Annotated in this window: 85 protein-coding genes and 3 pseudogenes; 37 read left to right on the top strand and 51 right to left on the bottom strand. The window is 63.7% G+C overall.

The window, feature by feature from the left end:
* The first annotated feature begins 1276 nt into the window (after positions 1–1276).
* A complete protein-coding gene (locus AC1DFE_RS12995; protein WP_476906284.1) occupies positions 1277–1915 on the top strand; it encodes a hypothetical protein in 639 nt (212 codons plus the stop codon).
* A gap of 101 nt (positions 1916–2016) precedes the next feature.
* Here AC1DFE_RS12995 and AC1DFE_RS12990 read toward each other — a convergent pair whose 3' ends face one another.
* On the bottom strand, positions 2017–3786 hold the full coding sequence (locus tag AC1DFE_RS12990; protein WP_476906283.1) for a DUF4209 domain-containing protein: 1770 nt from the start codon (positions 3784–3786) through the stop codon (positions 2017–2019).
* Between the two features lie 498 nt (positions 3787–4284).
* A complete protein-coding gene (locus AC1DFE_RS12985; protein ID WP_476906282.1) occupies positions 4285–4569 on the bottom strand; it encodes a hypothetical protein in 285 nt (94 codons plus the stop codon).
* 195 nt (positions 4570–4764) lie between these two features.
* Between AC1DFE_RS12985 and AC1DFE_RS12980 the strand changes: the two genes are divergently transcribed.
* The gene (locus AC1DFE_RS12980; RefSeq protein ID WP_307027158.1) at positions 4765–5052 is read left to right on the top strand and encodes a hypothetical protein; all 288 of its coding nucleotides are present in this window, start codon (positions 4765–4767) and stop codon (positions 5050–5052) included.
* 20 nt (positions 5053–5072) lie between these two features.
* Here AC1DFE_RS12980 and AC1DFE_RS12975 read toward each other — a convergent pair whose 3' ends face one another.
* On the bottom strand, positions 5073–5291 hold the full coding sequence (locus tag AC1DFE_RS12975; RefSeq protein WP_476906281.1) for a hypothetical protein: 219 nt from the start codon (positions 5289–5291) through the stop codon (positions 5073–5075).
* Positions 5292–5507: 216 nt separating this feature from the next.
* Between AC1DFE_RS12975 and AC1DFE_RS12970 the strand changes: the two genes are divergently transcribed.
* The 7 genes from AC1DFE_RS12970 to AC1DFE_RS12940 all read left to right on the top strand — a co-directional run bounded on the left by AC1DFE_RS12970 (position 5508) and on the right by AC1DFE_RS12940 (position 14551).
* Entirely contained in the window at positions 5508–6470 is a 963-nt protein-coding gene (locus AC1DFE_RS12970) for a type IV secretion system protein (RefSeq protein ID WP_476906280.1), read from the top strand.
* The gene (locus tag AC1DFE_RS12965; protein ID WP_476906279.1) at positions 6463–7968 is read left to right on the top strand and encodes an SCO6880 family protein; all 1506 of its coding nucleotides are present in this window, start codon (positions 6463–6465) and stop codon (positions 7966–7968) included. The genes AC1DFE_RS12970 and AC1DFE_RS12965 overlap by 8 nt, the downstream gene beginning before the upstream one ends.
* Positions 7965–9419 (top strand): ATP-binding protein, encoded by a 1455-nt coding sequence (locus AC1DFE_RS12960; protein ID WP_476906278.1) that lies wholly within the window; start codon positions 7965–7967, stop codon positions 9417–9419. Before AC1DFE_RS12965 ends, AC1DFE_RS12960 begins: the two co-directional genes overlap by 4 nt.
* A gap of 8 nt (positions 9420–9427) precedes the next feature.
* Complete coding sequence (locus tag AC1DFE_RS12955; protein WP_476906277.1) at positions 9428–11239, top strand: type IV secretory system conjugative DNA transfer family protein; 1812 nt, start codon at positions 9428–9430, stop codon at positions 11237–11239.
* A gap of 662 nt (positions 11240–11901) precedes the next feature.
* On the top strand, positions 11902–12981 hold the full coding sequence (locus AC1DFE_RS12950; protein WP_476906276.1) for an ArdC-like ssDNA-binding domain-containing protein: 1080 nt from the start codon (positions 11902–11904) through the stop codon (positions 12979–12981).
* A 60-nt stretch (positions 12982–13041) separates the two neighbouring features.
* Positions 13042–13551 (top strand): single-stranded DNA-binding protein, encoded by a 510-nt coding sequence (locus tag AC1DFE_RS12945; RefSeq protein ID WP_476906275.1) that lies wholly within the window; start codon positions 13042–13044, stop codon positions 13549–13551.
* A gap of 532 nt (positions 13552–14083) precedes the next feature.
* The gene (locus AC1DFE_RS12940; RefSeq protein ID WP_476906274.1) at positions 14084–14551 is read left to right on the top strand and encodes a hypothetical protein; all 468 of its coding nucleotides are present in this window, start codon (positions 14084–14086) and stop codon (positions 14549–14551) included.
* Between the two features lie 1013 nt (positions 14552–15564).
* Here the strand turns inward: AC1DFE_RS12940 and AC1DFE_RS12935 are convergent.
* Positions 15565–16140 carry a hypothetical protein gene (locus AC1DFE_RS12935; RefSeq protein ID WP_476906273.1) on the bottom strand — a complete coding sequence of 192 codons (576 nt, stop codon included), beginning with the start codon at positions 16138–16140 and terminating at the stop codon, positions 15565–15567.
* Between the two features lie 20 nt (positions 16141–16160).
* Positions 16161–19730: a MobF family relaxase gene (gene mobF / locus AC1DFE_RS12930; protein ID WP_476906272.1), complete on the bottom strand. Its 3570-nt coding sequence runs from the start codon at positions 19728–19730 to the stop codon at positions 16161–16163.
* A gap of 723 nt (positions 19731–20453) precedes the next feature.
* Between mobF and AC1DFE_RS12925 the strand changes: the two genes are divergently transcribed.
* The 3 genes from AC1DFE_RS12925 (at position 20454) to AC1DFE_RS12915 (ending at position 22769) form a co-directional block, all read left to right on the top strand.
* Positions 20454–20717, top strand: a complete 264-nt coding sequence (locus AC1DFE_RS12925) for a ComEC/Rec2 family competence protein (protein WP_476906271.1) — start codon at positions 20454–20456, stop codon at positions 20715–20717.
* 394 nt (positions 20718–21111) lie between these two features.
* Complete coding sequence (locus AC1DFE_RS12920) at positions 21112–21888, top strand: hypothetical protein (RefSeq protein ID WP_476906270.1); 777 nt, start codon at positions 21112–21114, stop codon at positions 21886–21888.
* Positions 21885–22769: a DUF3037 domain-containing protein gene (locus AC1DFE_RS12915; RefSeq protein WP_476906269.1), complete on the top strand. Its 885-nt coding sequence runs from the start codon at positions 21885–21887 to the stop codon at positions 22767–22769. The genes AC1DFE_RS12920 and AC1DFE_RS12915 overlap by 4 nt, the downstream gene beginning before the upstream one ends.
* 42 nt (positions 22770–22811) lie before the next feature.
* Here the strand turns inward: AC1DFE_RS12915 and AC1DFE_RS12910 are convergent, their stop codons facing one another.
* The 11 genes from AC1DFE_RS12910 to AC1DFE_RS12860 form a co-directional block, all read right to left on the bottom strand.
* Complete coding sequence (locus AC1DFE_RS12910; RefSeq protein WP_476906268.1) at positions 22812–25046, bottom strand: protein kinase domain-containing protein; 2235 nt, start codon at positions 25044–25046, stop codon at positions 22812–22814.
* A gap of 278 nt (positions 25047–25324) precedes the next feature.
* The gene (locus tag AC1DFE_RS12905; RefSeq protein ID WP_476906267.1) at positions 25325–25525 is read right to left on the bottom strand and encodes a hypothetical protein; all 201 of its coding nucleotides are present in this window, start codon (positions 25523–25525) and stop codon (positions 25325–25327) included.
* Between the two features lie 163 nt (positions 25526–25688).
* Positions 25689–26000, bottom strand: a complete 312-nt coding sequence (locus tag AC1DFE_RS12900; protein WP_476906266.1) for a hypothetical protein — start codon at positions 25998–26000, stop codon at positions 25689–25691.
* 99 nt (positions 26001–26099) lie between these two features.
* Positions 26100–27125 (bottom strand): DUF4192 domain-containing protein, encoded by a 1026-nt coding sequence (locus tag AC1DFE_RS12895; protein WP_476906265.1) that lies wholly within the window; start codon positions 27123–27125, stop codon positions 26100–26102.
* Positions 27126–27373: 248 nt separating this feature from the next.
* Positions 27374–28378, bottom strand: a complete 1005-nt coding sequence (locus AC1DFE_RS12890; protein WP_476906264.1) for a hypothetical protein — start codon at positions 28376–28378, stop codon at positions 27374–27376.
* Positions 28378–28806 (bottom strand): hypothetical protein, encoded by a 429-nt coding sequence (locus AC1DFE_RS12885; protein WP_476906263.1) that lies wholly within the window; start codon positions 28804–28806, stop codon positions 28378–28380. Before AC1DFE_RS12885 ends, AC1DFE_RS12890 begins: the two co-directional genes overlap by 1 nt.
* A gap of 40 nt (positions 28807–28846) precedes the next feature.
* A complete protein-coding gene (locus tag AC1DFE_RS12880) occupies positions 28847–29728 on the bottom strand; it encodes an oxygenase MpaB family protein (protein WP_476906262.1) in 882 nt (293 codons plus the stop codon).
* A 138-nt stretch (positions 29729–29866) separates the two neighbouring features.
* Complete coding sequence (locus AC1DFE_RS12875; protein ID WP_476906261.1) at positions 29867–30379, bottom strand: SRPBCC family protein; 513 nt, start codon at positions 30377–30379, stop codon at positions 29867–29869.
* 938 nt (positions 30380–31317) lie between these two features.
* Positions 31318–32793, bottom strand: a complete 1476-nt coding sequence (locus AC1DFE_RS12870) for an NCS1 family nucleobase:cation symporter-1 (protein ID WP_476906260.1) — start codon at positions 32791–32793, stop codon at positions 31318–31320.
* Between the two features lie 45 nt (positions 32794–32838).
* On the bottom strand, positions 32839–34299 hold the full coding sequence (locus AC1DFE_RS12865; RefSeq protein WP_476906259.1) for an amidohydrolase family protein: 1461 nt from the start codon (positions 34297–34299) through the stop codon (positions 32839–32841).
* Positions 34300–34393: 94 nt separating this feature from the next.
* Positions 34394–35038: a GntR family transcriptional regulator gene (locus AC1DFE_RS12860; RefSeq protein WP_476906258.1), complete on the bottom strand. Its 645-nt coding sequence runs from the start codon at positions 35036–35038 to the stop codon at positions 34394–34396.
* A 1593-nt stretch (positions 35039–36631) separates the two neighbouring features.
* Here AC1DFE_RS12860 and AC1DFE_RS12855 point away from each other — a divergent pair.
* Entirely contained in the window at positions 36632–37570 is a 939-nt protein-coding gene (locus tag AC1DFE_RS12855) for a hypothetical protein (protein WP_476906257.1), read from the top strand.
* Positions 37571–38250: 680 nt separating this feature from the next.
* Here the strand turns inward: AC1DFE_RS12855 and AC1DFE_RS12850 are convergent.
* Positions 38251–38712 carry a pyridoxamine 5'-phosphate oxidase family protein gene (locus tag AC1DFE_RS12850; protein WP_476906256.1) on the bottom strand — a complete coding sequence of 154 codons (462 nt, stop codon included), beginning with the start codon at positions 38710–38712 and terminating at the stop codon, positions 38251–38253.
* Between the two features lie 418 nt (positions 38713–39130).
* Between AC1DFE_RS12850 and AC1DFE_RS12845 the strand changes: the two genes are divergently transcribed.
* Together AC1DFE_RS12845 and AC1DFE_RS12840 are read left to right on the top strand one after the other, a co-directional pair.
* Positions 39131–39634 carry a dienelactone hydrolase family protein gene (locus AC1DFE_RS12845; protein ID WP_476906255.1) on the top strand — a complete coding sequence of 168 codons (504 nt, stop codon included), beginning with the start codon at positions 39131–39133 and terminating at the stop codon, positions 39632–39634.
* Between the two features lie 414 nt (positions 39635–40048).
* Positions 40049–41071: a DUF695 domain-containing protein gene (locus AC1DFE_RS12840; protein WP_476906289.1), complete on the top strand. Its 1023-nt coding sequence runs from the start codon at positions 40049–40051 to the stop codon at positions 41069–41071.
* 281 nt (positions 41072–41352) lie between these two features.
* Here the strand turns inward: AC1DFE_RS12840 and AC1DFE_RS12835 are convergent, their stop codons facing one another.
* The 3 genes and pseudogenes from AC1DFE_RS12835 to AC1DFE_RS12825 all read right to left on the bottom strand — a co-directional run.
* A complete protein-coding gene (locus tag AC1DFE_RS12835; RefSeq protein ID WP_476906254.1) occupies positions 41353–41655 on the bottom strand; it encodes a DUF1003 domain-containing protein in 303 nt (100 codons plus the stop codon).
* A complete protein-coding gene (locus AC1DFE_RS12830) occupies positions 41597–42202 on the bottom strand; it encodes a WS/DGAT domain-containing protein (RefSeq protein ID WP_476906288.1) in 606 nt (201 codons plus the stop codon). Before AC1DFE_RS12830 ends, AC1DFE_RS12835 begins: the two co-directional genes overlap by 59 nt.
* A gap of 157 nt (positions 42203–42359) precedes the next feature.
* Positions 42360–42949 (bottom strand): annotated as a pseudogene (locus AC1DFE_RS12825) (wax ester/triacylglycerol synthase domain-containing protein); the annotation flags it as partial.
* A 756-nt stretch (positions 42950–43705) separates the two neighbouring features.
* Between AC1DFE_RS12825 and AC1DFE_RS12820 the strand changes: the two are divergent.
* Positions 43706–44329 carry a response regulator gene (locus AC1DFE_RS12820; protein ID WP_476906253.1) on the top strand — a complete coding sequence of 208 codons (624 nt, stop codon included), beginning with the start codon at positions 43706–43708 and terminating at the stop codon, positions 44327–44329.
* Between the two features lie 33 nt (positions 44330–44362).
* Here AC1DFE_RS12820 and AC1DFE_RS12815 read toward each other — a convergent pair whose 3' ends face one another.
* The 4 genes from AC1DFE_RS12815 to mgtA all read right to left on the bottom strand — a co-directional run bounded on the left by AC1DFE_RS12815 (position 44363) and on the right by mgtA (position 53102).
* Positions 44363–46048 carry a GAF domain-containing sensor histidine kinase gene (locus AC1DFE_RS12815; protein WP_476906252.1) on the bottom strand — a complete coding sequence of 562 codons (1686 nt, stop codon included), beginning with the start codon at positions 46046–46048 and terminating at the stop codon, positions 44363–44365.
* 278 nt (positions 46049–46326) lie between these two features.
* On the bottom strand, positions 46327–48765 hold the full coding sequence (locus AC1DFE_RS12810) for an HAD-IC family P-type ATPase (RefSeq protein ID WP_476906251.1): 2439 nt from the start codon (positions 48763–48765) through the stop codon (positions 46327–46329).
* A gap of 264 nt (positions 48766–49029) precedes the next feature.
* Entirely contained in the window at positions 49030–50085 is a 1056-nt protein-coding gene (locus tag AC1DFE_RS12805; RefSeq protein WP_476906250.1) for a zinc-dependent alcohol dehydrogenase family protein, read from the bottom strand.
* A 347-nt stretch (positions 50086–50432) separates the two neighbouring features.
* A complete protein-coding gene (gene mgtA, locus AC1DFE_RS12800) occupies positions 50433–53102 on the bottom strand; it encodes a magnesium-translocating P-type ATPase (RefSeq protein ID WP_476906249.1) in 2670 nt (889 codons plus the stop codon).
* Positions 53103–53306: 204 nt separating this feature from the next.
* On the opposite strand from mgtA, the gene AC1DFE_RS12795 reads away from it, so the two are divergent.
* Positions 53307–55739, top strand: a complete 2433-nt coding sequence (locus tag AC1DFE_RS12795; protein WP_476906248.1) for a phosphoketolase family protein — start codon at positions 53307–53309, stop codon at positions 55737–55739.
* A 113-nt stretch (positions 55740–55852) separates the two neighbouring features.
* Here AC1DFE_RS12795 and AC1DFE_RS12790 read toward each other — a convergent pair whose 3' ends face one another.
* A complete protein-coding gene (locus AC1DFE_RS12790) occupies positions 55853–56038 on the bottom strand; it encodes a YegP family protein (protein WP_476906247.1) in 186 nt (61 codons plus the stop codon).
* A gap of 555 nt (positions 56039–56593) precedes the next feature.
* On the opposite strand from AC1DFE_RS12790, the gene AC1DFE_RS12785 reads away from it, so the two are divergent.
* Together AC1DFE_RS12785 and AC1DFE_RS12780 are read left to right on the top strand one after the other, a co-directional pair.
* Entirely contained in the window at positions 56594–57301 is a 708-nt protein-coding gene (locus AC1DFE_RS12785) for a cytochrome b N-terminal domain-containing protein (protein WP_476906246.1), read from the top strand.
* A complete protein-coding gene (locus AC1DFE_RS12780) occupies positions 57298–58251 on the top strand; it encodes a hypothetical protein (protein WP_476906245.1) in 954 nt (317 codons plus the stop codon). The genes AC1DFE_RS12785 and AC1DFE_RS12780 overlap by 4 nt, the downstream gene beginning before the upstream one ends.
* A gap of 330 nt (positions 58252–58581) precedes the next feature.
* Here the strand turns inward: AC1DFE_RS12780 and AC1DFE_RS12775 are convergent, their stop codons facing one another.
* On the bottom strand, positions 58582–58842 hold the full coding sequence (locus tag AC1DFE_RS12775) for an SHOCT domain-containing protein (RefSeq protein WP_476906244.1): 261 nt from the start codon (positions 58840–58842) through the stop codon (positions 58582–58584).
* A gap of 451 nt (positions 58843–59293) precedes the next feature.
* A pseudogene (locus AC1DFE_RS12770) lies at positions 59294–59831 on the bottom strand (transposase); the annotation flags it as partial.
* A gap of 605 nt (positions 59832–60436) precedes the next feature.
* Between AC1DFE_RS12770 and AC1DFE_RS12765 the strand changes: the two are divergent.
* A complete protein-coding gene (locus tag AC1DFE_RS12765; RefSeq protein ID WP_476906243.1) occupies positions 60437–60859 on the top strand; it encodes a pyridoxamine 5'-phosphate oxidase family protein in 423 nt (140 codons plus the stop codon).
* Positions 60860–60943: 84 nt separating this feature from the next.
* Here AC1DFE_RS12765 and AC1DFE_RS12760 read toward each other — a convergent pair whose 3' ends face one another.
* From AC1DFE_RS12760 to AC1DFE_RS12750, 3 genes are all read right to left on the bottom strand, one after another.
* A complete protein-coding gene (locus tag AC1DFE_RS12760) occupies positions 60944–61411 on the bottom strand; it encodes a pyridoxamine 5'-phosphate oxidase family protein (RefSeq protein WP_476906242.1) in 468 nt (155 codons plus the stop codon).
* Between the two features lie 259 nt (positions 61412–61670).
* Positions 61671–62531 carry a universal stress protein gene (locus tag AC1DFE_RS12755; RefSeq protein ID WP_476906241.1) on the bottom strand — a complete coding sequence of 287 codons (861 nt, stop codon included), beginning with the start codon at positions 62529–62531 and terminating at the stop codon, positions 61671–61673.
* Positions 62518–63027 (bottom strand): universal stress protein, encoded by a 510-nt coding sequence (locus AC1DFE_RS12750; RefSeq protein ID WP_476906240.1) that lies wholly within the window; start codon positions 63025–63027, stop codon positions 62518–62520. The genes AC1DFE_RS12755 and AC1DFE_RS12750 overlap by 14 nt, the downstream gene beginning before the upstream one ends.
* Before the next feature lie 236 nt (positions 63028–63263).
* Here AC1DFE_RS12750 and ppsA point away from each other — a divergent pair, with 236 nt between their 5' ends.
* A complete protein-coding gene (gene ppsA / locus AC1DFE_RS12745) occupies positions 63264–65651 on the top strand; it encodes a phosphoenolpyruvate synthase (RefSeq protein ID WP_476906239.1) in 2388 nt (795 codons plus the stop codon).
* A gap of 126 nt (positions 65652–65777) precedes the next feature.
* On the opposite strand, the gene AC1DFE_RS12740 is transcribed toward ppsA, so the two are convergent.
* Complete coding sequence (locus tag AC1DFE_RS12740; protein ID WP_476906238.1) at positions 65778–66269, bottom strand: universal stress protein; 492 nt, start codon at positions 66267–66269, stop codon at positions 65778–65780.
* A 192-nt stretch (positions 66270–66461) separates the two neighbouring features.
* Here AC1DFE_RS12740 and AC1DFE_RS12735 point away from each other — a divergent pair, with 192 nt between their 5' ends.
* Positions 66462–69629, top strand: a complete 3168-nt coding sequence (locus tag AC1DFE_RS12735; protein ID WP_476906237.1) for a beta-phosphoglucomutase family hydrolase — start codon at positions 66462–66464, stop codon at positions 69627–69629.
* Here the strand turns inward: AC1DFE_RS12735 and AC1DFE_RS12730 are convergent.
* The 5 genes from AC1DFE_RS12730 to AC1DFE_RS12710 all read right to left on the bottom strand — a co-directional run bounded on the left by AC1DFE_RS12730 (position 69613) and on the right by AC1DFE_RS12710 (position 76631).
* A complete protein-coding gene (locus tag AC1DFE_RS12730; RefSeq protein WP_476906236.1) occupies positions 69613–72264 on the bottom strand; it encodes a cation-translocating P-type ATPase in 2652 nt (883 codons plus the stop codon). The genes AC1DFE_RS12735 and AC1DFE_RS12730 overlap by 17 nt on opposite strands.
* A gap of 5 nt (positions 72265–72269) precedes the next feature.
* Complete coding sequence (locus AC1DFE_RS12725) at positions 72270–73286, bottom strand: zinc-dependent alcohol dehydrogenase family protein (protein WP_476906235.1); 1017 nt, start codon at positions 73284–73286, stop codon at positions 72270–72272.
* A gap of 109 nt (positions 73287–73395) precedes the next feature.
* A complete protein-coding gene (locus tag AC1DFE_RS12720) occupies positions 73396–75360 on the bottom strand; it encodes a heavy metal translocating P-type ATPase (RefSeq protein ID WP_476906234.1) in 1965 nt (654 codons plus the stop codon).
* A gap of 38 nt (positions 75361–75398) precedes the next feature.
* Positions 75399–75869, bottom strand: a complete 471-nt coding sequence (locus AC1DFE_RS12715; RefSeq protein ID WP_476906233.1) for a pyridoxamine 5'-phosphate oxidase family protein — start codon at positions 75867–75869, stop codon at positions 75399–75401.
* A 75-nt stretch (positions 75870–75944) separates the two neighbouring features.
* On the bottom strand, positions 75945–76631 hold the full coding sequence (locus AC1DFE_RS12710) for a response regulator (RefSeq protein ID WP_476906232.1): 687 nt from the start codon (positions 76629–76631) through the stop codon (positions 75945–75947).
* 221 nt (positions 76632–76852) lie between these two features.
* On the opposite strand from AC1DFE_RS12710, the gene AC1DFE_RS12705 reads away from it, so the two are divergent.
* The 3 genes from AC1DFE_RS12705 to AC1DFE_RS12695 all read left to right on the top strand — a co-directional run bounded on the left by AC1DFE_RS12705 (position 76853) and on the right by AC1DFE_RS12695 (position 79399).
* On the top strand, positions 76853–77302 hold the full coding sequence (locus AC1DFE_RS12705) for a universal stress protein (protein ID WP_476906231.1): 450 nt from the start codon (positions 76853–76855) through the stop codon (positions 77300–77302).
* 97 nt (positions 77303–77399) lie between these two features.
* A complete protein-coding gene (locus AC1DFE_RS12700) occupies positions 77400–78425 on the top strand; it encodes an ATP-dependent 6-phosphofructokinase (RefSeq protein WP_476906230.1) in 1026 nt (341 codons plus the stop codon).
* Positions 78426–78499: 74 nt separating this feature from the next.
* Positions 78500–79399, top strand: a complete 900-nt coding sequence (locus tag AC1DFE_RS12695) for a universal stress protein (RefSeq protein WP_476906229.1) — start codon at positions 78500–78502, stop codon at positions 79397–79399.
* 176 nt (positions 79400–79575) lie between these two features.
* Here AC1DFE_RS12695 and AC1DFE_RS12690 read toward each other — a convergent pair whose 3' ends face one another.
* The 6 genes from AC1DFE_RS12690 to AC1DFE_RS12665 form a co-directional block, all read right to left on the bottom strand.
* Positions 79576–80052, bottom strand: a complete 477-nt coding sequence (locus tag AC1DFE_RS12690; protein ID WP_476906228.1) for a pyridoxamine 5'-phosphate oxidase family protein — start codon at positions 80050–80052, stop codon at positions 79576–79578.
* 430 nt (positions 80053–80482) lie between these two features.
* Positions 80483–81346: a universal stress protein gene (locus tag AC1DFE_RS12685; protein ID WP_476906227.1), complete on the bottom strand. Its 864-nt coding sequence runs from the start codon at positions 81344–81346 to the stop codon at positions 80483–80485.
* 145 nt (positions 81347–81491) lie between these two features.
* The gene (locus AC1DFE_RS12680; RefSeq protein WP_476906287.1) at positions 81492–82163 is read right to left on the bottom strand and encodes an SDR family oxidoreductase; all 672 of its coding nucleotides are present in this window, start codon (positions 82161–82163) and stop codon (positions 81492–81494) included.
* Between the two features lie 120 nt (positions 82164–82283).
* Positions 82284–82589, bottom strand: a complete 306-nt coding sequence (locus AC1DFE_RS12675; protein WP_476906226.1) for a DUF3040 domain-containing protein — start codon at positions 82587–82589, stop codon at positions 82284–82286.
* A 241-nt stretch (positions 82590–82830) separates the two neighbouring features.
* A complete protein-coding gene (locus AC1DFE_RS12670) occupies positions 82831–83340 on the bottom strand; it encodes a universal stress protein (protein WP_476906225.1) in 510 nt (169 codons plus the stop codon).
* 741 nt (positions 83341–84081) lie between these two features.
* Positions 84082–84333 carry an SHOCT domain-containing protein gene (locus tag AC1DFE_RS12665; RefSeq protein WP_476906224.1) on the bottom strand — a complete coding sequence of 84 codons (252 nt, stop codon included), beginning with the start codon at positions 84331–84333 and terminating at the stop codon, positions 84082–84084.
* A 797-nt stretch (positions 84334–85130) separates the two neighbouring features.
* Between AC1DFE_RS12665 and AC1DFE_RS12660 the strand changes: the two genes are divergently transcribed.
* Complete coding sequence (locus AC1DFE_RS12660) at positions 85131–85898, top strand: TetR/AcrR family transcriptional regulator (RefSeq protein ID WP_476906223.1); 768 nt, start codon at positions 85131–85133, stop codon at positions 85896–85898.
* Between the two features lie 312 nt (positions 85899–86210).
* Here the strand turns inward: AC1DFE_RS12660 and AC1DFE_RS12655 are convergent.
* A pseudogene (locus AC1DFE_RS12655) lies at positions 86211–86462 on the bottom strand (DUF4913 domain-containing protein).
* 604 nt (positions 86463–87066) lie between these two features.
* Entirely contained in the window at positions 87067–87456 is a 390-nt protein-coding gene (locus tag AC1DFE_RS12650) for a polysaccharide deacetylase family protein (protein WP_476906222.1), read from the bottom strand.
* A gap of 41 nt (positions 87457–87497) precedes the next feature.
* On the opposite strand from AC1DFE_RS12650, the gene AC1DFE_RS12645 reads away from it, so the two are divergent.
* The 6 genes from AC1DFE_RS12645 to AC1DFE_RS12620 all read left to right on the top strand — a co-directional run bounded on the left by AC1DFE_RS12645 (position 87498) and on the right by AC1DFE_RS12620 (position 91657).
* Positions 87498–87626, top strand: coding sequence for a hypothetical protein (locus AC1DFE_RS12645; RefSeq protein WP_476906221.1), 129 nt, complete (start codon positions 87498–87500; stop codon positions 87624–87626).
* 472 nt (positions 87627–88098) lie between these two features.
* On the top strand, positions 88099–89499 hold the full coding sequence (gad, locus tag AC1DFE_RS12640; RefSeq protein WP_476906220.1) for a glutamate decarboxylase: 1401 nt from the start codon (positions 88099–88101) through the stop codon (positions 89497–89499).
* Positions 89500–89523: 24 nt separating this feature from the next.
* A complete protein-coding gene (locus AC1DFE_RS12635; RefSeq protein WP_476906219.1) occupies positions 89524–90393 on the top strand; it encodes a class II glutamine amidotransferase in 870 nt (289 codons plus the stop codon).
* 268 nt (positions 90394–90661) lie between these two features.
* On the top strand, positions 90662–90874 hold the full coding sequence (locus tag AC1DFE_RS12630; protein WP_476906218.1) for a hypothetical protein: 213 nt from the start codon (positions 90662–90664) through the stop codon (positions 90872–90874).
* Positions 90871–91044, top strand: a complete 174-nt coding sequence (locus AC1DFE_RS12625; RefSeq protein WP_476906217.1) for a hypothetical protein — start codon at positions 90871–90873, stop codon at positions 91042–91044. Before AC1DFE_RS12630 ends, AC1DFE_RS12625 begins: the two co-directional genes overlap by 4 nt.
* A gap of 121 nt (positions 91045–91165) precedes the next feature.
* Positions 91166–91657 (top strand): hypothetical protein, encoded by a 492-nt coding sequence (locus AC1DFE_RS12620; protein WP_476906216.1) that lies wholly within the window; start codon positions 91166–91168, stop codon positions 91655–91657.
* 421 nt (positions 91658–92078) lie between these two features.
* Here the strand turns inward: AC1DFE_RS12620 and AC1DFE_RS12615 are convergent, their stop codons facing one another.
* Positions 92079–92300: an alkaline phosphatase family protein gene (locus AC1DFE_RS12615; RefSeq protein ID WP_476906286.1), complete on the bottom strand. Its 222-nt coding sequence runs from the start codon at positions 92298–92300 to the stop codon at positions 92079–92081.
* An 18-nt stretch (positions 92301–92318) separates the two neighbouring features.
* Positions 92319–93809: an alpha/beta hydrolase gene (locus AC1DFE_RS12610; protein ID WP_476906215.1), complete on the bottom strand. Its 1491-nt coding sequence runs from the start codon at positions 93807–93809 to the stop codon at positions 92319–92321.
* Between the two features lie 465 nt (positions 93810–94274).
* Between AC1DFE_RS12610 and AC1DFE_RS12605 the strand changes: the two genes are divergently transcribed.
* Positions 94275–94601, top strand: a complete 327-nt coding sequence (locus AC1DFE_RS12605; RefSeq protein WP_476906214.1) for a hypothetical protein — start codon at positions 94275–94277, stop codon at positions 94599–94601.
* Positions 94602–95120: 519 nt separating this feature from the next.
* Here the strand turns inward: AC1DFE_RS12605 and AC1DFE_RS12600 are convergent.
* The 3 genes from AC1DFE_RS12600 to AC1DFE_RS12590 all read right to left on the bottom strand — a co-directional run bounded on the left by AC1DFE_RS12600 (position 95121) and on the right by AC1DFE_RS12590 (position 100946).
* Positions 95121–95720, bottom strand: coding sequence for a polysaccharide deacetylase family protein (locus tag AC1DFE_RS12600; RefSeq protein ID WP_476906285.1), 600 nt, complete (start codon positions 95718–95720; stop codon positions 95121–95123).
* 222 nt (positions 95721–95942) lie between these two features.
* Positions 95943–97187, bottom strand: coding sequence for a N,N-dimethylformamidase beta subunit family domain-containing protein (locus AC1DFE_RS12595; protein WP_476906213.1), 1245 nt, complete (start codon positions 97185–97187; stop codon positions 95943–95945).
* 1197 nt (positions 97188–98384) lie between these two features.
* On the bottom strand, positions 98385–100946 hold the full coding sequence (locus AC1DFE_RS12590) for a bifunctional lysylphosphatidylglycerol flippase/synthetase MprF (RefSeq protein WP_476906212.1): 2562 nt from the start codon (positions 100944–100946) through the stop codon (positions 98385–98387).
* A 242-nt stretch (positions 100947–101188) separates the two neighbouring features.
* Between AC1DFE_RS12590 and AC1DFE_RS12585 the strand changes: the two genes are divergently transcribed.
* Positions 101189–102550, top strand: coding sequence for an alpha/beta hydrolase (locus tag AC1DFE_RS12585; RefSeq protein ID WP_476906211.1), 1362 nt, complete (start codon positions 101189–101191; stop codon positions 102548–102550).
* Between the two features lie 252 nt (positions 102551–102802).
* Here AC1DFE_RS12585 and AC1DFE_RS12580 read toward each other — a convergent pair whose 3' ends face one another.
* Complete coding sequence (locus AC1DFE_RS12580; protein WP_476906210.1) at positions 102803–103732, bottom strand: polysaccharide deacetylase family protein; 930 nt, start codon at positions 103730–103732, stop codon at positions 102803–102805.
* Between the two features lie 819 nt (positions 103733–104551).
* Here AC1DFE_RS12580 and AC1DFE_RS12575 point away from each other — a divergent pair.
* Positions 104552–106300: an Ig-like domain-containing protein gene (locus tag AC1DFE_RS12575; protein WP_476906209.1), complete on the top strand. Its 1749-nt coding sequence runs from the start codon at positions 104552–104554 to the stop codon at positions 106298–106300.
* A gap of 662 nt (positions 106301–106962) precedes the next feature.
* A complete protein-coding gene (locus AC1DFE_RS12570; protein WP_476906208.1) occupies positions 106963–107808 on the top strand; it encodes an alkaline phosphatase family protein in 846 nt (281 codons plus the stop codon).
* 149 nt (positions 107809–107957) lie between these two features.
* Here the strand turns inward: AC1DFE_RS12570 and AC1DFE_RS12565 are convergent, their stop codons facing one another.
* Entirely contained in the window at positions 107958–108638 is a 681-nt protein-coding gene (locus AC1DFE_RS12565; RefSeq protein ID WP_476906207.1) for an SGNH/GDSL hydrolase family protein, read from the bottom strand.
* 1152 nt (positions 108639–109790) lie between these two features.
* On the opposite strand from AC1DFE_RS12565, the gene AC1DFE_RS12560 reads away from it, so the two are divergent.
* On the top strand, positions 109791–110355 hold a 565-nt coding region (locus AC1DFE_RS12560), incomplete at its 3' end, for a hypothetical protein (RefSeq protein ID WP_476906206.1).

The following is a 110355-nucleotide window of genomic DNA, read 5'->3' as shown; positions in this document are numbered from 1 at the left end:
CTCCACACCACGCTCGAAAACAGGCTCTAAGCACTAAGACACAGCGGCGTCGACCGCGGCACCGCCATCATCCGCCGCTACCCAACCCAACCACAAGGCCGTTTTCTCAATTCCACAACGCCGCGGAGCGGCTCCGCAGCTCGAAACCCTAGCGTTTAGGGACAGATTACTAATGAGACACGTCAACTCGGATTGGGAGAAGCTTCGGCTGCCCGCCATGGGATCCTTCATCGCAAATTCGCCGCATTCTGCTTATCCGGCGGCTACTGGCTCGATTTTGAAGCCGTCTGAGTTGAAGAGGTAGCCGGCATAGTCACGGGTGCCGCCAGCGTGCGGGTACTTCGACGATAGGGCCAGGATCAGTCAAGACCTTGCGCTCCTAATCGACGCCCTTAGCAGTGTCTGTGTGACCAGCAGGGCGTCCATGGCCGGTTTTGGAATGGATCCAGCCTGGGCGATGCCCATCGGGTTGTTCCGCACGGGGCGGGACAGGATCCGATAAGGCCTGTCGGACGTGTCCCTGCCGACCTGACTTGGCAAACAGTTCCATGCCCACCCTCATCCCGCATTCAATAGATGAAAGCAACACTGAGTTAGTCCTGGTTCAAACCGTCACACCGGTCCTGAACCAAACTGCCATAGTCAACCATCATGAAAGCCAGACTCTCATGTACCGCTGACAGTCTTCGTAGGAGCCGTGTGGTCACGCAGGCCCTTGGGGGCTGAGGATACTAAGCTTCTGTTTTCTGAAGATGCAATCAAGGGATAACTGGAGCGGTGGACTGTGAGCACGATCGCATGGAAAAATTGGCGCGCCGCGTTGGAACGACAGGGAGCTACGTCACCAGAATTCGAAGTGGTGCTGTATTCAGATGCTTCATTTATTGGAGAACACCTCACGCTGGGCCCTTACGACGTCATTACAACGGGGGCAGACATTTCACCCATGATGCCTTCGTTGGTAGTACGCGGAGAAACGCTCGTCCCACAAATGCCTGATTTGGTCGATCGAGAAACCGGTGAGCTCATACCTGCGGACTCTCGGGCGTATCACGGGGGAACGCCAATAGATGAGATCTCAGCACTTCTTTCCCTCAGTTGCGGAGTGCGCTGCCGCGCCGGTGGAACTACCCGCGTGTGGAATATACGTGAGGACCCCTGCGGGTCCCCTGTCTACTGGGACATCCATCCGTTTCCCCGTCCAGGTCTCCCAAACGTTGAAATCCTGCCGCTTGTTTCGTCTCGACGAGCCATACTTGCAGACGTAGAAGGGCTATTGCTGAAGTTCCCAAAGCTTCCAGCAAGTAAGGCGGTAGCGTTAATCCGCGCCGCTCGCCTCTACTCGAATGCGCTGTGGTGGGCAAACGAGGACCCCAATTTCGCCTGGCTGCAGCTCGTCGGAGCTATAGAAGTAGTAGCTAATACCCGACGTTCCCGCAACCTTGTGGGCTCCGAGGTCCTGCTTGTGTTGGAAGAGTTGGCGCCGGAACTATGGACAGCATTGACTGGTACTTCGGACGAGATCAAGGAGCGCGTCGCTAGGCAGATGCTCCCCACCCTCCGGGCGCAACGAAAGTTTGTAGACTTTGTTAGTGAGTTCGAGCAAGGCCCTCCCGAACCACGGCCTCAACAATTCGGTCAAGTGGATTGGGACGAGATGTCGTCCCACATGAAGATTGTCTACGATCACCGCAGCAAGGCACTTCACGCCGGGACGCCGTTCCCCCAGCCCATGCTCGGGACACCATACTTTGATGATCAGAACGGCTTGAGTGAGCTCCCTCTAGGAATGTCCGCTGGCGGTGCTGGCGCATCATGGATGGCGAATGAATTTCCACTGACCTTGCAAACTTTCGAACACATCGTGCGTGGCTGCCTAATAACGTGGTGGCAAGGGTTGCCCGGTACTCAATGAACTGTGTTCGTTCCTTGGCATGCGGACTGCTTGGTGAAGACAATATCGACGCTCACCTTAACAAAAACATTTGAGTGAACGCGCGCGCCCATTGGTTGTCGTTAGATCCAAACCCATCCCAGGCGGCGCCGAAGCCGCTTTCTGGGCAATACCGGTTGGGATTCGAGTCTGTCCTGACCCATACCGATGGGCATCGCGCAGAAAAGGCCTGCAAGGCGAAGTAGAAGTGCCGATTGGCTGGCAGAGAAGTCCATCTGGAATCCGTGGGCTGCAAGGTTTCGTAGGTTCATGCCTGGAGAAAGAAGTGTCACGCGGAGCGCCCTGACCCAGTCGGGGTCAAGGTTTCGGTCAGACAGTGCATCTACGTAGAAATCCATTGCAGGGAAACGGCCGGGGGACTTGCCTTGCTGGGTTCGATAGAGGGGTTCATCGAGCGAGAGGAGCAGGCCGCGCGCAGCACTCTCAATGAGCGGAATTGACAGTCGAGCGGAATCGGAAAACTTTGCATCCCAGTGCAGCACCAATGAATTGGAGAACTGTCGAGCAAGCGTCACGTCAGCCGATAAGCTGTCCACCATCCAGTTGGCAATCAGGTCAGCATCGGGTGGCGAGAAGCGATCACGAACATGTTCCAGTTCAAGATTGAGCAGTATAGAGGTAGTGCTTAGCATTATTGTTTCGGCCCGAACGATCTCGTCATCCATAAACTCGCCGTTCGTGCGCTCAGGAAGTCCGTGCGTGCCGAAAACCGTACGAGTAACCAATGCTCTTATCGATCCGGTAGCGGCGCGCTCTGCGCTCCTGATATTTGATTGATGGTCTCCGGACGGAGAAGGACCGGCGAGAAAAACCATCAGGGCATGACCCCAGTTCCGTGCACGCCGGTATCTACGAAGATGCGCCCGGAAGACGTTCTTGGACATTGTCCCTTCGGTCGCCACGGTTTCCCAACCCATGGAGTCACGATCTACCGATTGCATGACCAACACTGCGGCGTCTTTCAAATCCTGTAGACCGTAGTTGCCTGCCAAATCTGCCGCAGTCTGCGCATGAAACATCTTCCGCATCCCGTGATCGGCAGAATTGGCCAACATTAAGTACTGCTCTACATGCCATCTCCTGGCGAACTCCAACTCGGCGGCGGTGTCAGCCAGACGCGCGAGTGTCTTAGCAATCTCGTCAATGAAGGTGCTCGACGATTCCCCTAGTGCCAAAAGCCGTCTTCGTACAGATTCACGCTCATTGAGTTCGAACACCCCGCCACGCGGAGGCACCGAAAGCGCGGCTAAAAGGGTCAGTGCTGGTCCGCTCGTCGCCCGGTTACCGCCAAAAGCCGCGCTCCGAAGATGCATCGCCGCGCGCACAGTGATTTCCTCTGCCATTCCCCTGGAACGAGCAATGGTGTTTGCCCTACCAAGCGCAAGCGCAACCTCTTGCGCAGGGATTTCAACAATTTCCGACACCTTCAAATACCATGCAATTGTCGACGCTGCGTGTTCAGGTTTCCTCTGCACCTTGGCTGTGAGGAGTATGTCGGCAATGTGAGCATGGATGACCGGGGACCGGAGAGCTGCAGTCACTTGGGACCACAGCCTCCACGCACTTGCTGGCGTCTCCGACATAGGACGAGTAGCTGTGTAAGAAAGACGAGATTCAACGAGTTTGACTTCGCCTGCACTGCCTAAATCCTCCTGCAGCTCATAAACGAATAGGAAATCCATCTCTGCTCTCAGATCTTCACCTAAAAGCTGGTACTCCTCGAGGTCAGCGAGGCGTTCCCAAGACTTCATGAGGTCAGGCGCGGACTCCGCAACTCTGTCGAGCAGATCAGCTACCACTGGGACATGGGATGGGTCGAATTCGTATGCCACAAACTCTCTCCTTACTCGCTATTGAACCGGAAGTGTCGTCGACGGTGAATCTGGACGTCACATCTCTCAACTCAACCTACCCTTTCACGGCATTTACGAGGTCCACGCAGCATGTCATCGCCCAACCGGTCGCTTAGTGTCGAACCGTCGCACCTCCCTTGGGATACGAGACGTCTCAACTGCCAACTCGGCGCTTCCACCAAGCTGATCCAACTTTTGGGGAATCCGGCAAGTCATTGCAAACTGGAAATTCTCGTAACTATGTCTCGCAACATCCTGTGAAACAAGTGCGTTCATCGTTGGTTATGAGCATGTGACGGTGGGCCGGTCGACGGAGCCATCCTCCTCGCGACACGTCCCCAGAATAGGGTCGAAATATCGATGTGGTGGCGGCGCCTGTAGTCCAAATTTTTGGAATTCTAAAACCGCACAGGCTATCTTCCGCGCGTCGATGCGTGCCCAGGAAGGCGGAATCAAACTGAGTCCTGACGCTGCATCCTAGAGGCCGCTCTTACCCTTCCACTCTTCTGGAGTCACCCTCTTGATGCTCGATGAGTGTGCCCAACCCATGTGGTACTTGCCGGATGGATCCAGCCACTCGATCAGGCCATAGGTGTGCGTCCACGCCACAGCCTTGCCGTAGATGCCGCTCACGTAAACCAGCGGGCGGCCGTACTTGGGGAAGTCCCTGACCGGAGCTGGGTCATCAATTGGCCGGCTCTTATCGGCGTCCATGCGGGCCATCATCCGCTCGATGTCGTCAGGGGAACCACTCTTGATCACAGGACCAATCTTAGAACATATATTCGAATAGTGCGGTCAGTTCTTGGTCCGGCCGGGCCAGCGTCAGAGCGCCGAGAAACTTAGAGGCCTTGGACTGCAGAAATTACGACTGGTCATGTACCCCTGCACCACCGTCTCCATGAACTCGTGAGCCAATCTGCTCAGTCCCATGGAAAACGACAGATGGAGTGCCCGATGTTTCTCGCAGCGGTGGATCCTGGCATCACCCCAAACGCAGATTTCCCATTTCTCGATTCGCTCAAACAGATCGGCGGCGGCATCCTGGTCGGCGCCTTCATCGTGATCGCCATCGTGGCGATAATCGGAGCAGCGATGCTCCTGGCAGGCAAGCTGAGCCAATCGTCACGATTGGCATCCGGCGGCGGCATGATTCTGCTCTGGACCGGGCCGGTGGCTGCCATCCTGGGCGGTATCAACGGCTACATCCTTTGGTCCCAAACGGCGTTCCCGCTCGGGTTCTAGGTCGAATCGATCATGCCGGTTCAGTGTGATCTAAATGGATGGTGGCCGCCCGGCTGCGGTCTCGTCTCCCAAGCGAACGACGGTGTCCAGAGCTCCATCACCTCGTTCTTCGCCGATATTCTCGAGAACGTCGCGTCGTGGATCTGGTCCTTCATCACGGGTGCGTTTGGTGTCTCGGACGTCGACGATTCCCAGTGGGATTCCGTGGTGGGCCTTACGAACTGGTGGGTCGTCGTCATGATGACCCCTCTCGTCATCGCCGTGATCCTCCAGCTGTTGTCGGGCCTAATCAGCCAGCAGCCGCGCCGCCTGGTACGGGCATTGGTCGGTGGTGCCGCGGCGGTTCCCATGGTCGCCGGCGCTGTTTACCTGGTTCGCAAGCTCACTAAGGTCGGTGATGACGCCGCCACGGCGCTCCTGGACACCCTGGATACACGGATCCCTATGTCCTGTTCATGCGGCTCTTCGGCTTCGAGAAAGCTCCCAAGGAGTCGGGGAGAGACTGGAACGTCGTCTCGCTGGCCCCAGGGTCGAGTAGCGGGGCAGGGGGTGCAGTTGTCGTCACGGCGATGGCGGTCATCGTGGTCTGGATTCTCGCGTTCATTCTCATGTGCTCGATGATTTTTCGGTCCTTCGCGCTCATCCTGCTCGCGGCCGTAGCCCCTGTCGCTCTCATGCTCATGCCTTGGGAGAAAACGCAGTCGTGGGCACGGAGGTGGGGCGAGATCGTCGTCGCCTTGCTCATAGCCAAGCCTCTCGCCGCGACCGTGCTGGCCGTAGCCATCAAGCTCTTCGCCGAGTCGAAGTCCTTCGCCGGACTTAGCGCCGGCGTTGTAGGCATGGCCTTGGCCTGCGGCGCACCCCTGATGGCTTTGCGCCTTGTGAGCTTCGCCGGCGGTGAGCTGGCCGCCGCCGCGCAAACGGCTGGCGGCGGCCACGTTCTTTCCCGGAGTTCCGGCTTTGCCGCCCGGCAGATCAGCCGGCAGACAGGCGGCCGCTTCACCCTCGCGGCATTGGCCAGCCGCTCGGCCATGAGTCGCCCGATCCAGTCGAGCAAGGCACAGTTTCCTACGCGGGCACTGCCACCACGAGTGCCGCTGCCAGGCCAAATAACGGGCGCTGCGCCCGCCCGAGCTTCCGGCGGTAACGCCGCTGCCCTAATGCTCGACGGCGGCACGCCGGGTCAGGGTGCACCGTTTCGGCGAGCTCGAAGTGACGTGAGGGAGTCTTCCGAGGTAACTCCAGGCGCACTGCTGGGCAGCTCGCCAACCGCTCGAACAGGCGAGCGCAGCGAGCCGCATCCGAAACCGCCGCCGTCGGCCGCCAGCACTGCCTCCCCGACTGCACCTGCACCGCCACCTCCTCTTCATCCCCAAACCACCGCCAAGCCTCCGATTGACAGTGATGACCATGCCTGAAAACTCACGGGCCCTCGAGGCCGTCAAATTCCCCCGGTACGAGCGACGTGGCCTGTTCATGGGCCTCAAGTGGTACCAACTGCTCCTGCTCGCGGCCGGTGTTCTCGTGGCCAGCGTGGCTTCGGCAGTCCGCGGACCCGTAGGCATTGTCAGCTCCGGACCGTTGTGGCTGGCCCTCATACTCCTTGGCCTGCTGCAGTACTCAAGGATTCCCTACCCGGTGTGGGTCAGCCATGGCCTGCTGTTCTTCTACAGGTTGGCACTCAAGCAGACCCGCTTCCTTGTGCGGCCGGAGCGGCCTGTCCTGGCTGGGCGACTGGCGCTTCCTGGTGGACTGGGAAACCTGGAGCTGCGGCGCACTTCCCGGGGCGAGGCGTTTATCTTGGACTCCCGTGGTGGGGAGGCAATAGCTGTGCTGCGCTGCAGCACCAAGTCCTTCGCCCTTATGGACGGCGACGATAAAGCCTGGGCGGTGCAGGCATGGTCCAGGGTGCAGGCAGGGCTCGCCCAGCGGAGCAGCGTAGCCAGAATTGCCGTCCAGGACTACACGGTGCCGTATCCCTCCACGGCCCTGCGCGGCTTCTATGAGCACGCCGTCGAGCGGCAACCCGGCAAAACCGCAGAACTCACATGGGGTGAACGCTCGTACGAGGATCTGATCGCTGCGGCCGGCTCCGCGATGAGCCACGAACTATTGCTCGCCGTCGTTCTGGACACTTCCAAGGCCAAACGCCGGATCCGGGAGGCAGGAGGAGGACTTGTCGGCCTCGAAAGGGTGCTGCGTCTGGAGGTAGAAGCGATCACCACGGCCCTGGGAACACACAGCGTCAGCGTCGAAGAGTGGCTGCCCGAGGCCAGCATCCTCGACGTTGTTCGTGCTGCCTTCGATCCTGCAGCCGTAGCGAAGTCGGACAATCAGCCGGCCGTCACCCCAACACTGACGGAGCGCGACGTTGAGCCAGATTCCCCGGCTTCCACCATGCTCGCCGCGCCCATGGCGGTTGAGGAGCACTGGACTTACGTGCGGACCGATACCGGCTTCCATCAAACGTTCTGGATAGCCGAATGGCCGCGACAGAAGGTCTTTCCGGGCTTCCTCCATCCGCTGATTTATGTCGGTGAATTCCGCCATACGGTGACAGAGGTAATACGCGCGGTGCCGACAACGGAAGCACTCCGCGACATACGCTCCGCCCAGGAAGCCCATGAAACCCGACGACGGATCAACACGCGCTTCGACAGGCCTCTCACGCGCGAACAAAAGGCTGAGGAAGAAGAAGTTGCACAGCGGGAGGAAGAGATCGTCGCAGGCCATGGCGATGTAAGGCCATCTGCGTACGTCACCATCACAGGAACAACCCTTGAAGATCTTGCCCGCCACCGCCAAGAACTGGAGTCGGCCGCGGCAGGGGCCTTTGTAGAACTGCGATTGCTGGCCGGCCAACAATGGGCCGCGTTCGTGGCAGGGGCCCTCCCGTTCGGAAGGGGGCTGCGATGAAGCGCTCAACGCACGCCGTTCAGTACGTGCCGTCCGGTGCGAAGGCAAAGGGGCACAAGAAGCGGTTCCGGCGCGAGGACCACCCTGAAAGCCGATCCGCCCTGCTTAGAACCGTGAAAGAGAACCTCGGCGCGCGATTGGACGGGACGGAGCGCGGTGGCGACTGGGGGAGCCGAGAGCCAAATTCCCTGCGCGGTCCGCACCGCCTGCGGCCGGCACCTCACCGCGCCTCCACCATGACCTTTGCGGCGGCCTACCCATTCATCACCGAATCCGGCCTCGGCCACGAAGGGACCTACATTGGCACAGATGTCTTCGGCTCGGGAGCGTTTTCCTACGACCCATGGATTCTTTACGACAAAGGCGTCATCAGTGGCCCGTCGATCGTTGTCATCGGCACTGTCGGAACCGGAAAGTCCATGTGCGGCAAATCCCTGGTCGCCAGGTCAATAACGCTTGGGCGGAAGGCCGCCGTCGCCTCCGATCCCAAAGGCGAGTGGGTCGCCGTCGCCGATGCCGTTGGCGGCAAGGTCATTTCCGTCGGACCCGGCCGCCCGGCCCGGGTCAACCCACTGGATGCCGGTCCACGGTCCAGCGCCCTGACCGAGGCACAGTGGCAGGCAGTGGTTCGTCAACGCCGTCGTTACCTTTTGGTCGCGCTGGTCTCCCTAATGCGGCAGGGGACGCCCCTGCGGCCGGTGGAGCATACGGCCCTGGACATGGCGCTGACCGAGACGGTCGCAGAGAACTCGACTCCCACGTTGCCCATGGTGCTGGACCACCTGCTGAACCCCTCCAAGGAAACGCTCGGGCTGGTTGGCAAGGATGGGGGACTGGCAGTCAGCCACTCCCTGCGGCGTACAGTGTCCGGCGATTTGGAAGGCATGTTCGATGCTCCCTCCACCGTTGCCTTCGACGCCGACGCGCCCATGATGGTCATGGACACCTCAGCGCTCATCGGGGCCTCCGAACAAGCGCTGGCACTCGCCGCCGCGTGCGGAGCTACCTGGCTTGAGGCCGCGGTCACCAATCCCGACGGCGGCAAACGGCTCGTCGTCTACGACGAAGGCTGGCGCATGCTGGCCGACCCCTACATGCTCGCCAAAATGAGTGAACAGTGGCGGCTGGCCCGTACGTATGGGATCGCGAACCTGCTCATCATGCACAAGGTGGCTGACCTCAATGAAATCGGTGATAGCACCAGCGGCCACCGGCAAAAAGCCCTTGGCCTGCTTACCGAAGCGGATACCAGGATCATCTACCGGCAAAAGCACGACGCTATGCGCCTGACCAAAGAAGCGCTCGGTCTCTCGGAGGCCGAATGTGAGCACGTAGAGAACCTCCCGAAGGGCGTTGGACTCTGGAAAGTTGGAAACAGGTCGTTCATTGTGGCGAACCGTGTCACGACCGATGAGCTGGAAGTATTCGGCACCGACGCCCGGATGCTCTGAGGCAATCCATGACTTCCCGTCGAGGTACCGAAAACCCCTTGGTCACTGCCGGCCTTGTAGCGGCCGCCGGTTATATCTGCCTCTGCTTTCTGGTCCAGGCGGCTGCCAATCTCCTCGTGACTTGGCGCTGCGGCTCCAGCACACCGTGGACACTGAACCCGGCGGCCGCCGTCGGACTTTTCGTCGGCCGGATCGGATGGATCCTCCGTGATCCACAGCGATGCGACGTCGGGACAGGCAGTATCTGGTGGGTCGTTGGCCCGATGCTTCTCATACTCGCGGCGCTCGCCGTCGGCTCTGTGTTGCTCTGGCGGAGATGGAAGCAATCAGGCGCATGGCTGCGGCAGGACATCCTGAACCGAGAGGGCATCGCCCGACGTGCGGAGGTTCAGCAGGATTTCGGAAGCAGAGCTGTCAGGAGACGCGGAAAGGTTACCAGGCCAGGTCTGGCCAAAGCTCGGATTCAGGACGTGGCCTGGACGTTGGGCCGCTCTCGTGGCGTCACGATCCATGTCTCCACGGAAGAGTCGATGGTCATCCAGGGTGCTCCCCGCTCAGGCAAGGGCCTATACGTGGTCATCAATGCCATTCTCGATGCGCCGGGCGCTGTGGTGACGACCTCAACTCGGGCCGACAACCTGGCCGTCACTATGCAAGCCCGTGCTAGAGGTGGCCGGCCGGTCACCGTGTTCGACCCGCAAGGCATGTCCGGATTGCCGTCAACCCTCCGGTGGTCACCCGTGCGTGGATGCGAGAATCCGGACATTGCTACGCGCCGTGCGCTGGTCATCACTGCGGACACCGAGATGAAGGGCGAGAACGCCGCGTGGCAAAAGCGCTCGCTGATTATCCTGCAGTGCCTTCTGCACGCTGCCGCTTTGTCCGGGGAAGGGGTCCGGGCGTTTCGCCGCTGGTCGTCCAGTCCGGTCTTGGCGCGGGAGGCACTCGAAATCCTCAGTCGAAAAGAAGCAGCTTTGGGCTGGCAGGCCGATCTGATGGGCATCCTTGAGGACGATCCTAGAAATACCTCCAACTCCTGGATTGGTGTCTCGGCTGCTGTCGCTCCGCTGTCCTCGCCGAAAGTTCTCTCCGCCTTGGATCCCCAGGACGAATCCGAGGAATTCGACCCCAAGAAGTTCATCCGGGACTGCGGCACGCTCTACCTGATCGGCACCCGGGCCGGTGCTGCTGCGGCCGGCCCCTATCTTTCAGCCTTGATTGACGACATCGACAATGCCGCACGTGAGATGGCGTTTGTTGCCCCTGGAGGCAGGTTGGACCCGCCCTTGTCCCTTATCTTGGACGAGATCGCCAACCTGGCTCCATGGCCGGGGCTGCCAATTGTCCTCTCCGATGGTGGCGGCATCGGAATATCGACCCTCGTCGTCTTGCAGTCCCTCTCGCAGGCTCGCACCGGTTGGTCCGTCGACGAGGCAGCCACGATCTGGGACTCCGCCATCATCAAGGTCATCTTCGGCGGCGGCTCGGATGAACGTGATTTGCGCTCCCTGGCCGGGCTCCTGGGGGAACGGAGCATCACACTCAACACCCGATCCTGGTCCGCGCAAGGGCGTCAGACCGGCGAACAAATACGAGAAAGCCCTGTCCTGCCGCTCCATGAGATCCGTCGTCTGCCAGCGGGCACCGCGCTGATGCTAGGGCGGCGCAGTCGCCCTATCCTCCTGGACCTGCGCGAATGGCACAAGCGAAAAGACGCAGCCGAGCTTGGGCGGTCTAAGCGGGAGGTCGAACAGGCCTTGGCGGACGGCCATGTTTCGCGGCAACAAGCAACACGTGAGGTGAGCGATGACCAGCCGTGACGACGTCGAACGCTTTGAGATCCCCTCGGCAGGAGCGGAAGACGATGAACTGACGGCGGAGCTGTTCCGTTCCGCGTTCCGGCCGCCCGGCCGGGCATCCGGTGTAGCGCATCGATGGCGGGACTTGACCGCTGAGCAGGCTCCAAGCGTGTGGACCGCTCTGGCGGCGTGGGTCCGATGGCTAGTAGGCACCTATCAGCTGACAACATCTGTGGTTCCGGATTGCTGGTGGCGTCACTCCGAGATCGTTGCCGAGCTCTACGCACTGCAACGGGCGGAGTTGGCTTCTTACGGCGGCGACGATCCTGGATTCGGACCCCTGGCCTTCCATGAACGGCTGCCCCATGCCGTAGAACGTCTGCGGACACATACAAGGACAGCCGGTTGTGTCGGGCTGCAGGCACACAAGGACCCAACTCCGAGAACCTTGCCTGCGGACGCACAAGAGTTCATTGAGTGGCAGGCCGCCCCGCATCAGTTCGGACTCGAGTTCTAAAGTCAGGCCGTTGCTGGCGCTGAGGACATGAACAGTTATCCGCAGGAATCGCCCCGGCGGAACCCAAGAAGCACGGAAGGCGGCTATCGTGGCCCCCAAACCTGACGACGTATGGCACGCTACGGCGGCAGATGCGCGGACTAGTACCAATGAATCCAGTGCGCGCATGACACCGGAAGAGCGCATCTCCACCTTGACCGACGGTCTCCACAAGATCCTGGAGAAGGCTGTGGAGTCTCCCTCGCACTGGCAGGTGCTGCTTGACGCCTCATCTACGCTATGGCGGTACTCGGGCGGCAACGTTGCCCTGCTCATGATGCAGATGGCCCAACGCGGCACTGAGGAACCGACTCTGGTCGCCGGATACAAGGAATGGGCCCGCCACGGTCGTACCGTGTCTCGGGGTGAACACGCACTCTGGGTAATCGCTCCTCGTACCTCCCGGGTCCAGCAAGTGACGCTTCCTGACGGGACGCGGCAACGCATCCCTTCGGGCGGGCAGTTGCCGCAGGGCGCGGTCGACGATGGCAAGAAGACTATCATCACCGGCTGGCGCGGCCAGGCGGTGTTCGACGTTTCCCAGACACAGGGTACTCCGCTGCTTGTGCCGCGCGGCGGTGCCGGCTCGGTGGTCGACGCCGCAGAGCTGTGGAGATCACTTGAGGCTGTAGCCAGCAGCCACGGTTTCAAAGTTGATGTCACGGCGGCGCAGTACGGGCTGACCAGCGGCTTTACGGACTTCGCAGAACACCGGGTCCAGGTTGGTGCCTGGCTCAGCCCGGAAGAGCGAACAGCCGTGCTCGCCCACGAGCTCGGTCATGTGCTCCTCCACGGACCTGATGACGAGCTGGGTCGGCTCTACGGCAGCAGCGCCGACCACCGGGGACTGGCTGAGGTAGAGGCTGAGTCGGTGGCTTACACGGTGCTGAAGGCCTATGGGATCGACCGTGGCCCCCAATCTGCGTCCTATCTGGCAGGTTGGGCCGACGCTGTCCTTAATGCGGAACGGGACGTGATGGCCCAAGAAGGGTTTCGCAAGCTTCCAGCGTCACGTGTGGACATCGCGAAGTCGGTGCTCGGGCGAGTCACCGCAGCCAGCAAAGGAATTCTCGAAATCACGCATCCGCCGGGGTTCGGCGGGAAGATCACGGCCGTCGACGCGGATCCTCGGGTGAGTCCGACGCCGACATACGTCGGGCTGGGAGGACCGACGACGCCGGACGGGCCGGTGATGGCTGGCCCTTGAGTTCGGCGGCATTTATCTGTCCGGCGGGAAAGTCCCACCGGCTCGTGGAAGGACAAGGAAATGAGTACCAAAATCCCCATCAACATTGCCGGCAACCTCGTTGCCGACCCTGAACTGAGTGTTGGCGAAAGCGGTGTGGCCCACGCCAAGCTGCGCGTCGCCGTCAATCAGCGAATCCAGGGTGCGGATGGCACTTGGCAGGACGGAGAACCCGTGTTCCACAATGTGTCGGCCTTCCGAGCGCTGGCAGAGAACGCAGCGACCTCGCTGAAGAAGGGTGACCCGGTCACCGTGGCGGGTGAGCTGGAATTCCGCTCCTACGAGAAGGACGGCGAACGCCGGGAGGCCCGCCGCATTGTGGCCGATACGATCGGACCGGATCTGCGCTTTGGCACCGCGGCCTACCAGCGTTCGTCGCATGCTGCAGTTACGGCGCCAGCCCCTCAGGTTCAAGCCGGTCCCGAGGCGGTTCCTGTGGAACCTACGGCTCCCGCATACAACGTCTTGCTGAAGGGTCCGGTGTTCTTGCCCCCTTTAGGGGCCAAGCCCGGGAATGAGATCAACTTCTAGGGGCTGCAGGCGCATTGACCGGTGACATTTATGACCGGTTTAGTGCGATGAGTCGGAAGGCAAGCTCGGCTGGCCTTCCGACTCAGCAATTAAACCGGCATCACGCCGGGTCCTCACGAATTGTGGGACACACGTTGATACAGACGCGGACTGAACCCCGCCTACGGCCTGCCGTCGCTTATCACCCCGGCGGCCGGGAGGGCTATTTTGCTTTCGGCGGACCTCACACAGCCGAAGGTTGCTGCTCGACCACCATCGGCATGGATTTGGGTCGCCATCAGTGCCGCAGGGCCGGGCTAACGGTGGATGAAGGCAGTTTCCAGTAACTTCGCGGAGAAAAGTAAAACTGCCGATATTTCGACCATGATCTGCTGGAAACTGAACTGCGTGAGGGCGACTCCGATCTCGTCCTGGGCAAGCGCGGCGTACTTAGCCCGGTGGTCTTCCCAGTGGATGTACTCCCCATAGTTGAAAAGGTTGAGTAGCCGGTGGGGGAGTACTCGCGTTCGAGTGTTGGGGATACGTTGTCTTCATGACACAAGCAGACATTGCCCTCTGGGTCCAAGTTGCCGCCGTAATCGTTGCTATCGGTGCCTCCGGCGTGGCCCTGATCGTGTCGGCTCTCGACCGAAAGAACGCTAGGAAGATTGCCGCTGAAGATCGGCTCATGGCCATACGTCACGGCCGCTTGACGTTTGAGATGGAAGCACTCATCCGGCTGTCGCTGAACCTTCAGCGGGGCGGCTCCAATGACGTTCAAAAGAGCCGCGATAGGGGCGCCGAAGCCGGGGCCATTATTGGCGCAATAGGGCCTGAGCGACTCCCTCATAACTGGGAGAAGCGGATCGAGAAGACTGAGGAGGAGTTGCGCGCCTTTGTCGCCGACGAGTCCAAAGAGGACTGGCTTCGGCGGGCAGTGGAGGCCCAGCTTGCCCTCATGGAGGTGACTGAGGAGATCCGCCAGCTAGGCCGCGAGGAGCGCGAGGTGGCCGAGCACTAACGCTAGTCCCACCGTAAAGATCGGTGCTGTACTCATCGACGGGACGGGAGAGATTCGTTGCCTCTTGGAGTCGGTAGTTCAGATGTCGGGTGACAGGATGGTCTCGTCGTTTAATCCCCTTCTTCGGGCAAACGAATAAAAGAAGGGGAATAGCGCGGTGCATCTCTTCTGGGAAAGAATCCAGATTGCTAATGATTCCGGTAATACCGGCCCCTATTAGGATTAGCCGCTAATAAATACGCCTCTTTACAGGGCGAATTTTCTCCACATACCGTTGAGGTATGAGAAAACATATTGAATACATAGGCGGTCCTAAGCGCGGGCAGAAGGCCTGGGTAGACCTTGCCGACTTTCCCGAACAGAGTCACGGTGGCGAGTACCGCCACAGCGGGCTTTCATACAGCCATGGTGCAGGACCACCAGAGGGGCCACTGCCCGAAGCCAACAAGTCGTCGGCTGTCTGGCAAGCGAAGCCCTAGATGTAATTCCCACGGACGTTGTGAACAGCGTGGCGTGATGTAAAGGGCGAGGGCCTCCGGTATCGATTTGGGTTACCACACTCATCTCGACGCCAGGAGGCCCTCGTGTCCTACGTTGCCCAGCCAATTCTACCTAGGCTGGCGACTCATTCGTGAGCGTCTCGGTAGGAGAAAGCATGTTGCGGATCCATTGGGACATTGCCGACGAGTTGCCGAGCCCAGAGCAGTAGTCCTGATGGTTCGTGTCTGGGGTTCCGCGGCATTCTCGGCAGTGAGGGAGTCCACGCGGATGCCTCGTTGCCAGAGTACTTGGCGACGGGGTTAATGAGCCGGACGTTCTTGGCCTGGATCTTGACACCGTTAGAGACTGACCCCGAATCCCGGAACGCCCGGCACTGGTCAACTGTGTCACTCTCATAAGGGTGACTCTCCCGGACGGCGTAGTGCGCACGGGAACGCACACGCTCCCGCTTGCCAACACCGTGGCGCACCGTCACATGGAGTGGCCCACACCACTGCGTCGTCGTGCTGATTTCAAGACGCGGCCTGCTGGCCAGAATCGGGATGTCTAACATTGGTTAACGACGTTCTGGCCGCCGCCGGAGCCCAGGCCAGGCAGCGCGGCGCTTGGATGTAGTACGTTGCTGGCCATGGCTCACCAGGACGGACTTGCGCCGGATCCGGCGCAATTAGCAGCACGGATCCAGGCCAGATTGGTTCAGATAGCGCTTCCAGCCAGGCAACTTGGAAGTGGTTAAAGCGCCTCCACTTGATCGTGATCCAGGATCCTGTAGGTTCGAGGGCGTCAACGCTCAGGACGGTCACCTCAGCTGTCGTGCCGTTCATGCGCTTCGCCTCATCGAAGTTCTTCCACTGTTCCCGGGCGTCCGCCATCCAAGAACGGCGCCGGCGCCCCCGGGCCAGCCAGACTGTGGCAACAGCGGCGGCAGCGAGAAGAAATGCAATCCCCAGCGTGGCTGACGCACCTAGCGGCAGCCAAGTCCCTCCAACAGCTGCTGCAAGACAAACCACGCAGGCCAGAACGGCCACACTGACGAGGACCAGTGCGGGTGTCGCCACCTTCGGTTTCAGGACTGGGTTCACTTCCATGGGTTATCTTCGCGCCCAGTTTAGAGTTGCCATCCGACATTGATAAGACGGTCTTCCAAATTGGCCGCTCCACCAACCAATGCAGGAGCCTGATGCTCAGTGGCTGAGGCATGAGCGACTTGTTTGATAAGGCAACCAAGGCGTGCCTGTTGCTCTGCTTGTTCCCACTCAAAGCTGGCTGGGGCCGGGCCCAACGGCAGAGGTGAGTCGCCAAGGCTCCACCGGTCTCGGTAAATGGCGACCCTGCATAGGACGTCGTGTGCGGCCGCGGGGTCCACGGCCGGCCCCAAGCGCTCTAGAAGGTTCCGCTTCCACTCGGTGTTGCACATGATTGCCGCTCCGGAGACATGGTCCATCCTGCTCCGCATCCGCGCCTCCACCTGTCGGATTAAATGAATCAGGTCAGGGCGTGACGAGTAGATGGGCTCCAAGGGATCTTTTTCAACGGTCGGCATCCCGGACAGGAACAGCCGCAGCCGAGAGTGGATGACAGCTGACATGTCTTTCGCAGACCCACTGGTATTGAATGCCGTCGCCACGAGGCGCTCGGCGCTTGGCCTACTGACCTGAACGGAACGACGCCAGGCGGTGACGGTTGCGCCCCAAGAGGGTGAGTCCTGCAGTTGAGCCGCAAACCCAGGGGAGTGTCGTTCCACCACTGCCCCCAAGTCCTCGGCAGCTGCGATTTGTGCCAGATAGTCGTACTCGGCACTGAGGCGCTCCAAGCTATCTGCTTTCTTCTTCTCCGAGTCGCGGACTTCGTGCGCCGTCCGTTCTGCTCCTTCGGCGGCTAGGACCTCGCCTAGGATGTGCTGCCAAGAGGGCTGCAGGGCCGGATCCAGGGGTTCGTCGTTTATGGGGTCGTTCTCGCTCACATAGGCGTGGTTCCCAGTTCGTCCGCGGGTCATGCTCACGTAGAGCAGCTCTCGCGTGAGGCGCCCCCGCGTGACGACGGTGTGGCCGGTATCCACGGTGAGCCCCTGCGAACGGTGGGCAGTTGTCGCGTACCCCAGCTCGAGTGAGTTCTCGACATAGTCGCGGTTGAAGCAGACAGTTGCACCGGTGTCCCGGCGAACGGCGGTGAGTGAGCCGTCGCGCTTGTCTGCACGGACGACGTCGAGCATTGTTCCGTTCCGGATGAAGTCTCCGCTGCTGTCCACTATGGCGCGGTCATTCCGACGGGCGATTACGGTGTCGCCCCGTCCGGCTCGTGATCCGTCGCTGACCGGAACCGCTTGTTCCGCGTCTACGTCACCTCGGATCACCCGGTCGGCCTGGGCTCGCTGGTTGAGCATGGACACCGTGTCATTCTCGGCTGCGATGAGGATGGAGGCCTTGCCCGCTTGGGTGTCTGCCTGCCAGCTGAGATAAGCCTGATCGACCATTTCCAAGTATGAGCTGTGCTTTAGGCGCCCATGAGAGTTGTACTCGGCGACGGCGGAGAAATCACCCGAACGGAGCATCAGCGATGCGTCTTGCTCCCATGCCTGCTCGAACCGCCAGATTGTGCTTAGCTGAGCCGTCTTGCCTTGCCGGTCCAGCCAGCCGAGTACGCCACCGGCATCGATGGCATCCAATTGCCCCGGGTCACCTACCAGCAAAACCTTAGCTCCGGCATCCCGCGCCTGGTGTACGAGCGCTGCCAGCTGAAGGGTGGACACCATCGAGGCTTCGTCGACGACGACTAACTGATTTTCATGAAAGCGCCACCTTTCCTGCTCGGCAGTAAGCCAGGAGGCCTGCTGTGCCAGTCGGATGGCCTGACGGGCATGGCGCCCTTCATTTTTGGCGAGGCGTTGCTCCACATCGAAATACTCTGCAGCCCTATGGCCGGCTCCTTGCCCGACGGACTCATAAAGCCACTTGGCGACGTTCTCGGTCGTCATCGCGAGCTCGCGGCCCAGTACCTCCGCACTAGCAGCGGCCGGGGCCAGCCCAACCACTGTGCCGGGCCCAAACGCCGCTTCCCACGCTGCCTTAACCGCCCCGAGGGTTGTGGTCTTGCCAGTTCCGGCAGGACCCACGATCGCGTCCAGCCGGTTGCCGCTGAGCAGAACGTTGGCCGCAGCCGCACGCTGATCAGCATGCAATTCAAGCTGTCCGCCATGTTTGTAGCTGGAGAGTGAATCCATGGTGACCGTCGCGCTTACGGCCGGACCGCCGTCGTCGTTCCTCGCTTCCATGACGACATCCTCATTCGCGAGAGTTCCCACATCCGTGTAGAGGCGGGTGCCATGGAAGTCGAAGACGCACTGATTGTTGAAACGGAGATCGGCTTGCGCCTCGATCGGCGCCGTGTAGCGGCGCTCGTTGAGCGGAACGGACTGGCTTTCCGCTGCGGTGGCCACGGCGTCGATCATGATGCCGCGGTCCTCGGCTGTCTGGCAGCGGATCTCGGCGCAGACGCGTTCGGCCTCCGCGAGGAGGTTCCACCGGTTCCAGGTGGAGCGTTTCGTGGCCACGCGCTCCCGGGCCAATGACCCGACGGCGTCGATCCAGGACGGGGCGAAGTCAGCGGATCGGAACGGGGCCCTGTGGGAGCGTCGAACGGTTGAAGCGAGCACCTGCTCTGGCTCGAAGCCCTTGGCTATTGCACGAGTGCGCCACTGAGCGGACAGCTGGTGCAGTGGTGTGATTGATTCGGACTTGGCGGTGCGGGTTGAAAGGGTGGCCTGCTGCCGAAGCTTGATGATGGTTGTCGCGGACGGGGGAGTGCCATGCCCAGCGGTCCATTCAGCCACGAGCCGGTCGGTTTCGAGATCGATGAGGCGGGAACGGTTGGAGAACTCACGGATCAGCGCATTGTCGACGCCCCTGAGTTGCTGGCTGGGGTTGCGCGTGTTCGCTTCAGGCGTGCGGAAGTCTGCATCTGTGCCGAGGTGCCGATGAAGGGCGTCGAAGAGGAGACCGTTGTAGTGCTCGCTGGCAGCGACTGCCGCTTTGTAAAGCGTCCGCGAGTCCAGGGTGACCCACGCACCGTCAGTGATGCGTTGGACACGATTGGCGATAACGAGGTGGGTGTGAAGTTGCGGATCCCCGGCGCGGGATTCCCAGTGGTCGAAGGCAGCGGCCATCACTCCGAGGGTGCCGATGTGGGCGACGCCGTTCCTGCCGGCCCTTGTGTGGATGACCGATGCTTCGAGCCATTGCAGGGTGGCGGTGACGGCGCTGTCGTGGCAGTGGAGGATTTCGTTTTGGAGCTTGCGTGGACTCAGGGCCCATAGAACCGAGACGGATTTGGGGACGCTGAAGGTCAGGTCGAATCCGACGACGGCATGTCGCGTTTCGGTTTGTCCAGGCCTGGGCTGGACGATCGTTGGTTGGGCGTGTGAACGGCCCAGGGGAGTTCCGTGATCGGGGTGGGTGGCGTGATCGAAGACGGCTTTGGCATCCGTTTCAGTGACGATGACTCCTGCCGATCGGTTGATGCCCTGTAGGCCGGAGCCTATCCAGCGGCCCGGGGGTGTTCCGGACTTCATGTAGTACGAGGTGGCGTCGGCGGGGGTAATTAGTCGATCGTCCATCATTGTGGTCTTGAAGAGGTACTTCAGGCCGGACTGCGCCGAGAGGCGGGCGATGGACATGGTCATGGCTGTTGTCCGCGGCGTGAGTTGCTCCATCCCCTGCGGCGGAATAGTGCCTTGGTGCTGGGGTCAAGCTCGACGCCAGCGGCCCTACTGAGTGCCAGTAACCTGCCGGCCAGGTGGACCAGGTCCTGGGCATCGCACGTCTGTGCTGTTTGGAGCCGGGCCAGGTCGACTCGAAGTTTCTTTACGGTCGCGTGCTGCTCTGCGCTCTCGGCTTCGAGGCGGTCGACCTCAACGGACTGCAGTCGGAGTTGAGCGCGGAGTGAATCCAAGAGTCGCCTGTTGCGGACGCGGACCCCTGCCACTGTGGCGTCCGTTCCGGCCTGCCGCGCTCGCGGTACCTTCGCCGCGGCGCCGCACTCGTCTCTTGGCTCCCCGGGTGGAATCACGGTTGACCCCGCCATGCGTTGCCGCCGCCGACGATCGCGCTGCCTGTTGGCACAGCGAGTGGAGCAGAAGCGCTGCGTACTACGCATCGCTTCGAACGGCGCCTCACATTCGGCGCAGGCTTTCCGGCTCATGTTGGTTCATCGGCGCGGATTCACCCTGCGACATGATCTCACCGTGAGCCGATCTCACGGCGACCGCCTTGGATGCCAGAGGTGTGAGGCCGTTGATTCGCTGGCACCAGAGCCGGACTAGCAGGCGAGCCAGCTGTCGACCTGGGTCGGTCTCTGGGGACCACTGCTGTGAAGGCATGGCTCCGGCAGATTGGCCAGGAACGGCGTGCAGCTGTCGGCAGCGCAGGACTGGTCGCAGACTCCGACCACCTTAGGTAGGCCGATTTGCTGCCGCTTACGCCTGGCTGGCCCCCGATGTCAGCGGCCGGTTCCTGACATAGTCACCGGAGACTCTGGAGGCCTCAGCGAGGAGCTGGCGTCTGCCATGAAAACAGCGGGCTTAACGCACCTGACTGCCGTGTCCGGTACCATCACTCGGGGAGGCGTTATGGCTGTTTCCGCCCTTCCGGTAGAAAGTGGCCGTGACTAGATCGCCATCTCGGTTCCTACGTCATTTTGGAACGTTGATATCCATTCCCGCATGATTGAGCCAGCCGTCTGCGAAGATGGCCTGGTTGCATTTTCTTGCTTGCGCTTGTGCAGTGATCACTCACGAGCTGCGCAAGAACTTGTCTGCCCATTGGCCTGAGGAGACCATGGTCAGCGGGTGGCGGACTCATCAGCGACAAGCCGGGACGCGCAGGTCTGGAAGCCAGGCCCATGTCCGGCAGCAGCAAATAGCGTCAGGTCGCGGCAGCAGGGCAGCAGGGCAGCAGGGCAGCAGGACATAGTGGAGATAGGTACAGATAGTGACCTTGGGGGATTCGGCCGACTTTTCAGCGCGTGCTGATTGGGCCGGGCTTCTTGCCGGCGTTGAACGGCCCGTGGCAGAGGCTCAGATATTTGCCATTGCCCAGGTAGCAGCAACGGGGTCGGTACCGTTTCTCGGACTTGCTGCCAGCGGGGACCGGTACTGGGTGAAGTGTCTGGGTAACCCTCACGGCGTCGATTCGCTCATGGCCGAACGTGTCGTGGAGGCGCTTGCGCGAAAGCTCGAATCGCCCATGCGCCCGTCGGTGCTGGTTGAGGTTCCTGAGCACCTGACGCATGATTCCCGCCTGATCGGCAGCGGGAACCAGCCCGGAGTCGCCCACGGATCACTCTTGCTCGAATCGTGTGAGGTGAAGAATGTTCTGGACTCCGTAAACCGTGACGGCAACAGCATCCGTCAACCACGGTTCATAGCTCTGTGGGAGCTTTGCTACGGAGAGGATGAGCAGTGGCTTTACGACCGGGACAACGAGGAACAGGTCTGGTCCTTCGACCACGGCTATTGGATCACCGGCGGGGAACCCGAGCCTCTGACGCCCCGTGATCTGGAAATCACTCTGAGGAAGTGGAAACCCTGGGAAGGCTCAGTCAAGGGCATGGATCCGGCGGCGTTCCTGGAGGTGGCGGCCCAGCTCGAAGCCCTGACGGTGGCAGACTTCATAGACGTTGTCGCCAGCGTCCCCGTAGCATGGGGTGTCTCCGATGACCTCCTTGAGTCGCTGGCGTGGTGGTTGCACCACCGGCGGATGCACATAGTCGGAAGAATGCGTACGCTAGCCAACAAGGCAGCCAAATTGAATCCGCGACCCAGCAACAAGCGAGGTGAATGATGATGTATCAATACTGGATCGTCCGCTACGTGCCGGACCCCGTCCGGGGAGAATTCGTCAACATCGCCTTGCTGGTTGGTCAGGACGGCCGGGACTGGGCATTCCGCAAAGTGACAAGCCTGCAGCGCGCCACCCGGCTCGGCGGAGACCCCATGATTGCCAGCTACTGGCTGCGCGAACTCCAGGGGATGGTTAATGCATTGAACAACCGGCGGGATCCTGGTCCAGAGCCGTTCTTCGCAGCCATAGCTGATTCAGGCGAAAACATCAGCGCAGCCGTCGTTGCCCGCCTCGCAGCCAGATTGAACAATGCCGTCCAGATTTCCGCTCCGTTCCCGATTGTGGCGGAGTCTGCCCAGACCGGGCTTTCCATGCTGTTCGACCACCTCGTCGCAGATCCGCAGGTGCAGCCGCGTGAACTGTTTGGCACCCGGGTCGGGAACTACGTTGCAGAACAGTTCCGCCGGGCGCTGCCGGAGGGAAGCCGGGCTGTAATTCGGAGCCGGCCTCACGTGCTGGTGGGCGCTGTTCCCCGGACAGCCAACTTCGCGGTGGCAGAGGACAGGGTAGAGCAAATTACCAATACCTGGTCTTTTAACCTTGCCGATGTCGAGAAAGTGTCGACGGAAATACAGGCTTGGGTGGCCCATATGAACCGCCTGAGGCAAAGAGGCGGGGTCCTCGAATCAAGAGGTAAGCCGACGCTTACAATTCCCCATGACGTTCAGCTGCGGGTTGTGTATGAAGAGCCGCGGCTCCCTTCGGCCAGGCCTGCCCTGGACATCGCCCGTGAGGTTTGGGCGGAAGTCCCCGGCCTCATTGCCTACCCCGAGGCCGAAAGTTCACGCGTCATAACAGACGCCCTGTCGGTAGTCGCTTAATACTTAATTCACGGCACCTGCGCTGGGCAAAGCTGGCACGAGTTACCTGCGACGCCAAGATCCGCCCGGGTCCCGGTCAGGCAACGTCGTGGGCATCGTCAAAGTTCCGCCGATAGCATCAGCGAACCAGCCCAACCATCGGTCGATGAACTCGCTCGGGTCGTCCCGGTCGATCTCTGTTACCGGCCAGGCGAGCTGCTCTGTTCCGAGAACGCCCGAGAACGCTATGGCCGCTGACTCTACGGGAAGGGAGTGAGGAACGACTTCTCCTTGACGGGTGAAAGCCGATGACATGAACGCCAGTTCATACCATCCGAAGCGTCCGGCCTCCTTGGGGTCGCAGTACCAAAGAGAGTGGCATCTGCCGAGCCAGCCGCTCCTGTCCTGCCGCGCCCGATGGACGGTGATGGCGGCATGGGCGATCACGGTGAAAGGACCGCCCCAACCGTCGGCAGGAGCCTCGTGGGGGCGGGTGACGCCCAGCTTCGCACCACGAAGCGTCGCGAGGAAGAGCGGATTCCCACCCGCGTTCCTCTCCAACGATGCTGTTGGGGCGTCGTCCTCGATGGTTTCGAGGAGCGGCTGGACGATCGATTCGAACATCTGGCTTGCCGAGCTGAAAAGCCGTTCCCGGCGGGCGCGTTCGTCCTCGGCGGCCCACTGCTCGACGTGCGCCTGCGCACGCCGGGACACCTCTTCGGCGTTTAGGAGCGCCAGCTTTTGGGCGCCACCTAGGGCCGGTTCTACTGTGACCTTCTCAAGACGGACAAGGATGTTCGCGGCCGTCGGCCTGGCCTCGGGAGCCTTGTGCAGACACTCCAGAATAATGTTCCGCAGTCTCGCGGTGCCGGCAGTAGGAGCGGGAGGGGTTTGCCCGAGATGCTGTTCCCGGAAGTCTTCAGACGCAGGCCCGGTGAACGGGAGCCTGCCCTCGAGGATCAGATAGGCCATGACCCCGAAGGCGTAGACATCAGTTGCCGGCGTGGCGTGGTCGAGAAGCCACTGTTCAGGAGCGGCAAACGGAAGCGTCCACGAGTATTTTCTTGTCTCAGTGGCCGTCGTGGCCTCTGCGTACCTGGCGATGCCGAAGTCGGCGAGGCACCATTTGCCATCCAGGAATAAGACATTGGCAGGCTTCAGGTCCCGGTGCACCACCTGCCCATCCAGGCTGGCAATTGCCCGGGCAATGTCTGAAAGGATTCGCACGCTCCCCGCCAGTTCCACAGGCTCGGTCTGCTGGAGACGCTGCTGAAGTGACATCTCCGCACGCGGCATCACGAGGACCCACTGTCCATCGTGTTCGCCCGAGTCGAGGATCGGAACCACGTTGGTTGAGTTCTGTGCGCTGAGAAAGTCACCAATCAGCAATTCCCGGGTAGCCCCTGGCTCCTTTTTAACGAACTTTGCAACGGCGTTTTCCTGTAGAGGGCCAGAAGCCACAAAAACCTGACCGAAACCTCCGGAGTCGGCGTCGAGACGATCGCCGATTGTCCACACCGCGTTCTCCAAGTCGATCTGCACGGTCGTCCCCTGATGTCCTTCTTCGCCCACGTCCTCTACGCCTGGATAGGGATACACGGGCATGCTCACAGTCTCGGCTACCTGACGGAGGTAGGTGCCGGCGCTCTCGGTCGTCAGATACTTTCTGAGACGGGTCCCGCCGAGCTTTACGACCCAGTGATCGCCGGCCTTGACGACTCCGATACCCTCCCTCTGCAGGACTTGGCCAATCGACTCGACGGGTGACAGAAACGCCTTGTCCGGCCGGGCCGGCTCGAGCCATTGGACGAAGTCGTCGAGCAACCGGTCCACGTCCCTTTGGCTCTCACGTCGCGTACGGGTGCTGTCCTGGGCGAGCGTCTGGATGACTTTGACCAGGTCATCGGCGAAGACTTCGAGGTTCGGCCTTTTGTGGCGGGCAAGTTGGACGATACCGGCGACCGTCAGCCCAACACGTTCGTCATCCCTGGGACTGGGACTTGCGTATCTGCCTTCGGATCGCCAAATGAGTCCATAGGATGACAGGCTCCCGCGCATGTCATAGGAGGGCATCTCCTGAAAAACTTCTCCCGCATCGTCGCCCCTCACCTCGAAGAAGTGCTGATCGACGCTGCGCCACGACGGCCAGGTCAACCCCGCGCTTTTGGCGTCCTCAACCAAGGCGACATACCAAATGGAATCAAGCAAATCGACCTGGTCGTCATCGAGATCCGTAAGGAACAACCAAGAGTGGTCGCCTTGGCTGAGGCTGTCCAAAAAGTCCTTAGGACCGGTCATAACGCTTTCCTTTACACTCCCGCACGCCGTGAATCACAGTGCAAGGCTAATACCGGGTCTCCGTCCGTTATTCAGAACACCCCCAAAAGCGCCCATTTATTGCGTCATGGCTCGAATGGCTTCCCAGGCCGGCCGGCATCTGCCGGCCGCCGGGGCCTAAGCGCACAGCTGGACCGCTGCCGATGCCGCTAGGCGTGCGCCCTCTGTTTGAGGAAGCTTTACAGCGCCCTCAGGGCGGAGATCGCACGAGTATTCACCGTCCCGGCTGGAATGTTCAGCTATAGGGCCAGTGCGTTCACCGGGACCCTGCAGTAGTGCAGCGCCACCAGGATCTCGCATTGTTCCCTGTCGAGACTCGTCAGTGCTTCCTCGATCAGGGTCCGCGTCAATGCTCCTGCGACGTGCGCGGCCACAACGGAACCAGTCCCGGCACGCTGCACCGCGCCCGATGGCCTGCCTTTGGGGTTTCCATGAACCATGACACCAGCTTGACGACCACGCCTTCTAAAATCCCGGAAGCTACCTCCCCAAAAGTGAGCCGCGCGCACCGCGTCCGGGGTCCCGGGGTGCCTACAGAGTTCTGACGCAACGCTGCGGGCCTAATATGCCGTGCCCAGCCGGGGACAGGAAAGGTTGACGTAGTCACCCGTTCCGGGCAACGTACCGGTCGAGGAAGTCGAAGTAGAGCTCGTACCGTTCCCGCAGGCTTCGCGGAAGCCTGCGCTTCGACAGAAAGTCGTCCCTCTGGCCGCTCTCCATGGTTCGTTGCGAGATCCGGATCATGGACAGCAGCTGTTGTCGCTGCTCGACTCGGTTCTGATCGCGCACGGCCACACGGGAGGAGGTCAGCCACCCCGCGGTGCCGGCCCCGCGACCGTGGGAGACAAAGAGCCTGCTGTCCGAACCCCGGGGAGGGATCAACAGTGGCCGGTGCCCAGCAACGATCCAAGTCACCGGTCGCCGCTTCGGCGTCACGGGACGTAAGCTGCTGCGCACGATGGCCGAGACGCCTCCAGCTTTACGGTCAGTCGTCATTGCAGCCGAAAAGCCACGTCAGGCCTCCAGCCCCGGATCCCGGTACGCCGTCCCCTTGTTCATGTTCCAGCCGGCAACCATCCCAGAGCCGATCATGATGTCGCTGACCCTGGCCAAGTGATAAGCGGGGTCGGCCTCGAGGGCGAGCTGCAGAAACTGGTGCGCCTTGCTGCCCCGCCCTTCCCACCAGTTGATGAACGCTACTGCGGTGAGGATAGGCGCAGAGTGCTTAGTGCTGCTGTGGGTGTAAGCATGGAGAAGTAGCTGCTGCGCCCATTCAACTCGTGACCATTCGGGCTTGTCGTGGGTTTGGGCGAGGAGGATCCGGTCCATGCGCTCGTCGATACCAGGAATGTCAGCCATCAGCCTGTCCCGGATGACGGGGAATTGAAGGTCTGCGATTAAGTTGACGATTTCTTCCCGGTCCGGGTAGCTCGTCGACTCCAGCATGTCAGTCCAGCGCTCCCTGGCCTGCTCTAGCGCATGCCCGACCTTCAGATTCCCGAGTGCCTTCACACGGTCCTCGACAGCGTCCGCGGTTTCGGTTTCCTTGGTCGAAGCCGGCAAGGTAATGCGGTTGGTCGGTTCGATCGTGCTGCCGCGGTAGACGAATTCAGCATTGATTTGGCTGGACTGCGTTGCGGCGAGCGGGAGGGACGGGCCGTTGGCACCGCCGTCGTACTGACAAACTGTCTCGTCTCCGACCAAGAGCCCATCACGGATGGACATTCCACGCTCGGCGAGGGCTCCTGTCAACGCAGCAATGGTTGCAGCGTGGGGCCTGACCTCGCTTGCCGGCTCTGCCTGAGAGGTGTACACGGCAAAGAGCACGCTTGAGGCATTGGTGTCGTGGGCCAGATAGCCGGCGACGGTCTGGGCATAGCTAATCTCGGTGCCCCGTTTAGGCAGGTCAACGCGGAGCGTAGCCCCTATCCGGTTGTCGGACATGGTGATGCAGACAAGGCTTTCCTGGGGCCAAAACCCCAGTGTGTGGCCGACAAAGCTGAGAACGTCGGCAGGGGTGCGGATGGTGAGCTCTTCCATGATCCTTCTCCTTCATCGGCCGGCGGACAGCGGATGCGCCCGTCAGATTTCGGCGTCGTTCTGATAGAGGAGCCACCGCTGGGTGTGAGAGGCTGGAACGCATTTTTGGCGCAGCGCCTAGGTTGCGCGGAGATCCCGCCCAGCGATGATGGGTATCAGAATGACAAACAGCAAAGATGCTTTTGCCCATTCATCGATGGTTTTGGGCACCGCGGCATGACCTATCGACGTCTTAGGCTCCGCGCGCTTTATTGCGTCAGTTGCGCTCCGGAACGCTTCTCCAGTGCATGTTCGGCGCGTTCGACGACGGACCGATCGTGGGCGCCGAGGCGCCCGGAAGCTGCGGGGCTGGCCAACTCACAGTCACGTATTTCGACGAGACGCCGGTGAAGCTGTGTTTCTGCATGCCGGCAGAAGAAGTTGAGTCGGCCAACGCGTCGGTGCTCGAGGATGAGGTCATGCTGGCCGGAGGCTACGCGGTTCCATATGGGCCCGATCTCCAAGAGCAACAGCCTGACACGCAGTCCGAAGGGGCCATGTTCGAGATGACCCGCCAAACGGGGGAGAAGTAGCCCGAGGCTGACAAGGAGAACAGCGGATGTTTCGCCGATCCAATACAAGCTGGTGAGGACGGCTGCAGTCGGACTCGCTGTCCCCTCGACGGTAACCACGGCGCCATAGAGCAGTCGGTCGAGCAGGACCAGAGCAAACAGCATGCAGCCGGCAGCGATGAGGATGAATGCCGAGCGGAACGCGGGTGCGCGCATGTGCGGAATGTTGTTGCGGCACACGCGGGCTATATCGAGGCAGATCCACGTGATGAACGCCGAGCCCGTCCAGAGGAACACTGCCATTCCGGGCTGGTCGCCGTAGGTCAGCGGCAGGTTCGGATCGGTAATGTCGACACGGCTGGCGAGAAAGCCTCCCGTTACTGCCGAGCAAGCGGCGCCCGCCGCCCACCGTCCCAAGGCGAGTTGCCGCCGTCGTACTTCTGTGTCCGCGACCGCGGCCAGCAAGATCGCAGTTCGGAACTGCCAGAATCCCAGCAGCAGAGACAAGAGAGTGGCCAGTCCGACGCGGTTGTGACCGCCGAGCAGGGGATCGACGCCGTAATAGACGGCGGGAACGTACAGCGTGCAAGCGATCGCGGCCAGGATGGTCGCTCGGAACACGCTGCCGCGGTCGGGGTCGAAGGCTGCTGGCAGCCTGAGGACAGTCAGCACCCAGAGGGCGACCGCTGGAACGATTTCCATCAGCCGAACACTCGGCGGAAGGCCAGTGGCTCGGGCGTGCTGCCGACTTCATTGTTGATGATGCGCGTTGCCAGCTGGTCGGCGAGGGCCTCCGCAGTGAGTTCCGCGTCGTCGGTGTAGCTGCTGCGACCGAGCGCGCGGAGTACGTTTACGCCGAGGTCTGGCAGGAACGTGAGGACCAGCTCTTCATCCGATATCTCGAGATCGTGAAGGAGGATCATGTGGCTGAACTCGTGCAGGATGATTTGTTGCCGGTGCCAGATGGATTTCACTGGCGCATGGAGGACTATGTCATGGTCATCGCAGATGAGCCAGACCCCACACAATTCCGATCCGGCCAGGCCGGGGAGTTCATCGATGGTGATGGGCCTGCTTCGTTGCATCTCCAGTTTGTCCTGGATGAAATGAAGCGTGGTGTCGCCCGGCAAGCCGAAGCTGTGCTCCGCCCTGCGCGCTATTTTTCGGGCTTCACGATAGTTCATTGCCCGTGCGAGCGGGGGAGGGCGGAACATTTATCGGGCCGATCTGGCCCAGGGAGTATCCGTTTGGGTACAGAGACGAACCGGCCTTGCCGGGCGTGAAATGAGGCTTCTGTTCCAACGGCCGACGGCGGCGGACGGCGTTGCGAATCGCAAGCCCGCCTTTCAGGGCGGCATGGGAGAGCCGAGTGGCGCGAGGGAGGCCGAGCGCTGAGACCAAACGGCCGTCGTCGAGCATTCCGCTGATGATCTGCCCGGCGAGCGGGCGCAGAGGTCGCGGCAGACGCCCTTGGAAAACTTGGACGGTGGCGGCCATGAGCTGTTGGCCTTCAGCCGACGGTGCTACGTACGTTGTTTCGTAGCGGTCGAAGAATTGCTCGGCCTCGGCATAAGTTCCCGGCATGGAGTCGACGTTCATGCGGGACCCCAGCTCGGTGAAGAAGCGTGAGGCCGCGGCGAGTTCTGCTGTTGTTGGCTGGCGCCAAGCATGCTGCTGGGTCCATCGGATCGGCACTACCAGCAGGGTGAGGAGGACGTAGAGGAAATCGTCCTTGCTGCCCGGGACGTTTCGGTGCACGTGGTTGAGCAGGCTGATCATTTCGCGGCCGCGGTCGCTGTCCAAACCGGTGGCGATGAGCTCGTAGATGACTATCGCGGTGTCGTAGGAGCGCTTCATGGGCCGCTGCTGGATTTCACCGTTGGCGTGAAGAGTGGCAGCGATGCTCGGGATGGCGAAGTTGCGGTAGTACGAGAGGAAAAAGCCCAGCTCCATGTCTGCGGCCAGATCGAAGAGAGCCATGTTGCGGAACGTGGCTTCCCAGTCATCGGGGTTGGCAGTTTCCTGGCGGTGGAGGCTGTCAGCGAGGCTCATGTGGATGCTCAATGTCCCCCCGTTCTTCATGGCTGAAAGCCCGCGCTGGAACATGGGGTGCGGCGGCTCCCCAGCTCGGCTGACCTTGTTCCATGGTAGGACTGTTGTACTCGCGTGACTAGTCAAATGTAGACGGGTCTACTTTGCGCTTTCGGGTATCTGCTTCGCCAGCGCTTTGATCAAGCCATTTTCTCCCTGGCGCATCATCAGGGCATGTGCTGCCGTAAAGGCTGGGGCCGCGATCGGCGTCAGGAAGTTCATCCAGCGCTGCGTCGGGCGGACCTTCCACCCGATGTCCATGCGGGTTGCTTGCCCTTGCTTCTCGGGGAGGAGCGTTACCCTTCCGGTACCGTGCAGGTGGCCGCCGGCGTCGAAGTCGATTTCGCGAGGCGCGACGACTTCCGTGGGGTGGATGCTGATAGTGAGGGTATAACCCAGGGACGCCTTGAAGTTGAGGTAGGCAGTGGTCGCCTTGAGGATGTCCTCCTGGGAGTTGCTCGTGGCCTTGGTGCGGTTCAGCGGTGCAGCGAAGCTGCATTTCGGCCACCACTGGGGCCAGCTCATGTCGACGTCCGCGATTATCGCCCACACCTGCTCGGGAGTGGCTGGCAGGTGCCAAGTGGAATTGAGGTCGAAGAGCCGTGGGGTCATATAGGTATTTTGGCATCGACGCGCATTTGGTTTGGTCGGAAGCGCCATGTGGGGTCGTCAGGGCTGTGCCGATTACGCCTCGTGGTGCCGCGAGGTTGCAAGCACCCACCCATGGATATACTGAGGCTCCAAACAAGCAAAACCGGTTTGTACCGGGGAACGTACCCAGCCCCCGGGCGGAGCTGGCAATGCCTAGGCCCATGTTGTGAGGGATCCGCAGTATGGCAATGAACGCCATGTCGTCCGGCCGTGGTGGAGGGAGGACTCTGCTTGGGCGCTCCTTGTCGTTTGTTCTATGGTCTTGACCGTCGTTGCCCTGGAGCGGACAGCTTTCTCCGTCTATGTGCCTGTCCCAGTATTTGTTGACCGGCGGCGCATGCCCGGTCCCGGAAGCATCCCTCGATCTCTGACATCTCGGGTGTCAGGTTGAGCTCTGAGACTTCGGCTACGAGGTGTCAGGAAACTATGATCCACGCTCAATCCTGACGCTTTCTGATGGCCCGGCTGACGTCAGGTTGGGGTGTACTTCAGACTGACGGCGGGCTAAAGCCGCTAATCCCCATAACAGCGCCGTCGCGGGGAGGGATCCGCCGAGCACAAGCCAGTCTCCTGGTGGCGTTGCCGGCGAGCGGTGTGGCGGTGACGTTTTGTGGTGGTTGCCCGTCCGTGTCAACGACGATGGCGTTGGGAGTGAGTGGGGCGAGCCTTCATCGACTCGCCTCACTCACCTATACCGCCACCGCTTCGCATCCAGCCGGGCGAGGGCCGGATTCGGAACATCAAGCCATGCTTGGCAGGACTGAGATGCTGTACAAAGCCGATGAATTGGGGACGGCGGCTAGGGCCGGACGCATAGCATCCGAAGGTACTCCCGGTGGTCAGCGTGGTGGTGCTTCACGGCGAACGACGCCACATCCAGGACTGACTCGTTGTGGTTGTCATTCCGCCGTTTCGAGAAGCGCTTCGGCTTCCTCGGTCACCATGGAGACTTTCTTCTGGCCGCCCATTACGAAGAAGTAGCTGACTCCGGCGGTGACTAGTCCCACGGGCCAGGCAAAGGCTGCCACTGCGCCGAGGGACGGCACGAGTGCCATGGTGGCGGCGAGGGCGGCCGTCGGGACGAAGACCCCGAGGGCTTTGGGGTTGATCCCCTTCCGGAAGAAGAACTCCCCGTTTTCGTCCGACCGGTAGAGGTCCTTGATGTTCACGGTGCCGCGGTTGATGAGGAAGTAGTCGGCGGCCATGATGCCAAACAATGGTCCGAGGAAGGCTCCCAGGCCGCCCAGGAAGTAATTGACAACGACGGGGTTGGAGTACAGGTTCCACGGCATAACAAGCAGGGCCAGCACTGCGCTGATGATGCCGCCGCGCTTGAAGTTGATGCGCTTGGGCCAGACGTTGGCCAGGTCGTAGGCGGGGGAGACGAAGTTCAGCACCACGTTCACGCCGATCGTGGCCACAATGAACATCACGGCGCCCAGGACCAGGATGGAAGTGTCGGGTACCTTAGCGAGGATCAGTGCGGGGTCGGTGATAACTCCGCCGAACGCGACGACGGTTCCAATCGTCATGGTGATGCTGATGGCAGCGAAGGCAGCGAAGTTCACAGGTATTCCCCAGAAGTTACCGCGGACAACCGACTTCGCTGACTTAGCGAAGCGGGTGAAGTCGCAGTAGTTCAGGAGCATGGTGGCGTACGTGGCTACGAGGAGGAAGGCGCCTGTCAGTACGCCCCGGGTTGCGTCCCCGCCGGCCAGCGGGTTGATGGACAGGTCCAAGGGGATATTCCAGCCGGCGAGGCTAAAGAGCCAGATGGCCATGGCGAGCATGACGGCCCAGACAATTGGGCCGGCCCAGTCCTGGAAGCGTCGTACGGCTTCCATGCCCCGGGTGATGACCACGAGCTGAAGGATCCAGAGGAGGATGAAGCAGGCCCACCCGAGGAGCGAGAGGCCAAGGAAGCTTTGGTTCTGCCACTGCTGCAGGTCAGGGTCGATCCTCAGGAGCAGGACGACGACGGCCATGGAGGCCAGGTAGGTCTGGATTCCGTACCAGCAGATGGCGATGACGGCCCTGATGAGTGCCGGGATATTGGCGCCCCAGATCCCGAAGCTGATGCGTGCCATCACCGGAAATGGGACACCCGTTTGCTGCCCCATTTTCCCGGCCCAGTTCATGCCGAAAAAGAGGATCGCGGTTCCGATCAGGATTGCTGCCAGGACCTGCCAGCCGGTGAGGCCCATGACGAACAGGCCCGCTACGAAGGTGTAGGTGCCGATATTGTGGATCGCCGACATCCAGACGGCAAAGAAACTGTACGAGGTCCATTTCCGCTCCGTGGCCGGGGCAAGGTCCTCGTTGTACAGCCGGCCCGACGGATCGAGCGCGGCCAGCGACTCGTGGCTGCTTTCCATGATGACTCCTTTGTCAAACACTTGCGGTGGGTTTAGGTGGTGCGGTTAGCGGGGTAGGCCGGTGGCCTGGAGTTCCGCTGTTTGTAGTTCCGCCGTCTCGAGCTGTGCCGGGGCTGGGGTGGTTTCCCGGAACCCGCGGCGTTTGAGGAACCGGCCGACGGGGCCGGGATCGTGGAATCCGTTTTCGTCCAGGACGATCCGTCCGGCTGAAACTACGAGTTGCGGCCAGCCGCGCAGGGCCTGCCCCTCGAAGGGGGAGAAGTCTGTGCCCATATGCAGGGCGGCGCCTGACACGGGCCTCACTTCGGCGGGATCGACGAGGACAATGTCGGCGTCGAAACCCGGCGCCACGACGCCCTTGGCGGGAAGGGCGTTGATCCGGGCCGGCCCGGCGGAGAAGACCTCCACGAAGCGCTCGACCCCATCGCCTTCCGGCGACACCATGGCGGTAAAGGTTACCGGCATCCTCGTTTCGACGCCGGGGAGGCCGTGGGGCATCTGTCGGATGTCGTCGCGGCGTTCGAGTTTTTGCGACAGGTCGTAGCAGGAGTGGTCCGAGGCGACGGTGTGGATGGCGCCGGCCCGTACCCGTTCCTTGAGTGCCGCCACGGTTTCCGGGCTGCGCATGGGCGGGCAGCAGGCGTACCATTCCGGGAAGTTTTCGCCGTAGACGTTCTCATCCAGGGTCAGGTAATGCGGGCAGGTCTCGGAGTAGGCGACGAGCCCGTCCATCCGGGCACCGGCCACCAGATCTACGGCTCCCGGCGTGGACTGATGGACGAAGTACACCGGCGCGCCCGTGTATTCAGCCATCGCCAGGGTCTCCTTCACGGAGATCTCCTCTGCGAGCTCGGGCCGGGTCCGGGGCAGGTGGCGGATACCGATCTCGCCCCGGTCAGCATGCTCGGCGGTGCAGTCGGCGATGATGGCGTCGTGCTCCGCATGGATGTAGGTGAGCCCGTCGAGCCGGACCATCTGCTTCATGACCCGCAGGATGGTGTCGTTGTCCGCCATCGTGGACCCGCGGTTCGTGGTGTACATCTTGACCGAGCGGACTCCCAGCCCGGCAAGCTCCTCCAGCTGGGCGGGGACGGTTTCGTCCCACGCGATGACGGAGGCGTGCAGTCCAACATCGCAGCGCGATTCACTGGCAAGGGTTATCTTGTTGCGGGCTGCTTCCAGCGGGGTTTCCGAGTCGTCCCGCGGGATGCCGAAGTCGAGGATCGTTGTGGTGCCGCCCCAGAGCGCAGCTGTGGAAGTGATCGCGTAATCATCCAGGGTGCGGAATCTGCCAGTCACCTGGGCGACGTGACAGTGGCCGTCCACCCCGCCGGGCAGTAGCAGGCGCCCCCGGGCATCTACAGAGGCCAGCGCCTGCGGCACCGGCTGGATGGCGTCAACAAGCTCCACGATCTTTCCGCCCGTGACCACCACATGCGCGTTGGTCCGGCCGTCGGCGTTGACGACCGTGGCATTTGAGATGACGAGTTCTGGTACGTCTTGCATGGAAGTTCCTTTTGTGGGTTCAGTCTGTTTTTGGGTGCGCTGAGTAGAGGGCCGGTCGACTCATGGCAGCGGACCGTCCCGAAAGCCGGGGGGCTCAGTGGTGCAGGTAGTAGTCCTTGCGGTACTTCTGAATGTGTTCCCTGGATGCGGCGCCTGCGCGGGCGGGGTCACCGCTGGCGATGGCCTCGAAAAGCCTCCGGTGCTCGCGAATCAGTTCCGGCAAATCGGTCGCATGCCGGAACAGCCAGTGCATTCGTCCCTGCAGCGGTTCCAACGCGCTTCGCAAAAACTCGTTTCTGGCGATGGTCGTGATGGCATCGTGGAATTGATTGTTGGCTGCATGGGCTTCGAACAGTGACCCGGCCGCCAGGCAGTTTTGTGCACTGTCCAGGAGTGAATTCAGGTGCGCAAGTTCTTCGCGGGTAGCCCGTGCGGCTGCAAGTTCGCTCGCCAGCACCTCCAGAGCAAGCCGCACGTCGAACAGATCGGCTACCTGCTCCGGAGTCAGACTACTGACGATAATTCCGCGCGAGTTCGCGCGTTCGCTGACAATTCCTTCCTGCCGGAGCATCCGCAGGGCTTCCCTGACCGGCAACCGGGAGACGTTGAATTCGTCGGCGAGATCGCGTTCCACAAGCCTCATCCCGGGGGCGTAATGGCCCTCGAAGATCCGGTTCCGGATTGCATCGCGGACACTCTCACGCAGCGGCCGGTCGTCAAGTTCTGCTGAAGTATCCATGATGTTTACCTCGAATAGGTCTTTGGACTGTCGAGGTCCTCAACAGCCAGGGAAGGGGCGTCAACAACGTGTTCGGGACGATATTCAATGGCATAACGGCCCTGAACCCAGGACCGCGAGCCATGAGAGGCACCCTTTTTGGGATACCTCCTTGGGATACCAACTTGGGATCCCAAAACCAGTGTCGGGCATCCCAGTTCAGACGTCAAGACTTTCTTTTGTGGCCGGCCGGCGCCGCCCCTTCCAAAAGCTGTTTGAGGACGCCAATGCGACGTTCCTTGGAGTAGCCGACCTTGCGCGGCATCCTCCCGAATACCCCCGCTGTCGCACAACTGCGTCGGTGAGCGGACCGGCCTTGAGCCGCTGATATATGTCGGCTGCGGTAACGATGAGCCAACTAACGCAGAGCGGCGAAACTTAACCAGCGAACGCCCATAATCGAGATTTCGTCAACCTGAGGCGGGCCCGCCGTAGGGTAGTCCACCCACGTCCCTAGCCTGGGTTAACATCGCTGCCACCGCGTAGCGGACCGACGACGGAGCTGGGGGCCGCTGGCGTGGGGGGACGCCAGTCGGCTGTCCGCCGCCGGCCGATTACAACTTTACGCCGATGCAGGTAGAGACGGTTTGCCTCCGTTTCGGATTGCCCGACCACCGACCGGCAGTGGGTGTGCGTCACGCCGGCCGGAGCTGCACCCATCGTGCAGCCAGGACCTGCAGCCTGTCCCGCCGCCAAGGAGAGCGGCAGTAAGGTGATGTCATGACCATGGGGGAAACCAGGCCAACAATCCATCGAGCCTGTCACGCCGCTGGCGGCGACTGCTGGGGCCGGTCCTGGCAGCGTCCGCGGTGGTCGCCCGGGCGGCCTTCGTTCTGGCGCCTCGAGAGCAGACAGTTGATTTCTCATACGTTGTCGACTCTGAACAGACGTTCGTATCGGATCAGATAGTCCTGCTGGACGTCGGAGCGCGGGCTGGATACCTGCTCATTGCCGCAGGTCTGCTGGCCCTGGCCTTCTGGCTTGGATACCGCCTGGGCGTCCAGGGTACCGGGCACCGGCTCGAGACAAACCCCTGAACCGCCCGAACTATCGTGGCGGTCGTCCCCGCGCATGCCCGCTAGCCGCGCTGACGGGGTTGGAGTTCAGGACCCGCCCGTAAGCCTTTCGCTCTGAAGGCCTTGGCAGCGGCGGGGACGGTATGGGCCCCGTCCTCGACCTGGCCTTGGCAGGAGGCAGGCCAGCGGAACGTCCTCCAATTGGCTGCGTTACGTGTGAAAACGTCCTATACGTCCGAGGCCGGGAGTTCTCGCAGCTACTTCTACTCCCATGGGTTGAACCCCGATAATTAATATTTCGTCAACCTACGGGCAACAGCGCTTGAGTGTTTGAGAATTTGAGGCCATTTCGTCGGTGCGGGGTATCCAAGGAGCACCCACTCCGCAAGTGACGGAGATGATGTGAGTTGCTTCATTACCGGCAAGGTAGGTACCTTCGTGTTTTACGAGTCAAGGCGGGCTATTGACGGTGGAAGGCGGGATTCCTAGCATGGGCGCAAGGTCTCAAGGAGTTCGCGACTGAACCGGAGCCCGAGAAATGGGAAACTTAAAAGACCGGAAGCCAAAGAAGACTTCTCATAGCAAAAAAACCGACAATACCCCGATCAAAGTCAAAGTCCTGACAGTGCTGCGGAAGCCTGTCGTTTGGATAGGGACGATTGTTTTAGCGGTCATGGCACCGCTTGTCACAGCTTGGATCAAACCCATAGCAACTGACACCTTTGGCAATCTCACGGACACTGGAGATCCCGTATCCGTTACCTATTCGCTGCAGGCAGCGCCGTCACAGCCTATGTCCCTTCCACCCGAGAAACCGTTGTCTTCGGACGACCTGGGACAACTCAACGAGCTAAAGCCAGCTGAACAGGGGGCATGGCTGGAACAACATGGCGGCATTCCTATAGGTAGGCGAAGCTTGTCTGTGACCCTGAAAGGAAATCGGACTCATCGCGTCAGGGTAAGTGACGTGCGGTTGCTCAGCGATTGTGCTGGGCCAAGCCGGGGGAGCCTTGCCATTACGGCACCTGGTCGAGGAGCAGTCTCGGATTCACGTGTCATCTTCTTGTTCGCCGGCAGTGTTTCGAGGGCACCCAATATTTACAATCCGACCACCCACTCGGTCGAACCGCTCTTTCCTGCAACGACCATCACCCTTGAACGTGCCGAGGAGGAGTACTTGCCTATGGAGCTCATACCCCAAGCGGGTGAGTTCTGCAGGGCGAAGGTGGAGTTGACGGTCATCGACGGGGACAAAGAGGTGCGGCAGCTCATCCCTGCCACCGGGGACGGCTTTCAGCTGCTGCCACTGGAGGAATTGGACGCGCCCTACCCCGCCATTTATCTCGGGGGTGAACTTTGCAAGAAGACGGTACGAGCGCCGGTCAACTATGCCAACGCAAGCTCCGTCTTACCGGTGGACACCGTGAAACAGGTTTGCGGTCCTGGCAATGGTGGGAGTTACACGACGGACCGTTGAACAAACACAGCCGTGCTTCGGACTCCGGGCAGCTAGCAACGTGGCAGTGCCGTGCTGGCCGGCGGAGCCATAGAGGCGGCTTTCGTCAAGCACAGGGAAAGTTGCGGTAGCCGTAAAGGGACCGCCTTCGTGGCCCTAGCGTCAGAATAGAGCGAAATCCAGTTTCATTGACAGTGGCTCGTGAAGTTCTCAGACCCCACCTTGACACCCGTACGGTAAGGAAATGGGGCTAGGGGCGCTTGGAATAGTCGAAATAGCCCTACGAAACCGGACTTGGCGAAGTCGATTGGGGCAATGAGTGGCTATGTCACATGTATCTCCATTTCTCCAACGTCTTTGCGCCCTGGACCACATGCGGCGGGCAGCGAGCACGGCCCAGACCCGCAGCCTGGTGAACACGCAGAAGCCGCACGGGTACCGGATTTTCAGCCACACGAGCGTACTCGCGTCAGCTGAGGTGCCCTACATCACGGCGGCATCACAGCGTAGACACGACGGGCGGCACCAGTTCCGAGGCACATTCACCATCAATAGAGGGGCTTACGCATACCCACTCCGGAAGGATCGGAGCCCCGCTCAGCCCAGCCCGGAATCATCCGGACAAAGTCGCCTTTCCCGCTGGCTTGCCTCTGCAAAGGTAGAGGGGCCGGCTGCTGGGCAAAGAACTCAAGGAGGAGAGATTATTCGAAGGACGTGCGACGCGGATCGTTGAGCCTGGTGTTCCACATATCTGGGGCGTTAACCTTAAACCGTCGGCCGGTCAGGGCTTTCGGTGACAGGCGCACGTAGTGGGACTTCGTTCCTGGTTCCCACGGCTCCAGGCCGAGGGCGTCCGCGGCGGATTGCTCATCCGGGTTCTCGATCAAGACCATGGCGCCCCTTGCCACGACACTCCATGCCTCCTGGCTGGCCGGCTCGTAGCCGTCGATCTCGAAAGCCGCTGGTTCTTCCTTCGTGGATTCCCACAGCTTCGTCCCTGGGGCTGTTCGGAATACGATGCTCCGGCGTTCCAGGACGAAATTCACGGGGAAGATCTCGGGACGGCCGTCCACGATGAGCGCCAGTCTTCCTACAACGGAAGAGGCCAAGAGCTCCCAGCACTCGTCGAAATCAAGCTTGCCGTCCTTCGATGCACCAGTCATGTACACAGATACTACTGTGAGGAGCCTCTCCTGCCGCCTCGGACCAAGCAGCACGGGCAAGCTGGTCCTGCCTCGCCGAGAGCGGGCGAGGCCCGAGTGCACATGAAAGCCCTACCGTGCGGAGCCGGTGTCTACCCACCGCTGACGGAACAGGCGTCGCCTATCTACTAACTAGCTGCCCGCCATCGCCCATAGGCGGCAGCCTTGGTAGCCGGATCCGGAGTCCGTCAGTCGTCCCGGGCTGCGGATGTAGTGAACGCGGGCAGCCAAGCGCAGCAGGGGTGCTCCTAGCTACTAGTGGCCAATGGCTCTTCCGCCTATGGCGCGACGCTGGTACACCGATGAGCAACTGGAGATGAGTCCGATATGCCGTGGAGGCGTTATGACGGATGTGAGTATTCGCCCTGAACGAGGTGACATGCCTGCTTACGCAGCAGCGCCGACCGGTGTTGGTCCTTGGCCCGGTGTTGTCGTCATCCACGACGCGCTCGGCCTGAGCCGCGATACCCGCGGGCAAGCCGACTGGCTGGCCAGCGAGGGTTTCTTCGCCGTGGCGCCTGACCTGTTCTACTGGGGCAGCAGGCCGACTTGCCTATGGTCTCTGATCCGCGGCTGGCGGCCCCTCGGCGATCTGGACGTCACCCGCGACTGGCTAGCCGGACGGAACGGGTGCACCGGCCGCATCGGGGTGATCGGCTTCTGCATGGGCGGCGGGTTTGCCCTCATGCTAGCCCCCGATCATGAATTCGCGGCGGCAAGCGTGAATTACGGCGGACTCGATGACGACACCGCACGCGCAATGCCCCCGGGCCTGTCCGATCGTGGGCAGCCACGGCGGCAGGGACCGCTGGCCGGGAGTTCGGAAGGTCCCGGCCCGTCTGGAGTCGCTGCTCACCCTTGCCGGAATAAAGCCTCCGGCTGATCACACTGGGGCAGGGCGCGCTGGATCATCTTCAAGTTCTGAACGCCGAGGAATCGACAGGACCGGCGGCGGGCTAGGGGTGAGCCTGCTGGCTGATGGGGGATGCCATCGGCTCGTTGCGTCGCCGGCCTGATTTCAGATTACGCCCCGGCTGCTCCTTTGGGAGCCTGAAAAGGCCGGGCCGCTTCGGCCTGCTGCTCACGGGACCCCCGCTCCTGGCGAACGAGCCGAGGTGGGAAAAGAATGTGTGGAGGGGCGCTCCTATGCGAGGAGGGGGCCTGGACGATCAGGAAATCCAGCCTTTTCCTAGGCAGGGACTGGCAGGCTCTGGACATCTGGCCGATGGAGGCGACGAGTCCCCTCCAGTGAGTCGATCCTGACTACTGGCCGCGACGGCAGGAGGGCATGGTGGGCATGCTGCAACACCGGAACGATGCGGTTCAGACGCACGCCATTGCCGCGTTTTGGCGGTGGTGGTCAGCAGAAGGTGGAGGGCTCCTCCATGATGCAGTCACAACTGGTGACTACGGGGACCTTCCGGACACCATCGATGCCATGGTCAAGGCGATTGGCGTGGGGCTCAGCTGGGAGACCGCGCCGGGTGTGAATGCCCGGCACCAGTTCTGTGTCTCAGGCCGGGGGGACCCCAGGCTGCGGGTCCTGGCCGAGCGGTGGCGGCGGGCTTCACCGCCGCCCACGTCCAGCTGGGAATTCGCTGGAGCCAGACATCAACGACCCGGCATGCTTGCGGTCACCTTCGACGTTGATGGGACCCCGATCAACCTGGGCCTGAGTCGTGTCGCGGTGACCCTGGACGAGGAACGGGCCCGGGCGCACGTCAGCGTCCACCACCCGTCCTTCACCAGATTGACCCCCGGCCACAGGCACCAGATCTCTTGCCTGCTGCTGGAATGGCTGCTCGGAGAAGACAACATCCAGCGATGGATCGGTAGCGTCACGGCCACTGAGACTGAACCCACGGACAACCTGCCGGCAACATCCCTTCCCGAGATCATCGACGCGATGACCTCCCGGCACGCGCACATCCGCTGGACACTGCAGGACGCCGGAACACCATCCGGGCCCCGCACGATCATCAAGGCGCTGCGCCCCCTCCGGTGGATCGACCATCCCCTGCTGGATCTGCACACGGCCCTCCAGGTCAGCTACCCGCAGACCCGCCCGGACGGGCTGCCGGATTACGACGAAGCAATCGACCTGCACAGGCTGGAAGAGGACCTGGCAGCAGTCCTCGGGCCCCGGGGCCTGCTTGCCGCCACCCAGACTTCAAACGGCCGGCGCATCCTGCACTGCTACACGGACTCCGAAGACCAGAACGGCCGGGACACCATCGACCGCTTCGCGGCAAACCGGCCCCACATCGAAGTGACCCACACCCACGACCCAGGATGGACCCTAATCAGCCCATTCAGTTAGCCGCAGAACATCCGGCCCTGCCTCCGGCGCTTCACAGCTGTCCCGGCGAGGAGGCCGGATCCAGGCACGAATGAGCCCCCCGACATTCGAGGCAGCTTCTCGACAAAAGTCTTCTTGACCTGCCGTCGCCGGCCTGCCCGAACGCGGACAGCTCGTTGAAGACGAAGCCGCCGACCTGGGCGGTGTCGCGAAGGTCCTTGACGTCGAAAATTCAGCAGGCGCCAGCAATGCCATGGTCTTGGATCAGGCCGTCCTGGTGGTCCTGAATGGCGTTGACATACTCAAAGGGACAGCATCGCCGAATCCTTGCCAACCCGCCTTGGCTGAGTGGCGATGAGCAGAATAGCGCCCTGAAGCCCGGCCAGCATGGACAGGAGCAGGTTTAGCAGAGTATAGGGGTAGGGGTCCCAGGCCTGCGCTGCTGCAAGATATGGGTTCAGCAGCACCCACACGCCTATGTCGCCGATGAACAGTCCTACGAACGTCCAGCTGCCCATACGGTTCCGCAGGCTGTCTGCCGCACGTTCACCGGTGCTCAGGCCCTCCTTGTGCCGCGCATGCCACGTGACTTTTCTTTCGCTCATCTGCCCAGCGTAAGAGGGACGTAGCATTCCTCCGAGAGGGGGACAGCGTCCGGTCCGTGCTGGGGTTGGTTTTGTGAAGCTTTGGCGGACCGATGGTCAGTTCTCGCCACCCACGAACCGTTGTTGCCGGGTCGAAGCTTATGAATGTGGTCAGCGCTTGTATCGCACTGAGAAGTTCCTCGCGCAGTCTTGCCAGGTCAGGGCATGTCTCGGGGTCGGCGATTGCTGTGATGGTCAGTGTGTCGGCGTAGGAAAGGACTGCAAAGGCAACGGTTACGTTCCCGCTGATGACTCCGAGCGGAATGATCCGGTTGACCGGTCTGCCCGCGACCGCCAGGGCTTGTTCCGGCCCTCGCAGGTTCGTGACGAACGTATGGACGAGATGCTGGTGGTCTATGAAGAAGCGGTAGGCGCCAAGGTGCACCAGACAGCGAGACATGGGACCTAGGATTGCAGCGGATGCCCCAGGAGGATGCTGCTTGGCAGTCCTTGTGATTGCCGCCACTGCCGCGAGCCGTCTTGTGGGCGGACCGACAGCTGGAACCAGTACAGGAATTACTCCGCTCCGGCTTCCGAGATCGGTGACTGTTGTGTGGCGGCGCGGCCGAGAAGAGCACGGAGATCACGAAATCCGTGACAGATTCACCCCGCCCCAGCAGCAGGTGGTGCAGGGCAGCCGATACGGCCGTGAGGACAAGGTCGTTTACTGTCGCGCCCTGCTGGCGGCCCGCTTTCTTGACTCCGTCCAGCTCGCAGCGGACGACAGCAAGTTGCCGCTGCGGACCTGTCGGGCGGTTGAGTGAACTGCGGGCAGCCCGGGCCGTGCCTGACACCCGCAGCTCGGAGGCTCCGACGGCTGCGGTCCGCAGCGCTGCGGGCAATCTGGCCGGTCCGTTGAAGCGGCTCCTTGCGGCATCAAGAGCCAGAGGCAGCGCGGAGTAGTGAGCCTCCCGCTCGTCGCGGTCATCCCTGCTGTCCCAACTTTCTTCTGTGTCTGCCAGGGCGTCCAGGACCGCCAGGCCCCCGATTCCGTCGGTGAGGACGTGGTGAAAAACGAAAACAAGCGCTGTCTGGTCCTCGCTTACGCCCGTGATGAGCTTTGCTTCCAGAGAGGCCGGTCGCGGGGCAGCGGTGCGACGAGCATTTCGGCGGCAATGTTCAGCATGGCGTCTTCACCGCCGGCGGCCGGACAGGCAACCAGGCCCAGATGATGTGCCGGATCAAAGCCGGAATCGTTGGCCCAGATGGGTCGGCCGCATCCGAAGGGCACATTGACAAGCCGTTGTCGTAGCCGGGGAACAGCACGGCCGAAGCGCCAGTGTGTTCAGCAGGGGAACCGGGTCTTTTGCGCCTTCCGTGCCGAGCATGAGGATGGCCCCGACCTGCATGGGCCCTGAGCCGCCACCGGCGTCCAGAGACATCATGTCTTCAGGGCTGACCCGGTCGAAATGTTGTGTGGGTGTCATTTCCGGTCTCCGGGGACGCCGATTTCTGGATTCCCTGTGATCGTCGGCAGGGAGGATGTAGAGGCGAAAGCCTCGCGCATCGGACGTACCCGCGGCGTCGGTCCTTTCCGACTGTGAAGGACGCGGCTGGGCCAAGCGGGATCCTCATCGCCCCTGGCTGCGCCTGGGCCCGAACAGGGCCGAGGGCGTTCTCCACCGGAGGGCAGCCCAAACACCCGGGAGGCGGTGCGGCGCCCGCACTGCCGGCAACTGGGGGTTGCCGAATCGGAACAGCCCCCGCTCCGATCTGGTTGCCATGCACTAACTGTTGAGTATCGGGGCCCCAGACACTAGGGCAAAACGTCCCCCGTGCCCGGCCTCCGGTGGCAATGCAGTTACCGGGTGATGCTTGCGTCTCAGCGGCCTGCGCACACGGACTTTGGTCCCTAGCAGGGGGGAAGTCCCGGGGGAAGAATGGGCAGTACGCACTGGCAACCAGTGCCAGGTGTCAGGTCCAGGACTGTGGTGGGAAGCAACGGGAGAATTCGGTGCAAAGGGAACCTGCGGGGGCAAATGAGACGGAAGGGCCGCATCAGCCTATCCGCGTGTTCGTCCTTGATGACCATGAACTCGTCAGGCAGGGCCTCAGGGAACTGCTGGAGGGCGAGGGATTCCAGGTGGTTGGGGAAAGCGGTTCGGCCGTGGAGTCGGCCCGCCGCATCCCTGCCCTGCACCCGGATCTCTCAATTCTTGACGGGCGGCTTCGTGACGGAACCGGCATCGAGGTGTGCAGGGAGGTCCGCTCTGTTGACCCGAGCCTGCGCTGCCTGATCCTGACAAGTTATGACGACGAGCAGGCCGTCCGGGGAGCGGTTCTGGCGGGGGCATCAGGCTACGTTCTGAAACAGATCCGGAGCGCGGAACTCCTTGATGGGATTCGCCGGGCTGCTGCCGGTGAGTCGCTTTTCCCGCCGGGAGTCGAGCAGCGCGTCATTGACGGCTTGTTCCACGCCCCGACTGACCCTCGATTGGAAGCCCTCACGGCCCAGGAGCAAAAGGTGTTGACGCTGATCGGTCAGGGCCTCACGAACCGCCAAATAGGTGAGGACATGTTCCTGGCGGAGAAGACGGTGAAGAACTACGTCTCTTCGATTCTGGCGAAGCTGGGTTTTGATCGTCGGACCCAGGCGGCGGTGTACGTTGCGAAGGGCACGCCGGGCCTGACCTAGAGGCATGCCTGGCCCGACAGGACGGGGACATGCTCATTCGCCGGTACTGGTCGGTTTGCCGTGCCCGGTATGCGCAGCCCATGTCACTCTGGTGCCGTTTCCCGGGGCAGTGTCGATGGTGCAGCTGCCGCCAAGGAGATCAGCACGGCGTTGGATGTTGGCCAGTCCGCTCGTCCGGGCAGGCTCGCTGAAGCCCTTGCCGTTATCGCTTATGAGCATCTTGACCTCTTCGGGCTCTGCTGAGACGGATATCTGGATCTCATCGGCTTCGGAGTGCCGCAGTGCGTTGCTAAGCGCCTCGGAGAGGACAGGGAGCAGCTGAGCGGCGACCTCTTCCGGCACCGTTTCGTCGACCGGGCCTGCGAAGACGACCTTGGGGCTGATGCCGGCGCTGCGGGAGTTTTCCTGCACGGCGCGGAGTATGCGGCCGGTGAGCGGCTCGGCGGCGCCGTCGGTCCGCAGGGAGTATATGGTGTCCCGCAATTCCCGGATCGTGTCGTCCAGTTCGGTTGTTACCGCAGCGATGCGGCCGTGAGCGACAGGGTCCGGCGTGTAGCGGCGCAGACTTTGGATGCTTAGACCGGCGGCGAACAGCCGCTGAATAACAAGGTCGTGCAGGTCACGGGCGATACGTTCCCGGTCGCTGAACAAGAGGTTCTGCTCCCGGAGGGCATTAATGCTCGCCAGGTCCAGCGCCAGTCCGATCCTGCTGCCGAACAGGGAGCTCGATTCAACGTCGGATTGAGTGTAGTCGGCCGAGCCGGCCTGCCGGGCGACGATCAGGATGCCGTTCTTTGTTCCCCGGTGACCTAAAGCGGATACGAGCACCGGCCCCAGCCGGTCGGGCGCCCCGGCCCCGGCCCCGAACACCTGATCGGGGCTTCGGGCCGTGCGGGGTTCCCCTGTCTCCATCACTGTCAGGGCGATGTCTGAGACCGGCAGTTCGTCTCCGGGGTGCGGGCCGTGCCCGCCCACCGACGACCGGCACCATAGCTTTCCGTCGGCGGACGGGACGGCGATTGCCGCCAGAACCGAGTTCGACACCCTCAGGGCGGTGTCGGCGACCAGGTCCAGGGTCTCAGCCTCTCCGGGCCGCCGGGCGCTAATCAAGAGGTCGCTCAGCTCCATTCCGGCCTCCAGCCATTTCTGCCGGCGTCGGCTGTCATCGAACAGGCGGGCGTTTTGGATTGCGATGCCGGCGGCGGCAGCCAAGGCGACCGCGAGGTCCTCATCCTCCGGGGTGAAGTCCTGTCCGCCGTTCTTTTCCGTCAGGTAGAGGTTCCCGAAGACCGTGTCGCGTACTCGGACGGGCACCCCGAGAAAGGTCTTCATCTGCGGGTGGTGCGGGGGGAATCCAGAGGCGATCGGGTGTTCTCTCAGGTCGTGCAGCCGGAGGGGTCTTGGCTCCCGGATCAGATGCCCCAGGACACCGTGTCCGGTGGGAAGGTCACCGATGCGGCTGATGCCATCCTCATCGATGCCCACGGTGATGAAGTGGCTCAGCTTCTGATCCTCTCCGATCACGCCCAGTGCCCCGTATCTGGCACCTACGAGTTCCCGCGCGGAATTAACGACACGGTGCAGAACGGCTTCCAGGCTCAGGTCTTCGGTAAGGGATACGACCGCGGCGAGCAGGCCGTTCATATGCTCCTGGGTGCGGAGCAGTTCATCTGCGCGGGCGACGAACTCGCGCAACAGGTCCTCTATCCGCCCCCTCATTGGAGTGCTCCATGAAGATTCCGAGTTCACGTGCTCCTGTCCTCCTCCTCGCGGACGGCCATGCTGTAGGCAGAAAGCGGCATTCCGCCTGCCACCCGGTGGGAACCGCATTATCTTCGCCTGGAGACCGGCGTTCTCCCGTTAAGGAGGGGACGTCTCATGGACAGTGTAAAGGAGACGCCGAAGCGCAGAAATACAATCCCGGGTCAAAGGCAGCGACCGAAACCGGCCCGCTTCGGAAAGGCTCTCACCGTGCGGCCGGGACTAAACCGGGGCGCTCATCCGGGCTCCCCGGGCTGCTGCAGCCCCTTGGTGTGCAACCGGGCTGCGAAGGCGACGGCTGTTGCTCCCACGGCGGCCGCGGCCACTGCGGCTACCGTGAGTGCGGGCGACGGCCATTCCAACATGAAGAACTCCCTCAGGAGCGGAACGGTGAGGACCAAAGCCAGCCCGGCATACATCCCGCCGACAACGCCCACCTTCAGGGGGTTGAGCGGCCGGGAGACTTCGGCAAGGACAACAAGGGCAACCAGCGACAGCGTCAGGACTGATGCTGTCCGCACGGCCTCGACTGTTGCCCCGCCGCTGATCCTGGCATACGCGTTCACGGCCAGGACCGCGGTGGCGATGATGATCCCGGCGGGGATGGCAAAGGACAGTGAGCGTCTAAGGAAGCCGGGCCTGCTCCGGCGGGCATTGGGCATCAGGGCGAGGAAGAACGCAGGGATGCCGATGGTGAGCCCGTCGGTGGCGGAGAGCTGACGGGGAAGGAAAGGGAAGCTCCATAACAGCGCACCGAAGCACAGGGACAGTGCGAGGGCATAGACCGTCTTGCTCAGGAACAGGACCGACACCCGTTCCATGTTCGCGATGACCCGGCGTCCTTCCGCTACCACCGAGGGAAGCCGGTCGAACCGGCCATCCAGAAGCACCACGCGGGCAACCGCCCGGGTGGCAGCTGCAGCCGAATCCATGGCGATGCCAAGATCTGCTTCTTTCAGGGCCAGGACGTCATTCACGCCGTCTCCGGTCATCGCCACGGTATGCCCCAGTCTTTTCAGGGCCAGGACCATCTCCTTCTTTTGGCTCGGTGAAACCCGACCAAAGACCGAGTGCCCTTCCAGTATTTGCTCAAGAAGCCGCGGATCATCGGGCAGGTTCCGGGCATCGTATCCTTCAACCGTGCCCAGTCCGATCTCCCGGGCAACGGCTGCGACGGTGGCCGGAGCGTCGCCGGAAATGATCTTCAGGGTGACACCCTGGCGGCGGAAGTAGGCCAGAGTCTGGGCGGCATCGTGTCGGATCTTTTCCCGGAACGTCAGGAGCACCACGGGGGCCGGCGCGGGAGGCAGGGGCACCTTTGTCTCGTCGTCGACCGGCAGCACGTCCGGTGTGTGGGCCAGGACCAGCGTGCGCCGTCCTCCCGATGCGAGGGTCTGTGCCGCGCCCAAAGCCCCTGCGGTCACCGGGCTGTTTCCGGTCAGGACGATCTCCGGGGCGCCGATGAACCATGTCCCGGTCGCGGGATGACCCGGGCTGAATGCCGCGGCGCTCCATTTCCTCAGCGAGGAAAACGGGGCCATGGCGGCCGGACGTGGCGTGCCGTCCGCTGAAAACTGTGGGGCAAGGCTGCGGGCCGTGGCGTTGGCATTGGGATCGGCACCGAACCACCCGAGCGCCTCCTCCCAGCCCGGCGGCCGTTCGGTCCCCACCCCGTGAATGGAATCGAAGGTGATGCTTCCTTCGGTGAGGGTCCCCGTTTTGTCCAGGCAGAGGACGTCGACCCGTGCAAGCCCCTCGACAGCGGCGAGTTCCTGGATGAGTACTTTCTGGCGCGCGAGCCGGACCCCACCGACGGTGAAGGCCACGCTGGTCAACAGGACCAGTCCTAGGGGGATCATGGCGATGGTACTTCCGACGGCGCCGACAATGCCCGTGGTCCAGGCGCCCGTTGCCAGTGCCCGCCGCCAGCCTCCCTGGGCCTGCATCTGGCCATTGATGACGATGGCCATGGCGGGCACGAGCGCCCAGGATATCCAGCCGAGGACTCTATTGACCCCGTGGCGGATTTCTGAATTGACGAGTGAGAAGCGCTTGGCTTCGGCCGTGAGGCTGCTGGCAAACGACTCGGCGCCGACCCGGATCACCCGGGCCTTTCCCTGGCCTGCGACGATAATCGAGCCCGAGAGGGCCTCCGCGCCGGGAAGCTTGGCCACGGGGTCCGCTTCGCCGGTCAGAAGCGACTCGTCGATTTCCAGCCCGTCGCAATCAAAGAGGGTGGCATCAGCTGTTACCTGATCACCGGCGCGCAGCACGAGGATGTCGTCCCTGACGACGCCGGCGGCAGCGATATCGCGAAGGCTTCCGGCGCGCAGTACCCGCGCGGTGGGGGATTCAAGCACGGCGAGCCGATCCAGCAGCGACTTGGCGCGGTACTCCTGCACCACGCCGATGACTGCGTTGCCCAGCGCGGCGAAACCGAACAGCGCATCCCGCCACTGCCCCAGAATCAACAGCAACATGAAGCCTGCGCCAACGATGGCGTTGAAAAGAGTCAGAACATTCGCCCGCAGAATCTGCCACACACTTCTGCTCGGATCATCGGGAACCGAATTAGTCTGCCCGGCAAGAACGCGTTCGCGGACCTGTTCGTCCGAGAGCCCGACTACAGAATCTGCTCCCTCGGCAGGCTCATCAACGAGGTCCGTGGGCGTCATCCTCAACCCTTTCTAGCGGCCGTTCCCGTGCTGACTGGATGTCCGGCCCGGCCTCAGCATCTCGAACACCTACAGGACGACCCGCCACCACGCGCCAATGAGCGGCAGCGGGTCCGCTTGACCGCTCGAAGCGTGGGCGTCGTCGGCAAGTTCCGCCTCCCACCTCGCGCCCGCTCGCCCGGCAGCAGATAGTTGTCCCTGCCCACGAACAAGTTCCCGTCCACATTGGCGTCAACGATGTTTGCCGTCACTGGGGTTCTCCCGTCACGCCGTGATGACCACTTTCAGGGCTTTTGTCTCGGCGGCACGGGCGAAGGTGTCGTAGGCGTCGATGAACTGTTCGAAAGTGAAGTGGTGGGTGGCGAACCTGTCGGCCGGCAATTTCTGCTGCGCCACGAGCTTGAGCAGCATGGGCGTGGTGTTGGTGTTGACCAGGCCCATGCTGATGTTGATGTTGCGGATCCAAAGATCCTCCACGTGAAGATCCACGGGCTTTCCGTGGACACCGACATTAGCGACGTTTCCTCCGGGACGGACGATGTGAGTGCACATCGTGAACGTCTCCGGTATCCCTACGGCCTCGATGGCCACATCCACGCCCTGCCCGTCGGTGAGCTCCATTATCTGCTCTTTCCAGTCCGGGGAATCGGCACGGACGGTGTCGGTGGCGCCGAACTCTGTTGACTTTGCAAGGCGATTGGGGTCCATGTCCACAGCGATAATCCGGGCCGCCCCGTAGAGGCCGGCTGTTGCAGAGGCGGCGAGCCCGACCGGGCCTGCTCCGATGACAGCGACCGTGTCTCCGGGCTTGACCCGCCCGTACTGCACACCGATCTCGAATCCGGTGGGCAGGATGTCCGAGAGCATGACAGCCTGGTCGTCGCTGACTCCGCCGGGCAACAGATACAGGGAGTTCTCGGCGTAGGGCACACGGACGTACTCTGCCTGGGTGCCGTCGATCAGGTGCCCAAACACCCAGCCGATACCCGACGCCCCTTCCGTCCCCAGACAGTGCGAATAGAGGCCGCTCTTGCAGTTGGCACAGTGGCCGCAGGACTTGATGCAGGAGATGAGGACCCGGTCCCCGGGCTTGAGCGAGGTTACGGAGGGGCCGACCTCGGTGATGGTCCCTACTCCCTCGTGGCCCAGGATCCTGCCTTTCTGCACCGCCGGGACGTCGCCCTTGAGAATGTGCAGATCAGTACCGCAAATGGTCGTAGTGTCCACTTTGACGATGGCGTCCCCGGGGTTCTGTATCTTGGGGTCCGGCACGTCCATCCATGATTTGTTGCCCGGACCGCCGTAGACCATTGCTTTCATCTCTGTTCCTCCCTTGATTCTCGCGGGGTCGCCTTGCCTGCTGCCGGGAGGACACAGGTTGCCCGCGTCCCCGCGCTGCGGGCGGGTTATGGGCCTGATCCTGCGTCAATGGCGCCGCTTGCCGTCGTTAGTTTCAAGGATGGCGGTCTGCCCCGGTCCCGGAAAAGGGGCGAAAGTCCCGGTCTGCTTAGAAGGGGAGAGCGTCCGGCCCGGTCCGGGACCGCACGCCGTGGCTGCGGGCTGTTGAGGTCACACGGCAGGCTTCGTGTCCTTCCCTTTTTGACGAGGAGCTGGCGCCGCGGAGGCTCTTGCCGTCCTCTTTCCCGATGGTCATCCGGGCCTGGACTTCAGCGGGCAGGAGGTCCGTTGGACTGACGAAGGGACCTCTTCGGGGCCGGGGCGCTGAAGCGTGCCGCCCGGCGGTGGATGTGGTGCCCGGCGGCGCGCCGAAGGGGCGCATGGATCGCTGGGGAGACCCTGTCGAAGAATGACTTTTTTGCTGTCTCGACGAGGAGCAGGTATCCGATGAGCATGAGCACGAGGGTTACAAAGAACGGTGCCGGCAGCATATCGAATCCCAACACGGCAGCCACGGGTGACAGTGGGAGGAAGACACCGGCCACGACAACTGCGCCTGCTGCGGCGGTAAGGCCCGGTGAGGGCCGGCTCCGGAGGAAGGGAACTCTGCGTGTGCGGATCACGAAGATTATGAGGGTCTGCGTTGCAATCGATTCCATGAACCATCCGGCACGGAATTCCCCGGGCGCGGCGTGGAAGATGCCGAGCATCAGCGCGAACGTGGCGAAGTCGAAGAGGGAACTTATCGATCCGAAGACAATCATGAACCGCCGGATGAATCCGATGTTCCAATGTGCGGGGGCGTGCAGTTGTTCGGTGTCGACACGGTCGCCAGGTATCGCCAGCTGGCCGGTGTCATAGAGCAGGTTGTTGAGGAGAATTTGTCCGGGGAGCATGGGAAGGAACGGTAGAACAGCCGAAGCCGCGGCAGCGCTGAACATATTGCCGAAGTTGCTGGACGTTCCCATAAGCACGTACTTGATGGTGTTCGCAAAGATCCGGCGTCCCTCCGTCACACCATCGGCAAGGACGCCCAAGTCCTTGTCCAGCAAAACGATGTCGGCCGCGTCCTTGGCCACGTCCGTCGCTGTTTCCACCGAGATACCGACGTCAGCCTGGTGCAGGGCCAGAGCATCATTGACGCCATCGCCGAGAAAGCCCACGGCTCTGCCCGCGGTGCGCAGAGAACGGACAACCCGGGCTTTCTGTTCGGGCGAGACCCGCGCGAAGATACCGCATTCCGAGACGGCCTCGCCCAACTCGGCATCCGAAAGGCCCTCGATCTGTTGTCCGGTCAGCGTCCCACCGGATACCAATCCCAGGTCCGAGCAGATCTTCTCGCTGACGCTCGCGTTGTCGCCGGTCGCGATCTTGACAGAAACACCGAGGTCCGCCAATCGGTTCAAGGATGCTTTGGCTGTGCTTTTAGTGCGGTCGTGGAACACCAGAAAGCCGGTCAGGGTCATCTGCTCCTCATCGCCCGCTGCGAAGCGGGTCCGTCCCGGAGCAGGCCGGCCGGCGACGGCTATGACCCTTGCCCCGCTCTCGAATTGTTCCTGAAGGACGGTCAGGGCTTGTGGAGGGGTGCCGGTGCAATGCCGCAGGACGTCTTCCGGCGCGCCTTTGGCGATGACCTGTGCCGGACTGGATCCTCCCTGGACCAGCACGCTGACCATTCTGCGCTGGTGGTCGAACGGAATGGTGTCCAGCCGCTGATATGAGGATGGATCAAATGTTCCGGCCGCAGCGGATTGCCACAGGGCGCTATCCAATGGATTCAGACCAACCCGTGGGGATCCTGGCTCGCTGATGCCTTCTGTTGCCAGCAGACCCAGGGTCAGGACCGATTCTGCGGTGCTGCCCGGGCGGACAGGTATCGAGCGTTCGAAGGTGATTTGCCCTTCGGTCAGGGTGCCTGTCTTGTCGGTAACCAGTACGTCCATGTCGCCCAGATCTTCGATGCACACCAGACGCTTGACCAGCACGCGGTGGCGGGCGAGTTCCCTGGTGCCGGAAGCAAGGCACGTGCTGACCACTGCCGGCAGGAGCTGGGGGGTGATGCCGACGGCTATTGCCAAGGAGAACAGCAGTGCCTCAATCAACGGCCGTGCCAGCAGGAGATTCGTGATGAAGATCAGGCCGGTCAGGGCGAAGGCTACTTGCATGAGCAGGAAGGAGAAGCGGCTTAAGCCCTTTTGGAATTCCGTCTGGGGCTGCCGGGTTCCCAGGCCTGTTGCTATCCGTCCAAACTCGGCCCGGGAGCCCGTGGCGACGACGACTCCGGTGCCCCTGCCAGCGGAGACCACTGTTCCCATAAACACGCATCCCGGACTTCCGCCGGCGCCATCATGGCCGGCAACGACGGCGGCATCCTTGTCTGCCGGCAGGGATTCGCCCCTCAGTATGCTCTCATCACATTGAAGGTCCTCGCTGCTCAGGAGTCTGACGTCGGCGGGGACCACCGCCCCGAGCGTCAGGAGCACGACGTCACCGGGAACGAGATCAACCACATGGGCCATGGTCCTCTCGCCGTCCCGCAAAGCGACGACGCTGTGCGTGACGCGTGAATGAAGCGCCTCAGCAGCCCGTTCGGCGCGGAACTCACTGCTGAAGCCTAAAAGGATGCTCAGGAGAAGGATGACACCAATCACGACCGCGTTGGCGGGATCACCCAAAAAGACCGAGAGCACTGCGGTGATGATGAGCAGGATCAGGATGGCGCTCCGAAGCTGCCGGGCCAAAACCATCCACGGGCTGGCGCGGTGGGTGCGGATGGCGTTCGGGCCACTAACGTCCCGACGGCGGCTGGCTTCCAGCGTTGTCAGCCCTGTAGGCCCGGACTTCAGCCGCTTGAGCAACTGCTCGCCTGTCATTCCCGCAGCATCGGAGACGGTAATTTCCGGAACGGACGCCGCAGGGGGTGTCCGAAGTAACTCCACAAGTGCTCCTTCCAGCCGCGGCCGGCAGCCCGGCACCGTTCCCGCGCCCCCGTCAAAGCCATTCTCGGGTGCGGCCATGTCGACAGCCAAGGGCCCAATGGCTCTACGCCAGCTCTTCCGGACTCTGCCACTGTGAAACCAGACAAGTCCACCTACCGGAAAATGCGCGCGTCCCGGCGGGCCAAGGCAGAAGAGGCAACACCTATGGAAACAGCAACGATCCTCCCTGAAACTGAGGAAGAGGACTTCGGACCCCTGGACCGCTACTGGTCCGCAGCAAATTACCTCACCGTGGCCCAGATCTACCTACAGGAAAACCCGCTGCTCCGGGAACCGCTGCTGCCGGCCCACATCAAGCCCCGGCTTCTGGGACATTGGGGCACGAGTCCCGGCATGTCCTTGATTTATGCCCACCTGAACCGGCTGATCAGACGCACCTCGGCAAAGGTCCTGTTCGTTGCCGGCCCCGGCCATGGGGGTCCCGCGGTCCTCGCCAACGTTTACCTCGAGGGCACGTACTCGCAGATATACCCGAAAGTGGGGATGGATCTTGCAGGGCTCCGGCAGCTGGTGCGGCAATTCTCCACGCCCGGCGGCGTCGCGAGCCACGTCGGCCCGACCACTCCCGGTTCCATCCACGAAGGTGGTGAGCTTGGCTATTCCCTGATGCACGCCACCGGAGCGGCGATGGACAACCCCGGGCTGATGGTCGCCTGCGTCATCGGTGACGGGGAGGCCGAGACCGGGCCGCTGGAAGCATCCTGGAAGGCACCGTCATTCCTCAACCCGGCACGCGACGGCGCCGTGCTGTCGATCCTGCATCTGAACGGGTACAAGATCTCCGGCCCGACCGTGCTCGGCCGTCATTCCGACAAAGACGTCGAAGGGCTGCTGAGGGCCCATGGATGGGAGCCTGCGACTGTTTCGGGCGACGATCCCATGCGCGTCCACCGGGCTCTCGCGGCGGCGATGGACGCAGCCTACGCCGACATCCGTAAACTGCAATCCCTGGCGCCCAGCCAGGGCGTGCACGGTCCAGCACGATGGCCAGCCATTATCCTGCGCACCCCTAAAGGCTGGACCGGGCCGGCCGCAGTTGACGGCCTCCCCGTGGAAGGAACCTTCCGGTCCCACCAAGTGCCCCTGCCAGGCGTCAGGGAGAACCCCGAACACCTGGCCCAGCTGGAGGCCTGGATGCGCTCCTACCAACCCGAAACACTTTTCGACAGCACCGGGCGGCTCGTTCCCGAGCTGGCCGCACTTGCCCCGGAAGCCGGTCTGCGCATGGGTACATCCCATGACAGCCGGGGCGGCGCCGGGACAGCACTGGAAATCCCCGAGCTGAAAAAGTACGCCGTCCCGACATCGCCCCGAGCAGCAATCATCCACGAGACCACCCGGCCGCTGGGTGAACTGCTCCGCGACATCTACGCTGCCACGGACACCGACCCACGCTTCCGGCTCTTCTGCCCGGACGAAACCACCAGCAACAGGCTCGGGGCAGTCTTTGAGGCCACCGACCGGTGCCTTCTGGAACCCGCCAGGGAAGGGAAAGACGCCGACTTCGGTGACCACGTCTCACCCGCCGGCCGGGTCATGGAAGTCCTCTCCGAGCATCTGTGCCAGGGGTGGCTCGAGGGATACCTCCTCACCGGCCGGCACGGTCTCTTCGCCAGCTACGAGGCCTTCGCTATGGTCAGCGCCTCCATGACCGTCCAACACGCCAAGTGGCTGCAGCACGCCCGCGAGCTCAAATGGCGCCAGCCGGTTCCAAGCCTGAACATCCTGCTGACCTCCACCTGCTGGCGCAATGACCACAACGGATTCAGCCACCAAGGCCCAGGCCTGATCGACACAGTCCTGTCCCTCTCAGGCACCGTTATCCGGGTCTACCTGCCCCCGGACGCAAACACCCTGCTGGTCACCGCCGAACATGTCCTGCGCAGCAGGGACTACGTCAACCTGGTCGTCGTGGACAAACAGCCGCACCCGCAATACCTCACGCTCGAGGAAGCCAGGCAGCACGCCTCGGCAGGGGCCTCCATCTGGCACTGGGCCGGCAACGAGGAGCATGCCGACGCTGCACCCGATGTCATCATGGCCTGCGCCGGGGACGTCCCCACCCAAGAGACCCTTGCCGCATCTTGGTTGCTGCAAAGACACCTACCCGACCTAGTGGTTCGTGTCATCAACGTCATGGATGCCATGGTCCTGCCTCCGCGGGACGCCCATCCCCACGGACTGTCCGAGGAAAAGTTCAAGGAGCTGTTCACAGCCGACACGGAAGTGATCATGGCCTGGCACGGCTATGCGCGCGCCCTCCACCAACTCCTTCACGGACGGCCCCGCCCGGAACGTTTCCACGTCCGCGGCTACAACGAACAGGGAACCACCCCCACCCCCTTTGACATGGTCGTCCTGAACAAAATGAGCCGCTACCACCTGGTTCTGGAGACACTGCGGCGCATCCACCGGCAGGTCCCCGGCGCCGATGAGCTCGTCGACTTCTGCCGCAGACAGCTGGACGCGCATGCGCTCTACATCCGGGAGCACTTCGAAGACCTCCCGGAGATCCGGGACTGGCTCTGGACACCGCCCAAACCACCGGTCGGCGTTTTACCGTTTCCCGGCAGCTGAGTTAGTGGAATGAGCTGGACAGGCCGACAAGGACCGGAACGGACTGAGCGCTAGTGCGGAACGGTACCTGCGGGCACGTTCCCAGGCGCTGCCCCGGCGCGGCGAATGACGTCTCAGTGTCCCGTTAGGTCCACGACGGGCGCAGAGGGCGCGTTGTTCTTCACTGATTCAAGGTTCGCGAGGGCCTCTTCCTTGCTGCAGTACGCCTCGCTGGTGACAACAACCTCGTCATTTCCTCCCTTGATTCTGAACCTGAAGAATCCCGCGTTGTCCGTGTAGACCTCAATGGTGGCTTTCATTCGAGTGTCCTTTGCCGCTCCGTTGGGGTCGGGCTGTCTTGCTTCGCCAATTCTGTTGCCGTCAGGATTCAGCGGATCCGCAAATCTTGCCAGTGCCTAAAGTCACGGCGCGGGTAAGGTCACGGTGCCGCCGGATTGGGGGTGATGGAGGACTTTGCAACTGGCCCAGTTCGGGAGCACGTCCCGAAGAACAAGAAGCGACAAAGACATGAAGTGGCAAGACGGGGGAGGGGCCGTAGCTCGCTGACACAAGGCCCGGGGACTTTGGACTCTGCCGGGGCGGCTGGTTTCCGGTCAGAATCTGCCTGTGGGGGTGTTGGTGGGGCTACACAATTAGCCCCGGTGATGTGCCACAAATACATAGTTGTCCGTTGTAGGGCAGGAGGCCAGGATGTGCGGGTTCCAGATGGTGGCAGATGTTGTCCCGGAGCCGGGGATCTATGTGGGGTGGGGAGATTTACTGATTCAGCTGGGCAACCTGGTGGTCATAGTGATGATGCTCGTTTTGTTCGTTCTGGCCCTAATATTGCCGTTTCCCGGCGGGAGGGGCCGGAAATGAGCTCCGAGGTCGGCCCGGTCGAACAAATGCAGCGTTTCTCGACGTGGACGGGCAGGGCCCGTGGATGGTTACTGGATCGTCTTCCACCGGAGAAGTTTATGCCTGAAGACCAGCCAATCTATGTCTCTTCTTGGATCTATGTCTTCGGCATGGGGGCGATCACGTCCCTCGTCTACACCCTGATCTCAGGCTGGGTCCTGGCCTTGAACGGACCCGCCTGGTACCACGTCTCGGAAGTGGGCCACTTCATCAACAGCACCCATTTGTGGAGCGTCGAGCTCTTTTTCATGTTCATGGTCGTCCATCTATGGGGCAAGTTCTGGATGGCCGCTTGGCGTGGCGGGCGGGTGCTGACCTGGATCACGGGAATGCTGGCATTTGTTGCCTCGATCGTAACGGCGTTTACCGGATACCTGGTGCAAACAAACTTTGATTCGCAGTGGATTGCGTTCCAAGCCAAAGATGCGCTCAACGCGGTGGGCGTGGGGGCATGGTTCAACGTGGCCGACGTGGGGCAGGTCTTGATGTGGCATATCACCCTGCTGCCGTTGGCCCTCGGGGTCGTGGTGGTCCTGCATGTGGTGCTGGTCCGCGTACACGGAGTGGCGCCACCCCTGGACGCCAGCGAGGACGATGCCCAGCTTACGGACGCCCATCCTCGGGACAGGTCGCCCGTCAATGGGGCGGAAGAAACACGGCCATGAACCCACGGAACAAACAAGAGCTTTCCCGTCGGCGCGAGGACATTGCACGCAGCGCTTGGCATGGCAGGGTGCGGGAGTACGACCTTTTCAAGGAACTCACAGTCGGCATGGTCGTCGTCGGAATCCTCGTTCTTGGGCTTTCGGCCTTCGTGGGCTCCCCGGACGCACCCAGCGTCAGGCTCAAATCGTGGGCGACCGCAGCCCCGTTTGACTTTGTGGCGACCGCGGCTGCCGAGCTGGCAGGGAGTAGTGACACTGCCGGATACGGGCCGCCGTACAACACAACACCGGACGCCACACAAAAACTTGGCCCCATCGACCTACAAGGCCTCTCCGGGGCGCGCCTTCCCATCGATACCGCCAAGGAATTCGCCATCGATCCGCTGCGGTCCCTGCCTTCGCCGCCCGCGGCAGTCGCAGACTGGGCAGCCGCCCCGGACACTCGGCGTAGCCGGTGGGCCAGCGCCTACACGGATGCGCTGGACAAAGCCCCGGACAACGACCCCGCGAAGGTGGCCGCAGGCGATTACGGTCCCGTGCCTGCATTGGCCAGCGCGCTACTAAAGATGGCCCAACAAGGCGCCCTTGACCCCGTACTGACAAGCAAAGGGACCTTTTACAACGCCAACTACACGGCCAGCATCCTCTTCCTCGGGGACGGGAAGTATTTCCCTGCGCTAGCGGATGCCCAGCACCTGACCGGTGACCAATGGGGAATGATGAACGAGACCGGCAACTATCCCGGCCAGTCCTGGCTGTGGCTGTTCTCCCTGCTCTACCAAGTGGAACCATATAAGTCCTCACCCGACGCCGACATCCTGGCGGTTTTCACCATGGTCATCCTGACGCTTCTGCTGACGCTGGTCCCGTTCATCCCCGGTCTGAGGTCACTGCCGCGCTGGATTCCGGTTCACCGGCTGATCTGGAAGGACTACTACCGGCACCGCTGACGCGGTCACCTGTTTCGGTGCCGTACGGCCCGTGCGGTCCGCTTCGGGCTTAGATCATCCCCTTGGTGGCCGGCGAACCACATAGCACGGGGCGCGTGTTTGCAGGGCGGTGTGGCCGTTGAGCCCATGGTGCGATGGACGAGGCCGTGGCCTCTGATACCGGCCATGACCGGCAGGCGTCCTTGGCATCCTCCAGGAGTGAACCGGGGACTATGTTAATGGCGTGCTTGTCTGTCGAGAGTTCCAGGACGGCTATTGCAGCGATGGCGGTGCGCGCCAAGGAATTGAGAAGTTTCTGAACCTCTTGTGCCCCCGGTCACGGCCCGGCCCTTACGGTTTGCGCCTGAGGGCATCGAGGCGGGCCTTGTACTCGGCCTCGTCGATCTCCCCGCGGGCGAATCGCTGGCTGAGGATCCGCGCCGGGTCATCGTGCCCGTGGCCCGGCGGGTAGTACCAGCTTCCGCCCCAGCCGGTTCTGGTTCCGCGGACCAGGAAGACAATGAGCAGGGCTATACCTCCCCAGAGCAGGAACATCATGATGCCCATGACCACCCAGCCCCCGACGCCCCAATCACCGTAGCCGTACATCATGTCGTTCTCCTCCGCTCACAACACAGTTTCTGCCTCGGCCACGCCATGAGACAGGGCCTTTGGACCCGGCCGCCGACCGATGGGCACTGCCCCAACGTGCGCAACCCGGCGGAGACCTGGAGTGGGCCCCACGGCCCCGACAGAACTGGGCGGCCCACCGTTTCAACCTTCGTTTTCAGCACCGGAACGGCCATTCCACGCTCTGTCCCAGAGTCGCATCCGCGCCGCGTGAGGCACAGCGGTACAGCCACAATCCTTGTCGCTGCCGCGGCAGCGCTCCTGCTGACCGCAGCATCCCTGCTCGCGCTGGCCCTCTTCAGCGCACCCAGAGCGGTCCGCCCCGTGCGAACAACGGCCTGCAGCGTCCCGGCACTTCCCGGCACCACGGTCCGGGCAACCGAGACAGACATGGGCATGGGTATGATGGGCCCACCAATGACGCACGGAGCCATGCTGCCTGGATACCCAGGACTTCGCGGTGCCCGTCGGCGTTGACGCCGGTGGCAACCATGGCATGGACGTTGACCACGCGCCCGCCTTCGCGGACCTTCAGGACCAGGGCGTCGGCGGCCACGAACGTGTACGGGCCGGCATCCAGCGGCCGGCTGCGGAACGCCTCGACCTGGGCATCGAGGTCGGCGGCCATGACCGAGACCTGGGACTTCGATAGCCGGGTGATGCCCAGGGTCTCGACGAGCTTCTCCATCCGCCTGGTGGAGACCCCGGGCAGGTAACAGGTCGCGACCACGGTCGTCAGGGCTGCTTCGGCCCGGCGGCGGCGCTCCAGCAGCCAGTCCGGGAAGTAGGTTCGGGGAGTTGCTGCGGACCTCGGAACGGGTACCGTAATCGGCGCCGTAGACCGCATACGCTTCGGCGCTGCTAAGCGCGTTGATGAACGTGGTCAGCATGGATCGCATGAGATCCGGGGAGGCCTGCTCGCGTTGCTCGGACAGGAAACGGGCAGGATCGATAACATGGGGTGCGGTCATCGCGTGGAAACTCCTTGAGCGAAGACTTTCGTCGGTCTTTCCAAGAATCACGCGATGGCCGCCTCACGTCCGGGAACAACACGCCCGGGGCCGGGCCGTTACACCACGCTAATGGGCACTACCACTTACTCATCTAGCCTCGAGTCCGTAGTGTTTGTGCGGGCTTTCCTGCTCCGCGGGATACAAGCACCAACGACTTCCTTGCAGATTACAGCCACGTGTGCCCTTCCCTGGGCGCTTGAGATCGAAGGGTTTCGTCCGCACCCCACATGTCTGGCCTTGCCGGCCGGCGTGGTCCTGCTTCCAGCAGTGCATGCTGGGGGAGCCCGGTCCCCGGGGTGCAGCGTTGTTGGTGGCGAGGGCTTTCCGGAATTCAAGGTTCTGGCCCGCGCTGCATTGTCCCGGGACCTCTCTCAACGTGGGGGACCAAGAGGACAGGATCGACCAGCGGCAGCTCACCATCTGCTGTTGCTTCTGCCGGCCAGTCAAAGATCAGAGTGGTGACTTCTGGCCCTGTCGTGGGCTCGTGGAAAGCGGAAACCTAGGGAAATCAGGTGTGCTTTGGCTGCGGTGCAAACGCCAACAACAGTATGGAGGTCTGCGTTATGGAAACTGATGAGCGTCCCGGGACGGTCCTGTCCGACGAGGAGTCATGGGAGGTCCTTCAGCGTTGCGGCTACGGCCGCCTGGCCGTATGCGTCGCGGGAAAGCCTGATATCTACCCCATCAATTTCCTGAGCCATAACGGCGTTCTGATCATGAGGACAAACCCGGGCACCAAACTGGCCGGGCTTGTGGTGAACCGGCAGGTGGCCTTTGAAGTGGATGAGGTCACCGAGGCAGAGGCGTGGAGCGTAGTGCTGGAAGGTACAGCCCGGGTCATCGAGTCCCAGACGGAAATTGACGAACTGGACAAGCTCCCGTTACAGCCCTGGATTCCGACGCGCAAATACACCTATGTGGAAATCACACCGACACGACTGCACGGCCGGCACTTTGAACTGGGACCTGAACCCGAGCGGTATTAAAAACCGGGGCACCTGCACAACGGGGCTACCTGCAGCCAAGGGGGTTGGCGAAGGATCATTGCCCGGGTCCCGGCCACCGAAGAACTATTCCAGTCCGGCCCGGGTCGTGTCGTCCAGGGATGTCTGCCACGTCATTGCGGTCATATCGAAGCGTCGTCCCGTTACAGAGTGGGGAACCACACGGATCAGGTGCTCCTTTCCCACTCCCTGCCAGGGAAACAGCGCCCGCCGGACCTCGTCCAGAGCAGGTCCTCCAGCGCCGGCTTCTTCGGCGTTGCCTTTGACCACAACACTCCAGGCTATGCCGAACTCGGCACTAACCGAGTCGGCTTCCAGGGCTACGACGGCATCGGCTTCAATCGCCCGCTGTTTCGTTCCGCTACCGGTACGAAACACGAGTGTCTGGTTGTGCACGGCGAAGTTCACGGGGAAGACGTCAGGGTGGCCGTCCACGATTACCGCGAGCCGTCCAACCCCTGTTTCGCCAAGCAGCCTCCAGCACTCTTCGGCGTCGAGAACTTCTGCTTCAGGCACTATGTTCCTGTCTTTCATGCGGTGATCCTACGGCGGCCCAGTGCTCCCGGGCAGGGTCCAAAGACCCGCCCTCATGCCTCCGGCAGCGGCGTGAACACGCGACGCGGAGCTCTCAGGCACAGAATGCGTTGGCCTTGCCTCCCTCTGTCAGCCCATAGCCAACCGGTGGAGTGGGCGTAATTCCCTGTGACGGCCGGTGGCCAACTGCAATGAACTGTCCGCCTGCCGGTGGCGGAGGTGCGAGCAGAGGCGCTTGCGTCAGCTGCCCGGGCGGGTTTCAGGGTAAGTCGGGGTGGCGCGCTATCAATACCGGGCATTTGGCATGGTGGAGCACCGCGGGGGCAGTCGAGCCGACGGTGCCCCGGACAAGCCCCTGTCCCTTAGTTCCGACGACGATGAGCGCCGTTTCCTCAGCGGCGTTCAGGAGTCCGCGGGGGACAGAGGTGTCCTGGGTGAGTTCCTGTTCCACTGTTGCCTCCGGCGCCATTGCCCTGGCACGGTCTGCGGCTGCCCGCAGTGTCTGCTCTGCCGTCTCCCGCTCTCCGACCAAGGCGACGCCGGGCCTTCCCACACCGAAGTGTGTTTTGAGGACATGGACCACGCGAACGGCCTTCCCGGCGGCCGTTGCCGCGCGGCATGCCTCGCGGAGGGCTTCAGAAGAACCTGAGGAGTCGACGCCGACGACGACGGGACCATCGGGATGCTCATCGGAGCGGATGACGGCGACGGGGCAACTGGCGGTTGCTGCAAGCTCCAGGCTGACCGAGCCCACCAGGAGGCCCATGAAGCCACCGATTCCGCGGCTTCCAACTACCAGCAGCGCTGTCCCGACGGAGGCCTGCCTGAGGTTATCTGCAGGCCAGCCGTAGCCCAGGACGGACCGGACCTCCAGTCCCGGGGCTGCCTCGGTTGCGTGTGCCAGGCCTTCGTCGCGGACCGCCTCGGCGTAGTGCTGCAGCCCGCCGTCGGGGATGCCTTCCACCGGACCGAGGTCGTGGGTCAGCAGCGGCCATAAGGAGCAATGGACGACATGCAGGACGCACTTGCGCAGCTGTGCCTGCGTCGCCGCCCACCGTGCGGCCCGGCCGGCTTCGACGGAACCGTCGTAGCCGACGACGACGCTGTCAGGGCTGGTCATGTCCGGGCCCCGGGCTCGGGGGCTCTGCGGGCTGGGTGGCGGCGGGCATTTCGGTGGGCACCCAGGTTCCGTGGGCGATCAGGACGGTGGATTGCGAATGTTCGGCCACAGTGGCGCTCACGGATCCCAGGAGCAGGCCTTCAAACCCGCCATGGCCGCGGCTGCCGAGGATCAGGAGCCGTGCCCGCCGGCTCTCTTCGACGAGCACTTTCGCGGCAGGGCCTTGCCGGATCAGCATTTCCAAGCCCTCCGGGGTTGCAGGGCCGAACACTTTGACCACTGCATCTGCGCAGATGCTCCGGGCCTCCTCGTCCGGGCGCCAGACGACGGGGGTAAACGTGCCGAAGGCGATTTGGAACTGCCAGGCGGTCACCGCCCTGATGTGGGCCTTCAGAGGGGGAGCGAGGGCGGCGGCCCACCGCAGGGCGATCAGGGACGAAGGACTTCCATCGACCCCAACGACTATCACCGGCGGCGGGATCTGCTGGTCCATCATCGCCCAATCCTGTCGCGGCCGGGCGGCCGGGCGTAGGGCCGAAGGTCCCTGCGGCGGCCTGGGTGCCGCATGCCGGTCCAGGTCCGGTGCGTCCCGTCGCCCGCCGGGCTTGGGAGGAAGAAAGGGGATCCGGGTCCTTGTGCCCTATGCCCTGTTCCGGACGGGGTGAACGATGGACTCCGCAGCCTTATGCTGCCCGGCCGGCAACCGGGTGAAATGGCACGGAGGAGAAGGCGATGGGTGCACGCCAGGTGGTGTGGTTTGCTGACGTGGGTGTGGGGGACGTCCGCGAGGTCGGCGGGAAGAACGCCTCGCTAGGGGAGATGACACGGTCCCTCCGCCCCGAGGGTGTCCGGGTTCCCGACGGTTTTGCCACCACCGCTGCCGCGTTCCGGGAGTTCATCGATGCCAACGGCATCGGGGCCGCTCTTGGTGAGGACATCGGGCGGTACCGTGCCGGGAGTCAATCGCTGAGGGCCACTGGGGCGAGACTGAGGGAACGTATTCTTGCCGGCGTCTTTCCGGAAGGATTCGCTGCCTCTGTCCGGGAGGCCTACCGTGACCTGGGGCGACGGGGCGGTGTCGTGGATCTGCCGGTGGCGGTGCGCAGCAGCGCCACGGCCGAGGACCTGCCTGATGCCAGTTTTGCCGGGCAGCAGGAGAGCTTCCTGAACATAGTGGGTGAGGCGGCGCTGCTTGATGCCTGCCGTAGATGCTTCGCGTCGCTGTTCACTGACCGGGCCATCACCTACCGCGAGCTTAAGGGGTTTGACCATCTGCAGGTGGCGCTCTCCGTCGGGGTCCAGCAGATGGTCCGCTCCGATATTGGTGCTTCAGGGGTGATGTTCTCGATCGACACTGACTCCGGGTTTCCTCGGGCGACGGTGATCAGCGCCGCGTGGGGTTTGGGCGAGACCGTGGTGCAGGGAAGCGTGGACCCGGACAAATACGTCGTCTTCAAGCCCCTGCTGGCGCAGGAGTCCCTGGTGCCCATCATTGAAAAGAGCACCGGCTCCAAAGCCCGGAAACTGGTCTACGGTGACGGCCGCGCGGGCGACGCCCGGACGAAAACGGTTGAAACCTCGCCACAGGAACAGCGGTCCCTTGTCCTCAGCGACCCCGAGATCATCCGCCTGGCGCGGTGGTCCGTGCTCGTTGAGGAGCATTACCGGTGCCCGATGGACATGGAATGGGCCAAGGACGGCCCGACAGGGGAGCTTTTCCTGGTTCAGGCCCGGCCGGAAACAGTTCAGGCCCGGAAGAGCAGCACCCGGTTCACGGTCCAGCGCCTTCTGGGCACGGGCGCACTCCTGGCAACCGGGTCCGCCATTGGGGACGCAGTAGCCCACGGCGACGCCTGCGTGATCAGGAGCACCGCGGATATCGGCCGGTTCCGTGACGGGGCGGTACTGGTTACGGAAATGACAGATCCCGACTGGGTCCCGGTGATGCAGCGGGCCGCAGCCATCGTCACGGACCACGGCGGTCCGACCAGCCACGCCGCCATTGTCAGCCGGGAGCTCGGAGTACCGGCCGTGGTTGGCACCGGCACCGCCACCTCTGTCCTCACGGAGGGTGCCCCGTTGACCGTCTCCTGCGCCGAAGGCGAGGAAGGCCATGTCTATGAGGGGACCGTGCCCTACGAGACTTCCGAAGTCGATCTGGGGCGCCTGCCCAGGACGCGCACGGCCATCATGGTCAACGTCGCCACCCCGGCCGCGGCCTTTCGCTGGTGGCGGCTGCCCGCTGACGGGGTGGGCCTGGCGCGGATGGAATTCATCATCGCCAACCTCATCCGGGTCCATCCCATGGCACTGGTCCATCCCGAACTTGTCACTGTCGATCGGGAGCGGGAAACGATCCGGGAGCTATGCCGCGGTTACCGTACCCCACAGGACTATTTCGTGGAGACCCTGGCCCTGGGTATCGCCAAGATAGCGGCGGCCTATCATCCGGCTCCGGTGATTGTCAGGCTGAGTGATTTCAAGTCGAACGAATACGCTCACCTGCTGGGCGGGGAGTCGTTTGAACGGACCGAGGAAAACCCGATGATTGGCCTGCGCGGCGCCTCACGGTACTACCACGAACGCTACAGGGAGGGGTTCTCTCTGGAGTGCCGGGCCCTCAAACGGGTCCGGGAAACCATGGGTTTCACCAACGTGATCGTCATGGTCCCGTTTTGCCGCACACCGGCCGAGGCTGACCTTGTCCTGCAGGCCATGGCAGGCAACGGGCTGGCCCGCGGGCAGGAGCAGCTGCAGGTCTACATGATGTGCGAGATCCCGTCCAATGTGATCCTGGCTGAACAGTTCGCGCAGCGCTTTGACGGTTTCTCCATCGGCTCCAACGACCTGACCCAACTCGTCCTCGGCGTCGACAGGGACGCAGAAGACCTCGCCGGCCTGTTTGACGAACGCAACGAAGCGGTCACCTCCATGATCGGGGAGGTCATCGGCAAGGCCCACACCGCCGGCATCAAGATCGGTCTCTGCGGACAGGGGCCCAGTAATCATCCGGATTTCGCCGCGTTCCTCGTCCGGTCAGGCATCGATTCGATATCGTTGAACCCGGACAGCTTCCTGCGCACCGTGGAGGTCATCGCCCGGGCAGAGGCCTCGGCGTAAGCCCGGCACCCCCTCCCCGGAAGGTGCCGCCGCTCATCTCCGGCAGGTCCGTCAGCAGAGGGCCCGTCGACCGGCAGGAGCACGCAAAGACCGCGGCGCTAGCGGGGCGCAGCAACCCTGGCTGGTTTAGCTACCCGGCTCTTGCGGCGTCTGAGATCCGGGTCCCGGGCCGGCTTCAGGCTCATCCCCGACGATCAGAACCGGGCAGTGGGCATGGGCGCTGCATGCGGCGCTGACCGATCCGATGAACTGCCCCAGAAGGCCTCCGTGGCCTCGCCTGCCCAGGACGAGGAGCTGCGCATGCCGGCTCTCTTCGACCAGCACCTTCGCCGGTGATCCTGGCTTCACCGACACCGCCAGGTCCGCGGGCCGGTCCGCGCCGTAGGCCCGCTCGATGGCCTGATCCACCAGTTGCCTGGCGACGGTCTCCAGCTGTTCCGGTGCCTCCAGGTTGCCCGGCGGCAGGCGGGAGGGAAGATAGAAATCAGACCATCCCAGACAGGTGATGACTTCGACGGGGGCGTTGAGCGCCGAGGCCATCCGGCCTGCGAGCTGCAGCGCGGCGGGGGAGTACTCCGAGCCGTCAATACCGACAACGATGCGCTGGTTGTTGTTCATAGGACCTACCCTTCCCCCGGCCGGTGTGCCGGTCTAGGGCCGAAGGTCACCGCAGAACCCTTCCACGTGCCCCCTGCGGTCGCGCACAGGTCGAAGGCCCCTGTTGCCAACGACTGCAAGGGGTGTAGCACTGTACGCATCAGGGTCGGCCCGCAAAGGCGGGCCATGGCCGGATGGAAGGAGCGGCATCCAGTGACAGGCCACACCGTCCCACAAGCACCTCCGGCAGCAGCGCTGTCTCCCTTCAAAGCGGTCATCTTTGACCTCGACGGGGTAGTGACAGACACAGCAGAAGTCCACGCGCTGGCCTGGAAAGAGCTTTTCGATGCGGTCCTCAGAGATCCCCGGGCCTCCGCGGCCCCTGCGGGTCCATTCACTGATGCCGATTACCTCCGGTTCGTGGACGGACGCCCCAGGGAGGAAGGGGTCCGGGTCTTCCTGCACTCCCGGGGAATCACCCTTCCCGACGGTCAGCCCTCCGATCCGCCGGGAACGTGGTCCGTCACGGGGCTGGCTGCCCGCAAGAACGAGATCTTCGCCCGCATGCTAGCAAAGGGCGGCGTCCGCGTCTTTCCGGGGACCGTGGACCTGCTGGGCCGGCTGCGGTCCGGAGGTGTTCTGGTGCTGTTGGTCACCTCGAGCCGCAACGCGCGGGCTGTGCTGGAGGCTGCGGGGCTGGCAGATGCCTTCGATCTTGTCGTGGACGGACAGGCCGCGGCGGATCTGAAACTGCCGGGCAAACCGGCCCMGGACGTGTTCCTGGAAGCAGCGGGCAGGGCTGGTGTTCCGGCGGGCCAGGCGGTCGTCATCGAAGACGCTGCCGCCGGAGTCCAGGCGGCACGCAGGGGCGGTTTCGGGTTGGTTGTGGGCATTGACCGGGCGGGTCAGAGGGCGGCACTGGAGGCCGCCGGAGCTGATATTGTCCTCAACGACGTCAGCGAGTTGGACCTTGGCCTGGTTCTCACGCATCCGTGGCTGCTGACGTACCAGGGGATGGACCCCGCCCATGAGGGCCACCGGGAGGCCCTGACCACCCTGGGCAACGGGTACATGGCGACCAGGGGGGCGTCCCCGGAGAGCTCCTCGGACGGCGTCCACTATCCGGGCACCTACCTTGCCGGGGTCTACAACAGGCTCACCAGCACAATCCGGGGACAGCGGAGCGAGGATGAGCACATGGTGAACGTTCCGAACTGGCTTCCGCTGGATCTGGCGCTGCAACCGGGCCGCTGGTGGTCCGTCGGGGGCCTGCGGCTGCGCAGTGAGACCCGCGAACTGGATATCCGGCGCGCGGTCCTGACCCGGCACGTCCTGCTGGCCGATGACGACGGCCGGGAACTGGCGGTCACACAGCGCCGCGTCGTCTCGGCGGCGCAGCAGCACGTGGCAGCCCTGGAAACCACGCTGACAGCGCGCGGGTGGAACGGCACCGTCACCGTCTGCCTCGGCATCGACGCCGGAGTCACCAACTCAAATGTCCCCTCCGAAGCACTCCTGGCACACCACCACCTGCGGATCCTGTCCCACGGAACAACGGGCCCGGACACCGACTGGGTCGAAACCGAAACCAGGAACAGCCACGTACGGATCGCCACCGTTGCACGCGTACTGGCTCCCGGAGCCCGGACAGAGAACCTCACCGTGGGAAAGAACGGCCGGGTGGAGCGGGAACTGGCCCTGGACCTGATCGACGGTGTTCCGGCCACGATCTGCAAGACGGCGGCCATCGTCTGTTCCAGGGACAAAGCGATCGCATCCCCGCTGGCGGGTGCCCTCGCGGTGCTGCAACGCACACCAGCCGGTTTCGACGAGGTCCTGGCGGCGCACGAGTCAGTCTGGCGACGATGGCTGGACACTTTCGCGCTGGACCTGGACAGCGACCACCAAACGCAACTGATCCTTCACCTGCATATCTTCCACCTGCTGCAGACCCTCACCCCGCACACCTCCGAACTCGATGCAGGCGTGCCCGCCCGGGGACTGCACGGGGAGGGCTACCGCGGGCACGTGTTCTGGGACGAGCTGTTCGTCCTGCCAGTCCTCACCTCACGGCTGCCGCATGTGGCCAGGTCGGTGCTGGACTACCGGTGGAACAGGCTCGATGCCGCCCGGGACGCGGCGGCGAAAGCCGGGCTGCGCGGGGCAATGTTCCCCTGGCAGAGCGCCAGCGACGGGCGCGAAGAGACCCCGCACTGGGTGTTCAACCCCCGTATCCAGGACTGGGCCGCAGACTACTCCGGACTCCAACGGCATTCCGGCCTCGCGGTCGCCTACAACACATGGCAGTACTTCGAAGCCACAGGAGACCGGACCTGGCTGGTTCACCGCGGATCGGAACTCATCGTCGAAATCGCCCGCCTGTTCGCGTCGCTGGCTGTCCCCGACCCCGGGACGGACCGCTTTCACATTCCCGGCATCATGGGACCGGACGAATACCACACCGGGTATCCAGGCAGGCCCGGGCAGGGTATCGACGACAACGCCTTCACCAACGTGATGGCCGCCTGGATCTTTTCCACCACCCTCCACCTGATCGGGTCGGTGCTGCAGGGGACGGAACGGCAGGACGTCACGGAGCGGCTGGCCATCCAGCCGGAGGAACTCACAGCCTGGGAGCACCTGAGCCAGCGGATGTATGTGCCGTTCCACGGCGACGGCCTGATCAGCCAGTTTGAAGGGTACGGCCGGCTCAAGGAGCTGGACTGGGACCACTACCGCAGGACCTACGGAAACATCGAACGGCTCGATCTGATCCTGGAGGCCGAGAAAGACAGCCCCAACCACTACATGCTCGCCAAACAGGCCGATGTGCTCATGCTGTTCTACCTGCTGGGCCAGGAGCAGCTGACCGCCCAGCTGGGCACCCTCGGCTATCCGGTCAGTCCAGGGGCCCTGGTCCGCACCGTCGATTTCTATCTGGCCCGGACGGCCCACGGGTCCACACTCAGCCGCATGGCCCACGCCTCGGTGCTGGCCGCCACAGACCCGGACCGGGCCTGGGAGACCTTCCGGCAAGCCCTCGACGCCGACTTGGATGACACCCAGGGCGGCACCACCCGCGCCGGTATCCACCTTGGCGCCATGGCAGGCAGTGTCGACACCGTCCAACGGACCTTCGCCGGCCTCCGGATGGCCGGTGAGGAACTGACCTTCAGCCCCCGCCTGCCCACCGGGCTGCGCAGCGTCCGGTTCACCGTCAACTACCGGGGGCAGCTGCTCTCCGTAGCCCTGGACCACTCCCGGCTGGCCCTGAGCACCGCCCCCGGCGCCGCAGCACCTGTCCGGGTGCGGATCGGGAGCACCAGGCTGCTGCTCGGTGCCGGACAATCACACAGTTTCCCGCTCAGCCCTCCACCGTGACCGAGGGTGCGCCCGGCCTTGGCCGTTTCAAGACCTTGTACAGGTAGTCCGCGACGAGGACCGCCGGTACCGCCAGCAGGGCCAGGGCCCATCCGGCCGGCGGCGGCGGTGCGTGCCCGAGCAGCCGGGCCACCGGCTCCGCCCCGAGAAACACGCCCAGGGCGGCGAGTTCAGCCAGGACCGCCCACACCAGCAGCCGGTTGGTCAGCCAGCCCAGGCGCCACGGGGGCCGGGTGGAGCTCCGGCAGGCGTAGGCGTTGGCCATCTGGCCAAGGACCACGGCGGTGAAGGCCGCACCGGAGGCCTGCAGGAGCAGGCCTGCAGCAGGGGCCGGGCTGCCGGCCGACCAGCCTGCCGCGGTCAGCACCGTCACGAAAGCAGCCATTTCGATAAATGCTTCGACGGGCCCCAGGAGTGCGAAGACGCGGATCATCAGTGCCCGGTCCATCAGGTGCCGCCGCTCGGGCGGGCGCCGCATGACGCCTCTGCCCGGCTGTTCGCCGCCCAGCGCCAGCGCCGGCAGCAGGTCGGTGCCGATATCCAGGAACAGGATCTGCAGCACGCCCAGGGCCAGGGGAAAGGACCCTCCGGACAGTGCCCAGATCACAAAGGGCGTCAGCTCGGCCACATTGTCGGTCAGGTGATAGGTGAGGAACCGGCGGATGTTCGCGTACGTCGCGCGTCCCTGTTCGATGGCTGCAACGATGGTGGCGAAATCATCGTCGAGCAGGACAAGGTCTGCGGCTTCCCTTGCGACATCGGTCCCGCCCAGGCCCATCGCTACGCCCACATCCGCTTCCTGCAGGGCGGGGCCGTCGTTGACGCCATCGCCTGTCATTGCCACCACGTGCCCGCGGCGTTGCAGCGCCTTCGCGACACGCAGTTTCTGCTCAGGGGAGACCCGGCTGACGACTACGCCGTCGTGGTCCAGTAGCGCACCGAGGGACTCGTCGTCCTCGGGCAGGTCCGACCCTTCAATGATCCGCCCGGGTCCGAGCAGCAAGCCCACTTCACGGGCAATGGCTGCCGCTGTGGAGGGGTGGTCTCCGGTGATCATGGCGACCCTGACGCCCGCCCCGCGTGCGGTTTGAAGGGCCGCCGCGACGGACGGGCGGGGCGGGTCGTGGAGGCCGATCAAGCCCAGCAGGGTCAGGTCCCGCTCGACCTCGTCCGCGCCCAGCGAGCCTGCTGCAACCCCCTTCACCTCGGCCGGGGAAAGGGAGCGGCCGGCGACGGCCAAAAGACGAAGCCCCTGGGTAGCCATCACCTGGATCTGCTGCTGAACCTCCAGAGAGCCGCCGGCAGCGGGCCCGGACATTCCGTGACCCTGGGCCCCCTCCGCCGTGCAGAGCGGCAGGACGGCCTCCGGCGCTCCCTTCATTGACAGGGCCGCTCCCACGATGACGGATTCACGCCGCCGGCCTGGGCTAAAGCCAAACCGGATCGTGCCCGTGCCTGTGCCCTGGGGTATTGCTTCCGTGGCCCCGGTGAGGCGGCGCATCAGCGCGTTCAGGGCGGCTTCCATGGGATCGCCTTCCGGGTACCAGTGCCCGTCACGCTGTGTGATGGTTCCGCGGGACGCTGCTGCAGCTGCGAGGCTGGTTCGGGCCGCCAGGGCCAATGTCTCCCCGTTCCCGGCGACGGCGGCCACCGGTTCATACCCGTCACCGGAGACCGTCACCGTGCCGAGGGCCGTCCAGACCTGCACTGCGCTCATCCTGTTCTGTGTGAGCGTTCCGGTCTTGTCGGTGCAGATGAACGTCGTTGCGCCCAGGGTCTCGACGGCCTGCAGGTGCCTGACCAGCGCCTTCCGGTGGGCCATCCGCTGGGCTCCCATCGCCAGGGACAGTGTCACCGTGGGCAGGAGGCCTTCGGGGATCAGCGCTACCGAGACCCCGATGGCGAACAGGAATGCCTGTTGCCATGAGATGCCGATGAGCGCTGACAGTGCGAAGAACGCAGCTCCTACCCCCAGGGCCAGGGCGGCGATGATGTGCACAATGCGCCGCAGCTCGGTGGTCAAGGGGCTTTGCGGGGGTTTCACGGCAGCGGTCAGGGCGGCAAGTTCTGCCAGCCGGGTCCGTTCCCCGGTGGCGGTGATGAGCCCCTCGGCCTCGCCGTTCACCAGGAACGTTCCCCCGGTTCCGGTGTCGGCCGGTTTTTTGGGGACGGGATCGCTTTCTCCTGTCAGCATGGATTCGTCCACGGTGCAGGTGTCCGTGTCCGTGAACCGGAGATCGGCCGGGATACGGTCTCCTGCTGCCAGGACAGCGAGGTCGCCGGGGACGAGGTCTGCAACGTCCACCCGGGCCAGGCGGCCGTCCCTGCGGACCGTCACCTTGGCCGGGAGCAGGGCGCGGAGCCTGGTCGCGGCGTGCTCTGCACGTTCTTCCTGGACGTAGGAGAACAGGCCGTTAATGAGGACCACTGCCACTACGGCGAACCCCAGTTGCGGCATGCCGGCCAGGAAAGCCAACGCGGCCGCGCCCCACAGCAGGGCGGCAAAAAAGTGGGTGAACTCCGCGATGAACCGCCGCCAGGCCGGAACGGATGCCGCCTCGGGGATCCGCTTCGGTCCCGTACTGGACAGCAGAGCCTGCGCCTGGCCGGTGCTGAGGCCCGCGGCCCCCGTCATGTCCTTCAATCCTGCCGGGGCGAGCCGCTGAGAAGGACCGCCGCTCCGGTGTAGCTGTCCCGGGACAGGTCCGCCAGTGCCCGGTGGGCTTCCTCCAGGGGGTAGGACACGGTGGTGCCGTGTAACGGAATGCGCCCGGCCAGGTCGAGGAACTCCTGGCCGTCCGCCCGGGTGTTGGCCGTTACGCTGCGCAGCTGCCGTTCCTGGAAGAGTTCTGTGTCGTAGTGCAGTGCAGGGATATCGCTCAGGTGGATCCCGGCAATGGCCAGCGTCCCACCGCGGTCCAAGGCGCGAAGAGCCGGCGGCACCAGCTCTCCTGCCGGCGCGAAGAGGATGGCGGAGTCCAACGGGACCGGTGGCACGTCCTCGGCTCCGCCGGCGAAGACCGCCCCCAGCTCAAGGGCCAGTTGTTGCGCTGCGGGCGACCGGGTCATCACGTAGAGGCTGGCGCCTTCGTACAATGCGATCTGCGCGGTCAGGTGGGCTGATCCGCCAAAGCCGTAGATGCCGAGTTTTCCGCCCCGCGGAAGGCTGGCCCGCCGCAGGGCGCGGTAGCCGATGATGCCCGAACACAGCAAGGGTGCCGCCTGTTCATCGGTGAACGTCTCCGGTATGCGATACGCGAAGTCCTCGTGCACGCACATCAGGTCGGCGTAACCGCCATCCCTGTCCCAGCCGTTGAACGAGGGCGACAGGCACAGGTTCTCGGCTCCCCGCCGGCAGAACCTGCACACCCCGCAGGTACCGGCCAGCCACGCCGCGCCCGCGCGTTCTCCCACCCGGAACCGGTGGCAGTCCGGGCCCGTGGCGATGACTTCACCGACGGCTTCGTGCCCTGGAATTCGCCCGGGTGAGCGCGGCGGGAGGTCTCCTTCTGCAAGATGCAGATCGGTGCGGCACACACCGCAGGCGTGTACCGACAGCAGAAGCTCACCCGGACCCGGCGTGGGATCGGGGCGCTCACCCCATCGGAGCGGGCCCGAGGCGACAGGACCGGGGGTCTGGACCCACCAGGCGCGCATAACCGTCTCCGTTCGGGGTTAGGCGGACCGCCGGCGGCAGGACGCCAGCCATCCTTTGGCATCCAGCATTGGCTGAACAGGTCGTTACGGACAGGGCCGAAAGCCCCGGTCACGGGGCCAGCCCATGCTGTGGCGCCGCGGACCGGGCCCGGTTGTTCTTCACGGCTGCAGCGTGGCCGGCGGGTTTCAGGGCCCGCAGTGCGTTCAGGATCGTGGCGAGATCCACGAGCTCCTGCAGCAGCGCCCCGGCCACTGCGGGGATGTAGCCGGCCGCGGCCATCACCATCAGGACGATACTCAGCCCTATTCCGACCCAGATGCTTTCAAGGGCTGTCCGGGTAGTCCGGCGGCCGATCTCCACGGCGAGGGCAGTCTTGGCCAGGTCATCCACCATAACAACAACATCGGCTGACTCGCTGGCGGCTGTTGAGCCTTTGGCGCCCATGGCAATGCCGACGTCGGCGGCGGCCAAGACCGGTGCGTCGTTGACTCCGTCGCCCACCATCATCACGGGACGGCCGGTCAGCGTTGTCACAGCCGTGACTTTGTCTGCCGGCAGGCAGCCGGCCTGAACCCGGGTGATTCCTGCTTCTGCAGCGATGTGCAGCGCAGTGGAGAGTGAATCTCCCGTCAGCAGCAGGCTTTCCTGTATGCCCAAGTCCCGCAGCCGCGCCAAGGTGGTGACGGCGTTGTCCCGCAGGGGATCGCTCATGATCAGCGTTCCGCTGAACCGTCCATCCACTGCGGCGTAGATCCCCAGCCACCCACCGGTCAGCTCTGCCTCCTCAAAACCTGAGCTGCCCAGCCTGATGAACGAGGGTTTTCCCACGGCGACACTGTGGCCGTCACACACCGCGCTCACGCCCTGGGTGGCATGTTCCTGGGCCGCATGCCCGGGCACGAGCTTGAGTCCTTGTGCGCGGGCAGCCTCAATGACCGATGCGGCCAGGACGTGGGAGGAATATTGTTCGGCGGACGCGGCGAGCTGCAGAAGGCGTGACGGTGTCATGCGGGCCGTTGCCGCCATTCTGATTTCGCTGAGGGCGGGCCTGCCCTGCGTCAGAGTGCCTGTCTTGTCAAAGACCGCTGTTTTGACCCGGGCGAGCCGTTCCAGTGTGCCGCCATTCTTCACAATGATGCCTGAGCGTGCCGCGCGGCTCATCCCGGCGAGGAAGGCCACCGGCGCGGCCAGCAGCAGGGGGCATGGCGTGGCGACCACCAGAACCTGGGCGAACCGTGCGGCGTCCTGGCTGAGGTACCAGGCGGCCCCGGCAAGCACGAACGCCAAGGCGGTGAACGGCACCGCGTACCTGTCGGCGAGCCTGACCACCGGTGCCCGGCTGGCCGAGGCTTCCTGCACCAGCATCAGGATGTGGTTGTATTGGGAATCTGCTGCGGCGGCGGAGGCCTGCATCCGGATCGCAGCATCGCCGTTCACCGATCCGCTCAGCAGCATGTCTCCGGCCTGACGGTCTACCGGCAGGCTTTCGCCGGTCAGTGCCGACTCGTCGAAGGCACCGGCAGCGGACAGCAGCCGTCCGTCCACGGGGACAACCTCTGACGGACGGACCACCAGCACGTCACCGGGGTAGACCTGGCCGACGGCGATATCCTGCAAACCGCCGTCGTCACCGGCGCGGTGGGCGATCTGCGGCGCCCTCTCAAGGAGGGACCGAAGTTCGTGGACCGCCCGCCCCTCGGCATAGTCCTCCAGCGTCTCGCCGCCGGCCAGCATCAGCACGATGATGAGTGAAGCTACGTACTCGCCCACGGCGACGGTGCTCAGGATCGCTGTCACTGCCAGCAGGTCGATGCCCCAGCGGCCACGAAGAATCTGCCTAACCATCGACGCAGCGCGGGAGGCCGCCGCAGCCAGGGCGTATACACTCGCCACCAGTTGGGCCGCGCCTTCCTGGCCGCCCGCCAAAAGCGCAGCGATGATGGCCCCTGACAGAAGAACGCCCACCAACAGGACGCGCTTGCCCAGCGTGCGCCCCAGAAGGTCCCAGCGGCCCGTCGGGTCCCGGCGGCGGACCACAGGGCGGCGGTGGCCGGGGTCAGAGAGCAATACCATCAGGGACCGTCCCGTCTCCGTGCCCGGTCCGGGACGCTTTACTCCAGCCCGGCGCGGGTGGCGTCATCGAGGGGACCCCACCACGTCAACGGCGGGGCGATCTTGAACCGCCGGCCAGTCACCGTGTCGGGAACGAGGCGGATGAAGTGGTCCTTACGGCCAGTCTCCCAAGGGAAGAGCAACAGCCCGACGGTATCCAGCACCTCCTGGGTCCGTTCCAGGGCACTGGCATGACCCTTGACGATGACGCTCCACGCGACGCCATCATCAGCGTTGACCCCATCGGCCTCCAACGCGACAGGCGGACCGGCCAGCGAAGCGGCGAGCTTCGTGCCGGCACCGGTACGGAAGACCAGCGTTCCGTGATCCACCTTATAGTTGAGCGGGAAAATATCGGGGTGGTCATTGACCCAGACGGCCAGCCGACCAACCGACACGCTCCGCAGCAGCTTCCAGCACTCGCTGCTGGACAGAACCTCGGCCTTGGGTGTTGATGCCTCATCGATCATGGCCCGACACTACGCCAGGCTTCTGGGGCCAGGACAGGGCATAAAGGCCTGATCCCCGACGCTTCCGTGGACGGCTCAGGGGCTGGGTGGCGGCTCGTGGGCCATGTGCACTGCGGCTTGGGTCCGTCGTTCAAAACCAAGTTTCGCAAGCAGTGACGAGACGTAGTTCTTGACTGTCTTCTCAGCCAAGGCCATGCGTTGGCCGATTTGCCGGTTGGTCAGCCCCTCGCAGACCAGGTCAAGGACCCTCCGCTCCTGGGGCGTCAGGGCCGCCACCCGGGGATCCACCGGCTCCGGTTGCGAAATTCCGCCAACAACCCGTGCCTTGAGGGCAGCATCAAACAAGGACTCTCCGCGGGCCGCGCGGTGAAGGGCGCCGAGGAGGTCCAGGCTGCGGATCTCCTTGAGCACGTACCCGCGTGCACCGGCGAGCACGGCCCCCCGGAGCGCCTGCCCGTCGTCGTAACTGGTCAAAATCAGGCAGTTCAGCGTCTCATCAATTGACCGGACGTCCCGGCAGACCTCGATCCCCGTACCGTCCGGCAGCCGGGCATCAAGGACCGAGACGTCCGGGTGCAGGGCAGGTATCAGCCGCACCGCTTCCGCCGCCGATCCTGACGCGCCCACGACGACAAACCCCTCGTCTTCGAGCAGGTTTTGCAGCCCCCGCCGGACCAGCTCATGGTCGTCCAATATGAACACCCGGGTCGGTTCAGGACGCGGCAGGGCAGGCGTGCCGGGCACTTGCACCGGGTTGTCCATGACCCCTCCTCCCAGTATCGGCGGAGCCGGCCCGACCGGCACCGGCGTGTACGCGTGCTCAATTCTTCGTGTGTTCAATTCTTGGGGAACGGAACTCAGGCCACAAGATCCCGCCATCACCCGTGCCGCTGAGGGCGGGTGACCAATGGCCCTATCCCGGCCGCCGGATCCGGCAGGACGCTGGTGCCAGGGACCGGATGTGGGAAGGAAGAGAGTCATCCATGGCGGGCACGGACAGTTCCAGGAAGATCGTGGTGGGTGTCGACGGTTCGGCGCCGTCGGTGGAGGCATTGCGGGAGGCCCAGCGGCTCGCGGTGCCGCTCGGGGCAGACGTTGAAGCCATTGGCTGTTGGGGATACCCGAACATGTACGACACCTACGTGGCCACGGGCATTGGAGGGTTTCCCGAACGCGCGGCGGAGATGCTGCAGGAGGCCCTGACGACGGCCTTCGGTCCGAAACGTCCCCGGAACGTACACACCAGACTCGTTGAGGGGCTTGCGCGGTCGGTTCTGGTCGAGGCCAGCAAGGATGCGGACATGCTGGTCGTCGGCAGGAGGGGACACGGAGGTTTCGCAGGCCTGCTGCTTGGGTCCGTGAGCTCCGCATGTCTCGCCCACGCCCACTGTCCGGTCCTCGTGGTCGCCGCCGTGCCCGACAGCAGCCGTTGACGCCGCCGCGCGGCGTGCTGCCCGTGCCAGGGAAGGTCAGGAGCCCAGGCTGCAGGGTGAGTCAAACCAGTTTCCCCAGGGAAGGGAGGACAGGAAGATGGACAGGATCGGGATCCTCACCAGCGGGGGGGACTGCCCCGGACTCAACGCCGTAATCCGGGGTGCGGTCCTGAAGGGGCTGGCGGCCCACGACCAGCAGTTCTTCGGTTTTCTGGACGGCTGGCGGGGAGTACTCGAGGGTGACGGTGTACCGCTTCCGCGGCACGCGGTCAGGGGCATCTCGAAGCAGGGCGGAACGATTCTTGGGACGTCCCGGACCAACCCGCTGCGTGACGGCGGACTTAGCGCCGTCACGGCGGCCATGGAGCGCCTCGAACTCGATGGACTCATAGCCGTCGGCGGGGAAGGGACCCTCGCTGCAGCGAAGGTACTCACCGACGCCGGCCTGCACATCATCGGCGTGCCCAAGACCATTGACAACGACCTCAACGCCACCGACTACACGTTCGGTTTCGACACCGCCGTGCAGATTGCGACCGAAGCGATCGACCGCCTCCGCACCACCGGCGAGTCACACCACAGGTGCATGATCGCTGAAGTGATGGGCCGCAATGCCGGCTGGATCGCCCTGGAGTCCGGTGTTGCCTCCGGTGCCCATGCCATTCTCATACCTGAACACAAGGTTCCGCTGCAGGACATTATCGGCTGGGTCAGGTCCGCCCGCAGCCGGGGCAGGGCACCTCTGGTCGTTGTCGCAGAAGCGTTCGTACCTGAGGGCAGACCGGCCCCTGTCCCCCTACGCGGCATAGACACGTTCGGCAGACCCCGGTTCGGCGGCATCAGCCTTGTCCTGGGGCGCGAAATCGAAGAACTGACAGGAATAGAGACCCGGGCTACCGTCCTCGGTCACATCCAGCGCGGCGGCGTGCCCACGGCGTTCGACCGGGTGCTCGCCACACGCTTGGGGATGGCCGCCGTCGATGCAGCAGCCCATGGGCTCTGGGGAACCATGGTCTCGCTCAGCGGCACCAACATCCTGACCGTGGACCTTGAACTGGCGCTGGGAACGCTCAAGACCGTACCCGAAGAGCGCTACCAGGAAGCGGCCGCCCTGTTCGGCTGAGCCGGCAGGGCAAAGGCCGCAGGAAGCGGAAAACTGATCACATTCTCGCTGAGCAACAGGGGAGGGAACGGAACATGCGCGTAGTGGAGGTTGTCGCCGGGGTTGATGACTCGGACGCCGGGCATAACGCTGCGGACTGGGCCGCGTCACGGGCAAACATTCTGGGGGTCCGGCTGAACATCGTCCGGGTTGTTCCCGGCCCCTGGGCGTTCAGACGGCCAGCCCAATACCGTGAGGCGATGGAAGGGGCGAGCGATCTTCTGCTGGCAGAAGCCTCCCGGCTGTCGGCCCAGAACCCGGACCTGGTGGTCGTCAGCACGCGTCGTACCGGGGAGACGCCCATTGTGCTGAGGCTGCTCTCCGAGACGGCCGAGACCGTCGTCGTTGGATCCGACCGTGCCCCCGACAGTCATGGCGAAGGCTTTGGCTCGGTCAGCTTCCAGACGGCCGTGAGCAGCCGCTGCCCTGTGGCAGTCGTTCCGGCAGCCGCCACAGCCGGGAAGTCAGGAGTTGTCGTGGGCGTCGACGGTTCCGGGGACTCAAGGGTCGCGTTGAAGTTCGCCGCGGCCGAAGCTGTGCGGACCGGCGAGGACCTGGTCGTACTTCATGTCGTTGCTGCCCCTGACGCCTCCGTGCCGCCCACCCAATCCGTGCAGGTCCGCGACGGGCAGAGCGGTGACGGCCACCTCCTGCTCTCCGTTGCCGCCGGTGAAGTCACGGAACTCTACCCTGGCCTTAACGTGCGTCAGTTGCTTGAACCGGGGGATTCACCCGCAGACGCCATTATCCGGGCCGCAGCGGATGCCCGGCTGCTGGTCATCGGGTGCAGGGGCGGCGGCAGCGCCAGGAAACTGGTTGGCGCCATTGCCGCGAAAGTCCTCCAGCACCTCCCGTGCCCCACCATTGTCACCCGGCCCGCTGCACCCGCGTCCGGACCGCCTCCGCACAGCATCCGGCGCACCTTCGAGCGATAGCACAGCGAAGGGCGTCGGACGGTCGCCATGGCGGGGAAAAAGGGGACCGGGCCCAACGCCCTGAAACGGGAACCTCAGCATACGGCCGCGACCATCACGACCGGCAACCGTCACCCAAACATATAAGGGCGCCACTCTGAAACCGGCCAGGCAACTGGGATGCTGGACAGGAACAGCTACTGGCCCGTCCGGCCGTCCGCGGAGGTTGTGCTGCGCGGCTGCCACCAGTGGGTGGGAGTACTCGTGACGACGAAGCGGCGTCCGGTGATTTCGCCGGGTGTGATCCGCACGAGCCGGTCCTTCACGCCTTCCTCCCAGGGGGAGGGCAGATGCTCCGGCACCGTACCGTCCGCGTTGAGGTCCACGATCTCGGCCTGGCCCTTGAGGACAACGCTCCAAGCGATTGTTCCGTAGGTGTTCAGCCCGTCCGCTTCCAGTGCGACGGCTCCTCCTCCGGCCAGCGCGTCGATTTTGGTACCCGGGCCTGTCCGGAAGATCACCGTTCCATCTTCGGGCAGGTAGTTCACGGGAAATATTTCCGGTGCGCCGTCGAGTATCACCGCCAGCCTGCCGACTGAAGCAGAGCGCAGGTGCTCCCAGCAGTCGTGGACACTGAGGACGTTCGATGCCTGGTCTGCGTTCAAACTACCCATGCTGCGACCATAGGTGCAACGGTGCCTTGCGCCTAGGGCTGAAGGTCCCTAACGGCCTCCGCCGGAATCCGGGACCGGACCGGACACTCTGCGCGCCGGTTCACGGCGGCGGCAGGGTGTGCTGTGCTGTAACGGCTGGGCTGGGCTGGGTTGGGCTGGGCTGGGCTGGGCTGTGCGGAGCGGGGACAGGAAAAACATTCAGGGATCCAGCACTCGTGCTCAAGCAACATTCCACTGTCCCCGTGGAAGTCCTCGCACCACGCCAGTTGGCAGACTCAACCGCAGCATCAAGTTCGCACCGGCGTCGAGCGCAGCAGACTTCTTCATGATCCGGCCCCATCCAGCCGCGGCACGAGCCCTGGCCGGGACGAGCGACCAGTTTCTATCATCCGGCTCTCTATCATCACTGCGCGATAGCGGCGCCCATCCGCTAGTTGGTGTGTTTGATGCGCTGGATCCGTGTAATGACGGTAGGGCACGGCAGGTGCCTCAGCACGCCGTGGGCCGTTGACCCAAGCAGGAGCCGTTTGATACCACCCCGGCCCCGGCTGCCGACCACGAGCATCCGTGCCTCGGTAGCCGCTTCCACCAGCGCTGCCACCGGGCCTTTGTTTGTTTCCAGCACCGGGTGCACTTTGAGGTCGGGATAGTCCTCCCCGAGCCCGGCCACGGTCTCGGAAAGGACGGTGCGTTCTTCTTCCATGATGAGTTCGGCGAGGTTGGCGGGGGTGAGGCCGGCGTCTTCCGGGCGGTCGGGGCGGACAAAGGCATACAGCACCGTGAGTTCCTGGCCCTCGCGGTCCGCCTCGGCTGCGGCGAACGCGACGGCCTGGGTCGATTCTTCCGAACCGTCCACGCCAACCACGACGCCGCGTCGCCCATCAAGATCCTGTGTTCCGACGGCGGCCACGGGGCATTTGGATGTGGCGGCCACTTGCAGGGCCCGGTCAGCCAGGGATCCTCCCAGGTGCCCGCTGCCGGAGCCGACAACCAGCATTGAAACTTTGCCCGAGTACTTCCCCAGGGATCGCCCTACACTGCCCGTCAGGAGCTGTGCGGTAATGCTGATGGGGAAGGCCTCCCGTGCGCGGGAGGCCGCCCCCTGCAGGAGCCGGTCGCCTGCCTCTTGCAGGCCTTTGATCCAGGGGTTTGGTTCGGCGAGCCACCGGTCGTCGACTACGTGCAGGATCGTCAGCGGCAGTTTGTCGCGTTCGGCGCGGCGGGCCGCCCATGTCACCGCGGCCTGGCTTTGCGCGGAATCGTTGGTAGCAACAGCGATGGGTTTGGTTTTCATGGCCGGTCCTTTGGGGTTTTCTTCCTGGTAATGGTGGGCGGTGAATGCCGGTGGGGCCGCCTGGGCTGCAGGGCCATAGTGTCCCATTTGGCCGCGGGGGCTTTCGCCCGGGCTTGATCCCTGCCGAAATGGGCTGCGCGGGAGGTCAGGCCGGTGGGGTCGGGGTCACCGTGCCGGCGGTGTCCCCACCATCGATGATGAACTCGGCGCCTGTGATGAACTGGGACTCATTGGAGGCGAGGTACAGAACCAGATCTGCCACCTCGCCCGGGTGCCCGACGCGGTTCAGGGGCGTGTGGGTCATGTCCAGGGTCATCCCTGCTGTCATCGGGGTGGAGATCACGCCCGGGTGCACCGAGTTGACCCGGATGCCGTATCGGCCCAGGTCAAGGGCCGCACTCTTGGTCAGGCCACGTACCCCGAATTTGGACGCCGAATATCCGGCGATTCCTTCATATCCGCGGATGCCTGCTATCGAGGAGATGTTGATGATGGATCCGTTCCGGGACTGTTTCAGGGCCGGTATGGAGGCCTTGATTCCGTTGAAGGTTCCCGTCAGGTTTACCGCGATCACGGCGTCCCACTGCTCCAGGGTGTAATCCTCGATAGGGGCGAAGTTCACGATTCCGGCGTTGTTGACCAGGATGTGGACCCCTCCGAAGACATCGGCCGCGGTCTTCACCGCCGAGTCCCAGTCTCCGGGACTCGTAACGTCCAGATGCACGTACCTGGCGTCTGAGCCGATGCGCTCGGCGGTTGATTGTCCCTCGTCGTCGAGCACATCGCCGAGGACTACTTTGGCTCCCTCGCCGTGCAGGCGGGCGGCGATAGCGGCTCCTATGCCGCGCGGCTCCGCTGACGAGGGCTACTTTGTCGATAACGCGTTCCATGATGATCCTAGGCTTCTGTGGGGGAGGGTGGCGGCGTGCGGGGCCCGTCAGCCGCCCGGTGCAGGGCCGTCGCCGCAGCGGTCTCGGAGAAGGTGAAAACCCAAGGTCACCAGGTACACCCCGGTGCCGGTGAGAATGAGTCCCAGGACGCCCAACGCGGGAGTCCGCGCCGCCAGTGCGGCCGCAAAGACGAGGAGTCCTACCAGCAGGGCGAACGCACCGGTCCTGGTGCGCGCGGAGGAAGGAGGCGGAAAGGATTCTGGTCCGAGTCTTGCGGCGAGCCGGGGGTCGTCGCTGAGCAACTGATCCGCCAGCAGCTGGAGTTGGCGTTGTTCGTATTCAGTGAGAGCCACCGGTGCCTCCTTGGACGGTGAATGGTTCAGTTGTCAACGCGGTTTGTCCAGGCTGACGGATTCGAGGTACCCGGGCACTCTGGCGCTCCAGCCGGGGTCTCTCTTGATGACCACGCGGAGGACGTCGGACGCTTCCGGCTCGCCGTGGAGGAGAAATCGTAGCTGGCGACCATGTCTCGTGCCCCCCAGAACCCGAAGGCGGGAAGGGAGTCCGTCTTTCATGGCAATGTGCGCCATCGATTCATTCCGCCCCATCCAGGGGACGGGCCGCGCCGTAGGCCCTCGGCGTCACATCATGCCCCGCGTGATCGTGCTGTTCCCCTTCGGGTGCGTGAACCACAAGGACAGGGCAGTGTGCGTGTGCCACACAGGCAGAGCTGACCGAACCGAGCATCCCGCTGAAAGGGCCGTGTCCCCGGCGTCCCACGATGAGCATGACGGCATCGCGGGTGGCGTCAATGAGGGTGGACCGTACCGGGCCGTGGACCAGACGCCGCACGATGTTGGGCGGCTTGGCGGACCCGAATGCCTTGACCAGCGCACGGTCAAGGGATTCCTCCTCGATATGAGCGAAACCGTCGATACCGGCAGCCAGATACGCCTCATACCCGACAGGGAAGTCCCAGCACGTCCAGGCTTCAACGCTGGCCCCGATGGCCTGGCCGATTTTCTCCGCCTGGAGCAGGGCTTCGACTGAAGCCGCGGATCCGTCGACGCCAACAATGATTTTCGGTGCCTGTTTTCCTGTCATGACCCGTCCCCTCTCCTTCGCTCGGTTATGACTCCAAGGTGGCCCGTTCGCTGCGGATCTCCTAGGGCCAAAAGTCATCGAACCGGCCATGCGACACCCCTCGTCCTATTCACAAGGCATGTTCAGCCGAGGGCTGGGGCGATCCTCCGCCCAGCCCTCTCTACAGGTCAACGGGTTGCTTCGGGCCACAGTTTGGGGGTGTACCGCCACCTGCAGCGGACATCCCTAAGGCCCGGGGGAGGGGGCTGCCGAGCCACAGCCGGGTCTTTGGTCCCTTATCCGGCGACCGGAGGGCCGGTCATGCTGAAGGATACGAAGAATGGACTCTACCCAACGGGGTAAGACTCGCGGACAGGCAGGCGGTGGACAGGGACCAGATTGAACTTCAAGACGCAGCCTCGACAGCGTGGATCTCCAGGATCCTCCACACCCTTGCCTCACAGTACTGCCAGACCCAGCCGCGATTCGTGGCTCTTCGTGGTGGTGGGGAATTGAGTTCGTGTCGTTGAAGACTAGGGCCCATGGCCTTCTGGGATGAGTGTGTCTAGCATTCAACCTGGAACAGGACCACGAGCCTTGAACGGGCCTACCGGGGTGCTGCACTGGGCGGCAGCCGGGAACCGGCACCCGCCACGGGTCGTGCCGCTGCCCACGAGGGCCACGGCGAGCAAAGACGGCCCCTTCAGGATCGGGGTCGCAGCGATTCCGAGCAGGACCTGCCCCCCCCCCTGGAAAGTCTGTTCACGGTCGCCGCCTCAGAGCAGTGCGGCGCGCGTTGAATTCCGTTTCGTCGATCTCGCCTCGGGCAAAGCGCTCATTGAGGATCCGCTCGGGATCATCGTGGGGTGGCCCGGAGAAACCGCGGCCTCCCGAGCGACTGCCCCGCAGCAGAAGGACCACCACTGTGACCACGCCTCCCCAGAACAGCAACATCATCAGACCCATGGCGATCCAGCCGCCGATGCCCCAGCTTCCGTCCCATCCGTACATCATGGCCATATTCCCTTCGGCGTGGATTGCCCTGCCACACCCAGCGTCGCTAGTTTCCCTTCCCTTCCATAGGGCACTTGGTCCCAAGGCCGGTCACTTTGCTTCATTCGGCTGCACCAGCTTCAATCCGGAGTTCCTCCGGCCGCCATGCGCGCCCTCCCTCAGCGACGGTTCTGTGGAAACAGGTTAGAGAGCTCAGTCAACTATCGGGCGGCATACCTGGCCGGCTCCGGGCTCACCGCGGCACTCACTCCGGCAGGCGGTCGACGCCTCGCCGGCCGTGGGACCGCTCACCTTAGCCGAAATCGAGATAGAAGTCGCCCGGCCCGGCCGGGGGCACGCCGCCCCCGCACCATCCCAGTCCTGACCTGTACCGGGAAGGGCGTTTTCTTTCATGATGACGGTCGGGCGCGTTGGCTATCTGGCCGGTCAAGTTCGCCATCGGGTTACTCGTTGCCAACGTGCCCGAAGGCCTTCCGCCGACCATCGCCCTCGCCGTCGGCGTGCGCATCCTGGCCCGCTAAGGCGCCCTCAAAAAAGGTCAACTCGGAGACTCTGGGCTCCACGAGCGTGATCTGCACGGACAAGACCGGGACGCTCACAATAAACAAGATGCGTGCCGTCGACGGCTGGACCTCGGACGGAAACGGTGAGGTACTGGCGCTGCTTGATGTCTATTGCCGACGGCCGCGACGGCGGAGGGGAACGGGACTTTGTTCTCTGCCGCCGGACCGCGGAAAGGACTTCACTGAGTCCATATCGGGTTGGAGTCAAGGAATGCGTGGAGGAGCGCGGACGCAGTGAACAATATTTTCCGCATGTTGGTCCAGGGGGCCTTGGTGGCCGCCGGCGAGGCAGGCACTCCACCCGCAGCCGGGGGAATGCCCGACGACGATTCCAGAGCAAGAGTCCTCGATGCCGCGGTCGCCTACTACGCGGCCGAAGGGTTCAGCCATCCTGCACTCGACAGCATCGCACGCGCTGCTGACCTGTCGACAGATGACATGGTTGCGCTTTTCAGAGACGAAGCAGCACTCCGCCACGCCTGTGACGAGTTCGTGCTTCAGGCCCTGGTTGAGTGGGCACATGAAAAAGCCACCTTGGAGGGCATGAACGAGGTCATGCGCTCCTATATGGCCGACCCCGGCGCCTATCAGGCACAGATCGGTTATCTGGGACGCGTCGTGGCAGAAAACACGCCCGCCGCGCCCCGCTTCATGGACGTCCTGGTCAATGAAAGCGAATCCATCATCCGGGCCGGGATCCTCGACGGCACCATGCGCCCTTCCGAGGACCCGCGCGCCCTGGCCGTCCTCCTCGCCACCACGGTAGTTGGCATGGTGGCCATAACTCCACACATTGAACGCGTACTCGGTGTTCCCGCTTCACAGCAGCAGATGCTGCTCCGTCTGGCAGTGCCCGCCCTGGAGCTTTACACACATGGCCTCTACACCGACGACTCCTATCTGACCCTCGTCAGCCAAGCCATCTCCGCGCTCCAGCCAACGCCACAACAGGGGCCAACAGCCCGCACAACCCCGCCCCCTTCAAAACAAGACGCTGGCTAGGTCTTCGCAGAACAATTCCAGTAGGGACAACAGCGTGCGGGACTCCGACAGCTACTCTTGTCCCGTCCGGGTATTCGGGTTGCCGAGGAAGTTGCTGAAGGTGACCGCGCCGTCGAGCGGCCGCGTGGACCCTGTGAAGCCCTCGGCCGCCGGCCAAGACTTCTCTCGTCCCCTGTTTACTACCGAACTGGAACCAGTTCTCCTTGTCGACCCGATGGTCATTGCAGTCATCCCACCGTGGCGTTTTGGCCTCCCGTGGCCACAATGAGTCCGGCCTGTTCAGTCAACCCGCTACGCTGGGACCGCTGCCGATCAGAAAAAGGTAACTGGGGGTTCTTCGCAGGGCAGAGGGGGCGACCTTGGCGCGGTGCCCGCCGTCGGGCTGCACCCGTGAAATGGACCGTCCGTCGAAAGCAGCACGGACATGTGATGGTCCGCGTGATCGCGCCACCACACACTCATACCTGTGTCTTCGTCCAGGCGCAGGAATTCCCGCGCACGTCACAGTGCTTCCAAGCGGCTGATTGCTTCGGGGTGCCTCCACCATTGCGGGCACCGGGTCACCCCGGCGCCGACATCAAGCTGCCGGCGGTACGTAGTCGCCAAGGTGTCCCTGACAAATTCGCAAGGTTTGGATAGAACATAGGCTGATTCTCCCAACAACAGCGTCAAGTCTTAGACACAGACAACGCACCATTCGGATTAACACCGGCCGGGGTGTCAGGGGCTAGAGAAAACCGCCAGTAGATGGCCACGGAATTGCCCCTTACGACCTATTGGACATTGCACATCAGAGGTGCCGAGCTCCATATGAGGTAGGCCCTTTTGTTACACCCTGAGGGTGTTTGCGGCGTGGTCTTCTCTCGGCCGCCAAACGGATCACCCGCCTCGATCTCCCAGTGCTGCGCCTTGGCAGCTGAGGCTGAGGCAAGGGCAGAGTAATCAGCCTCGTGCAGTAGCGTCCCAGAGCTGTTGAGCCTCTGCCATGTTGTTGACTCAGCTCGGAAATCCGCAGTGCCTGAGGGATCACAAGGGCGCATCGGAGCCGGTGATATCGGCCACCCACGCGGCGTGTTCGTCCCTAACCTTGGGGATCCGACCGGCGGCGACCTCGAGCCCGGCCATGACCAGCCCCATCACCGTGAGGAAGTGGGAGGCCCGGGCGGCGCTAGTGGATGTTGAAGGTGGTGTAGTGGTGATCGATTAGTGCCAGGCGGATGCCGGGCAGGGCCTCGAGGGTGTGGGTGCCGGTGCCGTGCATGAGGATGACTCCGCCTGCGTGGAGGGGGTGTTGTGGCGTCTCCGTATTTGACGCGTTCGATGATGGTGCGTGCTGGGGAACCGTCCAGTCGCGGGTATCCACGGTCCAGAATGCCGGCCGACAGCCGGCTGCGGCGATGGCGTTGTAGACCCTGGTGTTGAAGCCTCCTGCGCCGTAAGGGGGCCTGCATAACCTGGGGATCGTGGTGGGAATGACGCTTCCGCGGTGGCGGACTCCATTTATTCCGAGCATCACTTCCTTCAGCCGGTCCTGATGGGCAAGGTGCTCGCTATCCACGGTCTGGCCATCCTGCTCGCCCTCGCCGCTAGGACATGCTCGTGGGCATCACCGGGGCCCTGCTGGCCGTCCCGATCACCGCCGTCGGCTGGACCGTCATCAAGACCTGGTCCGGCCGCGAAACAACCGGGACCGCGGCGGCTGCGGAGCCGGAAGCCGTAAGCGCCTGACCCCAGGTGACCTACGGCTCACCGGCTTTGCCTGCACCTGGCTCTTCCGTAAAACCCTCACCAGCTCCGCCCGGAACCTCTGGCTGCGCGGCATCCTCCCGGTGGCCGACGGCATCATGATGGCTGTGCCTTCCGTGGTCTCGCCCGTCCAGATGCTCCGGCCTGATTACGGGGAAAGCGCATTCGGCGGCATCGGCGGAACGTTTCCTCATCGGCATCGGCTCCCTGCCCCCAAAGCCGTTCTGATGATTGCTTGGTACGCCCGTTCGAACCGCCCCGCGCTCTCCGGCAAGCCCTTACAACGGTGAAGCTTCCCGATTGCTGGTGCTCGCCGCCGTCGTACTTCTGACTCGCCACGCCACCGGGCCTACTGCCGTTTGCTGCGGGTGCATGAATAATACGGAGTGCTGAGAGCAGCGGAAATTCAGCGGCAGGCGTGTGCCTGCAGTGACGGCTGGCTAAGGAACTGGATATGAAGAGGTCGCACCGGAGCGTACGGCATGAGCCCGAATCGAGTGTTGAGCTGAACCCATTGTTCAGCCGGCCGGGGGAGTCCACCATCTTTCCGCGCTTCACCATCCCGGACGGGGAGTCCCTGCCGTCCACCGCCTACCAGATAGTCCACGACGAGGTGATGCTGGACGGCAACTCCCGCCTGAACCTGGCCACGTTCGTGGGGACCTGGATGGAACGGGAAGCCTCCCAGCTCTACGCGGAAACGTTCGACAAGAACATGATCGACAAGGACGAGTACCCGCAGACCGCGCTGATCGAAACCCGGTGCTGGCGGATGCTCGCGGACCTGTGGAACGCCCCGGATCCGGCGGCGACCATTGGCACCTCAACTGTTGGGTCATCTGAGGCGTGTATGCTCGCCGGCCTGGCCCTCAAGCGCCGGTGGCAACACCGCCGTCGCACCGCGGGGCAGCCCACGGACGCACCAAACATCGTCCTCAGCTCCGCCGTGCAGGTGTGCTGGGAGAAATTCTGCAACTACTGGGAGGTGGAAGCCCGCTACGTGCCGGTGTCAGCGGAACGCCCAACCCTGGACGGCCATGACCTGGAACGCTACGTGGATGAGAACACCATCGGTGTGGTGGCCATAATGGGCGTCACCTACACCGGCGCATACGAGCCCGTGGAGCTGATCTCCGCCGCACTGGACGAGATCCAGGCCGGCACGGGCCTGGACATCCCCATCCATGTGGACGGTGCCTCGGGGGCAATGGTGGCGCCGTTCCTGCAGCCGGAACTGGTGTGGGACTTCCGGCTTCCCAGGGTCGTCTCCATCAACACCTCCGGCCACAAGTACGGGCTGGTGTATCCCGGCCTGGGCTGGATCGTGTGGCGGGACGAACAGGCCCTCCCCGAAGACCTGGTGTTCCACGTCAGCTACCTGGGCGGGGACATGCCCACCTTCGCCCTGAACTTTTCCCGGCCGGGCGCCCAGGTGCTGTTGCAGTACTACCTGTTCCTCCGGCTGGGTTTTGCCGGCTACAGGTCGGTGCAGGCAAGCTCCCGCGACGTGGCCCTGTACCTCTCCCACGAGATCGGGGAGATGGACGCGTTCACGCTGTGGAGCGACGGGTCAGACATCCCGGTTTTCGCCTGGCAGCTCACCGACGGCCACACCCGGAACTGGAACCTGCACCACCTCTCCGAACGCCTGCGCATGAACGGCTGGCTGGTCCCGGCCTACCCGCTGCCGGAAGAGCTCAGCAACATCACGGTGCAACGGATCGTGGTGCGCAACGGCTTCACCCGCGACCTGGCAGCCAGTTTCCTGGCCGATCTCAAGAAGGAGGTGGCCTACCTGGACGCCCTGGCGGCGCCCCTGCCCGCCGAGAAACAGAAGGAAGCGTTCCACCACTAGCCCCTTGCGTAGAAGGAGCGTCCCATGTGCCGATTGTTCGGGCTGCACGCCGGGTCCCGGCCCGTCCGGGCAACCTTCTGGCTCCTGGACGCCCCGGACAGCCTGTCTCAGCAGAGCAGGCGGGAGCCCGACGGCGCGGGGATCGGCACCTTTGATCCCGACGGCGGCGCGCGGATCACCAAACGGCCGCTCGCCGCGTGGGAGGACCACGCCTTTGCACGGGAGGCGCGGCAGCTGATGAGCACCACCTTCCTGGCCCACGTCCGGTACGCCAGCACGGGTGCGCACACCATGGTGAACACGCACCCGTTCGAGCAGGACGGCCGGCTGTTCGCCCACAACGGCGCCTTCCACGGCCTCGACCGCCTCGACGAGCGACTTCGTGAACTTGGTGTGACGGGACTGGTGCACGGCCAGACCGACAGTGAACGCCTCTTTGCCCTGATCACGGCTGAGAGCCGCAGGGCCGGCGGGGACATAGCGGAAGGCATCTCCCGGGGGGTGGGCTGGGTGGCCGCCGAGTTGCCCGTGCTGGCCCTGAACATCATTGTGACGACAGCGGCCGACGTCTGGGCGCTCCGCTACCCGGCCACCCACGCGCTGTACATCCTGGAAAGGGACCCGTCAGCCGAGCCCGCTCCGGTGGCACCACTGGATGCCAGAAGCCGACGGATCCACTCGCGAAGCACGGAACTGTCGGTTTCCCGTTCGGTCCTCTTTGCCACAGAACCGATGGACCACAATCCTCGCTGGCGGGCACTGGCACCGGGGGAGCTGGTGCACGTTGGCCCGGACCTGGCGGTGACCTCCACCTTTCCCTTCCCGGACCAACCGGCCCACCGGCTCACGCTCGCCGACCTGGAACCGTCCGCGGCGGCGTCGCAAACGTCCTGACGGCGTCTGTCCGGCCTTCAGCGTTGGCGCACTCAAGTGGCCGGGAGAAAATGACGATCTAAATACACGCCGCGGCCGCACGGTCCGGTCAATTCCCTAGATCCGAAGGTCTGAAGTCATGTCCGGCTGACAGGAGGACCCCTCCAGGCAGGTGGAACGGGCAGGCCTGGCCTTTTCACGGTTGACAACGGACGGGGGCAAGGCGGGAAGCCAGTGGCCCGGTTCCGCACGCATGAGCGGGGAATTGTCGGACAACCCCAGGAGAACCATGGCCCGCGCCTACAAACTGCCCAACGCCGCAGAAGACATCGTCGAAATAGACGCCGCGCAGCAGAAGCTGAACGAGCTGCAGGACAAGGCGTTCTCCCTGGCCGCATCTGTCGGCGAAGGGGTGACCGCAGCTTTCCGCCGCCGGGCTTTCGGGTCATCCTCCAGCTCAAAGATGTGCGAACGACGCTGGCCGAAGGCTGGCGCTACGTGAAGACCAGCGATGCAGCCGAGCCGGTCCGCGGAGCGAAGGGTGATGCGGCACGGGCAGCCTTGGCCGACCTGGAAATTCCCGTCCTTCAGCCAGACACCATCGTTGCCGCCTGTGCCCTGCGAGTTGCGAGAGAAATGCCGGAGCCGGCTGCCGGAAACAGCCCCTTCTAAGGCCACTCCCCTGCCGTTTCTCAAACGCCGATAATGCAGATTCCGTAAAGCTACTCGGAGCGTGGCCTAGGGAGTGTTGCTAAAGCTCGCTCTTAGCCATGCAAGTGATGCGGCGAGCTGAATGGCAGCCATAGGTCAGTGCAGTCTTATCGGACCTCATTGCCAGATCCCGCCAGTTTTTGAGCTGGCTAAAACCCCGCTCGACGACGGTTTTTCAGCCCTTGTACGCCTCGGCGTCGAACGCTGGCGGGCGCCTGCCGGAGGAGCCCTTCTTCTTCCGGTTGGCTGCCTGGTCAGTCTTCTCCGGGATGGTGGCCTTGATGCCGCGTTCGGCTGGCTATTTTGCTTCGGGCGCCCTGTTCGTCGCGGTGATCGCCGTGGTTGCTCTCTGGCATTGCGTAGCCCGGCTTGGGCCGATTCCGGCGTTTTGGTTCGCGTCCATCCTCACCGGCCGCACGGGGCGTCCTTCGCCGACTGGACAGCCGTTTCCTTCGATCGCGGCGGTCTTGGGTGGGGGACCGGATTTGTCAGCCTTGGCCTTGCCGTGTGCATCGCGGCAGTGGTTGCCTACCTGTCCATCGCGCGCCAGAGAAGCGCGGCCCGCGTCCGCTAAGGACGCTCGCCGGAAGAATCGGCCAAACCCGGGTGCTTTATGTGTGGGTGTGGACTGTAGCCGCGAGGATCTGATCTTTTCCCTGACGAATGATATTTCTGGCTCACGGCAGGCCAGTGAACCTGGTTTAAACGTCGCTGGAACGGTGCCTGATCGGGATTCCAGGCGCCGGTGACGGCAGTTCCGGTTATCTATCAGCTTCCCAGGCTCGGTGAAGATACCCACAGTCCGGCCGGGCTTGGTAAAAGCAGGGGCCGCTATCCCTTAGAGGGTTCCCTAAATCCAAGGAACTGGGATCGGGCCAGGCCTTGGCTGGCCGGGGGGCTTCACGGCTGGCAGTCACACCGTTGAAGACATATGCGCGTGCGATCCGGGCCGGGAAACGGCGGGTGCTCCCGCAGAAGCATCGGCTGCGCCGCGTTTAGGATCGGGCGTTGAACACGTTGGTTCCGAAGGTCTTGACGCCGCGGGTCCCGGCGTAGCCGAGTGGGGGCAGGGAGAAGATGTCCTCGACGCTGGCCAGCAGGCTGTAGTGGTTGTACGTCACGGTCGATGTTGTCGTGCCTTTGGTGAAGGGGGATAGGATCAGGGCGCCGATTTTTCCGCCGTCGGTGCATCTGTCCCGGCTTTCTCTCGGCTCGATCCCGTGCCCAGGGTGCGACTAAGAATAGGCCACGCCTGCCCGGGCTGGTTGGGGCTCACCTGCCGCTTTCCTGTGAACCTGCACCGGCCGGAATTTCATTCCTGCTGATGCGTGCCGTGGAGACCGCCGAGGTTCCGTCCGTGGCATCGACCGCCAGGGGGTGAGTCCGAACCGTTCGCCCAGAAGAGGTAATCCGACCTGGGCGCCGAAGACGATGGCGGAGCTGCGGTGGTCCACGCCCGGGCCGGTCAGCCGGTGAACCGTCATTCCGGCGGCGCGCGCATCGGCGGCCGCGTTCTTGGTGTCTTTGGTGTAGTACTTGTCCAAGCTCCCGCTGGTGAACACCGCGAGCTCGTCGCGATAGTGGTGCCGGCGGAGGATGTTCGCGGGCTTCTCGGCGTCGAAGCGGTGCTGGCTGCCGCCGAACCCCGCGCGGAGGGTGTTGGCCACGGAGCCGTCGCGCGGTTCGATCTCGCCGGAGATGTCAAGAACGGACCCGAACAGGTTAGGTCGCTTGGCGGCGAAAGCGAGTGCACATTCGCCGCCGTTAGAATAGCCGCCGACCGCCCACAGCCTGCGGTCGGAGGCGACGTTAAGCTGGCGGCGTACGAAGTTCACGACATCGGTGATGACGTAGGTGTACACATGGCCGCGGCCGGAATCGACGCACAGCGGATTCTTGTAGGGGTTCCCCAACTGGTCTACCGTGAGGACGATCGGAGCCAGCCCATGGTGAGCCTTGGCGAAGGTATTCAACTGTGGAACGGCGAGCTTCGCCTGCTGGGGGCCTCCTGGCTGTCCCATCATCATGATGAGGACCGGAAGCGCGGGAGGATCGGCCACCAGGGCTGCCGGCGGCAGGTAAAGAAACGCGTCGCGGGCCTTGAACCCAGACACCGGGGCCGGGATGGTCACGAGACCGTCCTCCCCCTCCCGTGCCATGCCTGCCGGTGCACGCCATGTCTTCCACAAGGCTTCGTTTGCTCGGCGCAGCCGGGCCGGCGTCAGCTTCGGAAGCGTCAGGTGACGGTAGGTGCTGACGTCCAACAGTTCGCCGAGTGTGGTGTTGAGCCCGTAGCCGGCATTGATCCCCAACGCTGCGGTCGTGAGGAAGAGCGACGCGGCCAGGACGGCGGCAGTCCGGCGGAGCCAGGACGCGCGCCAAAGGTTGACGACGGCCAACGCTGTGGCCGCGAAGGCTGCGACCGCCCAAGCGCGCGTGTCGGTGTCCAACCGCTGGCCAAAGGCGTCGACAACGAATTCACAGATAAAGATCGTGATGACACCGACGAGGGCACCCAGCAGCACTGCGGCCCCGGCAATAACTGCCCACGCCCGTGCCGAAACACGTTCGGGGGCGATGCGGCTGGACCACGGCAGCGCAGCCAGCACGCGACGCGGAATCAGGCTGGATCGGAGGACCAGGAACACCACAGCGCCAAGACTGCCGGCGTAAAACGGATACAGGACGGACTTGTGGACAACGTTGAGTGCGAGGATGTGCTGCACATTGCCTTCCTGCAGGTGGGGGAGCCCTGGCGCGGCACCGGCAATGAGGGGTGCCGGACCCGTGACGTCATGGCCAGATCGCGCCCGGGCGAACCAATAATGCACGAAGTGTCTGGGAGCCAGCCGGGAACAGAGCTCACGCCAAAAGGAGCCCCTGCGGCCGGAAACGACTCTTGCTCCATTCGGCCACTCGCCTCATCCCCGGCACACGAAGGAGAAGCTATGGCACGCCCGGGATCAAGGTTACTTGCGGCGGCCGCGGAGGGAGCGTGTGGACAGGGACCTGCTCGACTTCCTGGAGCGCAATGATGTCGCGGCTACATTATCCTCAATTACCGCTGGGTGCATGCCTACCGAGGCGCCGCCGGAGCCTGATCGCCAACCCCGTTGTTCGAGGTTGCCAATCACGGGTCAGCGCACCGGCCGTTGTCAGTGAGCGGACGGAACGCCTGCGGTATTGCCGGGATGCAGGACGCCGGTTCCTGCTTCGACGAGGTGAGCATCAACCAGGAATACCTGGCTGGCCTGATGCCCAAACCCCCGCGCTATTTCCGGCCGGGCACGGCCTTCTTCGACGACGTCTCCGTTGAGATCAGCAAGACGATGGGGTTGCTTCCGGTGGGCTTCAGTGTCAATGGCGACGGCGGGCGACCTTCCCGGCATCGGCGGTCGCGGCTGAAGTATCCACAGCGGTATCCGGGGACATTGTCATCGCCCACGCCAATCATCCCCGCGGTGGTACCGCAGACGGAATTAAAGCCGTCGTTCCTGTGCTGCGCCGGCGCGGGCTGAAGTTTCTGCGCTTGTCCGACGTCGCCATGCCTCCGCTTCGGCTGCCGCGCCGGCAGAGTCTTAGGCCGCAGAGTCCTGAACGTCAGCGGCTGGGGCTTCTACTGCTGAGGCGGCCTTCAAACCGCTTTGTCCTCCAAGGAGGGCCTTCAGCACGGTGTTGACGCCTGCGTCGAAGATGCCGGATGCCTGCGGGGCGCCCTTTGTGCAGGCGTTGATGCCTTTGACAGGACAGGACACGCCAGGACGTCCTCGTCGGGTGGGATCTGTTTTCCGAACTCGGGAGGCTTCGGTGCTGGCATCAGCCGGGTAAAGTGCGCGGCTGGTGCAAGCCCGTTCCTTTCAAGGGCCGGGATGGCCGGCGTGTTCGGCCGCTGCCGGTGATAAGCGGTTGAAATACTGGGCGGTCGATCGGTAGGTCGCCGCGTTTCGGCAATGTCCCGCAACTCGCTGGCAGCCAAGGCGGTGACCCGTTCGGGTCCGGGCGTCAGTGGATGCTGAAGGTGGCGTAGCGGTGGTAGATCAGTGCGGACCGGACACCGGGAAGCGCCTCGAGGGTATGTGGGCCGGTGCCGTGCATGAGGATGACTCCGCCGGCGTAGACGCGGGGGGTTGTGGCGTCTCCGTACGTGACGCGCTGGATGATGGTGGCCGCCGACGAACCGTCCCAGTCACGGGTGTCAACAGTCCAGAAGGCGGCCGGCAGCCGGCGGCGGCGAGGTCGTCGTAGACCCTGACGCTGAAGGCTCCGGCGCCGTAGGGGGGTCTGCACAACTTGGGAGCCGTCGTGGGGATGACGCTGCCGGGGCGGCGAACTTCATTCCTGATCGCGGCGTCCGTCATGCGCGAATAATCGCCGTGGTCATAGCTGTGGTTTCCGAGCAGCTGCCCGCTGCTGATCAGCCGGGTCCTGTAGCCCGGATGCGCCAGCATGCACTGCCCGGTAAAGAAGAAGACCGCTTGGATGTTGTAGGCCTTCAGCCACTTCAGGGTCCCGTCGAGCCTTGTCGGCGTGGCGCAGTCATCAAACGTGAGGCGGACCTTTGGCCCTCTGTAGTACAAGTGCGGGATGTTGTACCGTTCTGCTGCGCTGATACGTGGAACGCGTGGAAGCGGCGGCATCGGGTCGACAGCAGAGCGCCGTGTGATAGGGCTGATCGATGCATGCGCCGCTACGGGATCGCTGAAGGCTACCGGCGTGATCTGGTCAACGCAAAGCCCGGCGGCGGCTGTGAGGGCAAGGATGAACGGAAGGAACGCAGGGCGAGCCGTCTTGCCGCCCCGAGGGGAACCCGCCGGAAATGAGCGCATGGTCCGTGCTTTGGGATTCATCGGGAGCCGGCCCTAGCCGTGCCGGTGGCCCAGGGGGCCTGTGGCGGCTGCGGCGATGATGTTTTGTGTGACATGGCTGGCGAAGGCACGCGAGCGGGCGGGGACGGTAGCCTCGGTCTGGGCGCGGAGCCAGTCCATGGAAGCCATGTCGAGTACGCCCGCGCCGGAGGCGGTGGTGTAGAAGGTGGAATCGGCCCAGCCGTGGCGGGTGTGTCGGCCGGATTCGGGGGAATGCGCGAACACGTGCAGGCTGGCCGGGTGCCGCAGCAGCGGGTACCGCGCTATCGGGTAGACCTGATCGGTTTCGCCTTGGACGAGCCCGGGATAGGTGGCGCCCCTGGATGCGCCGGTGCCGGCGAATGCGAAGAAGCCGGGGTCGGTGACGGTGAACGTTCCGGCGGCGTGCAGGTCTCCGTACACCGCTCCGGTGAGGGTGGACTCGGCGTCCGGTCGGGGTCCCTGGCGCCATTGCGTGGTCACCGCCTCGGGGTGGCTGAACCGGAGGGGGTCCAGTTGCGCCTCGCGGTAGCAGACTTCGACGCGCCCAGCCCCGGCCGGGGACGGTTCCAGCCGGGTGCGCCAGTAGACGTTGTTCGCCCCAAAGAAGACGATGTTGGTGCCGTGGTTCCGGGCTGTCTCGACGTTGCGGCGCAGCGCAGGAGACCAGTATTCCGAGTGTCCGGAAAAGATCACGGCGGCAGCCCCTTTGACCAGGGACGGGTTCAAGCTGATGCGCGCCTCGGTGGTGTAGGCGAGGCGCACGCCAGGGTCACGGATGGCTTCGGCGGCACGGACCAGCGGGGAGTCGCGCTCATCGATCTCTGCGAAGTTGCTGTAGGGCCGGTCAAAGGAAACCTTGTACGAGCGGGTCCGGTATCGGTTTCCCGGCCCGGTGTAGAGGGAGTAGCCGCCCCACGTGTTGTAAGCCTCCATGGTGCAGTCATTGACGACGAGCACAGCTTTTCCCTTTACGGACGCGGACTCGACCACCAGGGGGATCATATGGGCCTGGCCCGAGCCGCCCGTCAGTATCAGATAGTAAAGCCCCTCCACCCAGCCAAGGGTGTTCACCCTGGTGGTCACAGCCCACGGGCATGAGACCATCCGGGTGCCGCGCTGGAGCGTGCAAGGGCGCTGCCTGCGGACGCGCACGGGTCCTGATGCCCAGACCAGGCGCTGGCCGGCGCCGTTGTAGTACCCGACCCGGAAGGCCCGGATCCGGACGCTGCCCAGGGTGGAGCTGATGTACAGATCCACAGTCCGCCGCCGGGGCGTCGAAGCGTTCTGGCCCAGGAATCCTTCCAAGGTCGTTGTGGTTGACCAGCGCCCCGGGACCCGGCCGCGGGGCGTACCTGCGCGACGGTTTTCCGCCGTCACATCGAACAGGCTAAGCGAACCGGTAGCCGCTATCGACGCTGCCGCAACGGCAACACCGACAGGACCGGCGCTGCTCCCCGCTGGCCACGAATAGTCCAGTGGCGCCAGGAAGGAAAGTGCAAGTACCGCAATCACAGATATTCGACGCCGGATGGCTGAAGGCTCCTGGGACATGTCCGGTGACCTTTCTCCCAAGCCCCCACTGAGATGGGGTGCAGAGGCATTTACTGGCTGGACCTCCAAGCCGCTGCGTGGGACCGGACAGATACTGCCTCAGACTTGTGAGGGCCACATTATCTTCCAGGAAACTTGGGAAAACCTTGAAGACGGAGGTCCTCGCAGTGGCCTGCCACCCCCCCATCCGGGGGGTGAGCGGATGGGCTTCCTGTAGAACGATGGCGGCGAGGGCCACGGACCGGGGGCGGGAACCGGGCTGATCGGAGGCCTCGGTGTCGACCTGTGGAGAACTGTCAGCCGTCAAGGCCGGTTTCGCCCCCGGCCGCCGCGGCTAGTGGACGCCCCCCCCTATGTGTTTTCCCGGACGTACCTCACCACATCGGTCGTGACGTAGTGCTACACGCTGCCTCGGATGAAGTCGATGCACAGCGGGCCCCGATACGGGTCGTCCAACTGGTCGATGGTGAGCGATCGGCGCCAGTGCGTGATGTTTCCTGGCGAAGGCGTTCAGCTTTGTGAAGGACCAGATATTCTGCCGGGGGGATGCCGTGATCGGCGTGAAGTACGCGAAGGGGCCATGCCGGCTTGGGTACTGGTCGCCCGGTGAGGCGTCCTGGTCGTTTGTCTTCCGCGCCCGGCTCGGGATAATCCGCTTTCTCATGCCAGGGAAGTAGGCCACGCAGAACAGATTCTTACGCAATCGTCCGCCTTTGCCGACCACACCGCGCTGATACCTAAACGCCGCCGTAGGTACCGTGCAGCGTGGACCTGATCCGAGCCAAAAACAACCGCCATCATAAAACAGCAGCCTCGGCTGCGACGTCACATCACCCGGGCCACCGCCTCTGACAGCCCCTGCTCTTGTTTAGGTTCCCCTCCGTGCATAGGCTTGATGGTCTGTCAGCTCGTGATTTGCCGCAGCACCTTCGCGGTCCGCCGCATGGATATGTTCGGCAGGTATGCGTGGGCCAGGGCCCGGCCGATTGATGGAAGCCGCAGCGGGTCCTGGTACAGCAGGTAGAGCTTGCGGGTCCGGGGCCGGAAACGCGCCTTGAATGCCGCCAGGGACCGGAAACCATAAACCGGTTCCAGGGCATTTCCCAGCAGGTTGAGGAATCTGTCCATGACTTCGCCGCCCGGAACCGACCCTTGGGGCCCCGGGAATGAGCCTACGGTCCTGACCAGCGGGGATCCTGAGAGTGAAAGCACGTCCAGTGAGTCTTTGAAGTGGATCGCGGCCGAGGCGATGAGGAACTCCATCGCTCCGGGGAAGGCTTGGGGGCCGCGGCGCATGACATCGAGGGTCCGGCTGACGACTCGGCCTTCATGGAATACCGGCAGCCAGCTGGTCACCGCCTGTACCTTCCCGTTCCTGTCCACAGCGAGACCAAGGAGCACATCGTCGTCTTTGAGTTCTTCAAGGCCGCCCAGAGTGAAGCCCATCTCGGGCAGCGCCTTCTGACAGGCCCACGCTTCGGAGAGCTCGTGGACCTGGGCGCGGAGCCCTGCGTTCAGGGAGCCGTAGGTGAAGAATTGGGCACTGATTTCCAACGTGCGTGCTCTGTTCAGGGCGGTGCGGATGTTCTGCCATTCCTTGCCTCTGAATTCGAGGCCGCGGATCGGCAGCAACGTCTCCTCGGCCACCACGACGCGCCGGAAGCCAAGCCCTGTCAGGTGATCCCCTGTGCCGTCGGTCACCGAATACCAGCACGGGGTCAGGGCCTGGGCCGCACAATAGCGTGTGAATTCCTTGGCCGCACTCTCGGCGTCCTCAGGATGCCCGAACGGGCCGCCCAGGGTCAGGGCGACACTGTTGTGGACCTGGTAGGCGACGCCCGCAGTGCGGGAACAGTTGAACCAGTAGCTGTTGTTCGGCCATAGGGCCATCCAGGACAACGACGTCCCGCCGTGCCTGACCAGTTCGCGGGCAGTGGCGGCGTCGCTTTCGGTGCGGGCGTTTCTGAACCTGCGGCTGAGAAAGAGCAGGAACATGCTGACGATGCAGGCGAGCCAGAACGCGGCGCCGCCGTAGCTGAAGATCAGTGCGGAAAACAGTCCGTGCGGGTGGACGGAAACGGAGTACCGGAAGGAAAACGGGTAGGGCAGGAACATCCGCGGCAGCGTGGCCAGCAGGGCGAGCAGTCCTGCCTTCCGGCGGTAGTTTTCCTCCGCGAACCACGCGATCACGTAGGCGAGGACAAAGACGGCAAGGAGTGAAGGAAGCAAGACAAGTGTTCGCCGGCGCAGCACCGGATCGGGATCGACGATGAAGTGCCGCCGGTTCACCAGCAGCAGGGCGGCAATCACGACCGGCACCAGGACGACGGGCAGGACCTCGATGATGCCCGATTCCACGGGCAGGACCCTGCCGTCCGTGCGCAGATGTGTTCCGAACAGGGAAAACATCTGCAGATGGAACGCCGAGAGGACGCCGATCACCAGGTGGACTCCGACGGCCACCCAGAGCGCAAGCCGGTTTCCACGGCGCAGGCCTTCGGCGCAGACCAGCAGCAGCAGCAGCGGGATCAGGGACAGCGCCACACCGCCGGCTCCGCCCAGACCGGCGCTGTGCATGACATGGGCGCAGTCCAGGTCGGCGGCGGCGCGGCAGTTGGCCCGAAGCTGGCCGGTCGTAGGGACCGGGTTGACGATCATGTCCCGGAGCAGCGCCAGCGGACCCGCCGGTGCCTGGGCCACTGCTGCCACCGCGGGTCCGGCGGCGAAGACGGCCACCATCATTGACAGCAGTGCCCTTCTCTCACGGCCCGCGGAACGGGGAACCCGGGAAGCGCCGGCCCGGGGCGGATGCATGATCCTGCCGAGGGCAGACCCGGCAAGGACACCAAGAAAAGCGTTCAGCGCCGGTGGGTGCCCGAGGTAGAGCAGAAGCATTAACGTCACCGCCAGGGTCACATAGCGCAGCCGGCGGCGCAGCAGGGGACTTAACAAGGAACTGGCGGCGACCGCCGTCGCCAAAGACCCCGCATAGGGGCCCATCACCACTGCAGTCTTCATGCTGGCCAGCCAGTCGCTCCCAAGCGCCGATCCGGCGCCGACCACGGTGAGAAGCAGGACGAGTCCGGCCAAGTGACCAACGACGAAGGCCAGCGCTGCCCGCCAGGTGCCCATCGTGACTTCGCCGAGCCCAACGCCACCCAGGATCACGACGGTCGCGAGAATATAGGAGGCCAGATTTCCGGTGAAAAAGATCGAGAAGACCGGAGCGCACCACTCGACTCGGGCACCGGCGGCCAGGCTTTCCGACACGAATGGCCGCACCTCGGGTGGCGGACCGGAAACCACGGAACGGGTTCCGGCAGCCGCAGCCCACATGAGCGCGGTCAGCCAGGAGGCCAAGGGAACCCTGCCCACTGCGTTCCCGACAGACCTCAGCGCGGTCCAGGAATGCTTCCTCTGAGTACGGGCCAAAAGTGGAACGTCGCCAGGAAACGCCTCGTTCATGGCAACCCCTTTGTCCCTGCACCTGAATGCACCGTACCGGCTACGTTTTCACGGTAACCCTCCAATGCTGAACCGTGGCTGAGAACCCGGGGCCACGCCCACCGCTGAGTCCCGGCCCTGCTTGGACCTACATTGGGCTGCGTGAAACCACGTCAGATGGCGCCTGGTGCCGACCCCAACCCGGCACCAAACGATGCTGCCATCCAGGGTTAGTATTGCCCTGAGCCGTCGAAGGAGCCGGGATGCAGCCGCTGCTGAACCTGAACATCCTGCAGAAACCACTGCTCTACGCGTTTGACGCAGCAAGCCTGCTGGCCCTGGCGTACCTCATCGCCGGGCCGCTCCGGCTGACCCGTGCCGCACCGCCCTCAGCCCCCGCTGTACACCCGGGAAGCCCTGGCCGCCCCAAGAAGTCACGGCGGCGCGGTCAGCTGCTAATCCCGGTGGCTGCCCTGGCCGGCGGAGCGTTGATCGGCGCCATCACCCTGTATGTCTGCGAGGCTTGGTACAACATTTTCGGGCTTCCCCTGGACCAAGACACCCATGCCTGGGTCATCGCCACCTTCGCTGCCGTCGGAGCGGCGCTGGCCAACCTGGTGCACACCCGATGGCGGCGCAAGCTCGCTGCCCTGGGCTCCGCGCTGATCTTCGTCGTGACCGCAACCCTGGGGATCAACGCGGCCTACGGTCTAAACCCAACCCTCGGGACCCTGCTGGGCCTCAGCACGGGACAGCACGTGGCACTGCCACCTCTGAATCCCAAACAGATCCCCGGCGGCCCCTTGTGGAAGACCTGGAAGGCTCCGGCCGGCATGCCGCCAGTGGGCCGCAACGGACCGGTGATCATCCCCGCCACCACCTCCGGATTCCGCGCCCGGGACGCGCACCTTTACCTTCCGCCGGCGGCGCTGGTCCCCAATCCGCCGGCGCTGCCCGTCCTCGTCATGATGATGGGCCAGCCCGGCGGCCCCGACCAGGACAGGTCCGCCGTCAGGGAGCTGAACAACATTGCCCGGACCCACCAGGGCCTGGCCCCGATTCTGCTCACCATTGACCAGCTCGGCAGCCCCTTCCGAAACCCGGTGTGCGTCGATTCAGACAGCGGCCACGTCTACACGTACGTGACTACAGACGTCGTGACCTTCATCCGCAGAAACCTCAACGTTGACCCCAGACGGACTCAGTGGGCGGTCGGTGGATACTCCAACGGCGGGGAATGCGCGCTGTCCTTCGGCGCCAAGCGCCCGGACCTCTTCGGATCCATCCTGGACATATCCGGCGAACTGGAACCCCTCACCGGTACCGAGGCGAACACCATCGACACCATCTTCAAGGGCAACAAAGAGGCATTCGCGGCAGAGGAACCGGCCAACATCCTCAAACGACACCGGTACTCCAACGAACTGGCCATCTTCACCAGCGGCTCAGCCGACCCTGTCTACACCCCGCAGGCCGCAACAGCAGCCGCCGACGCCGCCGCCGCCGGCATGACCACCCGCCGCTTCATCGGTCCCGGCATCGGACACCGGGCCGACGCCCTGGAATACGGTGTAAAAACCGGCATTCCCCTCCTCTGCCAGCGCTTCGGGCTAATCGCCCCCTGAGCCCCGGCGGCCCGAAAGGTCACGCTCTTCCGATACACCAGCCGGAAAGCACCTCCCAGCCGGGCACATTCGACCAGCACCGCCTCCGGCGTCACTGCAAACGCGGCGCCCCGTTCGCAAGCGGAAGGGAAACGGGACATCAACTGAAGTTTGAACCGAAGGAACGGAAGCCCGGTGTTTCTCCGCGAGTCAGGACGGGGCACGATTCACCACGACAGTGGCTGGAGGCCAAGGACCCGGTCGGCTGACTGGTCAGCGGGGAGGGGCGTCAGAGAGCCGGACGAACCTGGTGCTCCTGGCATTCATCGCGGGGAGGGCCGCGGTGACGCCGGCGCAGGTTCCGGCTTCTGGCCGATTGGCATGGGCGATGATGATGCTGCCCCAACCGGCTGAGAGGATCTGGCTCGTGACGACGGCCGCGGGGTAGGTCGCGCCCGCATCGCTATTGACGGTGAAGTTCACCGGCACGAGGCCAAGAGCCCGGCAGATCTGGACGGCCACCTCATCGTAGTGGGCTGTTCCAGACCGGAAGAACCGCGGGGCACTGCCGGTGGCCGTGGTCAGCTCGGCTTGGGCGCCCATGATCTCGTCGTACACCGAGCCGGGGTCTGCCGTTCCCGGGATGCCGTAAGCGGATCTTCCGGTGACCGATAGTGGCCGGTGGTTCGTTCCGTGGTTGCCTATCTCAAACAGCGGGTTCGCGGCCAAGTCCCGGGTCAGGGCACGGTTGGCGCGCGCCCAGCGGGCGTTCAGGAAGAATGTTGCCGGGATGCGGTGGCGCTCCAGCCTCGACAGCAGGGTCCGGTCGAAGCCGTCCCCGCCGGGTCCGCCGCAGCAATCAAAGGTCAGGGCCATCGCCCGGCTTCCCTTGGGAAGGCCAAGGGCCACTCCGGGCGGTTGCAGACCCCAGTACCGGGCTTCGCGTCCCGCGAAGGTAGCTACTATGTCTTTTCGTGTTGGCTGGGTCCGGGTGGCAGGGGCGGATGAGCGCGCCGCTGCGACGGCGCCGACGCGGGCCGCCCCGCGTGCACCCGCGCTCGGATCCGGGTCGGAACTAGCCGGAACGTCGGTCCGATGGTCAGCGGATGAGCAGCCGCTGAGAACGGCGGCTGCGCCTACTGACGTGAAGAAGGCCCTCCGGGACGGCAGGGCCGCCTCATGTTCTTCGGTGGCCGTTGCCACTTTTTCTCCTTCCCGGCAGCGTGCAGCCACCAGTGAAGCGTAGTGGCGAGCCACTTGCGCAGTTCCTGCGCATGAAGTTTTTGGCCGAAGGCGACGTCGCCTTCTAGTGAACTTTATCTGCACTGTCAGAGCCACTGCATGTGGTGGTCCCAGCCATGGCGATGACAGAGTTCAACTGCGCCATCAGGCTGCCATGCCGGCGGCGGTACGGAGGGTCACCTTGGGGGGACCCGCGGTAGCGGAAAGCAGGGCCTGCTCACGTGCGCCGACGAGTGGAACGCCGCCGGCTGTGGCCGGAATGCTGTCAGCAGGCCTGGCCAGCCGTACACCGGCGCGATTGCCGACCACAGTGCAGCTACCGCCGGGATTCAGGAACCTGCCGGGACATCGGGGCATGACCCCAGGGAGGGGCCCGAATAGGGCCCCTCCCTGGTAACACTTGCCTGCAACTTCCCAGGAGTGATCGGCGTCGGCTGTAGAAGCTAAGGGCAGGGGGCGGGACAGCCGCGTTCGCCGCCCCGTCCGGACCAGTGCTCTGGCCTGTCCCTGCGTGCTGCAGTTCATTTCCGGCGGCAGGAGCGTCACGCTCGTTGCCCAGCAGGCCTTTGCTGAGAACCCTTCCTTGGGAATTGCCCGCGAAAACGCCGATAATCCGCCGTGTGCCTGACTTTTCCAGTCGAGTGCGGCCGGATTAGGGCCAAAGGTTTCTGCATGGTCACTTCCCGATACTGGTATCCACTTGGGGCCGTGGACCTGTGGTGCGTCACCCTCGTTGGGTCTCGGCTGGGTGAGGTCTGGTGTCTTTGAGGGGAGCTTTCCATGAAATCTGCAAAGAAACGTCGACGCATTTCTGCGGCAATCACCGCCGGTGCGCTGGCAGTCCTGGCTGTTCAAACAGGGGCAGCGCCGGTCTTCGCTGCGATCAATCCTTCGCCCGCGGCACCGCATTCCATTTTTGTCTTTCCCGTTCGGGACTTCGTGTCGGCCAGCGGGTATGCCAGGACCGATGTGGCCACCGTCCAAGTGATTCGAGGCGGTGCCGTCGTGGGCACTGCCGCCAACATCATCCCCCGGGACGACCCCGCCACCCCCGGTGTTTTCGACGGCCTCGTGGAGGTCAACCACCCTGGCGGAGGCTGCTGGAGCGGAGTCACCCCCGATATCCGCCCGGGCGACGTCGTCCAGGTGCTGACCGCGCCGGGTGTCGGGGACCAGACGACCACGGCCAATGTCACAGTCACGCAGCCGGCCACCAAGACCGGCCCGGGGACCGTGGTGATGAAAGGAACGGCCGTCGCCCCCGGCGGCGGCCAGTACCCGATTGATCAGCTCGAGGCACGGATCGTGGCCAAGAATCAGTCGTTCGTCCTCGGCGGCAAAAGGACACTCCGTGCCGGTCTTGGCAAGGAGGGGAGCATTTCCTATGACGGCCCCGGGCTCACCATCTGGACCGCGACGTGGACCGGGCTGACCGGCGTCAACCCGGCGGACGGTCTTTCGGACGCTGACAGGGCCACCTCGGCCGTCAACAGCGAAAGCCGCGGAATGTGGCTTGGAATCGTTCCCGCAGCTGCCAGTGAAAACACGACCTTCGAATTTGCCCAGATCGGCGGCCCAACGGCACCCTGCACGGCTCCCCTTGCCAAGGGTCCATCCATTCCTGACATGAGTGCGGCATCGGATACGGGTAGCTCCAGCACAGACAACATCACCCGGACTACACTGCCCACGTTCACCGGCGCCGTCGGACTGCCCGATGCCGCCAGCGTGAACCTGTACGTCGACGGCACCCTCAACGGGAGCGCATCCGTCGCTGCAAACGGCAGCTACTCGGTGACCGCGACGACCGCGCTCACCAACGGTCCTCACTCGATCACAGCCGGCGAGGTTAACGCTGCAGGTACCGCAACCCTGGGCATCGGAGCTCTCACGGTCACCGTCGACACTACTGCTCCGGTCATGACGGGCAAGGCTCCGGCGCTGAACACAACGGGGGTAAGCCAGGCCTCGAACGTTTCGGCGACGTTCAGTGAGCCCATTTCGGGCTTGAGCGCTGCCCGCTTCACGCTGAAGAACGCCGCCAGTGCCGTCATCGCCGCCCCTGTGAGCTGGAACGCAGCCACACAGGTTGCGACGCTGAATCCGACGCCAACCCTCGCAGGCGACAACCGGCACACCGCAAGCCTTAGCGCCGGCATCACCGACCTCGCAGGCAACCCGCTCGCCCCCACGTCCTGGGCATTCACCACCGGGCCGAGGCCCACTGTGTCCGCCACATCGCCGGCGGCGGGCGCGACCGGCGTCAGCCGGACGGCAAACATTACGGCAACCACCAGCGAGAGGGTGACCGGGGTCAACACGGCCACGTTCGCCCTGCGCAAGGCCGGCACCACACCCGTCGTTGCCGCCGTGATCACCTACAACGTCACCACCCGCGTGGCAACGCTGAACCCGAATACCACTTTGGCTCCGAACACGAGGTATACGGCAACGGTGTCCACCAGCATCCGCGACGCTGCCGGCAACTCACTGATCAACACCTCCTGGAGCTTCACGACAGGCCCATAACGACCTGCTGACGTTCCTAAAAAGAGGTCCGCTGTCGGTGGCAGCGGACCTCTTCCTGCCAGCCATGGGTGGCTGGCGCCGGATCAGCAGTCTGTATCCGTTGCCGCCATTGACGACAACGAAGCTGCAGCAGTCTCACGCTGCGCCTTGGCCAGATCCCGGCGGCCTCAGCAAGGATCCCGGGATGCCGGGCGGACCGCGGGACCGGACCGAGGCGTTGCCCTCCTCATCCTGGCCCTGTGGCTGCCGTGCTGGCGCCAAGAGCATTCAGACCGCGACATTCGTGCTGGAGCCCAAGGTTTGCGACCTATTCTGGTCCCAGCCACCTGGTGCCGCTTCTCTCAGCTGCCGGGAACCTGCGGTGGATGTTCGAAGATGCTGGGGGGCAAAGAGAAAGCTGGACGGCATGGGCATGGACGTCAGAAAGGCATTGGGGTGCAGAAACCGGCGGCGCGTCGGGCTGCTGGCATTGGCCGCCGCGGCCGCTTGGGCTGTTGCCGCGTGCCAGGCCCCGTCGCCCGCGCCTCCCTTTGTGGGCGGCACCGCGCCGGGCCGACCGGGGCACGTCTTCGTCATCAACCTTGAGAACAAGGGTTATGACACCACGTGGGGCCCCGGCTCGGACGCACCCTACCTGTCCGAAACGCTCCGCTCACGGGGGGGTGCTGCTCTCGAAGTACTACGCCATCGCCCACCATTCCAACCCCAACTACATCGCGCAGATTTCCGGGCAGGCAGCCAACCCCGCGACCCGGAACGATTGCGGCACCTATCTCCCGTTCACGCCCACCGGCACCGCCTCCCCTGGCCAGGTGAAAGGCACCGGCTGCATCTACCCCGCAACCGTTCCGACCGTCGCCGGGCAGCTTACCGCGGCCGGGAAGACCTGGAGAGGCTACATGGAGGACATGGGCACCCCATGCCGGCACCCCGAACCGGGCGCGGAGGACAACGACCAGGACGCCTCACCCGGGGACCAGTACGGCACCCGGCACAATCCCTTCGTGTACTTCGCCGCGATCACCTCATCCCCGCAATGCCGGCAGAACGTCGTCGACTTCACCGAACTCGCCAAGGACCTGCAGTCCGCCGCGACGACCCCGAACCTGTCCTACATCAGTCCCAACCTGTGCAACGACGGGCACGACAGTCCCTGCGTCGACGGAAGGGAGGGCGGCCTGGTCAGCGCCGACGTGTGGCTGAAAAAACACATCCCCACAATCCTGGACTCCCCGGCCTTCAAACAGGACGGGTTCCTGGTCATCACGTTCGACGAGGCCGAAGGCAACCGGGCCGGGCCAAAAGGAGTGCCGGGCGGCACCGCCGGAGGCCGGGTCGGCGCCCTGGTCCTCTCACCCTTCGTCAGGGGCGGCACCACATCGGAGAAGACCTACAGCCACTACAGTCTCCTGGCCACCATCGAGGACATCTTCTCCCTGCCCCGCCTCGGCTACGCCGGCGCGCCGGGTGTCAACAGCTTCGGACCCGACGTATTCAACGCCCGCTAAAATGTATTGGCCTGAGAGGTTGGTGACGGGGCTGCGGGACTGTCTGAATAACGGGGCATCCACGGTTGGCCTGACATGCCGGGCGAGAGGGTTCCAGGTCCTCCGGGGAATCCAGGTACCTTGGTCCCGGGTGGGAACGAAGGGCCCTGTCACGCACACCTGAATACCGGACTGAAGTCGGCAGTGGCCGGCGGTGGGCAGAAGCCCTCTCCAGTCATCAGTATTGATTTGATCCGCTCCTTGAGGAATTGCTGCCCCTGATGGCTTGGGTGTTCGCCGTCCGGGCCCAGCAGCACAGAGCGCGGCCCCGGTATCCACGCCTCCTCGATTGGATCAATGAACACCGCGCCTGTGTCACTGGCCGCCGCCTGCTCCTGGTCTCGGATCAATTTGCGCTCAGTGTCTGACGGTGTGAAGGACGGGAGCGGGCCAATCAGGATCCTGCGGGCTTGGGGGGCCCGGGCACTGATCGTTTCGAGCGTGTCGGTGACGGCCTTTTTGAGGTTTGCAGGGTCGTGGCCTGCGTCATTGTCAGAACCAAAAGCCACGACGACGTCGGTTGAGGCATCAAGACTGGCTGCGATCTGTGATTCAAAGGTCGCCCCTCCGTCGCCGGCGGTTAGGTACCCTGCCCCATTTGCTGCGGCGTTGATGACGGTGACCGGTTGCTGCCCGGACTGCAGATCTTTGCTCAGCTGGCTGGGCCATGCTTCCTCGGCGGTGGTGCCGAGGCCGGTGCTGAGGGAATCGCCGACCACCAGCACGCGTTCCGGTGGCGGTTTTTCTAAGGCGCGAAGCTGAGTCAGCGTATGCTGCGGTGAGCTCTCCACAACCCTGCCTGGAGCAGCACTGGAGACGCAGGTCGCCATGGCACAGAGCACGCCCAAAACTCCGAGGACGGGGGCCCGTCTGAGCCCGCGAAAGGGGTTCCCGGTCACAGTTGTGCCCAAGCATCGTTGCGGCGGGGTAAATTAGCCATGCCGTCCAGCATAGTCAGACACCCCGCAGAACCGGGCGTCACGCGGGCGCCGGGCCACTTGCGCCAGCGAGTGCGGGAGGTGGCGTAGCCGCGGTGGATCCAGTGCTGGCCAAGGAGAACCGGAGGCTACACCTCATCTCACACGTGCAACGCTTCGACCCGGTGGGCATCACGGTTGCTGTCCTCGACAGGGCGACGTCGTGGGCACCGTCATCGGCAGTCCTGGCTCCCGCAGGGAGGTCGTCATGCTGCGGGCTCCAGACGGAGGCACTGGCGTTGAGTCATCGTGCTTCGTCCGGCCGACCTCGAGCAAGGGGTCTCCTGGCGCGCTGTCCACTGAATTAGGACTGCGGGACGTGGCGTTCAAGGTGGACGTCCTTGGATGGACCGGCTCGGGTCTGGGCAATTTTCCTTTGAGTTTCGAGGGAAAACTCAGGAACCGTATTTAGTCTGGCGTCAGGACCACCAAGGGCATTGGACACTCGCTTGGCGGACCTGCCGCTGGGAAAGCCCCCGGACCGCCGTGAAGGCGCCCGGGGCTTTTCCTGTGCCGGCGATCGGTCCCCATGGCGGCCCGTGATTGGCAGCGTCCAGGACGGACAGATCAGCTGCGGAAGTGGACCACCTTCGGACCTGTCCTGCCAAAACGATGGTTCAAAAGATTAAATCAACGATCCGAAATTGGCCTCTTCCACAACGCCCGGCTGCTGTCAGTGAAGCCCGCGGGCGGTGCTTGTCAGACTCCTGGCCGCAGCTTGCGCTTGGCCCGCCGGTTGAGCAAATGGCCCGGCCGCGGGGGCGGGAACTCGCACGAGCGGCGGGGAACGCTGCCCCGCACTGCACCGGCGGCGCTGTCCACGGCTGCATGGGCATCTTGTATTTGTCTTGGGGACCCTCGGATTTGGGGGACCATTTTGGGGTATCGCGCCATTGGTCCAAGGTTTTCCGGGGGGGAGCACCCGACGATGGGCGCGTCCCATTCCCTTTTATCGGCAGGTTTCAGATGAAACTCTTCGACATGAACCGTTCGGCAGCGCACCGGAAATCTCCGGTCCGTGGTGTGCCGTTTCCCTCGCGGTCGCAGCGACGCGGCGGCACCAAGCGCCCTGGCATGTTCCGGTTGGTCAGCGCGGCGACAGCCCTGGCGCTTCCGATCGCCGCCGGCCTGCCGATGATGGCGGCCCAGGCGGTGACCGCCCCGGTGGGCGAAGGCTTCACCGTCACGGCGTCAGACCTTGCGTTCATCCTTAAGCAGATCAAGATCGCTGAAGCCCATGTGGCCAACACGACGTCCGCCACTGGCCCCTGTGGCGCCCTGATCGGTACGGGCCCCAACCAGATCCCCGACGCGCTGACCTCGTACGGCCTCCGCACGGTCGACGGATCCTGCAACAACTTGATTCCCGGCCGTGAGACCTTCGGCGCCGCTGATCAGAAGTTCCCCCGCTACACCACGCCGGTCTTCAACGATGCAGACCCCGTGCCCGCCGGTTTCGGTCCCGCCGGCCCCACCTCTTACAAGCAGAAGAGCGGGAACGTTTTCGACAGCAAGCCGCGCGACATCAGCA

This window comes from Arthrobacter sp. 05T423, assembly GCF_056396245.1.
The sequence above is the reverse complement of the archived record's forward strand: the minus strand, read 5'-3'. Positions and strand labels throughout refer to the sequence as shown.

What these genes read in the sequence shown, in the direction of transcription:
- AC1DFE_RS12670 (WP_476906225.1), bottom strand. Translation starts at nt 83,340, where the DNA reads ATGACAGGAAAACAGGCACCGAAAATCATTGTTGGCGTCGACGGATCC.
- AC1DFE_RS12710 (WP_476906232.1), bottom strand. Translation starts at nt 76,631, where the DNA reads ATGGACAACCCGGTGCAAGTGCCCGGCACGCCTGCCCTGCCGCGTCCT.
- AC1DFE_RS12685 (WP_476906227.1), bottom strand. Translation starts at nt 81,346, where the DNA reads ATGAAAACCAAACCCATCGCTGTTGCTACCAACGATTCCGCGCAAAGC.
- AC1DFE_RS12775 (WP_476906244.1), bottom strand. Translation starts at nt 58,842, where the DNA reads ATGATGTACGGCTACGGTGATTGGGGCGTCGGGGGCTGGGTGGTCATG.
- AC1DFE_RS12765 (WP_476906243.1), top strand. Translation starts at nt 60,437, where the DNA reads ATGGAAACTGATGAGCGTCCCGGGACGGTCCTGTCCGACGAGGAGTCA.
- AC1DFE_RS12725 (WP_476906235.1), bottom strand. Translation starts at nt 73,286, where the DNA reads ATGCGCGCCTGGTGGGTCCAGACCCCCGGTCCTGTCGCCTCGGGCCCG.
- AC1DFE_RS12975 (WP_476906281.1), bottom strand. Translation starts at nt 5,291, where the DNA reads ATGACGACGACCCACCAGTTCGTAAGGCCCACCACGGAATCCCACTGG.
- AC1DFE_RS12585 (WP_476906211.1), top strand. Translation starts at nt 101,189, where the DNA reads ATGCAGCCGCTGCTGAACCTGAACATCCTGCAGAAACCACTGCTCTAC.
- AC1DFE_RS12910 (WP_476906268.1), bottom strand. Translation starts at nt 25,046, where the DNA reads ATGACCGGTCCTAAGGACTTTTTGGACAGCCTCAGCCAAGGCGACCAC.
- AC1DFE_RS12805 (WP_476906250.1), bottom strand. Translation starts at nt 50,085, where the DNA reads ATGAAAGCAATGGTCTACGGCGGTCCGGGCAACAAATCATGGATGGAC.
- mobF (WP_476906272.1), bottom strand. Translation starts at nt 19,730, where the DNA reads ATGACCATGTCCATCGCCCGCCTCTCGGCGCAGTCCGGCCTGAAGTAC.
- AC1DFE_RS12865 (WP_476906259.1), bottom strand. Translation starts at nt 34,299, where the DNA reads ATGCAAGACGTACCAGAACTCGTCATCTCAAATGCCACGGTCGTCAAC.
- AC1DFE_RS12810 (WP_476906251.1), bottom strand. Translation starts at nt 48,765, where the DNA reads ATGACGCCCACGGACCTCGTTGATGAGCCTGCCGAGGGAGCAGATTCT.
- AC1DFE_RS12940 (WP_476906274.1), top strand. Translation starts at nt 14,084, where the DNA reads ATGACACAAGCAGACATTGCCCTCTGGGTCCAAGTTGCCGCCGTAATC.
- AC1DFE_RS12960 (WP_476906278.1), top strand. Translation starts at nt 7,965, where the DNA reads ATGAAGCGCTCAACGCACGCCGTTCAGTACGTGCCGTCCGGTGCGAAG.
- AC1DFE_RS12890 (WP_476906264.1), bottom strand. Translation starts at nt 28,378, where the DNA reads ATGGAAATCGTTCCAGCGGTCGCCCTCTGGGTGCTGACTGTCCTCAGG.
- AC1DFE_RS12590 (WP_476906212.1), bottom strand. Translation starts at nt 100,946, where the DNA reads ATGAACGAGGCGTTTCCTGGCGACGTTCCACTTTTGGCCCGTACTCAG.
- AC1DFE_RS12665 (WP_476906224.1), bottom strand. Translation starts at nt 84,333, where the DNA reads ATGATGTACGGATGGGACGGAAGCTGGGGCATCGGCGGCTGGATCGCC.
- AC1DFE_RS12695 (WP_476906229.1), top strand. Translation starts at nt 78,500, where the DNA reads ATGCGCGTAGTGGAGGTTGTCGCCGGGGTTGATGACTCGGACGCCGGG.
- AC1DFE_RS12905 (WP_476906267.1), bottom strand. Translation starts at nt 25,525, where the DNA reads ATGGTTCATGGAAACCCCAAAGGCAGGCCATCGGGCGCGGTGCAGCGT.
- AC1DFE_RS12945 (WP_476906275.1), top strand. Translation starts at nt 13,042, where the DNA reads ATGAGTACCAAAATCCCCATCAACATTGCCGGCAACCTCGTTGCCGAC.
- AC1DFE_RS12720 (WP_476906234.1), bottom strand. Translation starts at nt 75,360, where the DNA reads ATGGTATTGCTCTCTGACCCCGGCCACCGCCGCCCTGTGGTCCGCCGC.
- AC1DFE_RS12785 (WP_476906246.1), top strand. Translation starts at nt 56,594, where the DNA reads ATGAGCTCCGAGGTCGGCCCGGTCGAACAAATGCAGCGTTTCTCGACG.
- AC1DFE_RS12870 (WP_476906260.1), bottom strand. Translation starts at nt 32,793, where the DNA reads ATGGAAAGCAGCCACGAGTCGCTGGCCGCGCTCGATCCGTCGGGCCGG.
- AC1DFE_RS12880 (WP_476906262.1), bottom strand. Translation starts at nt 29,728, where the DNA reads ATGAGCCTCGCTGACAGCCTCCACCGCCAGGAAACTGCCAACCCCGAT.
- AC1DFE_RS12730 (WP_476906236.1), bottom strand. Translation starts at nt 72,264, where the DNA reads ATGACGGGGGCCGCGGGCCTCAGCACCGGCCAGGCGCAGGCTCTGCTG.
- AC1DFE_RS12705 (WP_476906231.1), top strand. Translation starts at nt 76,853, where the DNA reads ATGGCGGGCACGGACAGTTCCAGGAAGATCGTGGTGGGTGTCGACGGT.
- AC1DFE_RS12700 (WP_476906230.1), top strand. Translation starts at nt 77,400, where the DNA reads ATGGACAGGATCGGGATCCTCACCAGCGGGGGGGACTGCCCCGGACTC.
- AC1DFE_RS12795 (WP_476906248.1), top strand. Translation starts at nt 53,307, where the DNA reads ATGGAAACAGCAACGATCCTCCCTGAAACTGAGGAAGAGGACTTCGGA.
- AC1DFE_RS12630 (WP_476906218.1), top strand. Translation starts at nt 90,662, where the DNA reads ATGGCCCGCGCCTACAAACTGCCCAACGCCGCAGAAGACATCGTCGAA.
- gad (WP_476906220.1), top strand. Translation starts at nt 88,099, where the DNA reads ATGAAGAGGTCGCACCGGAGCGTACGGCATGAGCCCGAATCGAGTGTT.
- AC1DFE_RS12605 (WP_476906214.1), top strand. Translation starts at nt 94,275, where the DNA reads ATGCAGGACGCCGGTTCCTGCTTCGACGAGGTGAGCATCAACCAGGAA.
- AC1DFE_RS12855 (WP_476906257.1), top strand. Translation starts at nt 36,632, where the DNA reads ATGGGAAACTTAAAAGACCGGAAGCCAAAGAAGACTTCTCATAGCAAA.
- AC1DFE_RS12780 (WP_476906245.1), top strand. Translation starts at nt 57,298, where the DNA reads ATGAACCCACGGAACAAACAAGAGCTTTCCCGTCGGCGCGAGGACATT.
- AC1DFE_RS12750 (WP_476906240.1), bottom strand. Translation starts at nt 63,027, where the DNA reads ATGATGGACCAGCAGATCCCGCCGCCGGTGATAGTCGTTGGGGTCGAT.
- AC1DFE_RS12690 (WP_476906228.1), bottom strand. Translation starts at nt 80,052, where the DNA reads ATGGGTAGTTTGAACGCAGACCAGGCATCGAACGTCCTCAGTGTCCAC.
- AC1DFE_RS12875 (WP_476906261.1), bottom strand. Translation starts at nt 30,379, where the DNA reads ATGACCCCACGGCTCTTCGACCTCAATTCCACTTGGCACCTGCCAGCC.
- AC1DFE_RS12895 (WP_476906265.1), bottom strand. Translation starts at nt 27,125, where the DNA reads ATGGAAGAGCTCACCATCCGCACCCCTGCCGACGTTCTCAGCTTTGTC.
- AC1DFE_RS12740 (WP_476906238.1), bottom strand. Translation starts at nt 66,269, where the DNA reads ATGAACAACAACCAGCGCATCGTTGTCGGTATTGACGGCTCGGAGTAC.
- AC1DFE_RS12980 (WP_307027158.1), top strand. Translation starts at nt 4,765, where the DNA reads ATGTTTCTCGCAGCGGTGGATCCTGGCATCACCCCAAACGCAGATTTC.
- AC1DFE_RS12955 (WP_476906277.1), top strand. Translation starts at nt 9,428, where the DNA reads ATGACTTCCCGTCGAGGTACCGAAAACCCCTTGGTCACTGCCGGCCTT.
- AC1DFE_RS12715 (WP_476906233.1), bottom strand. Translation starts at nt 75,869, where the DNA reads ATGATCGATGAGGCATCAACACCCAAGGCCGAGGTTCTGTCCAGCAGC.
- AC1DFE_RS12850 (WP_476906256.1), bottom strand. Translation starts at nt 38,712, where the DNA reads ATGACTGGTGCATCGAAGGACGGCAAGCTTGATTTCGACGAGTGCTGG.
- AC1DFE_RS12935 (WP_476906273.1), bottom strand. Translation starts at nt 16,140, where the DNA reads ATGGAAGTGAACCCAGTCCTGAAACCGAAGGTGGCGACACCCGCACTG.
- AC1DFE_RS12915 (WP_476906269.1), top strand. Translation starts at nt 21,885, where the DNA reads ATGATGATGTATCAATACTGGATCGTCCGCTACGTGCCGGACCCCGTC.
- ppsA (WP_476906239.1), top strand. Translation starts at nt 63,264, where the DNA reads ATGGGTGCACGCCAGGTGGTGTGGTTTGCTGACGTGGGTGTGGGGGAC.
- AC1DFE_RS12755 (WP_476906241.1), bottom strand. Translation starts at nt 62,531, where the DNA reads ATGACCAGCCCTGACAGCGTCGTCGTCGGCTACGACGGTTCCGTCGAA.
- AC1DFE_RS12620 (WP_476906216.1), top strand. Translation starts at nt 91,166, where the DNA reads ATGGCAGCCATAGGTCAGTGCAGTCTTATCGGACCTCATTGCCAGATC.
- AC1DFE_RS12790 (WP_476906247.1), bottom strand. Translation starts at nt 56,038, where the DNA reads ATGAAAGCCACCATTGAGGTCTACACGGACAACGCGGGATTCTTCAGG.
- AC1DFE_RS12835 (WP_476906254.1), bottom strand. Translation starts at nt 41,655, where the DNA reads ATGAGCGAAAGAAAAGTCACGTGGCATGCGCGGCACAAGGAGGGCCTG.
- AC1DFE_RS12950 (WP_476906276.1), top strand. Translation starts at nt 11,902, where the DNA reads ATGACACCGGAAGAGCGCATCTCCACCTTGACCGACGGTCTCCACAAG.
- AC1DFE_RS12970 (WP_476906280.1), top strand. Translation starts at nt 5,508, where the DNA reads ATGCGGCTCTTCGGCTTCGAGAAAGCTCCCAAGGAGTCGGGGAGAGAC.
- AC1DFE_RS12600 (WP_476906285.1), bottom strand. Translation starts at nt 95,720, where the DNA reads ATGCCGCCGCTTCCACGCGTTCCACGTATCAGCGCAGCAGAACGGTAC.
- AC1DFE_RS12635 (WP_476906219.1), top strand. Translation starts at nt 89,524, where the DNA reads ATGTGCCGATTGTTCGGGCTGCACGCCGGGTCCCGGCCCGTCCGGGCA.
- AC1DFE_RS12575 (WP_476906209.1), top strand. Translation starts at nt 104,552, where the DNA reads ATGAAATCTGCAAAGAAACGTCGACGCATTTCTGCGGCAATCACCGCC.
- AC1DFE_RS12760 (WP_476906242.1), bottom strand. Translation starts at nt 61,411, where the DNA reads ATGAAAGACAGGAACATAGTGCCTGAAGCAGAAGTTCTCGACGCCGAA.
- AC1DFE_RS12965 (WP_476906279.1), top strand. Translation starts at nt 6,463, where the DNA reads ATGCCTGAAAACTCACGGGCCCTCGAGGCCGTCAAATTCCCCCGGTAC.
- AC1DFE_RS12815 (WP_476906252.1), bottom strand. Translation starts at nt 46,048, where the DNA reads ATGAGGGGGCGGATAGAGGACCTGTTGCGCGAGTTCGTCGCCCGCGCA.
- AC1DFE_RS12840 (WP_476906289.1), top strand. Translation starts at nt 40,049, where the DNA reads ATGCTGCAACACCGGAACGATGCGGTTCAGACGCACGCCATTGCCGCG.
- AC1DFE_RS12845 (WP_476906255.1), top strand. Translation starts at nt 39,131, where the DNA reads ATGCCTGCTTACGCAGCAGCGCCGACCGGTGTTGGTCCTTGGCCCGGT.
- AC1DFE_RS12860 (WP_476906258.1), bottom strand. Translation starts at nt 35,038, where the DNA reads ATGGATACTTCAGCAGAACTTGACGACCGGCCGCTGCGTGAGAGTGTC.